Annotated in this window: 96 protein-coding genes, 3 riboswitches and 2 other annotated features (1 of these 101 running past the window's edge); of the genes, 28 read left to right on the top strand and 68 right to left on the bottom strand. The window is 29.0% G+C overall.

Translation table 11 applies throughout. The features are described from left to right. Positions 1 to 280 precede the first annotated feature (280 nt). The gene (locus KQI89_RS09545) at positions 281 to 1,789 is read left to right on the top strand and encodes a PAS domain-containing sensor histidine kinase (protein WP_216456907.1); all 1,509 of its coding nucleotides are present in this window, start codon (positions 281 to 283) and stop codon (positions 1,787 to 1,789) included. Between the two features lie 74 nt (positions 1,790 to 1,863). Here KQI89_RS09545 and KQI89_RS09540 read toward each other — a convergent pair whose 3' ends face one another. Then, complete coding sequence (locus KQI89_RS09540) at positions 1,864 to 2,931, bottom strand: mannose-1-phosphate guanylyltransferase (protein WP_032120627.1); 1,068 nt, start codon at positions 2,929 to 2,931, stop codon at positions 1,864 to 1,866. Between the two features lie 316 nt (positions 2,932 to 3,247). On the opposite strand from KQI89_RS09540, the gene KQI89_RS09535 reads away from it, so the two are divergent. Next, entirely contained in the window at positions 3,248 to 3,793 is a 546-nt protein-coding gene (locus KQI89_RS09535) for a glutathione peroxidase (protein ID WP_032120626.1), read from the top strand. Between the two features lie 363 nt (positions 3,794 to 4,156). On the opposite strand, the gene KQI89_RS09530 is transcribed toward KQI89_RS09535, so the two are convergent. The 8 genes from KQI89_RS09530 to KQI89_RS09495 all read right to left on the bottom strand — a co-directional run bounded on the left by KQI89_RS09530 (position 4,157) and on the right by KQI89_RS09495 (position 13,558). Then, positions 4,157 to 5,473 carry a 6-phospho-beta-glucosidase gene (locus KQI89_RS09530; protein ID WP_216456906.1) on the bottom strand — a complete coding sequence of 439 codons (1,317 nt, stop codon included), beginning with the start codon at positions 5,471 to 5,473 and terminating at the stop codon, positions 4,157 to 4,159. A gap of 58 nt (positions 5,474 to 5,531) precedes the next feature. Beyond that, complete coding sequence (locus tag KQI89_RS09525) at positions 5,532 to 6,920, bottom strand: glycoside hydrolase family 1 protein (protein ID WP_216456905.1); 1,389 nt, start codon at positions 6,918 to 6,920, stop codon at positions 5,532 to 5,534. Positions 6,921 to 6,949: 29 nt separating this feature from the next. Beyond that, on the bottom strand, positions 6,950 to 7,408 hold the full coding sequence (locus KQI89_RS09520) for a hypothetical protein (RefSeq protein WP_216456904.1): 459 nt from the start codon (positions 7,406 to 7,408) through the stop codon (positions 6,950 to 6,952). Positions 7,409 to 7,633: 225 nt separating this feature from the next. Continuing rightward, on the bottom strand, positions 7,634 to 8,935 hold the full coding sequence (gene celB / locus KQI89_RS09515) for a PTS cellobiose transporter subunit IIC (RefSeq protein ID WP_246583049.1): 1,302 nt from the start codon (positions 8,933 to 8,935) through the stop codon (positions 7,634 to 7,636). 31 nt (positions 8,936 to 8,966) lie between these two features. Then, entirely contained in the window at positions 8,967 to 9,275 is a 309-nt protein-coding gene (locus KQI89_RS09510) for a PTS sugar transporter subunit IIB (RefSeq protein ID WP_246583048.1), read from the bottom strand. Positions 9,276 to 9,410: 135 nt separating this feature from the next. Further along, complete coding sequence (locus KQI89_RS09505; protein ID WP_216456903.1) at positions 9,411 to 9,941, bottom strand: glycine/betaine/sarcosine/D-proline family reductase selenoprotein B; 531 nt, start codon at positions 9,939 to 9,941, stop codon at positions 9,411 to 9,413. 10 nt (positions 9,942 to 9,951) lie between these two features. Further along, positions 9,952 to 10,305, bottom strand: a complete 354-nt coding sequence (locus tag KQI89_RS09500; RefSeq protein WP_216456902.1) for a PTS lactose/cellobiose transporter subunit IIA — start codon at positions 10,303 to 10,305, stop codon at positions 9,952 to 9,954. Positions 10,306 to 10,840: 535 nt separating this feature from the next. Then, positions 10,841 to 13,558, bottom strand: a complete 2,718-nt coding sequence (locus tag KQI89_RS09495; RefSeq protein WP_216456901.1) for a sigma-54-dependent transcriptional regulator — start codon at positions 13,556 to 13,558, stop codon at positions 10,841 to 10,843. A gap of 421 nt (positions 13,559 to 13,979) precedes the next feature. Here KQI89_RS09495 and KQI89_RS09490 point away from each other — a divergent pair, with 421 nt between their 5' ends. Beyond that, positions 13,980 to 14,171 carry a YuzB family protein gene (locus KQI89_RS09490; RefSeq protein ID WP_032120618.1) on the top strand — a complete coding sequence of 64 codons (192 nt, stop codon included), beginning with the start codon at positions 13,980 to 13,982 and terminating at the stop codon, positions 14,169 to 14,171. Positions 14,172 to 14,285: 114 nt separating this feature from the next. Here KQI89_RS09490 and KQI89_RS09485 read toward each other — a convergent pair whose 3' ends face one another. Both KQI89_RS09485 and KQI89_RS09480 read right to left on the bottom strand, forming a co-directional pair. After that, positions 14,286 to 14,531, bottom strand: coding sequence for a hypothetical protein (locus KQI89_RS09485; RefSeq protein ID WP_216456900.1), 246 nt, complete (start codon positions 14,529 to 14,531; stop codon positions 14,286 to 14,288). Between the two features lie 157 nt (positions 14,532 to 14,688). After that, positions 14,689 to 16,059, bottom strand: coding sequence for an aldehyde dehydrogenase (locus KQI89_RS09480; protein WP_216456899.1), 1,371 nt, complete (start codon positions 16,057 to 16,059; stop codon positions 14,689 to 14,691). Between the two features lie 70 nt (positions 16,060 to 16,129). On the opposite strand from KQI89_RS09480, the gene KQI89_RS09475 reads away from it, so the two are divergent. Beyond that, positions 16,130 to 17,191, top strand: coding sequence for an anti-sigma-I factor RsgI family protein (locus tag KQI89_RS09475; protein ID WP_216456898.1), 1,062 nt, complete (start codon positions 16,130 to 16,132; stop codon positions 17,189 to 17,191). A 120-nt stretch (positions 17,192 to 17,311) separates the two neighbouring features. Here KQI89_RS09475 and KQI89_RS09470 read toward each other — a convergent pair whose 3' ends face one another. Further along, a complete protein-coding gene (locus KQI89_RS09470; protein WP_032120614.1) occupies positions 17,312 to 17,539 on the bottom strand; it encodes a glutaredoxin family protein in 228 nt (75 codons plus the stop codon). Between the two features lie 483 nt (positions 17,540 to 18,022). Between KQI89_RS09470 and KQI89_RS09465 the strand changes: the two genes are divergently transcribed. The 3 genes from KQI89_RS09465 to rluF all read left to right on the top strand — a co-directional run bounded on the left by KQI89_RS09465 (position 18,023) and on the right by rluF (position 21,746). Then, positions 18,023 to 18,712: a response regulator transcription factor gene (locus tag KQI89_RS09465; RefSeq protein ID WP_216456897.1), complete on the top strand. Its 690-nt coding sequence runs from the start codon at positions 18,023 to 18,025 to the stop codon at positions 18,710 to 18,712. A 36-nt stretch (positions 18,713 to 18,748) separates the two neighbouring features. Continuing rightward, complete coding sequence (locus KQI89_RS09460) at positions 18,749 to 20,092, top strand: sensor histidine kinase (RefSeq protein ID WP_216456896.1); 1,344 nt, start codon at positions 18,749 to 18,751, stop codon at positions 20,090 to 20,092. A gap of 775 nt (positions 20,093 to 20,867) precedes the next feature. Further along, the gene (gene rluF / locus KQI89_RS09455; protein WP_216456957.1) at positions 20,868 to 21,746 is read left to right on the top strand and encodes a 23S rRNA pseudouridine(2604) synthase RluF; all 879 of its coding nucleotides are present in this window, start codon (positions 20,868 to 20,870) and stop codon (positions 21,744 to 21,746) included. A 52-nt stretch (positions 21,747 to 21,798) separates the two neighbouring features. Here the strand turns inward: rluF and KQI89_RS09450 are convergent, their stop codons facing one another. The 4 genes from KQI89_RS09450 to KQI89_RS09435 form a co-directional block, all read right to left on the bottom strand. Then, the gene (locus tag KQI89_RS09450; protein ID WP_216456895.1) at positions 21,799 to 23,433 is read right to left on the bottom strand and encodes a methyl-accepting chemotaxis protein; all 1,635 of its coding nucleotides are present in this window, start codon (positions 23,431 to 23,433) and stop codon (positions 21,799 to 21,801) included. Between the two features lie 55 nt (positions 23,434 to 23,488). Further along, complete coding sequence (locus tag KQI89_RS09445) at positions 23,489 to 24,394, bottom strand: polysaccharide deacetylase family protein (RefSeq protein WP_216456894.1); 906 nt, start codon at positions 24,392 to 24,394, stop codon at positions 23,489 to 23,491. Between the two features lie 381 nt (positions 24,395 to 24,775). Continuing rightward, positions 24,776 to 25,702 (bottom strand): alpha/beta hydrolase, encoded by a 927-nt coding sequence (locus tag KQI89_RS09440; protein ID WP_032120609.1) that lies wholly within the window; start codon positions 25,700 to 25,702, stop codon positions 24,776 to 24,778. Positions 25,703 to 27,126: 1,424 nt separating this feature from the next. Then, positions 27,127 to 27,717: a class D sortase gene (locus tag KQI89_RS09435; protein WP_216456893.1), complete on the bottom strand. Its 591-nt coding sequence runs from the start codon at positions 27,715 to 27,717 to the stop codon at positions 27,127 to 27,129. A gap of 337 nt (positions 27,718 to 28,054) precedes the next feature. On the opposite strand from KQI89_RS09435, the gene KQI89_RS09430 reads away from it, so the two are divergent. Then, the gene (locus tag KQI89_RS09430; protein ID WP_187117353.1) at positions 28,055 to 28,231 is read left to right on the top strand and encodes a hypothetical protein; all 177 of its coding nucleotides are present in this window, start codon (positions 28,055 to 28,057) and stop codon (positions 28,229 to 28,231) included. 396 nt (positions 28,232 to 28,627) lie between these two features. Here KQI89_RS09430 and KQI89_RS09425 read toward each other — a convergent pair whose 3' ends face one another. Together KQI89_RS09425 and KQI89_RS09420 are read right to left on the bottom strand one after the other, a co-directional pair. After that, positions 28,628 to 29,827: an ABC transporter permease gene (locus KQI89_RS09425; protein WP_216456892.1), complete on the bottom strand. Its 1,200-nt coding sequence runs from the start codon at positions 29,825 to 29,827 to the stop codon at positions 28,628 to 28,630. After that, positions 29,820 to 30,554, bottom strand: coding sequence for an ABC transporter ATP-binding protein (locus KQI89_RS09420; protein ID WP_032120606.1), 735 nt, complete (start codon positions 30,552 to 30,554; stop codon positions 29,820 to 29,822). The genes KQI89_RS09425 and KQI89_RS09420 overlap by 8 nt, the downstream gene beginning before the upstream one ends. Before the next feature lie 330 nt (positions 30,555 to 30,884). Between KQI89_RS09420 and ispF the strand changes: the two genes are divergently transcribed. After that, complete coding sequence (gene ispF / locus KQI89_RS09415) at positions 30,885 to 31,361, top strand: 2-C-methyl-D-erythritol 2,4-cyclodiphosphate synthase (RefSeq protein WP_216456891.1); 477 nt, start codon at positions 30,885 to 30,887, stop codon at positions 31,359 to 31,361. A 159-nt stretch (positions 31,362 to 31,520) separates the two neighbouring features. Here ispF and KQI89_RS09410 read toward each other — a convergent pair whose 3' ends face one another. From KQI89_RS09410 to KQI89_RS09360, 11 genes are all read right to left on the bottom strand, one after another. Beyond that, complete coding sequence (locus KQI89_RS09410) at positions 31,521 to 32,444, bottom strand: transposase (protein WP_032120604.1); 924 nt, start codon at positions 32,442 to 32,444, stop codon at positions 31,521 to 31,523. 136 nt (positions 32,445 to 32,580) lie between these two features. Next, complete coding sequence (locus tag KQI89_RS09405; protein ID WP_246583047.1) at positions 32,581 to 33,201, bottom strand: DNA-3-methyladenine glycosylase; 621 nt, start codon at positions 33,199 to 33,201, stop codon at positions 32,581 to 32,583. A gap of 186 nt (positions 33,202 to 33,387) precedes the next feature. Further along, positions 33,388 to 34,653: an MFS transporter gene (locus KQI89_RS09400; protein ID WP_216456889.1), complete on the bottom strand. Its 1,266-nt coding sequence runs from the start codon at positions 34,651 to 34,653 to the stop codon at positions 33,388 to 33,390. Positions 34,654 to 34,865: 212 nt separating this feature from the next. Next, positions 34,866 to 35,228 (bottom strand): hypothetical protein, encoded by a 363-nt coding sequence (locus KQI89_RS09395; RefSeq protein ID WP_216456888.1) that lies wholly within the window; start codon positions 35,226 to 35,228, stop codon positions 34,866 to 34,868. 262 nt (positions 35,229 to 35,490) lie between these two features. Then, a complete protein-coding gene (locus tag KQI89_RS09390) occupies positions 35,491 to 36,567 on the bottom strand; it encodes a DUF871 domain-containing protein (RefSeq protein WP_216456887.1) in 1,077 nt (358 codons plus the stop codon). A 137-nt stretch (positions 36,568 to 36,704) separates the two neighbouring features. After that, positions 36,705 to 38,051, bottom strand: coding sequence for a PTS transporter subunit EIIC (locus tag KQI89_RS09385; RefSeq protein WP_032120599.1), 1,347 nt, complete (start codon positions 38,049 to 38,051; stop codon positions 36,705 to 36,707). A 568-nt stretch (positions 38,052 to 38,619) separates the two neighbouring features. After that, entirely contained in the window at positions 38,620 to 39,459 is an 840-nt protein-coding gene (locus KQI89_RS09380) for a PRD domain-containing protein (RefSeq protein WP_216456886.1), read from the bottom strand. A gap of 107 nt (positions 39,460 to 39,566) precedes the next feature. Then, positions 39,567 to 40,694 carry an AI-2E family transporter gene (locus tag KQI89_RS09375; RefSeq protein WP_216456885.1) on the bottom strand — a complete coding sequence of 376 codons (1,128 nt, stop codon included), beginning with the start codon at positions 40,692 to 40,694 and terminating at the stop codon, positions 39,567 to 39,569. A gap of 192 nt (positions 40,695 to 40,886) precedes the next feature. Next, complete coding sequence (locus KQI89_RS09370; protein WP_216456884.1) at positions 40,887 to 41,960, bottom strand: LiaI-LiaF-like domain-containing protein; 1,074 nt, start codon at positions 41,958 to 41,960, stop codon at positions 40,887 to 40,889. A 333-nt stretch (positions 41,961 to 42,293) separates the two neighbouring features. Continuing rightward, on the bottom strand, positions 42,294 to 43,712 hold the full coding sequence (locus KQI89_RS09365; protein ID WP_216456883.1) for an MATE family efflux transporter: 1,419 nt from the start codon (positions 43,710 to 43,712) through the stop codon (positions 42,294 to 42,296). Positions 43,713 to 43,954: 242 nt separating this feature from the next. After that, positions 43,955 to 46,042 (bottom strand): helix-turn-helix domain-containing protein, encoded by a 2,088-nt coding sequence (locus tag KQI89_RS09360; protein ID WP_216456882.1) that lies wholly within the window; start codon positions 46,040 to 46,042, stop codon positions 43,955 to 43,957. A gap of 274 nt (positions 46,043 to 46,316) precedes the next feature. On the opposite strand from KQI89_RS09360, the gene KQI89_RS09355 reads away from it, so the two are divergent. Then, entirely contained in the window at positions 46,317 to 47,081 is a 765-nt protein-coding gene (locus KQI89_RS09355; protein WP_216456881.1) for a DeoR/GlpR family DNA-binding transcription regulator, read from the top strand. Between the two features lie 316 nt (positions 47,082 to 47,397). Here KQI89_RS09355 and aspS read toward each other — a convergent pair whose 3' ends face one another. The 4 genes from aspS to KQI89_RS09335 all read right to left on the bottom strand — a co-directional run bounded on the left by aspS (position 47,398) and on the right by KQI89_RS09335 (position 53,494). Beyond that, the gene (gene aspS / locus KQI89_RS09350) at positions 47,398 to 48,687 is read right to left on the bottom strand and encodes an aspartate--tRNA(Asn) ligase (RefSeq protein WP_216456880.1); all 1,290 of its coding nucleotides are present in this window, start codon (positions 48,685 to 48,687) and stop codon (positions 47,398 to 47,400) included. A 225-nt stretch (positions 48,688 to 48,912) separates the two neighbouring features. Further along, positions 48,913 to 49,128 (bottom strand) — a binding site (T-box leader). 39 nt (positions 49,129 to 49,167) lie between these two features. Further along, positions 49,168 to 51,726, bottom strand: a complete 2,559-nt coding sequence (gene mgtA / locus KQI89_RS09345) for a magnesium-translocating P-type ATPase (RefSeq protein WP_216456879.1) — start codon at positions 51,724 to 51,726, stop codon at positions 49,168 to 49,170. A gap of 203 nt (positions 51,727 to 51,929) precedes the next feature. Beyond that, positions 51,930 to 52,104: riboswitch (M-box (ykoK) riboswitch) on the bottom strand. A gap of 244 nt (positions 52,105 to 52,348) precedes the next feature. Beyond that, positions 52,349 to 52,609: a cysteine-rich small domain-containing protein gene (locus KQI89_RS09340; RefSeq protein WP_216456878.1), complete on the bottom strand. Its 261-nt coding sequence runs from the start codon at positions 52,607 to 52,609 to the stop codon at positions 52,349 to 52,351. Between the two features lie 174 nt (positions 52,610 to 52,783). Continuing rightward, complete coding sequence (locus KQI89_RS09335) at positions 52,784 to 53,494, bottom strand: DUF421 domain-containing protein (RefSeq protein ID WP_216456877.1); 711 nt, start codon at positions 53,492 to 53,494, stop codon at positions 52,784 to 52,786. 134 nt (positions 53,495 to 53,628) lie between these two features. Between KQI89_RS09335 and KQI89_RS09330 the strand changes: the two genes are divergently transcribed. The 5 genes from KQI89_RS09330 (at position 53,629) to KQI89_RS09310 (ending at position 61,346) form a co-directional block, all read left to right on the top strand. After that, a complete protein-coding gene (locus KQI89_RS09330) occupies positions 53,629 to 54,519 on the top strand; it encodes an MBL fold metallo-hydrolase (RefSeq protein WP_216456876.1) in 891 nt (296 codons plus the stop codon). Positions 54,520 to 55,000: 481 nt separating this feature from the next. Beyond that, on the top strand, positions 55,001 to 56,248 hold the full coding sequence (locus tag KQI89_RS09325) for a sensor histidine kinase (protein ID WP_216456875.1): 1,248 nt from the start codon (positions 55,001 to 55,003) through the stop codon (positions 56,246 to 56,248). Positions 56,249 to 56,549: 301 nt separating this feature from the next. Then, positions 56,550 to 57,233: an ABC transporter ATP-binding protein gene (locus KQI89_RS09320; RefSeq protein ID WP_216456874.1), complete on the top strand. Its 684-nt coding sequence runs from the start codon at positions 56,550 to 56,552 to the stop codon at positions 57,231 to 57,233. Next, entirely contained in the window at positions 57,230 to 59,872 is a 2,643-nt protein-coding gene (locus KQI89_RS09315) for an ABC transporter permease (RefSeq protein WP_216456873.1), read from the top strand. Before KQI89_RS09320 ends, KQI89_RS09315 begins: the two co-directional genes overlap by 4 nt. A gap of 745 nt (positions 59,873 to 60,617) precedes the next feature. Continuing rightward, complete coding sequence (locus KQI89_RS09310) at positions 60,618 to 61,346, top strand: HAD family hydrolase (RefSeq protein WP_216456872.1); 729 nt, start codon at positions 60,618 to 60,620, stop codon at positions 61,344 to 61,346. A gap of 158 nt (positions 61,347 to 61,504) precedes the next feature. On the opposite strand, the gene KQI89_RS09305 is transcribed toward KQI89_RS09310, so the two are convergent. The 8 genes from KQI89_RS09305 to KQI89_RS09270 form a co-directional block, all read right to left on the bottom strand. Next, positions 61,505 to 62,545: a GIY-YIG nuclease family protein gene (locus tag KQI89_RS09305; protein ID WP_216456871.1), complete on the bottom strand. Its 1,041-nt coding sequence runs from the start codon at positions 62,543 to 62,545 to the stop codon at positions 61,505 to 61,507. A 314-nt stretch (positions 62,546 to 62,859) separates the two neighbouring features. Further along, positions 62,860 to 63,837 (bottom strand): lipoate--protein ligase, encoded by a 978-nt coding sequence (gene lplA, locus KQI89_RS09300; protein WP_216456870.1) that lies wholly within the window; start codon positions 63,835 to 63,837, stop codon positions 62,860 to 62,862. 67 nt (positions 63,838 to 63,904) lie between these two features. Continuing rightward, positions 63,905 to 65,302: a dihydrolipoyl dehydrogenase gene (gene lpdA / locus KQI89_RS09295; RefSeq protein ID WP_216456869.1), complete on the bottom strand. Its 1,398-nt coding sequence runs from the start codon at positions 65,300 to 65,302 to the stop codon at positions 63,905 to 63,907. Position 65,303: 1 nt separating this feature from the next. Continuing rightward, positions 65,304 to 66,773 (bottom strand): aminomethyl-transferring glycine dehydrogenase subunit GcvPB, encoded by a 1,470-nt coding sequence (gene gcvPB, locus KQI89_RS09290; RefSeq protein WP_216456868.1) that lies wholly within the window; start codon positions 66,771 to 66,773, stop codon positions 65,304 to 65,306. After that, positions 66,774 to 68,117: an aminomethyl-transferring glycine dehydrogenase subunit GcvPA gene (gene gcvPA, locus KQI89_RS09285; RefSeq protein WP_216456867.1), complete on the bottom strand. Its 1,344-nt coding sequence runs from the start codon at positions 68,115 to 68,117 to the stop codon at positions 66,774 to 66,776. 3 nt (positions 68,118 to 68,120) lie between these two features. Next, positions 68,121 to 68,504, bottom strand: coding sequence for a glycine cleavage system protein GcvH (gcvH, locus tag KQI89_RS09280; protein ID WP_032120581.1), 384 nt, complete (start codon positions 68,502 to 68,504; stop codon positions 68,121 to 68,123). 12 nt (positions 68,505 to 68,516) lie between these two features. Continuing rightward, positions 68,517 to 69,632 (bottom strand): glycine cleavage system aminomethyltransferase GcvT, encoded by a 1,116-nt coding sequence (gcvT, locus tag KQI89_RS09275; RefSeq protein WP_216456866.1) that lies wholly within the window; start codon positions 69,630 to 69,632, stop codon positions 68,517 to 68,519. Positions 69,633 to 70,118: 486 nt separating this feature from the next. Then, positions 70,119 to 70,221: riboswitch (glycine riboswitch) on the bottom strand. Between the two features lie 144 nt (positions 70,222 to 70,365). Next, positions 70,366 to 71,409 carry a M42 family metallopeptidase gene (locus tag KQI89_RS09270; protein WP_216456865.1) on the bottom strand — a complete coding sequence of 348 codons (1,044 nt, stop codon included), beginning with the start codon at positions 71,407 to 71,409 and terminating at the stop codon, positions 70,366 to 70,368. 266 nt (positions 71,410 to 71,675) lie between these two features. On the opposite strand from KQI89_RS09270, the gene KQI89_RS09265 reads away from it, so the two are divergent. Together KQI89_RS09265 and KQI89_RS09260 are read left to right on the top strand one after the other, a co-directional pair. Then, the gene (locus KQI89_RS09265; RefSeq protein ID WP_032120578.1) at positions 71,676 to 71,945 is read left to right on the top strand and encodes an ATP cone domain-containing protein; all 270 of its coding nucleotides are present in this window, start codon (positions 71,676 to 71,678) and stop codon (positions 71,943 to 71,945) included. Between the two features lie 453 nt (positions 71,946 to 72,398). Next, complete coding sequence (locus tag KQI89_RS09260; RefSeq protein WP_216456864.1) at positions 72,399 to 74,162, top strand: flavocytochrome c; 1,764 nt, start codon at positions 72,399 to 72,401, stop codon at positions 74,160 to 74,162. A 100-nt stretch (positions 74,163 to 74,262) separates the two neighbouring features. On the opposite strand, the gene KQI89_RS09255 is transcribed toward KQI89_RS09260, so the two are convergent. Continuing rightward, positions 74,263 to 75,120, bottom strand: a complete 858-nt coding sequence (locus KQI89_RS09255) for a magnesium transporter CorA family protein (protein ID WP_216456863.1) — start codon at positions 75,118 to 75,120, stop codon at positions 74,263 to 74,265. A 72-nt stretch (positions 75,121 to 75,192) separates the two neighbouring features. Between KQI89_RS09255 and KQI89_RS09250 the strand changes: the two genes are divergently transcribed. Further along, positions 75,193 to 75,765: a DUF3867 domain-containing protein gene (locus KQI89_RS09250; RefSeq protein WP_216456862.1), complete on the top strand. Its 573-nt coding sequence runs from the start codon at positions 75,193 to 75,195 to the stop codon at positions 75,763 to 75,765. Positions 75,766 to 75,797: 32 nt separating this feature from the next. Here KQI89_RS09250 and thrS read toward each other — a convergent pair whose 3' ends face one another. Beyond that, positions 75,798 to 77,720, bottom strand: coding sequence for a threonine--tRNA ligase (gene thrS, locus KQI89_RS09245; RefSeq protein WP_216456861.1), 1,923 nt, complete (start codon positions 77,718 to 77,720; stop codon positions 75,798 to 75,800). Between the two features lie 61 nt (positions 77,721 to 77,781). After that, positions 77,782 to 78,004: a binding site (T-box leader), on the bottom strand. 273 nt (positions 78,005 to 78,277) lie between these two features. Here thrS and KQI89_RS09240 point away from each other — a divergent pair. After that, a complete protein-coding gene (locus KQI89_RS09240) occupies positions 78,278 to 79,054 on the top strand; it encodes a LysM peptidoglycan-binding domain-containing protein (protein ID WP_032120573.1) in 777 nt (258 codons plus the stop codon). A 190-nt stretch (positions 79,055 to 79,244) separates the two neighbouring features. Here KQI89_RS09240 and KQI89_RS09235 read toward each other — a convergent pair whose 3' ends face one another. The 12 genes from KQI89_RS09235 to KQI89_RS09180 form a co-directional block, all read right to left on the bottom strand. Then, a complete protein-coding gene (locus KQI89_RS09235; protein ID WP_216456860.1) occupies positions 79,245 to 80,069 on the bottom strand; it encodes an aldo/keto reductase in 825 nt (274 codons plus the stop codon). 191 nt (positions 80,070 to 80,260) lie between these two features. Next, positions 80,261 to 81,019, bottom strand: coding sequence for a DUF2087 domain-containing protein (locus KQI89_RS09230; protein WP_246583046.1), 759 nt, complete (start codon positions 81,017 to 81,019; stop codon positions 80,261 to 80,263). 336 nt (positions 81,020 to 81,355) lie between these two features. Further along, a complete protein-coding gene (locus KQI89_RS09225; RefSeq protein WP_216456859.1) occupies positions 81,356 to 81,925 on the bottom strand; it encodes a 50S ribosomal protein L25 in 570 nt (189 codons plus the stop codon). A 350-nt stretch (positions 81,926 to 82,275) separates the two neighbouring features. Beyond that, on the bottom strand, positions 82,276 to 82,653 hold the full coding sequence (locus tag KQI89_RS09220; protein WP_032120570.1) for a RidA family protein: 378 nt from the start codon (positions 82,651 to 82,653) through the stop codon (positions 82,276 to 82,278). Positions 82,654 to 82,806: 153 nt separating this feature from the next. Further along, complete coding sequence (locus KQI89_RS09215; protein ID WP_343216352.1) at positions 82,807 to 83,649, bottom strand: YkgJ family cysteine cluster protein; 843 nt, start codon at positions 83,647 to 83,649, stop codon at positions 82,807 to 82,809. A 307-nt stretch (positions 83,650 to 83,956) separates the two neighbouring features. Continuing rightward, positions 83,957 to 84,358, bottom strand: a complete 402-nt coding sequence (locus KQI89_RS09210; protein ID WP_343216350.1) for a YkvA family protein — start codon at positions 84,356 to 84,358, stop codon at positions 83,957 to 83,959. A gap of 175 nt (positions 84,359 to 84,533) precedes the next feature. Then, the gene (locus KQI89_RS09205; protein WP_216456857.1) at positions 84,534 to 85,724 is read right to left on the bottom strand and encodes a cation:proton antiporter domain-containing protein; all 1,191 of its coding nucleotides are present in this window, start codon (positions 85,722 to 85,724) and stop codon (positions 84,534 to 84,536) included. A 66-nt stretch (positions 85,725 to 85,790) separates the two neighbouring features. Beyond that, positions 85,791 to 85,849: riboswitch (Fluoride riboswitch) on the bottom strand. 40 nt (positions 85,850 to 85,889) lie between these two features. Then, a complete protein-coding gene (locus KQI89_RS09200) occupies positions 85,890 to 86,207 on the bottom strand; it encodes a P-II family nitrogen regulator (protein ID WP_216456856.1) in 318 nt (105 codons plus the stop codon). Between the two features lie 16 nt (positions 86,208 to 86,223). Beyond that, a complete protein-coding gene (locus KQI89_RS09195) occupies positions 86,224 to 86,922 on the bottom strand; it encodes a DUF1538 domain-containing protein (protein WP_216456855.1) in 699 nt (232 codons plus the stop codon). A 279-nt stretch (positions 86,923 to 87,201) separates the two neighbouring features. Beyond that, complete coding sequence (locus KQI89_RS09190; RefSeq protein WP_216456854.1) at positions 87,202 to 88,914, bottom strand: methyl-accepting chemotaxis protein; 1,713 nt, start codon at positions 88,912 to 88,914, stop codon at positions 87,202 to 87,204. Positions 88,915 to 88,936: 22 nt separating this feature from the next. Then, a complete protein-coding gene (locus tag KQI89_RS09185; protein WP_216456853.1) occupies positions 88,937 to 89,527 on the bottom strand; it encodes a TetR/AcrR family transcriptional regulator in 591 nt (196 codons plus the stop codon). A gap of 197 nt (positions 89,528 to 89,724) precedes the next feature. After that, positions 89,725 to 91,068, bottom strand: a complete 1,344-nt coding sequence (locus KQI89_RS09180; RefSeq protein WP_216456852.1) for an MATE family efflux transporter — start codon at positions 91,066 to 91,068, stop codon at positions 89,725 to 89,727. A gap of 137 nt (positions 91,069 to 91,205) precedes the next feature. On the opposite strand from KQI89_RS09180, the gene KQI89_RS09175 reads away from it, so the two are divergent. Both KQI89_RS09175 and KQI89_RS09170 read left to right on the top strand, forming a co-directional pair. Continuing rightward, positions 91,206 to 92,390, top strand: coding sequence for an amidase domain-containing protein (locus KQI89_RS09175; RefSeq protein WP_246583044.1), 1,185 nt, complete (start codon positions 91,206 to 91,208; stop codon positions 92,388 to 92,390). A gap of 21 nt (positions 92,391 to 92,411) precedes the next feature. Next, positions 92,412 to 93,215: a polysaccharide deacetylase family protein gene (locus KQI89_RS09170; protein WP_243125355.1), complete on the top strand. Its 804-nt coding sequence runs from the start codon at positions 92,412 to 92,414 to the stop codon at positions 93,213 to 93,215. A gap of 41 nt (positions 93,216 to 93,256) precedes the next feature. Here KQI89_RS09170 and KQI89_RS09165 read toward each other — a convergent pair whose 3' ends face one another. Together KQI89_RS09165 and KQI89_RS09160 are read right to left on the bottom strand one after the other, a co-directional pair. Continuing rightward, on the bottom strand, positions 93,257 to 94,978 hold the full coding sequence (locus KQI89_RS09165; RefSeq protein ID WP_032120562.1) for an ABC transporter ATP-binding protein: 1,722 nt from the start codon (positions 94,976 to 94,978) through the stop codon (positions 93,257 to 93,259). A gap of 271 nt (positions 94,979 to 95,249) precedes the next feature. Beyond that, complete coding sequence (locus tag KQI89_RS09160; protein ID WP_216456851.1) at positions 95,250 to 96,035, bottom strand: sugar phosphate isomerase/epimerase family protein; 786 nt, start codon at positions 96,033 to 96,035, stop codon at positions 95,250 to 95,252. A 273-nt stretch (positions 96,036 to 96,308) separates the two neighbouring features. On the opposite strand from KQI89_RS09160, the gene KQI89_RS09155 reads away from it, so the two are divergent. Then, positions 96,309 to 96,635, top strand: a complete 327-nt coding sequence (locus tag KQI89_RS09155) for a hypothetical protein (RefSeq protein ID WP_032120560.1) — start codon at positions 96,309 to 96,311, stop codon at positions 96,633 to 96,635. 82 nt (positions 96,636 to 96,717) lie between these two features. On the opposite strand, the gene KQI89_RS09150 is transcribed toward KQI89_RS09155, so the two are convergent. Together KQI89_RS09150 and KQI89_RS09145 are read right to left on the bottom strand one after the other, a co-directional pair. Beyond that, the gene (locus KQI89_RS09150) at positions 96,718 to 99,231 is read right to left on the bottom strand and encodes a WG repeat-containing protein (RefSeq protein WP_216456850.1); all 2,514 of its coding nucleotides are present in this window, start codon (positions 99,229 to 99,231) and stop codon (positions 96,718 to 96,720) included. A gap of 38 nt (positions 99,232 to 99,269) precedes the next feature. Then, on the bottom strand, positions 99,270 to 99,764 hold the full coding sequence (locus KQI89_RS09145; RefSeq protein ID WP_216456849.1) for a GNAT family N-acetyltransferase: 495 nt from the start codon (positions 99,762 to 99,764) through the stop codon (positions 99,270 to 99,272). Between the two features lie 485 nt (positions 99,765 to 100,249). On the opposite strand from KQI89_RS09145, the gene pyrB reads away from it, so the two are divergent. From pyrB to pyrE, 6 genes are read left to right on the top strand one after another with little or no spacing between them, the layout of a single operon-like run. Continuing rightward, entirely contained in the window at positions 100,250 to 101,173 is a 924-nt protein-coding gene (gene pyrB, locus KQI89_RS09140; RefSeq protein WP_216456848.1) for an aspartate carbamoyltransferase, read from the top strand. A gap of 13 nt (positions 101,174 to 101,186) precedes the next feature. Next, the gene (locus KQI89_RS09135) at positions 101,187 to 101,618 is read left to right on the top strand and encodes an aspartate carbamoyltransferase regulatory subunit (RefSeq protein ID WP_032120555.1); all 432 of its coding nucleotides are present in this window, start codon (positions 101,187 to 101,189) and stop codon (positions 101,616 to 101,618) included. Between the two features lie 33 nt (positions 101,619 to 101,651). Beyond that, positions 101,652 to 102,521, top strand: coding sequence for an orotidine-5'-phosphate decarboxylase (pyrF, locus tag KQI89_RS09130; RefSeq protein ID WP_216456847.1), 870 nt, complete (start codon positions 101,652 to 101,654; stop codon positions 102,519 to 102,521). 10 nt (positions 102,522 to 102,531) lie between these two features. Then, on the top strand, positions 102,532 to 103,272 hold the full coding sequence (locus KQI89_RS09125; RefSeq protein ID WP_216456846.1) for a dihydroorotate dehydrogenase electron transfer subunit: 741 nt from the start codon (positions 102,532 to 102,534) through the stop codon (positions 103,270 to 103,272). A 19-nt stretch (positions 103,273 to 103,291) separates the two neighbouring features. Further along, on the top strand, positions 103,292 to 104,194 hold the full coding sequence (locus KQI89_RS09120) for a dihydroorotate dehydrogenase (RefSeq protein WP_216456845.1): 903 nt from the start codon (positions 103,292 to 103,294) through the stop codon (positions 104,192 to 104,194). A gap of 28 nt (positions 104,195 to 104,222) precedes the next feature. Beyond that, positions 104,223 to 104,783, top strand: a complete 561-nt coding sequence (gene pyrE / locus KQI89_RS09115) for an orotate phosphoribosyltransferase (protein WP_216456844.1) — start codon at positions 104,223 to 104,225, stop codon at positions 104,781 to 104,783. A gap of 143 nt (positions 104,784 to 104,926) precedes the next feature. Here pyrE and KQI89_RS09110 read toward each other — a convergent pair whose 3' ends face one another. From KQI89_RS09110 to KQI89_RS09070, 9 genes are all read right to left on the bottom strand, one after another. Then, positions 104,927 to 106,171: a sensor histidine kinase gene (locus KQI89_RS09110; protein ID WP_216456843.1), complete on the bottom strand. Its 1,245-nt coding sequence runs from the start codon at positions 106,169 to 106,171 to the stop codon at positions 104,927 to 104,929. Continuing rightward, on the bottom strand, positions 106,168 to 106,866 hold the full coding sequence (locus KQI89_RS09105; protein ID WP_216456842.1) for a response regulator transcription factor: 699 nt from the start codon (positions 106,864 to 106,866) through the stop codon (positions 106,168 to 106,170). The genes KQI89_RS09110 and KQI89_RS09105 overlap by 4 nt, the downstream gene beginning before the upstream one ends. Positions 106,867 to 107,296: 430 nt before the next feature. After that, positions 107,297 to 109,849 (bottom strand): ABC transporter permease, encoded by a 2,553-nt coding sequence (locus KQI89_RS09100; RefSeq protein WP_216456841.1) that lies wholly within the window; start codon positions 109,847 to 109,849, stop codon positions 107,297 to 107,299. After that, the gene (locus KQI89_RS09095) at positions 109,836 to 110,528 is read right to left on the bottom strand and encodes an ABC transporter ATP-binding protein (RefSeq protein WP_216456840.1); all 693 of its coding nucleotides are present in this window, start codon (positions 110,526 to 110,528) and stop codon (positions 109,836 to 109,838) included. Before KQI89_RS09095 ends, KQI89_RS09100 begins: the two co-directional genes overlap by 14 nt. A gap of 158 nt (positions 110,529 to 110,686) precedes the next feature. Next, complete coding sequence (locus KQI89_RS09090) at positions 110,687 to 111,412, bottom strand: ABC transporter permease (protein WP_216456839.1); 726 nt, start codon at positions 111,410 to 111,412, stop codon at positions 110,687 to 110,689. After that, on the bottom strand, positions 111,405 to 112,103 hold the full coding sequence (locus KQI89_RS09085; protein ID WP_216456838.1) for an ATP-binding cassette domain-containing protein: 699 nt from the start codon (positions 112,101 to 112,103) through the stop codon (positions 111,405 to 111,407). The genes KQI89_RS09090 and KQI89_RS09085 overlap by 8 nt, the downstream gene beginning before the upstream one ends. Before the next feature lie 221 nt (positions 112,104 to 112,324). Beyond that, positions 112,325 to 113,074, bottom strand: a complete 750-nt coding sequence (locus KQI89_RS09080; RefSeq protein ID WP_216456837.1) for a hypothetical protein — start codon at positions 113,072 to 113,074, stop codon at positions 112,325 to 112,327. Positions 113,075 to 113,110: 36 nt separating this feature from the next. Further along, positions 113,111 to 113,701 carry a hypothetical protein gene (locus KQI89_RS09075; protein WP_216456836.1) on the bottom strand — a complete coding sequence of 197 codons (591 nt, stop codon included), beginning with the start codon at positions 113,699 to 113,701 and terminating at the stop codon, positions 113,111 to 113,113. Positions 113,702 to 114,258: 557 nt separating this feature from the next. Further along, positions 114,259 to 115,343, bottom strand: the 3' portion of a protein-coding gene (locus KQI89_RS09070; protein WP_216456835.1) for a hypothetical protein. The gene runs 49 nt beyond the window's last position; only the last 1,085 of its 1,134 coding nucleotides appear in the window; the start codon falls outside the window, past its right edge — the gene reads right to left on this strand; the stop codon is at positions 114,259 to 114,261.

Below are 115,343 nucleotides of genomic sequence, written 5' to 3'. Positions count from 1 at the left end.
AATTTTTTCATATAAATTTTCTCTAACACTTTTCCACTGTTTTCTTATTTATATTATATCAGAAAAATCTTCCTAAAAATAAAGAAATCTTTCTTATATTCTAATATCATATTTTTATATGAACTTATTTAATTCATATTAATCACCCTTTTCCATAAATAACATCCCATATTTTCACAAAATATATAATTTTGTGAAGGATTTTTCCCAATTTTGTCTAATTAATATTAATGGTAAGTTTTAATACCTTTATTTATTGCAAAAGTGAGGAGGAACATTGATGTGTTATGACACTTCTAATGATAAAACTTCAACATCGAGGCTCTACATAAAAAATCATATTGTTAAAGATTTAGATGCAAAATTTATTGAGATAACTGGATATACAAAAGAAGAATTACTAGGAAAATCCATTAATGATTTGTTTGAATTATTAAAATTAAATATACTAAAGAAAAAAGAAAGAAATACCTGCTTTTTCATTACAAAAAACAATACATGTATAGAAATAGACTTTTATAAGAAAGATTATTTTTATGATAAAAGCATGGAATTTATATTTATAATAGATTCAATAGTTAAACTCGAAGATAAATTTCCCTATGCATATAGTCTTTATATGGAAAATAAAATGGGTGTAGCTATATATTATGCTAAAGACCTTAGGCTTTTAAAAGCTAACGAAACTCTTTTAAACTTCTTACAGGAACCTCATAATAAAATAGAAAATAGCATTGGTCGTACTTTACCTGAAATACTTCCTAACTGGCCAGGCTCCGAGTCTGAAAAAATTTGGAAAGATGTTATTACTTCTAAAAAAACTTATTATGGAAGAGAGAAAATATATGAAGGTTTTAATCGCGGTATAACCTATTGGGATGTTGTTATTACACCTATTATTGAAGATGGAACATCAGTGTATATTATTCAAACCATAACCGATTCAACAGAGCATGTTTTAGATAGGAAAAAAATTGAAGAGCAAAATAAAACCCTTGAACAGATAATGGAAAAGAAATCTAATTTTTTCTCCATGATATCACACGAGTTAAAAACACCTTTAAATGTAATTTTAGGTGCCCTCCAACTCATGGAAAACTTGGACACAAATGATTTAAATTCTTCCTATAAATTAACGCAAAAATATATAAAAATGCAAAAGCAAAATAGCTTTAGGCTGTTAAAACTAATAAATAATCTAATAGACATAACTAAAATAGAGGAAAATCACTTTACAATTAATAACTCTAATTTCGATATAGTGAGAGTTATTGAAAACATTACAATGTCTGCGGTTAAATACACAAAACTTAAAAATATAGATCTAATCTTTGACACAGAAGTAGAAGAAAAGTACATGGCTTTTGACATAGAAAAAATTGAAAGAATAATGTTAAACTTACTTTCAAATGCAATTAAATTTACAGATCCCGGAGGAAAAATTGAAGTAGCTATCTATGACAGAAAAGAGAAGATTTTAATCTCTGTTAAAGACAGTGGTATTGGTATTCCAGAAGATATGCTAGATAAAATTTTCGATCACTTTACTCAGGTAGATACCACCCTTAGAAGAAAAGCAGAAGGAAGTGGCATAGGACTTTTTCTAGTCAAATCTCTAGTGGAGATACAAGGTGGAACAATCTCTGTAAAAAGCCAATATGGTAAGGGTAGTGAGTTTTTAATGGAGTTACCCGTTAAACTAATAGATAATGAAGTACCTATTGAAGATAATAGGCCTCTTTCAAATATAAGTAAAATTAATATAGAGTTTTCAGATATATATTTTTAATGAAGCTATCCTTACTTTCAAATTAAGTTATAAAAATAAACCTTGCATTTTGCAAGGTTTATTTTAGTGAATAGCTATATATATTTATAAAACTCTATCCTATTCTTAATATCATTTAAAAGATGTTTCATCTCCTGATCTTTGCATTTATCCATTATGAGAATTACATCTCCTGAATCTACTATGACTAAATCCTTTATTCCAAAACCTATAATAAGTTTATCCTTACTAAACACCGAACAATTTTCACTTTCATCTAAAAAAACATTTTCTGAAATATTATTTCCCTTATCCTCCTTTAAAAATCTACTTAAAGCCTTAAAGCTTCCAATGTCATCCCATAGAAATTCGCATTTTATAACAAATGCCTTTCTAGTCTTTTGCATAATACCAAAATCTACAGATATTCCATCTATTAAATCATACTGTTCCTTTATAATCTGTTCTTCTTCTGGCTCCTCTATAGCTTGATATATTTGCATAAGACTTTTATACATCTTAGGAAGATATTTTTCCATCTCCCTTAAAAACACATCTGCTCTCCATATAAACATTCCACTATTCCAAAGATAGGTACCTTTAAGCAAAAAATCTTTAGCCACTTCTACATTTGGTTTCTCTGTGAATCTCTCCACTCTATAAGTAGCCATATTACCAGCCACTCTCTCCCCCATTTCAATATATCCATAACCGGTTTCAGGTCTTGTTGGATTTACTCCTATGGTAACTAGGCCTCTTCTTCTCTCTGCTATTTCAATAGCTTGACTTAAGGTATCCTGAAATTCTTTTTCTCCTTGTATATAATGATCTGAAGGCAGCACAACCATTACTGCATCTTTATCTTTCTTTAGTAATTTTACTGCTGAAAGACCTATGCAGGTGGCGGTCTCCTTATTAGCGGGCTCTATAAATATATTTTCCTCATTTATTTCTATAAGCTCCTCTTGAATTTTATCCTTATATTTTTCATTAGTTACCACATAGATATTTTCCTTATCTATCATGGGCTTAATTCTATCTACAGTATTTCTTAAAAAACTTTTATTATCTACACTCCTTAAAAACTGCTTAGGGTTATCTGATCTTGATAAGGGGTACAACCTAGTTCCTTTTCCTCCTGCTAATATCAACGCGTAAAGCACTTTTCACACTCCAAGTATTGCTATGCTTTATAATATGAAAGAATGGCTATATTGGTGAGAAAAATGGTACAGCCTTTTTTATTTTATCAGTTGTTTTAAAAAATATTATAGATATAAACTTTGAAACTGTGACTGTTTTAGCTTTATAACAAATAAAATGTTGAATTTCCTAGAATTTTATATTTAAAAGAAGTTTTTATTTATTAATAATTATAGTTGACAAAATAAAATATAAATGTTATATTTATCTCATAAGATTCAATTGGATAAAATAAAATTTACATAAATTATTTTTTTAATAAAGGAGAGGTTAAATATGTCAATTTATGATTTTAAGGTAAAAAACATAGACGGCGAGGCTGTGGACTTAAATCAATATAAAGGCAAGGTTTTATTAATAGTTAACACTGCAAGTAAGTGCGGATTTACACCTCAATACAAGGATTTACAAAAACTATATGATAAATATAATGAAAAGGGATTTGAAATATTAGGTTTCCCCTGCAACCAATTTGCCATGCAAGAGCCTGGCAATAATAAAGAGGTTAAGGCTTTCTGCGAGTTAAACTACGGAGTATCTTTCCCAATGTTCGAAAAGATAGATGTAAGAGGTAAAGAAGCTCATCCTTTATTTAAATATTTAACTGAAAAAATTGCTTTTAAGGGACTTAATGAAGAAACTCCAAGTGGAAAGATGCTTTATGCCTTCATAAATGAAAACTTCCCTGAGTTTCTTATAGATGACTCAATAAAATGGAATTTTACTAAATTTTTGATAGATAGAGATGGAAATGTTATTAACAGATTTGAATCTCCAATAGAACCAATGGATATTCAATCAGATATAGAAAAGTTACTATAATTGCCTTTAAATTTCCCCCAAATAATTTAAATAATAAATTTAGTAACTAAATAAAACAGGTTTAGAGATGTTATTTTCTCTAAACCTGTTTTTGTTTTCCCCTTAAAATAAGGCTTATTTTGCTAATTCATATATAGCATTAGCATATATTTTAGCATTATTAGCTACAGAAAAATAAAATCATATTCAATACTTCAACTATGCATATAGTTGAAGCTATTAAAGCCTCTGAAAAAGGCTTAACCTTAGATGAAATATACGATTATCTATTAACTCTAGCTCCTATTGGATATGATAAACTTTAATAAAAAAAGCTACTCTAATTTTTAATAGAGTAGCTTTTGTATAATAAAATTCTTAATACTATTTCCTATATTGAGGTAGATAATCTATATTTTCTTTTATTATGTCATCTAAAACCCTCTTAGCTACATTAGCATCCTTAACTAAAGGATGTATTGTTAATGCTTTTAGTGCTGCATGATAATCACCATTCACTGCTGCCTCTACTGTAAGCTCTTCATATGCCTTAACCACTTGCAATAAACCTCTTATACTTGTCTCCATATGTCCTATATTAATTGGATGAGCCCCACTTTTATCTATAATACAATTGCACTCAATAGCTACATCTTCTGGTAAATCTAATATGGTTCCATTATTTCTAGTGTTTACATATTGTATATCTTTTTTATCGTTATATATGGAATTTATAAGATTTACTGCTGCCTCACTATAGTGAGCCCCTCCTCTTTTTGCTAATTGAGGTGGTTTTATATTAAGATTCGGATCTTTATATAATTCAAATAGATCCTCTTCTAATTTTCTTACTACCTCTCCTCTAGTCCCATCCTTTGCAGCACTTTCTTTGCACTCTTTTAACATATCTTCAGTTAAGTAAAAGTATCTATGATAAGGACAAGGTAATACTCCTAAAGCATCTATTAGTTCCTTATTCCATTGTAAGTTTGGAATATTTCTCATGGTAAATAGTTTATCATCCTTTAACATTTCCATAACTTCTTTAGTTACATCTTCACCATCTTTATATATTTTTCTTCCCCAAACTAGATGATTTAACCCACCAAATTCTATATATATCCTATCTGCTGAAACTCCAAACATTTCAGAAACCATGCTGACCATTCCTATAGGCACATTACATAATCCTATGGTTTTTATGTTAGTATGTTTTAAAACTGCTTCTGTGACTATTCCTGAAGGATTAGTGAAATTAATTAACCAAGCATCAGGACATAGTTCTTCCATATCTCTACATATGTCTAATATGACTGGAATTGTTCTTTGAGCCTTTGCAAAACCACCTGCTCCAGTAGTTTCTTGTCCAATTAAATCATATCTTAGAGGAATTTTTTCATCTCTAATTCTAGCTTCCATAAGCCCTACTCTAAATTGGGTAGTTACAAAATCAGCATTCTTTAAAGCTTCTCTTCTATCAAGAGTTAGATGTATATTTATATTTGCACCAGCCTTTTCTACCATTCTCTTTGCTAAGTTTCCAACTATCTCAAGTTTCTCTCTTCCCTCTTCTATGTCCACAAGGTATAATTCTTCTATTGGTAGCTCCCCGGATAATTTTTTATTAATAAATCCTTCTATAATTTCTGGAGTATAACTTGAACCTCCACCTATAGTAGCAATTTTTAAACCTTTCTTCATAAGAGCACCTCCACAATTACTTATTATATTCTATACTTTTAATAGTTTATTATTTAAATTAAAATCCATTATTTTTTATTAATTCTTTAAACCAATATCCACTCTTTTTTATAGTTCTCTTTTCAGTTTCTAAATCTAAAGCTACTAATCCATAACGGTTTTTATAAGCATTTTGCCAAGACCAGTTATCTAAAAAAGTCCATAAATGATATCCTTTTACGTTACATCCTTCACTTATAGACTTATGTAACCAAGACAAATGGCTCTTTATAAAATCAATTCTATAATCATCTTGAATAAAACCATCAGAAATATATTTTTCCTCGCCTTCAACCCCCATGCCATTTTCTGATATATAACAAGGTATGTTTTCATAATTCTCCTTAATATCTATCATTATGTCATAAATACCCTTTTCATATATTTCCCAGCCTCTATAGGGATTCATTCTTCTTCCTGGCATTATATATTCATCATAAAAATGATGTGGCATAAAGGGTGCCTCTGGATTAGGAAGGTTTTCTTTAGCTTTAACTCTTCTTGGCTGATAATAGTTAACTCCAATAAAGTCAACTTTATTATTTTTAATCACTATTTTATTCTCTTCTGTATACTTTGGTAAATGATTGTACTTTTCTATAAGCTTCACTAAAGCCTTAGGATACTCCCCCTTTACTGCAGGATCAAGGAAACTCCTATTCATAAATAAATCTGCTATTGTACTTGCTTTTAAATCTGCTGGATTATTACTCCTAGGGTAAGGTGGACTTAAATTTAAAACTATTCCTATACTTCCATCCTCTATTTTTAACTTTCTAAATTCTTCTATAGCCCTTGCGTTAGCTACCATGGTATTATAAGCTACTTGTATTGCTTTTTTAAAATCCACCATATCTGGGTAATGAAAATTATATAGATACCCTCCTTCAACAGGTACTATAGGCTCATTAAATGTTATCCACCTCTTTACTCTATCTCCAAAAAGTTTGAAACAGTTTTTTGCATAAACTGCATAAGCTTCAACAACTTTTTTACTTTCCCATCCACCTATCTGTTGTAATTCAAAAGGCATATCAAAATGATAAAGATTTATAAAAGGTTCTATACCCTCTTTAAACATTTCATTAATTACATTATTGTAAAACTCTACTGCCTTTTGATTCACCTCTCCTATGCCACCTGGAATAAGTCTTGACCAGGATATGGAAGTTCTATAAGAATTCAAATTTAATTCTTTCATAAGATCTATATCTTCTTTATATCTATGATAAAAATCGCTAGTTTTCTCTGGTCCTATATAATTAAAGAATCTATTGGGTTGTTTTTCATGCCAATAATCCCATATATTTTTTCCCTTTCCATCTTCTTTTGCTGCGCCTTCTGATTGAGGTGCTGATGAGGCTGCTCCCCACCAAAATCCTTTGGGAAACTTATATTTCAACTCCATAAATTATCCCCCTATATAAATTTTTAATATTAAACTGTAACCTTTTCAAATCTCAAAGCCATTAAATAATAGCCTATGGCAAATAATATAACCAAGGGTCCAAAGAAAGGTGCAAAAATAACGCATACTATGATAACATGACTAGCGTAGTTAAATAAATCTTTGAAGTTTAGGTTATCTACCCTTTTGAATATATTAATAATATAGTACACAATAGCTATAACTAAAGATGATGTCAAAACTCCTAACCACATATATATAATTGCTACTAATATAGATAAAGAACCTAAGGTTTTATAATAATCTACATAAACCAAAATCTTTCCAGTAAAAGCACCTATAAAAAACTGTAAAAGCATTGAATATAGTATTGCTAAAATAGTCGTAATAACTTGAAACCTTAATATTTTTGGTATAGATTCCCCTCTTAACCTGCTATAAAATTGTGGCTTTATGAAACTTATTTTAAATTCTTCAAATATATTCACTAATATTTCACCCTTCCAAGGCTTTCTATTATTTGGAGGGTGTCCTCTAAGCCTAATTATTATAAACTTATCAGTGCACCCTCTCTTTTATTTACTATGTCTATTAATTATAACTTTGTAAAATTTCTATTTTTGCTACTTTACTGAGTCCATTATAAAATAGCATTTTTTATTATTCTAAATTTCTATCTAAAGTCCATAAATATACATAAATATAAAATATCTTTAAGATTGTTCTTGTTGATAGTATTGTTTATCTACAACTCTTAAAAATGGTAAATATATAAAGAATGAAATTGCAATTTCAATAATATGCAATATTGCTCCTCTTATTCCCGATACCAAGAACCCTCCTATTACTGGTGGCGTTGTCCATGGAATTAGAACCCCAGATGGCCTAGGTACCAATCCTGTTGATATTGCAAAGTAAGAAACAACAGCTAAAATCATTGGCGTAAGAATAAATGGAATCATCATTATTGGATTTAAAACTATTGGCAATCCAAAGGTAATTGGTTCATTTATATTAAATAAACCTGGAAGTACAGCAAGCTTACCTAACTTTTTACACTGCTGTGATTTACATATAAATATCATTGCTAAACATAAAGCAAGTGTACAACCTGAACCTCCGAATTGAAGGTATATTTCTTGAAATTGTTGAGTTATAATGTGTGGTAATTCAGCTCCTGCTTGGAAAGCCTTTAAGTTATCACCAGATAATGATAGCCATATAGGTGACATAACAGCTCCAACTATATTAGCTCCATGAATACCAAATACCCAAAATAGGCCTATAAATAAGTTCGCTATAAGTGTAGCTGGAAGAGTATCTCCAAGACTTGTTAATGGTGCTTGTAGTACCTTATAAATAAATTGATGTATAGTTGTAAAAGATGTAAATGTAAATATTAACCTTATCACATCAAATAATAATATAACTATTAGAGCAGGTATCAAGGATGAGAATGCTTTTGAAACTGATGGTGGAACTCCCTCTGGCATCTTAATTACCCAACCTTTTTTCACCACAAATCTAACAATTTCAGTACTAATAATTGCAGTAAACATTCCGACGAATAAGCCCTTTGAACCTATCCATTCCATTGGTATAACATCTGAAACCTTAAAGACTTCTTTAGTTCCTTCAGGTGTAAATGAAACCATGAAAGGAGTAAGGATTAAAAATGCTACAAGTGCTATAACAGCTGAACTTGCCCCTTCTAATTCATATTGTTTTGCAAGACTATAGGCTATTCCAAATACAACAAATATAGTCATTATTGCCATAGTTGATTCAAAAGGTCTTACAAAGAATACATTCCAATTTGCTCCAAACACCTTAGCCATAAAATCTCCATAGCCTGGTATTGGGAAGTTTGCAAACAGTAGTGACATTGCTCCTAAAATAAGTAGAGGCATTGCTAGCATGAAGCCGTCACGAATAGCCATAAGATATCTGTTTTCAGCAATCTTACTAGCTACTGGCATTAGCTTACTTTCCATTGAGTCCATAAATTTACTCATTTAAAATATCCCCCTCTCAGATAATTAAAATTTATTTTTTAGCAAGCTTTAAAGCTTGATCTAAAACCTTTTCACCATTCATCAAGCCATAGTCTTGAGGACTAATAACATCTATTGGTACTCCTTTTTCATCACAAAGCTTTTTCATTTTAGTCAAAGCATACCTTACTTGTGGTCCTATTAAAGCCACATCAACATTTTGAATTTTTTGAGCCATATCTGCCTCTGGATATGCATTTATACTTATCTCTATTCCTCTTTCTAGAGCAGCCTTCTCAATTTTTGTAACTAAAAGACTTGTTGACATTCCTGCTGAACAGAATAATGCAATATTTATCATTTCAATCCCTCCTATATTTCTTTCCATATAAATTATATATTGCTCTTTTTTATATTAGACCAATATTAATTCTCTTTATTTAGCGTCCATAATAACTTAATTTATTTGTTTATAATCCATAAATATATTTAAAGGCTATTCTCTTTTGAAATATCCTTCTTCCTCAGCAGTTCCTATAACCTCTTTCCTACCTAACTTAGCTGCAAAACTTGATATTTTCCTTAAAGAATTATTTAAACCTACACCACCTCTACCTGGGGTTTCTATTATATATATTTTTTTCCTAAACAGTTCTGTACCTGTACTATCCTTTGCCATGGCTGCAAATGCAGGTATATTTAGTTCTTTTTCTACTGCCTCTACTAGGTACCCTGAGCACTCTCCATATCTTTTATAATTCAATGCTGGTCCACATAAAACTACATCTGGATTAACTTCTTTTATCATTTGAAGTATTTCTTTTATGACCTCTTCTTTGTTTTCTAAAAAATAATTATCTCCACAGATTATAGTCCCTACAATATCTGCTCCATACCTCATCATAGTGTTTTTTAAAAGCATTCCTGGTCCGCAGGCTCCTTTTTGATATTCTGGAGTAATATTCATTTTTTCATCGGATCCAAAACCTGCTTGAACTTGGTTTAAAAATTGAACTACCTTTATCATAATTATCACCTTATATCCTATCTATTTTTATTTTTAGCTCATTAATCTCTTTTTGCATATCAATCATATTTTTTACAAGATCTCTTGCAAGTATAGTACTCATGAGATGATCTTGTGCATGGGCCATTAATATATTTACCTTAACAGGACTTCCCCCTGCTTCTTGTTGGATAAGAGTTGTTTGTATGTTATGAGCATTCATTAAAGACTTTTCAGCCTCTTCCATTACCCTATTAGCTTCTTCATGATTATCTTCCTTTATATAATTAAAAGCTTCAAACAAATAACTTCTAGCATCTCCAGAATAACTTATAAGACTGAAGATGATTTCTTCACTTATATCTCCTTTTATTCCTTCTGTCATATCTATTCCTCCATACTCTATATTAATATTCTTATATTATTTTATAGCAATAGTCATGCCAATACTTTTAAATTCTTTGAAACCCTTTATTTACAAGGCTTCCTCTATATTTATTGTTAAATGTGTATATAAAGACTATACACTTATCACTTTTTAAGTTAAAAGTGATATACAAGTATTACTATGTTTCTTATTCCATATTTATTTAAGATTTATTTTAATACACTAGGTGCCTTCTAAGCTTTTAACGCTAAAATTACAAAAAAGAACCTATATGATAGGCTCTTTTTCTATTAGTATCTAGCATATAGGTTCCATTTTATTTTTTAACTTCTCTTTTTATCTATAAAATTACTTATCCCATGCCTACCCACTCTAATACTCCCATCTTCTTCAAAGTAGGAATAAGGAGCAGTCATCTTCCTGAATAACGATTTCTAAGCTTTAGAGGGAGTAAAAACTCCCTCTAAATGCAAGTACTCTGTTTATACAGTTCATACTTAATTTCCCAAAATGTTATACACATTATAAACTTTTATATACCCATTACGTTTCTTAACACAAAACATACTTCATCTTCATTAAACTCAATATTATAATATACTTCTATAGGTTTTAAGCACTGTTTTATTATTTTAAATTCTTTTTGATACTCTTCTTTAATTATCTCCTTTGAATAACAAGGAGTACTAGACTTTCCTGATATGATATTGCTTATAGAACAAACCATGTGAACCATAAGACCTATAGATATATCATAGGTAACCTTTTTATTTATCTTATTTCCTACTTCAACTAAAAAATTATTGTATAAGGTTTCAAAATTAGAAAGGTCTATATTTTTAACATCATTTTTTAATACTTCTATAAAGCTATCATAATCATTAGCCTTACTATTTTTTTCCTTTCTGTTTTCTAATATATCTACTAACTTATTACACTCATTGTCCATAAATATATCATAGGTTGATACATAAGGTATTCCATATATATTAGGATTTACAGTTCCTACTATAGCTAATATATTTTTTTCTTTTGACATATTATTTAATGCATTATAAGTATGGTTTTTATTATTTAAAGCCATAGGGAATATCTGTATATTATAATCTTTGGTATTTATTTTACTTTCTATAAAGTTTTTTAATTTTATTGCACTACCTTCTCCAGTTGTACATAATGTAATTATTATATTATCTTTTTCTGGTATGAAATTATCTGAAACTTTAATGTTATGAGCCCCATAATTACTTAAGCTTTTTCTTATACTACTATATATTTCATTCATATCAGATTCTATTACAGCTTTTCTTGAACATTCTATAGCAATAGCAGTAGATACCATATCTATAACTTTTATATCTATACCTGTATCCTTGTTTATAAGTTCTCCAAATATGCTTAAAGATCCCATATCAACTAGAAGAATTACTCCCCCTCCTTGATGTTTTTTTATTACTAAATCCTTCAATTCTTCATAAGCTATCTCTGAACTTTTATCTAATGACATGTCATAGGCATACACATTATTTGCGCCTACAAGCTTATTTACAACTTCAGTCATAGAAGAAGCGGTGCTTTTACCATGCATAGCTATAACTACAATAGGCCTGTCTTCTAATGCTTCACATTCTATTTCATTTACTGTTAAAAACATGGATATAAAACCGATTTCATCCTCTGGTACACTTATATCATATGTGATTTCTATACGACTAGCTAACTCTTTAGATATTTCGTATTCTTTTTCGTATTTTGTTTTTATATTCTCTAAATTGTGATTTAATATGCTTTTCCCATCTTTTATTCTACTAATACTTGAATTTATATGAAGACATAAACCATAGAACACTTTAGTTGGAAATACCTTTCTAAGTTTATTAGTTGCAATCTCTAAAAATCCCTCTACCAGCATAATAATATTCTCATCTACTACTTTTGATAGTTCCTCTTTCTTTACACTTTGATTAAAATTTCTTATAAATGTTTTAAAGTAATTTTCTATATCAAATTCCATTAAAAGCTTTATTTCTTTTTCTTTTATTCCCCTTTTATGAAGCTCCTGCATCCTTTTTTCTATTCTTTCATAAAAGTTATCTGGAAGAGAATAATCCCCTTCTTTTATTTGACTCTTCGGTCCTTTAGGGGTAAAGTATAGTCTATCTTCATTCTTTACTATTTTATCCACTTCGCTTGCATAATTTTTATAGATGAGTAGTCCTTGATTTACATAAGAAGCGAAGTCAGTACAATGAACTTCTATATTTCTTAGTCCTTTAGATATGGAATTTAGAAATGCATTAGCACATCCTAATTGTATATCACTTTTAAGTTGTCCTACATTTCCTGGGCATTCATAAAGCATAAGTTGTCTCATTGTATTTGATGATATAGATATGTCTTTTCCAATTCTAGCAGCTTCTATAGTAAAGAATTCACACATCAGCTGAAATCTTTCTTCAAGACTCCTGTCATTTAAAGCGGGTATCCTTATATTCATCGGAATTCTTCTTGTAAAAGTAGTAAGAAGTACATTATCTATTTCCTCTGTAGTAGCACAAATTATAAGCACTTCACATTTCTTTTTACTTTCCTCCCCCAAAGGTGTATATAATCCCTTATCTATAAGATAAAAAAGCATCTCTTGTCCTTCTGGTGGCAATCTATGTACCTCATCTAAAAATAAAACTCCTCCATTAGCTTTTCCAACTATGCCCATTCTATCTTTATCTGCTCCTGTAAAAGCACCTTTTTTACAACCAAAAAGATGTGCCAATAAAAGCTGAGGATTATTTGCATAATCAGCACAATTAAAGGCTATGAAAGGAGCATTTAGTTTAAAAACACTGTTTTCCATGGAGAATTTATACATAAGCTCTGCAAACATGGTTTTTCCAACTCCACTTGGTCCAAGTATTAATGTATGAAGACCATTGGGAGGATATAACATGGCTGCCTTGGCTTGTTGAATGCATTTTTTTAAGCTTTTATCATTACCAATAAGTTCATCAAAATTTGCATTTTCTTTAAATGATGGATTTTGATTTTTAAATGAAGAATTCAAAGTGTATAACACTGGTTTTCCTTTTATCTTTAGTAAAACCCCTTCTCTATAAAGCTCATTAAGTATAGAGCTTACATTGCTTCTTTGAAGTTTTAACTCTTTCGCTATTTCTCCTGCTGACAAACCAACTTCATCATTACTCATTGAAATCTCTATAAAATCAAGGATTTCTTCTTTATTACTTCTCATTATAACCACTCCTTATAAGGGCAGATATTAAACGAAATTTTGGATTATTTAAAAATCCAATAATTAAATGCATATTGTTTTGGCAAGCAATTACATTTATTGTATCAATGTTTATAACTTCATACAACCTGTGCACCTGGAACTTCATATCCTCAATGAAATATCATTAGTAAATAGTAAACAAAACTTAAATGAAATATTCCCTATAAAAAATAACCTATTCAAAATATTTTATATTCTTTATAATAATTATATAAGATTTTATACCATGACCATTTGCTATGATGGTTTTTAAGGGTCTTAGGGAGTCCCCCCTCTGAAGCTATTAACTATTTACGGTATAAATCCTCAAGGAAAAGTACTAAAGACTTTTAAAATAAACCTATATTATGAAATATTTATTAATAAGGAGATTAAATCTATGATAAGACTTTGTGCCTTTAGTAAGTATGCTGATGATATCATCAGCCTTCTAGAGAAAGAAAACCTTGAATTTACTTTAGAAGAATGTTTATTAAGATGCGACCTTTGTCGCTCTATTCCCTTTGTAAGAGTTGGTAATGAATTTATTACCTCTGACACCATTGAGGGTTTAATCCATAAGCTAAAGTAACTTTTTTCATTTTAAAATTAATTTCTAAATATCTTTTATCCTTAATTGTGATTACAATAATGTGCTTAATTGAAGAATATAGTAAGGGGTAAGCTTTAATAAAATTAGTCCTTACTATTTTGTCTTCATACTTTCCAGTGCTTGAAGTATTTTTGATTTAACTTTTATAGGCGCTACGTCCTCTACCACCTGAAAAATCATCTCTTCGGTTACTACTTCCACATTGTGTTCTTGAACCCACTTAGTTGCTAATTTTATTATGCTTTTTTGAAATAACTTTGGGGTAGAGTTTAATATGGCCTCATACATCTTTCTACTATTACCCTTCCAAATAACTTCTTCTAAATTTTTTTTACTCATTACATTCAACTCCATATTTTAATATTTAACATATTTTGTTCTCCCTACTATTTCTATGATATTTTCAATGCTTTAATACTTATTCTAAATTCCTTTAATATATTTATGTAAAAAAAGTACTTGCCATTAATGCAAATACTTTATTATTTTAGTTCCACTACATAATCTTCTTAAGCAAATTAAATCTTTCCTTGTATGGTGCATATCTGAAGTTAATATCTAACCTTCCCCTCTTAATAACTGATTTATAGTGAGAAAAGGTTTCAAAACTAGATTTTCCATGATATCCCCCCATACCACTCTCACCTACCCCTCCAAAAGGTATATGGTGAGAAGCCACATGTATTATAGTGTCATTTATACAAGATCCACCTGAAGCAGTATTTTTTAATATTGTTTCTTGAGAAGTTTTATTTTCTGAAAAATAGTAAAGAGCTAAAGGTTTAGGTCTACTATTTACAAAATGAATTACTTCACTTAAATCTTCAAATTCTAGAAGTGGGAATATAGGACCAAATATTTCCTCTTTCATTATTGGATCTTCTAAACTTACTCCCTCTATTACGGTAGGTTCAAAATAAAGTTCCTCTCGTGCAGTATTTCCCCCTACAACTATATTGCCTTTTTCTAAATACCCTTTTAGCCTATCAAATTGCTTTGAGTTAATTATCCTTGGATAATCAGGGCTGAGTTTAGAATCTTTTCCATAAAAGATTTCTATATATTTTTTCATACTTTCTATAAAGTTTGCTTTTATAGACTTATGAATCATTAAATAATCAGGAGCCACACAGGTTTGACCAGCATTTACTAATTTTCCCCACACTATTCTTTTAGCTGATAAATCTATATCTGCATCTTTATCTACTATACAGGGACTTTTTCCTCCAAGTTCTAAGGTTATAGGTGTTAGATGTTTTGATGCACTCTCCATAACAACTTTACCTGTAGACACGCTACCTGTAAAAAATATATAGTCAAATTTCTGCTCTAGTATCTCTCTAATAGCTTCTCTGCCACCACTCTCATATATAACATCTACATACTCCCTTTGAAAGCATTCTTTAATAATTTTTTTCAATACTATATTAATATTTGGAGAATATTTAGAAGGTTTTATAACTGCACAGTTTCCTGCCGTTAAAGCTCCCACTAAAGGCGCCATGGTAAGTTGAAATGGATAGTTCCATGGAGACATTATAAGTACAACACCATAGGGCTGAGGATAAACATAACTTGAAGCTGGAAAATGTACCATAGGTGTTCTTTTTCTTTTAGCCTTAGACCATTTTTTAACACTTTTTATAGCTAGATCTATTTCTTCTAATACAAGTCCTATCTCTGTAGCATAGGCTTCAAATTTTGATTTTCTAAGATCCTTCCATAATGCATCTAATATTTCATCCTCATGATTTATTATTGAAATCTTCAACTTTTTTAATGTCTTAATTCTAAAGTCTATAGGTAGTGTATTTCCATTTAAAAAGTAAGATCTTTGAGTATTTATTAATTCCTTTGCTTCATTCATATAAATTACTCCTTTAAACTTTGCAAATTTTTTAATTATATATTAGTATTATTTCTAGAGGTGCATATTTATGGATTACAAATTTATGTTGATTAAAAATAAATATAAATTTCTTTATAAACAAAAGATGATGATTCTAGATGAAAATTTCGTAAGTACAGTAAGTGAAGAGATTTCTTTATTCATTAAAGAATTAACTTTATATGGAATAACCCTTAAAAGTCTTTGTAATAAACGTCCTGAAGGCAATGAAAAAGATTTGCTTTTAAATATAGCCTTTGCCTTAGCTGAGAATAATGGCTTATCCAATTTAATTCAAAAACATAGGGCCTTACCCATAAAAAAGATTTCAAAATTTACTTATGAATCTGCATCTTTTATAGAGAAATGGCAAAGTTATATAATATCTTATTATTTAATCCTATCTAAATCACAGTATTCTAATATAAAAAATTATCTTAATATACAACTTAACGATATAAATCAAATAGAAGATATTAATGATAATGAAAACATTTTTCAAAAAAATGACGCCTTAGTTATCTATGATGAAAATCATACTCATAATTTAGGTACAGGTGTTTTGCTTAAAACTTTTAAAGATAATGCTATAATACTAAATTCTTATGGAGACTTCATAAAAATAAAGCTAAATAAAGAGGATTCTCCTATAATAGGTGCCATAATAAATGGGGAGATAATTAAAAGCTATAAAATACATAAATACCCTATTTTAGCTAGTTCAATCTCTTTAATACTACTACTTCTAGTAGGTTTTGCTTTGTATACTCAAGCAAGTACTACTATAATTTTAGATATGGATGCTTCCATAAAAATTCAGGTTAATAAGTTTAATAAAATTATAAGTGTAACTCCTAATAATAGTAACGGTAAAAAAATAATATCATCCTTGAAGTTAGAAGGCAAGGCTGTAGATGAATCTCTTTATAATATGTTAAATAAAGCTAAAGAATTAGAGATAATAAAAGAAAAATCTATTATATATATCTATGTTAATGGAGATAAACTAAAAGAAAGTAACCTTATCTCTTCTGAAAATTTTATTAAAGAAAATAAAATAGAGGCCCGAATAAATAACTCTGGAAATGAATATAATATAAATGTTAAGTGATTTTACCACTTATAAATCCATCCTCTTATAAACCTATATAAAGATATGAGGATAATTAGCCACTTCCTAATAGCTAATTATCCTCATATTAAAATTACATATAGTTATACTATAGAATCATTATTTACTTAATAATGATTCTATTTCTTCCTTATTAAATCCAATAACTGTTTCTTCATCAATTTTTATTACAGGAACACTCATTATTCCCATAGCCATTAATTCTTTTCTATTTGTTGGCTCTTTAACATTCTTTTCCTCATAACTAATATTATTTTCTGCAAAATATTCCTTTGCACTTACGCAATATGTGCAAGTGTCTGATGTATACATAACAACTTTTTTCATTGTAATTCCTCCCTTTTCATTAACCAATATACCCTTATCAGGTATATTAATATTATACAACTATATTTTATGCATTTCAATAGTTTTTTTTAATTCATAATGATTATTTTTTATTTTTAATAAAATAGTCATATTTTCTATTTTTGAAAAGTATTATATAGTTTTGCACCAAATCTAATTAATACACCTCTCCTACATTAGAAAACCATAAGAACTTATCTACCACTTAATATTCATAAACAAAGTGCTGTAGCTAACTTTTATAGTACCAACACTACCTTGTTATAAAGAAAACCTTTATTCTATTCATAGATGTATAAGTAACTCTTAACTGGAAATAAAATTCTAATAAATTAAGAAATCTTATTCTGTTGATAGCACCTATAACTATCTGTTAAAATTATTATATATTAATGTAGTTTTATTAAAATCTATTTCTACACAAAGGTCATAATGATAGTATTAACTAAGGCGGTATATATTATGAAAGGTAAAATATTGATAATTGAAGATGAAACTAAACTTTCTGAAGTTATGTCAATATACTTACAAAAAGAAGGTTATGAAGTATTTTATGCTAAAGATGGTGAAGAAGGTGAACTCTTAATAGAAAAAGATAATTTCGATTTAATAATACTAGATATTATGATGCCAAAAAAAGATGGTTGGTCTCTTTTAAGAAAAATAAAATCTCGCTACAAAAATACAGTAGTTATCTTAACTACTGCACGTGGTGAAGAGGAAGATAGAATCTTTGGTTTTGAATTGGGTGCAGATGATTACATGGTAAAACCCTTAAGTTTAAGAGAATTAGTACTTAGGGTTAATTTAAGAATAAAATCAAGATCTTCTTTTACTTCTTCATTAAAAGATAGTTATTCTAATGTATTAACTCTAGATAATTTATTTATATATGAAAATAGCCATACAGTTACTGAAAATGGTAATAATATCTCTTTAACACCTAAAGAATTTGAGCTTATGCTGTTTTTTGTTAAAAATCCCAATATAGTTTTTAATAGAAACCAACTCTTAGATAAGGTTTGGGGTTACGACTTTTTAGGAGATACTAGAACTGTAGATACTCATATAAAAAATCTTAGAGAAAAGATAAATGTTTTTAATAAAAATCTTAAAACTATTTGGCGAGTTGGCTACAAATTAGAATCCTAATTTATCTATGATTATTAATGATACTGAGGTGTTTTTGTGGATAAAATAACCAAGAAATTATTTAAATATTTTTTAATGATTATCACCCTTGTAATTATTGTGAGTTTTTTTGAATCTACTATACTTTTATCCAAATTATATGTTAACTCCCAATATAAACTCTTAAAAGAAAACGCAGAGGATGTTTATAATTATTTAAAAGGTGATGATAAGATCCTATATAATATGAATATAAATGGTGTGTTAATAAAAGATGACGTAATCCTCCCCTTTGGTAAAGGACGAATGGGTTTAATGAATAAATCTATAAATTTTACAGAACTTAAAGAAAAGGACTATTTTATAACCCACCAAAATCAAAAAATGTTATCTTATAAACTAAAAACAGATACTGGAGATATTGTAGTTTTTAAAAGTAGCAAGGATATATCTGACTATTTAAAAATAGTTTACTTAATACTACTTGCAGTATTTATAACTGCTTTAATTTTAGCCTTACCCCTTATAATTTTTTTCGGGAAAAAATTCACTAATCCTATCTTAAAATTAAAGGAGGTATCTTCTGAAATCTCAAAAGAAAATTTTAAAGTGGATTTAAACCTTAAAACTGGAGATGAAATTGAAGAATTAGCTTTAAGCCTTAAACATATGGCTAAGCAGTTAGAAAGTAAAAACAGACTTCAAAGAGATTTCATAGCTAACATAAGCCATGACTTTAAAACTCCTTTAAGTATTATTAGAAATTATAGTGAAGCAACTGTTGATGGTATGGTTGATTTTGAAACCTCCAAGAGCTACAGCAAAGAAATAATAAAAGAGGTAGATCGACTTAATAAATTAGTTATGGATATAATGCAACTTTCCAAACTTAGGGGACAGTTCATAAATTTAAGCCTAGATTACTTAGATTTAAATCTTTTTCTTATGGATATGGTAGTTAAATTTAAGAACATCTGCAAAGAAAAAAATATTATACTTAAGTTGAGTATTGATGAAATATTAAGTAATAGTACTGTGGAAGTGCTGGCAGACTCTGATTATTTAAGTAGAGTTTTATATAACTTTATAGATAATGCTATTAAGTTTTCCAAGGAAGGTGGAAATATTGATATAAGATGCTCACTAATTGACAATAATATAAAAATTGCTATTATAAATGAAGGAAGAGGGATACCTGAGGATATAATTAATAATATTTGGGACAGATATTATAAAGATTCCGAAAGTGGAGGCATAGGCTTAGGTTTAGCCATTTGCAGTGAAATATTAAGTAATCATGGCTTTACTTATGGTGCAAATAATAATAGTAGCTCTGTTACAGAGTTTTACTTCACTATCCCTTCTAACTTATTTAGATATAATAAAAGTAAAAATTATTAACATTGTTATGAATTGATTACCTAGATTATCTGGAGTCTTCTCATAATCCCTAAGATATAAATCTATTTTAGAAAAATAATTTTAACTACATATTTATCCACTAGATAGCATGACTAATAATTTTTTAAAGTAAACTCATCTTAATGGCTTCAGAGGGTACTCAAAGAGTAAGAGAATACCATCAAGCCATGGGTTTGAGTATATTCTTAAGCGACTTACATAAGATTATAGATCTTGCTTCTCTTTTTAGTAACTCATCTTAATGGCTTCAGATGTTTTTCAAAGAGTAACGGACTATCATCAAGCCATAGCTTGGATATCTTTTTAAACCACTTACCTAAGTTCATAATCTTGGTTCTTTGCTTAGGAAACTCATCTTAATGGCCTTAGACGAGTAAAGTACTATGACCAAATCATAGATTTTGGATATCTTCTTAAGTGTGAGCTAAGCACTGATAGGGTCTTGGATAGCTTCTTCTAAGATTTAGCTGGAGATACAGGCTACTACCCAAGGGATAATTTCTTCTAAATTTCAGTTGAGTAGGCATTGATTTTAATGAAATTTTATCTTCAGCTAACAATCACTTGATATTGTTATAAAATATTTGTTTAATATATATAAAGGCAGGTCATAAGATAAGATATGAAAAAATACAAACATATTAGTAAAAATATACAAAGTAACTCTAAGCCTAGAAAATCTTTTAATAGTACTAAAAGTCAAAATAATTCTTTAGAAACCCTTACAAACTCTAAAAGAAGCGAAAATATAACTATGAAAAACAATGATAACAAAAGGACTGAAAATTTTAAATATAATAAAATAAAGGGAGAAGAATCTTCTGTGAAAAATAATTTAAATTCTAAAAAAAATCTAAGTTCTAATAGTGAAAATCAAAATTACATATTTCATGAAGATAAAAAGGATTCTATAAGAATAAATAAATTTATTAGTGATAGTGGCTATTGTTCTAGAAGAGAGGCTGATAAATTAATAGAAAATGGACGAGTAACTGTAAATGGAGAAAAGGCTGTCATAGGTACTAAAGTTTTTCCTTATGAAAAAGTTTATGTAGACAATAAGCTAATAGGAAAAAAAGAATCTCCTGTTTATATCGCTCTTAATAAACCTGTTGGCATAACTTGCACTACAGAAACCACTGTTAAGGGTAATATAGTAGACTTTGTAGGCTATCCTAAACGTATATTTCATATAGGGAGACTAGACAAAGATTCTCAGGGATTAATTTTCTTAACTAATGATGGCGATATAGTAAACAAAATTTTAAGAGCAGGAAATAATCACGAGAAAGAATATATAGTTACTGTAGATAAGGCAATCTCTCATGACTTTATAAACAAAATGTCTAATGGAGTGAAAATTTTAGGTACTGTTACTAAAAAATGTAAGGTGATTAAAGAAGGCCCTCATGTTTTTCGTATAATTTTGACCCAAGGACTAAATAGGCAAATTAGAAGAATGACTGAAACCCTAGGCTATACAGTGGTTAAGTTAGAAAGGGTACGAATAATGAATGTTAACTTAGAGAATTTACCTATTGGCAAATGGAGATATCTAACAGAAAACGAATTAAAGGATATAAATAGGCTTATATCTTCATCTACTAAAACTGAAGAAGGTTCCAAAGTTTAAATTAAAGACTATGGCTACATTGTATATACAATTTTAGCCATAGTCCTTAGTATTATAATTTAAATTTTGATATACTACTAGCTAGATATTTAGCGATTTCATTAAGACTTTTAGCATTTGAACTTACCTCTTCATTTGAAGCTGATTGCTGTTCTGATGCTGCTAATATATTTTCTGTAGAAGCGGCTATTTCTTCAGATACATAAGCCACCTTATCCACTTCCTCAATGATTAAGTCTTTCGCTTTTATTGTTTCATCAATTTCTTCATAAACCTCTTCAATTTTTGGTACTATCTCTTGTATAGCCACAAGTATTGTATTAAAAGACTCTACACTATTTTCTACGGTTTCAGACTGCAGATTCATTTTTTCCTTTACTACATTAGTACTTTTATTTACCTCATTGCTCTCAAAGATAATATCACTAACAAGTTTAGATATATTCTTAGATGAATCTAAAACCTGCTCTGCTAACTTTCTAATTTCATCAGAAACTACGGCAAAACCTTTCCCTGACTCTCCAGCCCTTGCTGCCTCTATAGCGGCGTTTAGAGCTAAAAGATTTGTTTGTTCAGCCACACTATTTATTACATCAGTAATAGAATTAATGTGCATAATATTTTCACTTAAATAACTTCCCTTTTCTGCAACATAGTCAAAGTTAGTTTTTAGATCTCTCATTGACTCGATAAGTTCTTCTACATTTTTCGTTCCTATATCTGCTGATTTTTTTATAGTATTACTTCCTTCATAAACACTTTTAACTTTAGTGTCTATTTGAACTAAGGTATCCCCAAAGCTTTTAATATAAGAAAGAACCTCTGATAGGGTCTCAGTCTGTCTTATGGCCCCTTCTGAAACCTCTGCTACTGAAGTTGCTACCTCACCACTAGATTTGGAAACTTCATCTGTAGAAAAAGATAATTTTTCAGATATATCTTCTAACTTATATGTAGTATCCCTTATATCTAAAACTATATTTTTTACAACCTTTATTGTATTATTAGTGCTTAAAGATAATCTACCTAATTCATCCCTAGATTTCACTTCCGATAATGCAGAAAAATCTCCCTCTTCTACTTTTTTTAATGTATCCATAATTTTTTTAATAGGAGATGATAAACTCTTTGAAAATAAAACACCAATTAAAGTTAAAACTAAAAATATTATTACATCAATAATAAGCATTTTTTGGAGTATACTTCTTGTAGATTCCTTTATAGTATCACGAGATAATCCTAATGATAAAGAAGCAGCAGGTTGATTATTTCTAATAACAGGAATACTTATACTGTATACCTTTTCTCCCTGATAATCATTTTTTATATATAAACTCTTATTATCCTTTATAACTGAACTAATATCAAAACTTTCTTTATTTCCAACCTTGCTTTTATCACTATGAGCTAAAATCTTTCCTTCTTTACTGATTAAACTTAAATACTTTAATGAAGGTGAAGTTTTTATACTTTTTTCAAAAAGTTCTTGAGTATCGTCTAAATAATCTAAGGAATGGCTGTCAACAGAGTATCTTATTTGAGTTGCTAGCATTTCTCCATCTGATCTCATTTGTGCTTCTGCAACTGCTATATTTTGAAAATATGCTACTAGGAAAAATGAAGTGGAACTTATTAATGCAATCAACATAAATATTAATACTATCTTTTTTCTTATACTACTAAACATCTGTTCCTCCTAAGGTTATATTAAAATAAATAATTTAATAATTATTAGACTTGTCCTAATTATAATTAGACTTTGAAATTCTCTCTTTAAAATTTTCGTCAGTAATAAAGGCACTTACATATACTCTACTTAACTTAAGAGGGTTTTCACTTCCTTTTCCCCATCCTTTGTTTATAGTAAAACCTAATTTATAACCTACTTCCTCTGTAAGTTTAATTATATTATCATCAAATACTCCAAATGGATATGCAATACTTGTAACCGGTTTTCCTGTAAGCTTTTCTAAGTCTTCTTTTGACTTTGTTAGAGTTTGCTTTTGTTCTTCTTTAGATATATCCACTAATTTTTCATGGTTTACGGTATGACTTCCTATTTCTATACCACCTTTAGCCATTTCTTTTATTTCATCACTATTTAAATAATTTGGATCCTTATCTATTAATCCACTAATTACAAATACGGTGGCTGTGTAATCAAACTCCTTTAATATAGGAAAAGCATTATCATAATTATCCTTATATCCATCATCAAAAGTTATTACTACTGAATTTTTAGGAACGGATTTATTATCTTTTATATAAGCATATGCTTCTTCTAATGTTAGAGTTATATAATTATTATCCTTTAAATACTTAAGTTGTTTTCTAAACTTTTCAGGAGAAATTCTAAGTTCATTATCCTTAGACTCCTCTACTGAATGATAATATAATATTGGAATCCCTACAGAGTTATTTTTTAATTCCATACCTTCAAATCTATCTTTATTCTTTTCTTCCTTAACTTTCTTCTCTTTATCTTTAGATTCATCCTCCCTTAACTTATCATTAACTTCATTATATGTAATTTCTGATTTGTCTTGCTGATTCTTTTTATCTCTACTCTTTAATATAAATAATGTGGTAGCCATGCTAACGATTAGTATTAATACCAAAAATAATATAATATTAGTCTTTCTTTTCATACAATCACCCCAAAGTTATTTATGTTTATGAACTGTCCCTACTTTTATCTTTATATTTATTATATTTAATTAACTGTCCCTAACTTAGAAACATTTATATCTAAACTTATGAACTGTCCCCATTTTAATTGAAAATTATCAGATAATACTTAATTCTTATGGAATTCGCATATTGTTTATCTACCATCACTAGTTAAGGTTAATATACGTAATAATTCCGTTTCACTACATTTAAAGCCATTCCACCAACCCAAGATTTATCTCTCTAGTTTTTAGCTGTGTAAGTATATAATAAAATTTTAATTAATAAAACTGTGGATAAGTTATTATAATGATAAAATGGGTAATTTTTAAAGCAAAAACTTTATATAAACCTAAGAATCAATTGATGCTATTTAGAACCTCATCAACAAATTCCATGACCTCTTTTTCGTATCTTTTCTTATCTACCTCAATAGCTTGAGCATGTTTAGCTCCTTTTGCTAAATACAATCTCCTTATCCCATTCTCTTTTGATTTATACATTTGAACACTCATATTCCACGGTACAAACTTATCTCTATCTCCATGTATAAACATCATAGGTATTGAAGATTTCCTAACTACTTCAATAGGTTTAATCCATTCAAATTTAAACTTTGCCTTTCTTTTTGCCCGTAAATCACTTAGCTTTAATACTGGATATAAAAACACGCCATAATCATCTTTTATCTTTCCTCTAAGTAGCTCATTTAGATTAGAAAATCCACAATCAGATATAATAAACTTTGCATACTTATTGATACTATCATATTGAATTACCGTAGCAGCTCCCATAGATTCTCCATGTAATCCAATTATCTCATTTTTTCCTTTTCTATCTACTAACCAGTTTATAAACAAATCTAAGTCTTCTTTTTCATAATATCCATAAGTAGAGTATTGACCTTCACTTCTAGCATGTCTTCTTTGATCATATATTAATACATTCCAACCTCTTTTCAAAAACATTTCCGTGTATTTTATTGAACACGTTAGTCCAACTGTTATTCCATGAACAAAAACCATTGTTTTATTTGAATCTTTATTAGCTTCTATGTATATTCCTCTTAATTTCAAACCTTCTCTTGACCTTAAAAAGATTTCTTCTTTAGGTAGTGATTCGTAAAAATCTTTATCTATTAACCCTTTATCTACTTGATTCTGAAATAATTCATCTTCATCTTTTAATTTTCTAGTTACAATCTGTGAAAAATAATATTCTACTATAAAATAAACTGTAACTAAAAATAGCAATATGGTAGCTATAGCAGCTAAACCTTTTACCATAAGTGTTCCCCCTAAACTTAATATGAATTAAATCTACATTGGTATAAATTCAGCTTAACACCTGTATTATTAAACTTTACATATAGAAGTTATAATATCATAAAATCCTCTATAAATAAAGATTAAAGATATAGTTATCCACATTTTCTAAATATAGCTGTGTATAAAATGTTATTTTCTATTACTAATTATTATTTATTATTATAAATTCCAACTTCTTTTTTTAATATTACTATTTTACTACAGGGTAGCTTCCAAAGTATCATTATTGCCTGGTTTCACTAAATTATATATCCTTTATCTTACAAAAATCCTCTTATACTAAAACTATAAATAAATACATTTTTTAGGATATTATTAACATTATCCACACCCCACTGTGGATAACCTGTTAATTTATAGGGGACAGTTCATAATTCTTTTAAGTCATTTTAACTTGCATAGCTTGTTTAAGTTAAAATCAAATAATTCTTAGGTTCCTATGAAGTTTACTTGCAAAAAATACCCTTTTATATCTTAAACTTAGAAGAACTTAGCCAGTTGTATAGCAGTGCTTAGCCACACTTAAGCAACGAACCAATATCTATATCTTATGTCAATCGATTAATCAGATATCCAAACCTACGGTTTGATGATATTCACTTACTCTTCCAGTACTCTTTGAATATTATCTTAAGATATGAATATGATTTTCCTTATAAAAGGGTGCTAGCAATAATATTTATGGATTTCCTATGGAACAATAATTTGATACATAAAATTAATGGGTTACTCGTCTATAAATGAAATAACCCATACAGATATAAAAATTATTGTTAAAGTATTTAATTTTACAATTTATACTACCTAAACATCAATTTGCGATTAGGCTAACTTGAAGTTTGTTTATGAGAATTACTTTACACTAGAGACAATAAAATAAGCCATACAGAATATAAAAAACTTATCTATTATGAAAAAAATACCTATACACAGTAGCATAATAACTCTAAATCACTAAAATTCAAGAGTTATAGTATTTTCCACTTAAATCAATCATATTAAGTTATGAACGTAGGTATCCTAAACGTATATACCAAACCCTACAGTTTCATGGTATTCAGTTAAGCAAAGAATTAAATTTGTGATCTTGTGTGAGTGGGCTAAGCAAATATCAAAGCCTATGCTTAAGGGTTAGTGTATTTACTTACCTTTTTGATTAACATCTGAAGTTATGAGGATGCATTTCCTAAGCAGAAAACAGATATCTATGATGTTGTGTGAAGTGGTTAATGAGATACTCAACCCTATTGTTTGATGGTGTTTCCTTACTCCTCCAGTACTCTTTGGATGCCATATTAATTTATGAAGATGAGTTTCCCTTAAAAAACTATTAGTAATGATAGCAATCCGCTAAAAATACTCTTTGCAATTCAGTAATATGCTTAATCTTGTAATTTCCCATTAATTATTAGACGCTTTGTAGCACCAGGTGTGCAGGTCACTATTGTTAAAGTTGCATCTTTTGTAGAATTTAATACTTCTACTGCCTCTGGTTCAACTATCTTCTTTTCTGTAACCTTATATTTATATTCTCCGCCTTTAGTTCTAACTAATATTTCATCTCCACTTTCTAGTTCATCAGCTCTTTTAAAGTATTCGCTGTAAGTATAGTTTCTATGACCAGCTACAGCAAAATTACCTTTTTCTCCAGGCATAGCAGTACCTTCAAAATGGCCAACAGCAAACTTTAATGTATCCATGTCAGTTCCTTCAGCCACTGCAGCATTCACATTTATTTTAGGTATTATCATTAATGCTATAGCATCTATTTCCTGATAATTTGGTCCTCCATTTGGCGACTTATTATCCCCTTCTTTTATATCATAATCTCCCATATTTTTTAATGTATTCTCAAATCTATCCATCATATCCTTTTGCTTTTTATTAGAGGAAAAACGCATAAATGCAGCTGTACATATAATTAAAATACCTACTATTATAAGTAATGCTCCTGAAAGTTGTCTTTTGTTCATTACTATCCCTCTCTTTATTTAAAAATCTATAATAAAGTCTTAATTAATTTTTATACTCTATATATTAAATTAATACGTAAAATTATGAACTGTCCCCTCAATTATAGCATTTATATTCCTCCCCCTCAAGGAAATCATATTAAGTTAACTTTTCATACAGTTAGTATATAGTTTATTAAAAATTATGTATTAAAAATTAAAATCTAGTTAAAATAATGTAATTAAGATTATTATATAAATAATTAATTTTAATTTTTCGAAATATTCTTAACATTGTCAGTTTTTTATAGTATACTTATATTAAGGAGTTCTATGAAATAGGTGAGGTGAGTGCCTTATGAAAAACAACGTGATATTTGTAGACTTTCATACTGGAAGAGTTATAAATTATGGTAAGAAATATAAAAAAGGTATACTTAGCTTAATAATCGATTACATTAAAAATATGTTTAAATTAACTTCTAGTAATACCTATAATAATTGTCAAATCTATAAATTTAAAAAAACTCTATAATTTGAATTTACTTTATTTCAACTTTAAATATTGTTATACAGATTATATATAGTAAGGTAGCCATCCATTTCCCTATATATATTTGGTATATACTATATAAAATCTATTTTTAAAGGTTTATCATATTTTATTTAGTTTTTTGTATCTTTATTGGTGCTTATATAACAAATACCATTGAGCAGATTCCTAAAATAATAAGAAACCACAGAATATAAGATACTCTCTATTTCTGTGGTTTTTCTTATTTTTCAAATAATTTATTTTTAGCTTATTTCTTTAACCTATATAATGTATTATTAGTCATATTCTAAGCTTCTTTATATTAAAATCCACTTATTATTACTAAAACTAGTGTAACTTTAATATAATTTAATTAATAGTGTATTCAATAAGTTTCTACGCTCTAAATACAACCTCTTCACGGCTGAACATAAATCTTGCAAATAGTAATGAAGCAAGTATATAAGTTATTGTCCAGACTAAGGTAATCATTATATGATTATAGTTATAAATTCCCATAATCAATTCCTTCAAAAGACAAACAGAATTAGCTAATGGTATATGAAAGTAAACACTCTCTATACTTTTAGCATCTAGCATATATGTTGCATATGCTGGAATTATAGCCATAATTGTTAATGGTGCTAGATATGTCTGTGCTTCTTTAAAAGATCTAGCATATATACTTATAGATAATTCTAATGCTCCAAATACCATAGTTGTTAAAATAGCTACTATACCTATCAAGATTAAAGCCTTTGGTTCTATGCTAAATGATGTTGGTGCTGCATTGGCTTTGCCTGCCATTATGCCTCCACTTTGTTTCATTGCAATTATAACTCCTGCTAATGAAGCTATTGTAGTCATTAATCCCATTACAGTAATAGCTAAAAATTTACCCCATAGAAGAGACATTCTACTTGCTTTAGTAGTTAACAACGGTTCTAAAGTTCCTCTTTCTTTTTCTCCAGCTCCTAAATCCGTAGCTGGTGCAATAGGTCCTGAAACACTATACATAACTAATAACAAAGGTAACAATAAAGATAACATAAATTTACTAAATCCTTCTGATTCTTTTTCGAAGGTGTTAATCTCAACATTTATAGGTGTTAAGACATCTTGTTTAATTCCTCTGGCTTCAAGTCTATTAGCCACAATCTCTTTAGAATACATATCTATATAGCCTTGAATTTTTCCTAAAGCCATTTGAGATTGCTGACTAGAATTATCATATGTGATTATAATCTTAGCTACATCTTCCTTTGAAATAGTACTTTCAAAATTTGAAGGAATCTCCAAAGCCATAAGAAGTTTTCCACTTTTTATGTCTTCTTCCACATTACTTGTCTCCACCAGATTTATACCTTTTTGACTTTTTATGAACTGTCCCATCTTGCTGCTACTTTCATCTACAATAGCAATTTTAAGATTATCTTCTACTGATTTAGATGTTTTACTTATACCCTTACCCATAACCATAAACAATAGTGGAAATATTACAAGAGGGATAACAATGCTTGATATAAGCGCTTTTTTATCTCTAAAAATGTCCATTAATTCCTTCCTAAAAACTAGAAATATTACATTATTATTCATTTTTAGCTTCACCCCCTATTAATTCACTAAAGATACTTTCTATATCATGATTATTATATTTTTCTTTTAAACCTTGCACAGTGCCTTGCTCTACAACTTTTCCTTTGTTAATTATAACTACTCTATCACATAATTTTTCAACTTCATTCATCATATGACTTGAAAATATAATGGCTTTGTTTTCTTTTTTACACTGTAAAATAAAATCTTGAATTATTTTAGATGCGCTTATGTCTAACCCAGCTGTAGGCTCATCAAACAGCATAACTTTAGGGTCATGAACAATTGATCTTGCAATAGCCACCTTTTGTTTCATACCTCTAGAAAACTTTCCAACCCTTCTATCTACATATTCTTCCATACCAAATATTTTAACTAACTTATTTATCTGTTCTTCACACTTTTCCTTTTCCATACCATTTAGTTGTGCGAAATACTTAATATTCTCTCTTGCAGTAAGTCTATCGTATAAACCAACCTCTCCACCAAATAATATTCCTATTTCTCCCCTAACCATACTAGATTCATGTATTATATCACATCCATTTATCTTTGCCGTTCCTGAGGTAGGCTTTAGCATAGTTGCAAGCATTCTTAGAGTTGTTGTCTTTCCAGCTCCATTTTCTCCTAATAATCCAACAATTTCTCCTGGTTTAACGTCAAAACTAACTTTATCCACAGCTTTCACTGCCTTAAATTCTTTAGTTAACTCTATAACCTCAACCATAAAAAATCACTCCTTTCAAAATGAGGGGACAGTTCATAAATACTTCAATATATTTATAAAATATCCATATAACTAGTTTACAGTCTTATTGTCAAAATGAAAATAGCAATTATAAATATATTTATAATTCAAAGGATAATTATTAAAGATATGATATTCTCCTCTATATTTTAAAAGATTGTATTATTATATTAGTTTTAAACTCTTATTTACTTAAAAATACTCCAAATACATCATAGTATGGTTTTTAACCTTGATTTTTATATTAATTTGTGTAAAACTGAAAATAATAAGGGACAGTTCATAATTTTATTTAGTAGGAGGATTTTTATGAGAATTGGATTAGGCTATGATGTTCACAAATTAGTTGAGAATAGAGATTTAATATTAGGAGGTCTAATTGTACCTCATGAATACGGATTGCTTGGTCATTCTGACGCTGATGTGCTTGTCCACGCTATAATGGATTCTATATTAGGGGCTGCATGTTTAGGTGATATTGGCAGGCATTTTCCTGATAATAACGCAACTTACAAAAATATCTCAAGTCTAGAACTGTTATCAAAAGTTCTAGAATTAATTACTCAAAAAGGGTTCATAGTAGGAAATATAGATGCTACTATAATTGCACAAAAACCTAAATTGTCACCGTACATTGATAAAATGAGAAGTAATATTTCTAAAACTTTAAATATAGATATTGATAAAATAAATATAAAGGCTACCACAGAAGAAGGATTAGGTTTTACTGGTAATGAAGAAGGCATAGCCTCTCAGAGTATATGTTTATTATTTAATAATAAATGATAAACTTAACACTTTATCTACCTTATTATATTAATCATTTTTAATATATCATACTATAAGTTTATTAATTTACTTTTATAAGGGTTTTATAGAACCCTTTTTTTATATATTTTAATACATCTTTTCTTTGATTTTATTTAAAATTTATTTAATTACCTATTAACCCAAACATAATTCTTTATATACTGTATCAACAATATTTTTATATTTAACATTTTTCATTACAAGATTTATACCTTTAGAGCAAAGTTTTGATAAGTTAGGTTGAGAATTATTTATTAAAATTTTTCCCAATTCTTTATACGTCATATTACATAGATTTCTACATAATAATACAAAAATACTTTTAAATTCACATATATATGTATTATTTTTTAAAAATAATACATCTTTTTTAACATTAAATTTTTGTAATAATATATCTAGAATTAACAAATGTGAATTATTTCTACTTATTACTATTCTATCACTTTTGTATTTATAATAATTTTTTTCTAGTTTAAAATCATATTTTTCAAATTCCTCTTCACTTACATTCATATTTAACATAATTTTGTATTTGGTTTTAAATTTTTTATAATTACCAGAGAGCAAATTTATAAGCATCCTTCTGTCTAATATACCCTCCTCATCTTTTCTAAATCCTAAGTAAATACCCAAACTAGAGTATCTATACTTTTCTATATTATTTCTATATTTAACAATATCTTTAGGATTATTATGTATATACAAACTTAAAGCTATAAAATACCTCTCACTTTCAACTATCTTACTTTTAAATCTATCTTGAAATAAGTGTCCATACCTGCTATATTTTCTATTATAATATTGAGCATAACTTTGATTAATACCATGCATTATTCTTGATATATCAGCTCCATTGGAATCAATTATAAGATGAACATGATTAGACATTATACAATAAGCATACAATCTAAAACCAAATTGGATCTTATACTTTTTTAAATATTTAAGAAATTGATCTTTATCCTCATCTATCTTAAAGAGCTGTATCTCGCTAATACTTCTTAATATTATATGATATATTCCATCTTGCTTTTTTATTCGAGCACCTCTTGGCAAGTTACTCACCTCTACCTTAATATAATTCTATATGCTAAGCCTTAGATCGATATTTGATTAATCTTCACTTAAGCATATTTGAATTCTTGCCCTATGTTGAATAAATATACATGTTGTTAAAAATTATGAACTGTCCCTAACCTTTAGATACATACATGTTATCTTTTATAAAAAACCTCCAATGAAAATCTTTTGCTTCTTCAGAATAATCAATATTTATTCTTTTAGAAGTTGCTATATTGATATTATTCATTGGATCCATTGTATTATCTAAAACATACAAATCGTCGCCACACATATCCATGCCATTCTCTTCTTTAGTTATATTAAAAGCCAAACAAAGCTTACCTGGTCCATTACTTAGATTTCTCTTTTCTTTTTTACTGAGATCATTAAAACTTTTGTTAAATCTAAGTTCACTCATAATGTTAACTCCATCTAAAGGTTCTATCCCTCTTATTAATGCAGCTTCTGGATTGCCTATAGTAGAAGTTACAATATTCATACAATAGTACATTCCATAAATCAAAAATACGTAAGCATATCCTCCATCACCATACATTATCCTATTTCTATTGGTAATCTTGCCACCATAGGAATGTGCAGCCTTATCTATAAGCCCTTTATAAGCTTCAACTTCTACAATTCTCCCCATAATAAATTGATTATTTATCTTTTTCACTAAGATCTTGCCCAATAACTCTTGTGCTACTATAAGTGTATCTCTTTTATAAAATTCTCTGTCCAACTTTTTCAAAATATCATCTCCTATACATAAAGACATATTTATAATAAGGTAATCTATGCTCTTATTATTCTCATTAAATTGTTTTATATTAGCAAATACTTTATTTTTATTCTTTAAATAATAGTTCTTATAATTATCCTGTCATACTCCTTATCCTATTGCACTTTAAATTTTTTATGAACTGTCCCTATAATTCTAAACAATTGCAGCTTTGCTAGTTTTTCTTTCCTCTAAATCCTTTGATTTTTTATCAAATCCTCTAAATGACTTATAAAAATATACTGTTGCTATAATGTACATTATAGATGTTATGAAATACGGAACCTCATACCCATGAGAAAACTTATTCATTATAAAGCCCCCAACCACAGCGCTTAAGGCTCTGCTCAAATTATTTGATATATTATTTATACTTGCAAATATTGATCTTTCATTCTCCTCAATTAGCTCCATAGATAAATTTCCGACTACAGGCCCAGCCATATTCATCAATCCATTTCTAATAAATAATGCTCCAGCAACAATTACTATATTAGGAGGAAGGGCTATAAGCATTAAAAATGGTATTGATGCTACTTGACATATAATAATAGTTTTAATCCTTCCATATTTAGCAGCCATATATGGTGTTATCAATCCACCTATACCCATTGCAGCTTGTGCCAAAGACATTATAAATCCAATTTGCTCAGTGCTAGCATTAACTTTATACTTTAAATAAACATTAAAATATGGCACTACAAGACCTGCCCCAAATCCAATAATTAAGTTATAAACCAAAAACTTTAATGGATACTTTTTTTTAGATATTTTAGCTATGTTCTTAAAGAACATAGATCTATCTTCAACTACACATGCTTTATTATCTTTTATAAAAATAATAAAAAATATAGATGTTAAACCAAGTAATCCAGAAATTATTATAGAGTATCTGAGAGCTTTAATATCTCCAAATAGCCTTATGAATCCCCCTGATATTTGCCCAAAAATAAAATATCCAAACATAGTTGAAAATACATTATCAGCAAAAGAATAGCTAAATAATTTTATTCTATTTCTACTATTAGTATTTTCCATAAAAAAAGGTCCTTCTGAGACCATCATAAAGCTATTTGCTCCACCTTGTAATATTGATAATATAAGAATTATCCATTTATCTTGAGATATTCCCTGCAATATTATAATAAGTGGTACAATTGTCATGGTTAATAAAATACCCTTTTTCTTTCCTATTTTATTTACAATCATTGCACAAGGTATTGAAAAAATAGCTAGTGCAAATGTTTTCAAGCTAAGAATTAAGCCTAAGAACCCTTCATCTACATTTAGCTCCTTTATATATATACCTTGAAGCATATTAAAAGCTCCCATGCATATATAAAAAAATGATATACCACCTAAGTAAAGTAATGCATTTTTATTAAAATTCTTTTTTAAATTTTTAAACCCCTTTATTTTCAATCTGTTCACCCCTTAAAAATTATAAATTAATAAATTTCATGGACTCTCTGAACTTAATATTGATAAATAATTATAATTTATACTCTCCCTTCAACAATGATTATACTACTATGAAAAAAGCAATTGTTATTTAAGCATATAAGATTTCCTTTTAATCAAAACAGAATTAGGGACAGTTCATATAAATAATTTTTATGAACTGTCCCTAATTATTACTCTAAAATATTAATTTGTTCTTTTCTATGCCTTTGTTTTTCTTTTGCACTTTCTAAATCCTGTGAAGACATAGTATCTTGATTATATGCAATATACGTTTCTGCCTTAGAATAATTATCCTTCAAATTGTTTAATTGTTCATCATAACTTTCACCGCTATTAGCTATATTATCTTTTAATGTAGCTATTTCATCTTCTCTGAACTCTTGAATCTTTTCTGCATTAGCTATGTTTTCTGGTGATGCTATATCAGAATGTTGCTCTAAATGCCTTTCAGTTCTAGTATGTTTTTCTACCAAATCTATTAATTGTTCTACTTTATTTTCAAAACTACCATTTTGTTTTCTAACTTTCTTCATCTTTACACCCTCCTTTACAACTTCTTTATTATTTTATACAAAAATCATAGTAACATACTGAGTAATAAATGGATTAAAGCAAATCTTATAAATATTACTCTCCCTAAATTACTATATTATTTATTTTTGTTAAAAAGTTTAAATATAGTAATAATTATAAATCTAAAACTACCTCCTATACTTCTCCTTTTCAAGATTTATGCTATTTAAATTAATTAAGGGACAGTTCATAAAATTTACTTTTATGAACTGTCCCTTAATTTTATTCTATAAAGCTAAACTTACTGTCATCTTCTATGAGGTCTAATAAAAACAACTCTTCATTCTTGATTTTTCCCACTACATTAACTCTTTTATCTTCTGGTAAATCTTTTTTACAAATTTGCAATTCTCCTGAATATCTTAAATAATTATCGTTATCTATTGTAATATAGCCCTTTTTTCTTAAAATATTATTGGATTCACTAATTTTATTATCTTTATTGACTTCTAATCTTGACTCTACAGATCTTATGACATCCTCTGCTGAGTCACTTCTATTAGAGTGAAAATCTCTAAATAAAATTCTTTTTTCTAAGTCACTATTTGTTAATACTTCTATATCAAATTCTATTAAATCCTCTCTAAGTTTTCCTACACCTAATAATTCCTTATCTGATGCTATACTATCTCCAAAAAATACACTATGTATCCCTAATGCATACAAGTGTTTCGCACTTATTCTAGGTGGGTTAAATCTATGTATTTCTAAAGTTGGAAGCCCTTCATAAATAGGTCCTCTTTTATTAATTAACGATGGCACAAAAGCACTTATTTTAACTCCATATTTATTTAACAATTTATTTTTTCTTTTAAAACTCTCTACAGAGATTCCAGTATTAATTCTAGGATAATAATTATGACAAGCTTGCATGTTATCATAGTTTGGATTAAAACTTTCAAATTCCTTTAAAAATTTTTCTGTAACCGTACTAGCATTTATCTCTATTTTTACTCCATAATCATTTCGTGTAAATTCAGCAATATCCTCACATGAAAACCCAAAATCAATTCTTAATACATCTACGCCAAGTTTTTTAATACCCTTTAAATCCTTATGTTCTAATCCCAAAAATTTAAAGCCCGAAGGAGATATATCTGCAATAACTATCATCTCTAATTCTTTTGCTTTTTCAATGATATATTTAAATTCCTCTATAATTTCAACATAATTTGCCTCTGGTATATGTAAGGAAGTAAAAATTCTGTCAAATCCTTCTTTTTTTGCCTTTTCCATATACTTTATATTCTCTTCTAATGTATAATCCATACCTAAAAAAATTGAGATACCTTTACTCAAAAAATCACCTCTATATTTTTAATCTTAAAATTATATTTTTATGAACTGTCCCTATGATTAATAAAAATGTAGAGCATTTTTTGCTCTACATTTTTACTTAATCTACATTTAACTCCATATACTGAATAAGCCTTAAATTATTCAATTGGATCTTCAAACCCAAGTAATAAAGTAGCAGCAAAACCAGCTGCATAAGCAACTACTAATCCTATTAAAAATAAAGCAGGTTTGTTTGTAATAAGCGCTAATGGTAAACCTGATAATCCCATACTAGTAGAAGCAACTTTTAGAAATGCTTGTGCCGCTCCACCAAAAGCTCCCCCAATGCACGCTCCTATAAATGGTTTTCCAAGTGGTAAGGTAACACCATATATTAAAGGCTCACCTACTCCCATTAGACCAACTGGAAGCGCTGATATTATAGTTTTCTTTAATCTTTGATTCTTAGTTCTCACAAGTACAGCAATCGCTGCTCCAATTTGTCCAGCCCCAGCCATAGCTAGTATTGGTAATAATAAATTTTCTCCTGTAGTTTTAAGTAAATCAGCATGTATAGGTGTAAGTCCTTGATGAAGTCCTGTCATTACAAGTGGCAAGAAAGTTCCTCCAAGGGCAAATCCTGTAAATGCTCCACCTCCTGCTATTGCAACCTTTGTAGCATTTCCTATGGTATCAGATATAAATCCACCAAGAGGCTGTAGAGCTAGTATTGCAGCAAAGCATGAAATTAATATAACTATAAGAGGTGTCAAGAATAAATCTAAAGATTCTGGTATAACATCTCTTACCTTCTTTTCTAACCAACTTGAAAATGCTACCACCAATAAAACAGCTATTATTCCACCTCTACCAGGTACTAATGGTTTTCCCCATAATATAACTTTAGCAAGTTCTGGATGGGAAACTATAGCAGCCATAACACCACCAAGCATCGGAGATCCTCCGAATTCTTTAGCAGCATTAACACCAACAAATAAATTTAATCCATAGAAAACTGCATTACCTGCAATCTTTAATAATCCACCAATTGGTCCTTCTCCAAATCCTGGGTTAAATTTCAATACTATATTTAAAATTCCAGTTACAAGACCGCAAGCTATGAATGCAGGAATAAGAGGAATAAATATGCTTGATAATTTTTTCAAGAAAAGTTTAAAAGGGGTAGAATTTTTAGCCTTGATTTCTTCTTTTCTTAACTTTGCTTCATCTACCTCGCCCACTCCTAATCCAACAATCTGTCCAAATTCATTGGCAACCTTTGTAACTCTTCCAGGTCCTAAAATTATTTGAACTTGATCTCCCTGTTCTACAACACCCATAACGCCATCTACTTTTTTTATTGCTTCCTTATCTACATTAGATTTATCAGCAAGTGTAAGTCTAAGACGTGTCATACAATAAGCAACTTGTAAAACGTTTTCTTTTCCACCAACAAGATCATTTATATTTTGCGCAAGTACTTTAGGTGAAATTGCATTAGCCATAATAATACCTCCTTACAAAAATTAATTTATGCTAAAAATAATAAGGCAATTTGTTTTAGTAAATCTAATATCTATAAAATTAGAATTTAATTATAATAACAGTTTATTTAAACTCATACCCTTTTAGAAAATTCACCTTTTAACATAAAAATATTTATTTGTCTATAACTACGTAGCTCCGAGTTTATTTTATAGATATTTCTAACCAAAACTCTTATCACCCTTATGATCAGCCTGATTTGTTAAAGAAAAAATTTAATTTAAGCTCTTTATCAAGTTATTCTAAAATTTATTTTAGATAAGTTTTTACTAAAACCTCTCTCAATCTAAAGCTAGAATAGGCTATCTATGTGCATAAACTCCGTCATATCTCATCTAAGAAAGATGAGAATACTATAAATGATCCACATTGTATATAATAAAAAGAGCTTAAAAGACTTACGGAACCCACCATAAATCCTTTAAGCTCATGCCTGCATTACCAGTAACACGCTTTTTAAAAAATTCATTCTTTATTTAATAATAATACATATTTCATAAAAAGCCAAGTCCTTTAATAGAAATTTCTTTAACTATTAGTAAGTATATTTTGTAAATGGATAGTAAGATATCCAATTTCCCCTTCTGGAAATATTATATTATATTCCTCTTCAATCATCTTAGCTAATCTTTCAGCAATTTCATAAGTGTCCTTGTAATTCTCCTTAATAGTACTTATTAATATGTTCTCAATATTTGAATTATTTCTTACACGCTCCAAAGCAAATCTCAAGTGGGTAAGCAATCTACAGTATTCCAAGCTGTTTTTATCTAAACCATTATTAATATTTTGATCTATAAACTTTATCATATCAGTTATTATGGCTGTATCCATTGCTGATTTTGAAACATCTTGGTTAGTAATAGCAGCGTGAATATGCATTGCAATAAATCCAATTTCATCTCGTGATAAATTAACATTTAGTCTTTCATTTATGGTTATTAATATTTCTTCTGCAGCCTCAAACTCTTCTTTATAAAGAAATTTTATTTCATGCAGTAGTACATTCTTAACTTCTATTCCGTTTTGCAATCTTTTTAAAGAAAAAGCAATGTGATCTGGCAAAGTTACATGTATTTTTTCATTTAATTCCTTGTTAAACTGTTTTGAAATCTTAGCTATAGCCTCTTCAGTAACTCCAATGATATTTTCATCCACAGTATCTGTTAAATTTTTAAAATTTTCTTTATTATTATCACTTACAAGAAAAAATTCTTTTTCTATGTTATCAACCTTACTTATGCAATCCCCAGGTTTTACTCCAAAACCAATACCTTTGCCTATCAATATACATTCTTTATCATCTTTTTTGCATAAAACTACATTATGATTAAAAGGTCTTAATACCTTATACTTTTTCTTAAACATTTTCATTGCCCCTTATTATATTATATGCTCAAAATATTTTATCCCATATAGTAATTTATTATTAAGTGTATTTTTATAAATATACTTAATGATGCAAAAATTAATTACTAAACCTCATCCAATTCCTCTACTTTGTTATTTTTTTTAACTTGTCTTTCTATAAATTTATCTAAATAAACTTTTACCACAGCTACAATAGGAACAAATAATACCATTCCTACTGGACCATAAAGTCCTCCACCTAATGTTACTGCAAATATAACTAAGAAAGGGCTTAATCCTACCTTTCCTCCTATAAGTTTTGGATCTAGGTACCATGCATCAAATTGCTGTAAAACAAATAAAAATATTAGTGCTATAAATGCTTTTAAAGGACTAAAAAATACATTTATTACAAAGGCTACTACCATACCTATAAATGGTCCAAAGTAAGGTATCATATTAGTAATTCCTACTATTACTGCTATTAATAACCCATAAGAAGACCCTATTATGGTTAGTCCTACAAATGCTAAAACTCCTATTATGGAAGAATCAATAGCTTTTGTTCCAACATAAGCTCCAACCATATTATGAAGATTTTTAATTAAAGATATTAATTTATCTGAAGTCCTATCTTTAAATGTTATATAGCATATCTTTTTAAACCAGCTAATTATATTTTCCTTATCAAACAAAATATATATTGCTATAAGGAATCCAAAGACCCATTTAATTAAATAACTTGTAAATGTTATAGTCTTAGATAATAGTAAATTTAAGAATGTTATACTAAAATTGCTTATTTTCGATAAAAAGCTATTAAAATTAAGAGCTGATAAAGTTGATGAACTTAACAAGCTATCTAATTTACTATTACTTATTAAATCATTAAACCATTTTTGAGTTTCCCCTGCAAAATAAGGCACATTTTTTAATATATCAATTATACTGTTGCTAATTTTAGGAATTAAATATATGCTAGTAACAGTTACTATTCCCAATATCAGTATATAAGTTAATAATATACTAACTCCTCTTTTCACTTTAAATCTTTTTTCAAAAAATTTCATTATAGGATTTAATATATATGCTATTATAAAAGCATATATAAAAGGAGATACTATTGAAGTTAACTTTATAAAACCACCATAAAAGTATGCATGATTATCTATAAGTTTTATCAATATATAGGCTATAACAATAGCTAAAACCAAGTTAAAGTACTTTTTTTCTTTATATTTTTTTAGATTCAAGTAATTCAGTCCCCTTTTCTATAAATTAAGCTTATCTTTTTCATCTTTTTACATAAGTTTTTTATGTTTACCTTCTTACTATGTTATTAATTTTTTTCCTTAAACACATTATGGAATTTATTCATTACAACTAAAGTCCCTTATTCAATAGATGCCTTTCATACCTCCTCATCACACTGTAAAAATCAAATACTAAAAATCATATTTTCCTTGGTTTATATTGATAATCCCTACTTTTGTTCTTACTTTCAAACTACCTTCTCCTTCATCCCTCTTAAAGGTACTTCCGGTTATTTTTTCATTATCAATAGACAATACAGCACCTTTAGAAAGTTCTATATCTAATTTATTCTTCTTCGAAGAATTCATACTAATCTTCCCACTATCCACATCGATCTTACCCTCTTCTAATATATCTCCATCTATATCTATACTACTAATATTTGACTTTATATTTAGTTTTTCTACATCATTTTCAACACTAATTTTAGAATTATTAGAATAAATATCTATAATCTTAGTATTTCTAACATTTACATTACAGTTATTATTTTTTAAATATATGGACTTAAAATTATCTAAATTAAAGTTTCCATTATTGCTCTTTATTTCAATATCTGTGTCTCTCATGTCATCTTCACTTTTTATTTGTAAATTGTTTATATCAAAACTTATAGTAGCACCATTAGGAATTTGTATAACTAAGTCAACACTTTTTATATAATCATCGTCTAACTTAATAAGTATAGTGTCACCCTTTCTTTCTACTTTTACGTCATAATTATCACCCTTGTAATCTTCCTTTAGATAAACATCTCCTTGTAAATTAATAACCCCTTCTTTTGCTTTTTCTAAAGTTATGTTTGCATTCCTGCCATAAACTTCAATATTATTATTAAAAAGAGTTTCTTCTTTAGATATATTAATTTTTCTTCCACTAATAAATTTATCTATATTAAACTCATTTACATATCCCTTATCAACATGCCTAAATCTATCAAGCATATTTATCTTCAACCCATAAATTCCCTCTATAACTAAAAACACTAAAACCATAATTAGAACTCCAAAGTTAAAGCTGTTTCTTCTATTCTCACTTTTATTAATACTATAAGTTATTAAATATTCTATTCCTAAAAGAATGAAAATACTTGGCCAAAATTTAAATATAAAGTTTGCCATAATTGGATCCATCTGCCTTGTGATCAATACTGTACCTAAAAAAATTAAAGACAAAGCTAATGTAAAACTCCCTACCTTTTTCATTCATTTCCCTCCCTTATACCCTTTTAAATAATTCTATAACATATTATAAATATACCATACTTTATCTTATTTGTACTTTTAAATTCACAATAATTATATAATAAAGTACAAGTCATTAATAAATAAAAGGGCTTGTACAATATAAACGCTCATAGAAGTAATTATAGTATTTCTATTTTCAAGGACTGTCCCTAACTATAACTTTTATGAACTGTCCCCATATTTTATAAATAAAAAAGCTTGCACAAGCTAAACACTCATACAAGCTAATTATAGTATTTCTATTTTCAAGGACTGTCCCTAACTATAATTTTTATGAACTGTCCCCATATTTTAATAGCTCCTTTGAGCCGCTCCAATTGATCTTTCTTTTCGTAAAGCTTCCTTTTGGTCCATGTCCATTTCGTCCATAGCCGACAGTCCACTTTTTAAGTAATAGATTCCTGTAAGTGCAGAAATTATATCTGCCACAGGATAGGAAATCCAAGTTCCCATAACTCCAAAGAATCTTATCAAAATAAATAACACAGGTATAAATATCAAGAGTTGTCTATATATAGACAAGATTAATGATAATCTGGCTTCTTCAATTGCCTGATAATAGTAAATTGCTACAAAATATACTCCAACACAAGGGAATACTGATATAACAATTCTAAAAGCCTTAACAGCCTCCACCAAAATATCCGTTTCCTTAACAAAGCTTCCGATTACACCTCTTGCAAATATAAGCAAGAAAGCCCATAAAACCATAGAAGTCATCATTACTGCAATGGTAGACTTTTTAACCACTTCTTTAACTCTTTTATAATTTTCTGCTCCATAGTTATAAGCAACTATAGGTTGCATAGCAGAAGTAATTCCAAGCATAGCTATATACATAAACATGGACACCCTAGAAATAACACCAACTATAATTATGGCAATATCTCCATGAGCACTCAATACATTATTTAATATAACTGCCACAATAGCATCAGATATTTCTATTATAAAAGTAGAAAATCCTATGGCTATTATTGATTTGGTTATGTCACCTTTTAGATTGAAACTTAAAGAAATATTAAAACTCTTTTTTATCTTTAAGAAATGATAATATGCATAAGCAGCTGAAACGATTTGTGATATTACAGTGGCAATTGCAGCCCCTTTAACTCCAAAAGATAAGACAATAACTAAAAAGTAGTCTATTATTACATTACATATAGCTCCTATTGAGGTAGCTATTAAATTGGCTTTTGCATTTCCTAAAGCAGTTAAGATATAACCTATTATTGCTGTAAAACATTGGAATACTCCACCTAATATTACAATGCTAATATATTCATTTGCATAAGGAAAAATATTATCCGTTGCACCTAAAAATCTAATTATACTATTTTTAAATACGAATATAATTACTATTATAGTAGATATGCTTATTAACATTAAAGTTAATGCATTAGCTATAATATGTTTTAATTTAGAATGATCCCCTTCTCCAAGACTTCGCGCCACTGCTGTAGATGCTCCTACTGCAATTAAAAGTCCAATGGATATTATAAGTCGTTGCACAGGAAAGGCTATAGTTAAAGCTCCTATGGCTGTCCCCCCTATAGCTTTACCAACAAACATAGTATCTACCATATTATAAAGCTCTGCAACTAATAAGGATATTATTGCTGGTATGGCAAACTTTACTAATACCTTACTTACGTTACCCGTGGCAAAATCTTCGCTACTCTTAGCAATAGATTTGCTATTTAGTGCCATACTAATCACTTCTCCCTTTCGTTTTAATTTTATTATTTTAGGTATTTCTCACAACCTTTCATAATTTACGCTTTATATTGCAATACAAAGTTTATAACAAAATTATTTTCATCGTTGAAACACTTATACTATAATTGTATTAGAAAAAAGCATTTAAGTACACTCACTTAAATGCTTAGAATAAAGTACTATTTTGCTTTGTCCCAAAAGGACATTTATAGCTGAATAAGCAAAAAAGAACCTTAATAATCGTATTTTTGTACTCTTTTAAGCTCAAATAGGATAGCTCCGTACCCTTTTACCTTAGTTACTATGTTAAATACAGAACTTTTTTTGGCAAAACTGAAAGATATGCTAGGAAAAGATGCTTTTCTTAAAAGCTCTAATTCTTCATCATTAATCCTGCTGGGTCTTCCAAAATTTATCCAATAATTATAAATAGAGCCTGTTGTTTCATTTATCTCATATTTAGTTACAGTATAATCATCTATCAAATTTATTATATTAAGAGAAAAGTTTCTTTCTGCTATATTTTTACTTCCTCTTCTTTTTAAAATGTCATGAAATGATATTATTTTATCTATATCCTCATTGTAAGTATAAAGTAATATCTGAATATCATCTCCAGATTTAGTTACAATATAGCCTTCCCCTTTTTCAATCATCACATTTCCAAGTTTAGATAAAAGGTAATAAGCATAATAAGAAGGCTTTCTGATGCCATTTTGTGTTATTATCCCGTTATCTCCCATGAATAATTCATTGTTTAAATCTTCACTAAAATCTGTTTGGTCAAATGCTTTAAAATAAAACCCATTACCCTTTGTAGTATTTTCAATTATATAAGGTATCATGTAGGAAGTATCATATATGGCATCTCTGTTAGTAACATCAATTTTTACATTAACCAATTCAAAATGATATTCTAACAATTCCTTTAATTCCCGAATATATTCTAATTGATCCAATCCTTCTAATTCTTCAATATTAGAAAGCTGAATTCTCCACTTTCCTATCTCATAATCTCCATAAAGCTCTCTAAAAAACTTTATAAAACTCTTTAATGCATCAAATCCTTCAGAAGAAAACATAGATTTTTCTAATATTATAAAAGGTCTTAAATTAATAGATAATAAAAAGGCTATAACTCTTCGTACCTCTTGCCAATTATAAAACTCACTATGACCAATGGCCACACCCATTTCTTCCGAAAATACCTTGTCTATTAAGGCATACTTAAACTCCATATCATTTTGTATAGCAGTAATAAAAGTTCTTTGCTTTTCTTTTAATAAGTCTCTAGCATCTCCTAAATTTATAAAGTCATTAAACTCTTCTTCAAATTCCTCTCCTTCTGCTGAAGCATCTATGTTTATTTTAAATATCCTATCCTCATAATTAAATCTATCATAATCCTCAAGATATAATAAAATGTATTCTAAAGCTTCTTTAACATCTAATTCTTGAGTTTTTTTCATCTTTTCTAAAGTATCATCATCTACCTTGTATTTTTTTCTATACTGCAAGGGTGTACACATGTAGTGCTTCTTAAAATGTTTGTTAAAATATCTTATATGAGAAAAACCTAGTTCCTCTGAAATCTCAGATACAGTTTTATCGGAATCTAAAAGTAACTTTACTGATTCCTCAACTCTGGTTAAATTTAAAAAATCTTTAAATCCATAACCTACAGTATTTTTAATTTCATGAGAAAGATAATATGAACTTAAGTACTCTTTTTTAGCTATATCCTGAAGACTTATCTTATCTTTATAATTATTATAAATGTATCTAACTATTCTATCGTATCTTTCAAACTGTTCCTCATTTTCCTTTAAATCTTCCTTTTCATATATAAGCTGATGAAAATCATTTATTAAATGGTACAAAAGTTCAACCAAAGTATCTTCTATATAGTCTTCATACTTATCTCCTTTTTGGATTAGTTCACATAAGATTATAGATAAATACCTTCTTAAAATATGGTATTTTTCTTCTTCCTGTGCCCCTTCCTCTGAGGAATTAGTATAGAAGAACACACTCCGTATGTCATTAAAGTATTTTTCAAAGAAGTTAGGGTCTATTTGAAACATCAATACTTTATTTTCCCCATCTATATTTTCATAACTATGAGCCTCATCACAATTTATTATCTCAAGTTCTCCAGATTCAACCTCATAAATTTCTGTTTCTATGGTAACCTTTATCTTTCCTTCTAATACATAAAGTATTTCTATAGAATCATGCCAATGCAATGGATATCCTTCTATATTTAATAATGAAACATTTATAGGTACTTCCTGTAAATAATTTATATATTCTTTTCTCATTTTATCCTCCTAAAATTCACCTTGTAAAAATCTATATAAACAATATATTTTGTAGAAACATTCACTACTATATGCTTTATTATACTATAAAAATAACTTTTATATGAAAATGTAATACTCTATTAACATTTAGTGTATCTTTGGAAAGTGCATCTTTTTAAAATATATCCTTTATAAAGCATCCCTAATTCTTTTATTTATTTTTATTATTTAATATTGTTTGCTATTATTTCTTGTTATATAATTTAATTAAATGAATCAAAAGGGTGATAATATGTTTGCAAAGGAAAGACATGAAGCTATTATAAATATTTTAAAAAAAGATGGTAAGGTAATTGTTAAAAAACTAAGTGAAGAATTTTCAGTTTCGGAAGACTGCATAAGAAAAGATCTAAAAACTTTAGAAAGTCAAGGTATTGTTGAAAGAATCTATGGTGGCGGTATACTTGCTAGAAAGTCAGCTAATATTCCTGGAGTAAAGCTAAGAAAGTATTATAATATAGAAACAAAAATTCTTATTGCTAAAAAAGCATTTGAACTAATTAATGATGGAGATGTGATTTTTCTTGATATTTCTACTACCAATGTGCTTTTGGCTGAATTTCTAAACGAAAGCCCTAAAAAAATTACTGTAATAACAAATATGCTTGATGTATTACCTATACTGAACAATTCCGAGAATAATATAAAGGTTATTTGCACTGGTGGCATTTTAGATAAAGAAATCAGTGGTTTCGTTGATCCTATGTCCATTGAAAACATAGGAAACTACAATATTGATAAAGCCTTTATAGGTAGTTGTGGCGTGAATGTTTTTGACAAAAGTATAACCACTTTATCCATTGAGGATAACTTTGCAAAAAAAGCTATAATAAAGTCTAGTAAAAAAATATTTTTAGTTATGGAAAATTCTAAGTTTTATTACGATGGCAAATTTAAATTTGCAGATTTGTATGACATCCACTCAATAATAACAGAATCTTCCCCTAATGAAGATATTTCTAATTTTTTAAAGGAGTTAAATTTAGAAATAATTTAAAAGAGAGTTTTTCCATTACTAGGTATTAATTGTTCTAAGATTTTTTCTATTACATAATTACATATAAATTAACTAAAATCTAATTTACCATATACTTAATCTTCAATATTGAGATATACTAGCCACTTAAACTTCAAATAGTGGCTAGTATTTTTTAATAAGATATCTATTTAAATAACTAGTGCTACTTTTGTATTTTGTGTAATATACTAGAAGCCACCAAAGATTAATTCTCCACTATTGAATCAGTGAAGCTACCCTTTAACTGAAACTAGAAATTTAACCTAAAGGTTACTTTCGCTTGGTTTTACAATATCTAGGGCAATAACCTTTGTCTATCTCTAGGAAAAGCTGAAGCTTCTCTTACATTTTTTAGTCCTAGTATCTGACAGGTTAATCTTTCTAATCCTATGGCTAGGCCTCCATGAGGCGGGACTCCGTATTTAAATATTTCAGTATAAGACCCAAAATTTGAAGGATCTAATCCTTTGTTTATAAAGTTATTTACTAACATGTCATAGTCATGGATTCTTTGCCCTCCTGTAGTTATTTCCATGCCTCTAAAAATAAGGTCAAAGGAATGTGTTAAGTTTTCTCCTTTAGGCATGGCATACATAGGTCTTTTACTTTTAGGATAATCTGTTATAAATATAAACTCTGAATCTAGATAGGTTTTAGCATATTCGTAAATCAATTCCTCACATTGAGGGTCTAAATCCTCCTCTGAGTTTATCTTATTATAATGTTTTTTTAATATCTGTTTAGCCTCTTTAAATGTTATATAAGGTATCGTTTCAGGAACTTTAGGTATATGAAATTCAAATTTTTCTTCTTCCTCTGACATTTCTAATCTTAGTTTTTCCATTAAATATATAAGCAGTTGATTTTCTATTCTCATTATATCTTTCTCATCCTCAATAAATCCCATCTCTAAGTCCATGCTTACATATTCATTTAGATGTCTTCTTGTATCATGTTCCTCTGCTCTATATACATGAGCTATTTCAAACACCTTTTCATAACCTGCTGCCACCATCATCTGTTTATAAAATTGTGGACTTTGAGCAAGGTAGGCAGTATTTTCAAAGTACTTTAAATTAAATAAATTCGTTCCTCCCTCTGCTCCATCCTTAACTATTTTAGGTGTGAAAATCTCCGTAAAACCATCCCTTATTAAAAACTCTCTAAAACCTTGGGCTAATATAGCTTTAACCTTCAATATAAAATTTATATTCTCTTTTCTAAGACTTAATACTCTGTTATCTAACATAGTTTCTAACTTTATGTCTAAACCATTGTTTACTTCTATAGGTAACTCATCCTTAACTTTTGATAAAATATTTATATTTTCAACTACAACTTCTATATTACTGATCTTATTCTGGCTACTTACTACTTTTCCTACAATTTCTATTACGGACTCATTTTTCAATTCCACATTATTAATACTTTCATTATCAATTACACATTGTACTACACCTGACCTATCCCTAACTAATATAAAAGTTACCTTTTTAAGAATTCTAATTCTATGAACCCAACCTTTTATAAGGACTTTTTCATTTATAAACTCTTCTTTTAACTCACTTATCAATATTCTTTTCATAATATTTTCCTACCTCCTATATTCATAGTAATTGACTTATTAAATATATTTTCTACAAATTATTTCCCAGGAAAACAAAATCCCTTGAGAAATCTCAAGGGACGAAAAACTTCGTGGTACCACCCTAGTTAACTTTAATATAAATAAAAATGTTTCTCTAGAATAAACCTTTTTGTTAAAAATGATGGCTTTTATTTAAAGATTCACTAAAAAAAGCCCACTCCAATTAGGAGTGAGCTTTGCCCACGGTACCATCCTCTTTAACTATACATTAAAGTTCACTTTAAATCCTATAACGGTGAAATCCGATTTGCCCTACTTTAATTTCAGACAAACATCTCTGAGATGTCTTTCAATATTAAATTTCCTATCGGGTTTCCACCATTCCCGACTCTCTTTAAGTACTCAATAAATATTTACTCTTCTCTTCATAGATTTGTACTATATTATATCCACAACTTTTTAAATTGTCAATATATTTTATTCTACTTCATATTTCTTTATATACCAATTTTTAACCAATTGCGTTAACAATATATAAAAAATTATAGTAAGCAATAATATAGGATAATAAGATAGAGGTAATTTAGTGAATCCAAAAGCAGATCCTAAAGGTGAATTAATTAATATTATTCCAGCAGCCATTATTATTAAGGAAGTTATAGTAAGAGGCTTACTTGCTCTACTTTGAATAAATGGCAACTTATTTGTTCTTATAACATGAATTATTACTGTTTGTGTTATAAGTGATTCTAAGAACCATCCAGTTTGGAATAAAGCTGGATTATTAAAAGCCTTAAATACATAAAGCATTATAAAATAAGTGGCATAATCGAATATGGAACTTATAGGGCCTATATGGAATATATATCTTTTTATCTCGTCTATTTCCCATTTTCTTGGCTTTGCTACCCACTCTTCATCCACTTTATCAGTAGGTATAGCTGTTTGTGATATATCATATAATAAATTATTTGTTAAAATTTGAATTGGAAGCATTGGCAAGAAAGGAACAAATATGCTTGCACCTATAACGCTGAACATATTTCCGAAGTTAGAGCTTGCTGTCATCTTTATATATTTAATTATATTACCAAATATTCTTCTTCCCTCTAACATTCCCTCCTCCAATACTAATAGATTGTTCTCTAAAAGTATTATATCTGAGGATTCTTTTGCTATATCTACAGCTGTATTTACAGAAATACCCACATCCCCTGCTTTAAGAGCTGGAGCATCATTTATACCATCACCCATAAACCCAACTACATGTTTTTTCTTTTGTAGAGCTTTTATTATCCTCTCTTTATGCATAGGTGAAAGCTTTGCAAATATAGTAGTAACTTCTGCTGCTTCTTGAAGTTCCTCTTCAGTCATATTGTCAATATCACTACCAAGTAATATTGAATCTATTGGAAGATCCACCTCTTTACATATTTTCTTAGTTACAATTTCATTATCGCCTGTTAGAACTTTTACATCTACCTTATATTCATGAAACTTAGCTATAGCTTCTTTTGAAGTCTCCTTTGGTGGATCTAAAAAAGCCATAAATCCAAGTAGTGTTAACCCACTTTCATCTTTAATAGAGTATTCTTTCTTATTAGCATTTTCTAATTTATAAGCAATGGCTATAACTCTAAAGCCTTCTTCATTTAATTCTCTTACTATGCCTTCTATCTCTTCTGTCATTTTCCCTTCAAAAGCCTCTGTACCTTCCTTTGTCTCATATCTATTGCATAGACTTAAAATCTCTTCTACTGCCCCTTTACATATTAAAACATCTTCCATCCTTTTATTTCTTACTACTACAGACATTCTTTTTCTCATAAAATCAAAAGGTATTTCATCTATTTTTTCGTATTTATCTTTAATGTCAAAATCTTCTCCATCTATAGCATGTTCTAATATAGCTTCATCCATCATATTTTTTAATCCTGTTTGGTAGAAACTATTTATATATCCATACTTTAAAACTCTATTACTGTCCTTCCCATATATATTTAAATATTTTTCCAATATTACTCGCCCACAGGTTATGGTTCCTGTTTTATCTGTGCATAATATGTCCATAGCTCCAAAGTTTTGAAGCGCATTTAACCTTCTTACTATTACCTTCTTCTTGGACATAGCTATAGCGCCCTTAGATAAATTAACTGTAACTATCATAGGTAGCATCTCTGGTGTTAATCCTACAGCAATTGCTATTGCAAATAAAAATGAATCAAACCAATCTCCCTTTACTAAAGCATTTATTAAAAATACCACCGGAGCAATAATAAATATAAGCTTTATCATAAGCCATGTAAATCTATTTACTCCCTTATCAAAACTTGTAACTTCTCTTTGTTCTCCTAATTTACTTGTCAACTTACCAAAATAAGTGTCATTTCCTGTGGTTAATACTATTGCTATAGCTGTACCACTTTCTACATTAGTACCCATAAAACATAAATTAGTATTTTCGAAATCACTATCATATTTTTTATCACTTATAATCTTTTCAACAGGCAAAGATTCACCTGTAAGTGCAGATTGATTTACAAACAAATCCTTCGAGCTTAAAAGTTGTACATCTGCTGGAATCATATCTCCCGAAGAAAGATGTATTATATCTCCTGGAACTATCATTTTTAATGGAATTTCCTCTGCCTTACCATCTCTTATTACTGTGGCTGTAGTTCTTACCATAGATTTTAATTGTTCTGCTGAATTATCAGCTCTAAGTTCTTGAAAAAACTTTAAAACCACTCCTAACACTACCATTACACACATTACCATAGCAGCTTTATTGTCCCCGCTTAAGTATGAAATAAAAGCAAGTACCATTAGCAATATTACAAGAGGGTTCTTTATATTATCATATATTCTTTTTATTATAGTAGGTTTTTTTTCACATTCTAATTCATTAAATCCGTGTTTTTCTAATCTTTCTTCTGCCTCTTTTTCTGTTAATCCTTCTAGTGAAGTATTAAACTTTTTCAATAAAATAGCTGTATACTCTTTCTCAAAATTACTTAATAAATTTTTTAATTCCATAGTAATACCTCCTTTTTTATTAGGTATAACTATCCTCTCTCAGGTGAATATCCAAAAGAGAATCTATACCTTTATATTCTCTTATATGACTCTGTTTACCTACAATGCCGGCGTCTTCCATGGATATTCACCTCCCAATTATAATAAAAAAAATCTCTTCATCAAAACGAATGAAGAGATTTTTGGCATCACAAAAAACTTTTATAAACCTTCATTCGTTGAGCTTTAGCACTAAATAGCTTTGACATAGTTTTAAAAACTGTCAGCTACATTAAGTAGAGCCTTAAATCGACAATACCTGCTAACCCGTTGGCGTCTCTCGACATTTCTGGGCAGTAGCATATATCTATATAGTAACCTCACCTAACGATCTATATTATATTTTATATCTTATATCTCACAATACTAATACTCCCATAAGAGTTAGAACTGCTACAAGCTTTTATAAGTTCTTCTAATCTTCAATTGTGGTAAAATATTTCTTTAAGCAAACCACATATGAGGTTAAGAATCACTCTGTATTAATTAATTGTATAAAAAATTTTTATATAACCACGATACTACTTAGTATCACATTTTCATAATATGCTTATAAAAATTAAAAGTCAATATATAAATCTTATTATTTTTCAGCTTCTCTTTTTTTCTTATTTACCTCAATTATTTTTCCTACTATATAGTCATATCCTTTAGGTGAATGAGGTATTAAGCAGTTTGAGCAATCCTTTATTCCATTTATATAATTCTTATTTCCTCCACATTCCTCTAAAAAATAAAGTGGGCAATAACAAAATAAGCAATTAAACTCTTCTTTATTTTTAACCTTGTGGCATGGAAAGTATTCACACTTATGATTACTAAAAAATTTATAATTATTTTCCATAAAACTCCACTCCCCCATTTTAATTGATTTTTAACTTGAACCATAATTAATACGTCTTCTATCTCCCTAAATATAACTTAACATAAATGAAATTGTCAACTTTTTAGCTACTATTTAATTGCCTATTTTAAATTACACTTACATATAATTAGTCCTAGTTTTAATTAACTTTTATTATTTTTTTCTTATCTTATTTGATTTTTTAAAATTATTTCTTTCTATTATTTCTAACCTTCCATCACAGGTATATCCTGCATATATAACCTCCTTTATATCCTGTATACCTTTATTCTTTAGCTGATTAAAAATCCATTTTTCATCTTTATTTATAATATTTAAATGAGATTTCAATATAACCCCATCTAGTATAACCTCTATGGTAAGCCCCTTATATTCACCCTTTATATTTAAATCCTTAAGTGTTACCTCCCTATTACAAGGCTTTTTAAGTATACTAAGCTCACCATGGGCTTCTAGTAAGGCAAACTCTACCTCACTTAAATCAAATACTCCCTTTTCTCTTAATTGCATCAAAAGATCTCCAATATTGTATCTAACTTTTCTCATGTTTTTTTCATTTACAATTCCATTTTGTATTATTATCATGGGATCGCTCTCTATCAATTTTCTTATATGCATGTTTTTCAAATTTATGTACCCGGTAATTACAGGTAATAACCCCCATACAACTAAGGCAATTATAGTGTCATAAATGTCTATATTGCTCTCTACAATTCCTGATCCTGCTATAGACCCTATAGTTATGCCTACTATATAATCAAAAAATGTTATTTGAGAGAGTTGTTTTCTTCCCATAAGTCTTGCAAGTATAAGAAGCACTATAAAAGTTACTATGGATTTTATAAAAATATATAAATGATTCATTTTAATCACCTTTACATAAACTTTATTTTATTATCTAGTCTGTGTCTACTCTAAATTTTTATTCTCTTAAATTTATTCTAATAGATGATATAATCTAAATAGATGTGTTTAATAATACAAGGAGGACATGTAATATGGAACTTATAAAAATCAATGGAAACAGCTATTATATACCATCTGGTACTAATATTGGGGTATACACATTTAAAAATAAAAATTGCATTCTTATAGATACAGGTATAAATAATACCTCTGCTAAAAAAGTTCAAGAGGCCTTACTTAATAATAATTTGCATCCTAAATACATAATAAATACACACAGTCACTTAGATCATTGTGGTGGAAATAATTACTTTCTAAATAACTATCCTGGATGCTCAGTATATACCTCTTTAAAAGAAAAAATATTTATGGAAAATCCTGAACTTATGCCCTATGCCTTATTTTCTTCCTATGCTGCTAAAGAAATTAATAAATCCACTACTTCTATGAATGTGGATGTAATATTGGACTATGGCATAAATAAAATCAATGAAGAAAAGATAGAGATAATTTCACTGAAAGGACACTCAATGGAACATATAGGAATTATAACTCCAGATAGGGTATGTTATTTAGGCGACTCTATATTTAGTGAAGAAATCATGAAAAAATATCCTTTCCCCTATTTATACAATATAGAAGAATCATTAAACACCTTAGAATACATAAAAAATATAGATGCAGATTATTTTATGGTAAGCCACGCAAAATCCATTTATTCTAAAGAGGAGATAATATATCTTGCAAATATAAATATAAAAAATATAGAAACATATATAAACCAATGTTTAGAACTTTTAGAACAGCCCTTAACTAGGGAAGAGCTCTTAGAAAGCATAAGCTTATTAAATGAAATAAACTTAAATTTTAATGAATATTACCTAAACCTAGGTTCTCTCTCTGCCTTTATAGCTTATTTGTATAATAAACTTTTAATTCAGTACTCTACAGAGGATGGAAAATTATATTACTATAGAAAATAAATTATTAATAAGTTTAGTCCGTATTAAAATATTTTTTCTAAAATATCAAGTGATTCTTAGGTTCAGGTGGAGTTTTCTTATTAGTAGAACTTCTCTCCATCCGAGCCTTAGAAGTACTTATAAATACACCTAGCATTAATTATCCTCAGTATAAGAGCTAACTCCCTAAAGTTCAAAGCTTAATATCCTTCACTTAAGCAGGGAACCAAAATTTACACTCTTTGTGACTCCTTTACTCATTTGAAGTTATGAAGATGAGTTTCTTAAACAGATATCCTGAATCTATAGTTTCCTGATAGTCGGTTAAGTATCTCCCCAAGCCTATGGCTTGACGGTAGTCCTTTACTCATCTGAAGTTATGAAGATGGGTTTTCTTTAAAAAGTATGGGCGTTGGATGTCCATCAGATAAAAGGCTTCTAAAATTCACATATAAAGAAAGGTAGGTGAAAATACTGATTTTATGTTGAAAGTCAGTATATAATGGGAAACTTATTTAGAAATCCAGAAATTAAAAGTTTTACTTACAAATTTTTATTTTTATATATAACATTGATGATTTCCACCTTGTTAATATTTAATTTTCAGCTTAATCAATTAAACAAAGAATATATAAACCAAAATATAGCCTTAGCTGGAAAGATTCTTAGTGAAAATCCTGAGTTAGAAAAAGACATAATTCACATATTTACTAAAAGCCCAACTGTAGAAGAAATTTCTAAAGGAAAAGAAATATTAAATAAATATGGATATACTGATGAGCTTTCATTAAATAATACTAATACATTTAAAGAATTAATTCATTCGCTAAATATAAAGATACCAGCATATATATCTTTTATTCTTCTTATATTCTTCTTTTTAGTTGCTATAAATTACAAAAAAATTTATGATAAAATAAATCTTTTATCTGAGCAATCTGAAAAAATAATAAAAGGTAATTTCGACATAAGTTTATTCTCTAATGGTGAAGGTGATATGCAAATACTATCCCATAACTTTAATGAAATGGCTAAAATAATAAAGCACAATATTGAAAATTTAAATAAAGAAAAGATTTTTTTAAAAAATATTATTTCAGATATATCTCACCAACTAAAAACTCCCCTCTCCTCTTTAATGATGTTTAATGAAATACTATTAACAGAGGAACACTTAGATGAAAAAAAGCAACGAAGTTTTTTGCAACAAAGTAATAAACAACTTATAAGAATGGAGTGGCTTATAATAAATCTTCTTAAACTTATGAGATTAGAATCTGGATCAATAGAATTTGAAATGAAGAAAAATAACTTAAAAGAAACATTGCAAATAGCCCTATCCTCTTTAAAGTTAAATTCTAAAAATAAGAATCAAAACCTTATAGTAAATGTTGCAGAAATAAATTTTAATCATGATATAAACTGGACAGCTGAGGCCTTAAGTAACATAATAAAAAACTCTATAGAACATACTCCTGAAAACGGAACTATAGAAATAAGCACTGAAGAAACTCCTGTATATGTTCAAATAAATATAAAAGATAGTGGTAATGGTATAAAGGAAAAAGATATAAATAGGATTTTTGAAAGGTTTTACAAAGGAAGAAATTCTGTAAATCCTACTAGCATAGGTATAGGACTTTCACTTAGTAAAATCATAATAGAATCTCAAAACGGTAATATATATGTAACCAGTAAGGAAAATCAGGGAACAGAATTTAATATTATATTCTTAAAGCATGTCATATAGGGGACAGTTCGTAACTACAATCTTACAGAATTGTAAGCTTGTCTTTCACCTTGTAGTAAGTTTAGTGTTATACATTATAATTATAAAGAAATTAAGGTCAAATAAAACCATGCAAAACCTAAAATTCATTTTCACTGATGTATACTCCTATAAATTCAAAATTTATTAATATTTAGATTTTATTGACCTTGATTTAAGTAACTTATATTCAAATGTCATTTTATTTCATTACAACTTAATAATTTGGAAAATTAGAATATCAGTTGCAATCCTATAAAATATAAAATTGGAGGAAACTTATATGGAAATATTAAAAACTGTAGATTTATGTAAGAGCTACGGAAAAGGTGATACTAAGGTAGATGCGCTAAAAAACATAAATTTAAGCATAAAACAAGGTGAATTTATTGCAATAACAGGAGCCTCTGGTTCTGGTAAAAGCACCCTATTACATCTCTTAGGGGGTGTTGATAACCCATCTTCTGGTAAAGTTATAATAGATGACGTAGATATTTATTCTTTAAAGGAAAAAGAACTCTCTATATTTAGAAGAAGAAAAATTGGTTTTATATTTCAATTTTATAATTTAATTCCTGTATTAACTGCTGAAGAGAATATACTAATGCCTTTGCTCTTGGATAACAAAAAAGAGGATAAAGAATATATAGACGAAATTTTTACTATCTTAGATTTAAAAAATAGAAAAGATCATTTGCCTTCGGAGCTTTCTGGTGGTCAACAGCAAAGAGTTTCCATAGGTAGGGCGTTAGCTTATAAACCCTCAATAGTGCTAGCTGATGAGCCTACTGGAAATTTAGATAGTAAAAACAGTAAGGAGATAGTCGAACTATTAAAGTTTTCTGTAAAGAAATATAATCAGACTCTTATTTTAATAACTCATGATATAAATATAGCTAGACAAGCAGATCGAATAATAAATATAGAAGATGGTAACATAACCAAGGATGAGGTGGTGAAGTCATGAAAACATATAAATCCATCACCACTAAATATATGAAAGTGCAAAAAAAGAGAACCCTTCTCACTATACTAGGAATAATAATGTCTATTGCACTAATTTCCGGTACTGGAACTATTTTTTATAGTTATAGAGATGCTAGAATTCAAGATGTCAAGCAGGATAAGGGAGATTATGAAGTACGTTTTAAAAATATTTCTAAAAATCAAATAGATACCTTGAAAAATCATACTGAATTTAAGGATATATCCATAGTTCAATATATAGGTTTTGGAAAAATACACGATACTCCCAAGGAGGAAATGAAGGAATCTACTCCTAAATTTAAGTATACCTATTTAAAGGCTTATGATGATAAATCTTTAAAAGATACTTTTACAATTAATCTTTTAGAGGGCAGACTGCCCGAAAACTCAAATGAAATAATCATAGAAAAAGGAGCCCTTAGATACTTAGACCCCAATCTAAAGCTAGGAGATAAGATAAACTTTCCCTTCGGCATACGAAAAGATTCAAAAGATAATGAGGAAGTTTTACCTGCCAATGGTTTTTCGGATACAGAAATTTTTGAAGAAAAATATGAAAAGGAATATACCCTAGTTGGAATAATAAAACCAAAGTTTTTTTCTACAAGCCATTTTATGTACGATTCTATAACATTATTAGACAATTTAAAGGATAATGAAAATAATTATTCATCCTATATGAAAATAATAAGTGATAAAAATAAAAGAGGTATAGCAACAAGTGTAGCTTCAAGCTTTGGCATAAGTTTCAAAGAAGATAATAAAGACTTAAATCCTTCTATAGATTTTAATGATCCCCTATTAAATTTATATGGACAAAATGCTAATGCTTTAAAAAATGATAGTTTATTTAAAGTAATAACCTTTATTATTGTTTTAATAATAGTATGCACTGTGGCATTAATATATAACTCTTTTAATATTTCTGTATTAGAGAGAATATCTCAATTTGGTGTATTAAGGTCTATAGGAGCCACCCCTAGACAAATAAGAACCATTGTATTAAGAGAAGCTCTTATAATAAGTATTATATCTATTCCCATAGGCTTTTTATCAGGTGTACTAGCTATAAAAATAGTAATAACCCTCTTAGGTGGAGTTAACTTTTTATCTATAAAGAACTTTAATATATCACTTAAACCTGAAGTATTTTTATTAAGCTTAATATTAGGATTTTTAACAGTATTTCTTTCAGCACTATTCCCTGCTTTAATGGCTGGAAACATTACTCCTTTAGAAGCTGTAAGAAATAATAAAAATATAAAAAAAGAAAGATTTAAAAAATCTAAAAGTAACAATAGGTTAATAAAGTTACTATTTAATGTAGAAGGTGTTTTAGCTCATAAAAATATAAGAAGAAATAAAAAAAGATTTATAATAACTGTATTCTCTCTTGTAGTAAGTATCGTAATGTTTATTACATTTAATAGCTTGGCAAACTTAGCTAAAGCCTCTAATTCAAGGGAATCTTCCCCTTATTATGATTCCTTTTACCTTACAAACTCAAAGGATGGTTTCACTGATAATCAATATACAGAAATAAAGGACCTAAACGGCGTGGAGCAGGTATACAAAACTACCTTTACTAACACAAGAATTGCAGTTGAAAAAAATAGAATAGATCCATATTTTTTAGATAGGTATAATTTAGAAGATGTATATAAAGATTCTGTTTTTACTCACGGAACTATAAAAACCTATGATGAAAATGCTTTTAAATTATTAAAATCAAATTTAACACAAGGAAATTTAGATACAAATTCTCTAGATGATTTCGATATAATCATAGTAAATAAAAATAAAGTAAGAGTGGATAATAAATGGGTTGTAAAAGACTTCTATAACTATAAGGTAGGAGATGAATTAAAATTACCTAAGGTTGATTACACTGAATCAAGAATGGCAGAAGACTTTCTTAATTCAGTAAAAGACTCCATTGCTAAAGATAACACTTACTCCTTAAAAATAGTAGGAATATTAAATTCAGACCCCTTGGATAGTTATGATGATTCTTATGGACTAACTATAATAATGTCCAATAGAACTTATGAAAATGTAATAGGTAACTTAAAATTCAAAACAATGCTACTAAAATTATCAGATGATAAAAATACTAGAGAGAGCGTTAGAGACTTCTTCCAACAAAAATCCGTTAGAGAGGATGTAATGTTTGATGACTTTCAAAAACAAGTTGAAGAAGAAAATCAATCAACCTTCCAGCTTAAAGTCTTTGTATATGGTTTTATTACAGTAATTACATTAATAAGTGCAGTAAATATAATAAATACCATAAGTACTAACTTGCTTTTAAGAAAAAGAGAATTTGCTACCTTAAAAGCCATTGGAATGAGTCAAAGTCAAGTTATAAAACTAGTACTTTTAGAAGGTACCCTTCATGGCATATTAGCCTCCATCTTTGGTAGCATTATCGGAACTATACTAAGCTTTGTTCTTTTTAGCTTAAGTGGTGCTTTAATTGAAGTTTCTAAGGAAATACCTTGGAACTCAATTATTATAGCCTCTTTAGGTTCTATATTAATATCCCTTATAGCTTCCCTATTGCCACTTAAAAAGATAAAGAATGAAAATATAGTAGAAAATATAAGAATGGAAGAGTAAAAAATGTATAAAAAGCAGTTAGATTAATTCTATCTGCTTTTTACTTTTATGTAGTTAAAGTTGTATTTTCATGAACTGTCCCCTCTCTTAAATGTTATGAACTGTCCCTCTTAAAATATAATCTATTAAATAGATTATATACTTAATACAATATTAAAAATTTTTTTAAAAAACTATTGACACAATATTCTGAACACCATATAATTAACTTAACAAACAAATTATCTTAAAACCTCTTAATAATAATTCAGGAGGTGATGCAAGAATTTATAAGGGTAGCCTACTTCTAGATTATTAAATATAGAAAGGGTGAGACCACCAAAATATTTAATTTAAATAAATATACTTTTTTCCATTATTTATTCCTCTTTGCAAAGGGTTAATTATAGATTTAACCAATAAATTATTAGGCAGAAGAGAGAATAATAAAAATGGACTTCAAGAAAGGGGCTTCAGTATTGACTGATAATAATCCACCAGAAAATCATTGGAGTTAGGATGATAGCTTAAAAGATTTTATCTTATTATAGCAATCATCCTAACTTCTTTTTTTGATATTTTTCCTCACTCTACTTTAAAATACTTCTAAATACCTTATTCTATAGTTATACATCCCCTCTAATCCCTCCTCTGTCCTTTTCATTCACCTTGGAAAACCTCTGCATTTTGTGATAGAATTATTTGTATATTCTGAAGAACTATAATCATATTAAGGATATATTTTTATAGAAGGGTGTGACTTTTATTGCTTAATACCATATTATTCGACTTAGACGGAACATTATTGCCTATAAACATGGAGGTTTTTGAAAAAGTTTATGTAAAAGAGGTTGGGGATTACTTTAGCGATATGCTTCCTTTAAATGCTTTTAGAGAAATATTATGGACATGTACTAAATCCATGATTGAAAACACAGAGCAAATAACAAATCAAGAGATATTTATAAGAGAATTTAATAAAATAATTAATCATAAAAACATAACTAACGTAACTTTAAATATGTTTATGGATAGATTTGACAAATTCTATGACACTGCATTTTTTAAACTAAAAGACTCTGTGGAAGATGTGAAATCCATGAAAGATAGTGTAAAAATATTAAAAGAAAAAGGCTATAACCTAGTCATTGCAACAAACCCTCTATTCCCAATAAAAGCTATTAACCATAGAATAAGATGGGCAGGCTTCGAACCAAAAGACTTTTCTTATATATCATCCTTTGAAAAAAATAATTATTGTAAGCCTCAGCTAAAATATTACAAGGAAGTTTTGGATCATATAGGAAAAAACCCTGAAGAATGCATGATGGTAGGGAATGATGTACAAGAAGATCTTGTTGCAAAAAGTATAGGTATAAAGACCTTTCTTATTAAAGACCATATACTCCATAGAACTGATGATGAAATTATAACAGACTATAAAGGAGATTATGATGAATTTTTACGCTTTGTAAAATCCCTTCCTAATCTATAAGTACTTTAATGTCTCATATATATTAGGACACTTTATTTAGTTTAACCTGCACTGAACCTGATGTAGCTGAACTCCTCTTTATGAAAGAGTTCATTTAGATTCTATAGAAAATATAATTAAGCTTATGTAAAATATATAACAGAGTAAGTCTATTTGACTTACTCCTTACCCTCATCTAAACAAATTTCTATATAGTGCATATTATTTTTCTTATTTTTAATATATGAATATATTATATGTTGCTCATCTAAATCTTCTTTACATATCTCTTTTAACTCCTCTTTCAAAACATCTTTTTTTTCTATCTGTTCTAAAGCATATTTTCTGAGTTTCCCTTCATTTATAGATTCTTTATCTATCTTTTTATCAAATATAAGTTTGTTACCTTTTATAATAAAAACTTTAGAAGTACTATCATCTATATCTTGAACAGCTATTAATAATTTATTTTTAAGCGATTCTTCTATAACTTCATTTATGCTTTTTATATGATAAATAAGTTTTATATTATCTCTAATTTTAGAAGCCTCTTCAAAGTTTAAGTCCTCTGCCGCCTTCCCCATACTCTTATTTAACTTCATCAATATTGGTCCAGTGTCTCCTTTTAATATAGATTGTACTTCCTCTATATTTGTCTTATATTCCTCAGGACTTAAGCATTTATCACATATAGATTTACATGGGTTTATAGCATAATTTAAACAAATCCTTTTATTTAAATAAGATTTTTCACACCTTATTATAGGATAGATATCCTTAATAATATTTATTAAATTTGTAGTAGCATTAAAACTATTATAAGGTCCGAAGTAAATAGAATTTTTATCCTCTTTTTCTAAAGTAGCTTCTAGGGTAGGAAATTCTCTAGAATAATCTATCTTTATATAGGAATATACATTAGGATTCTTAAGTAATGTGTTATATGGTGGCTTTAAATCTCTTATAAGCTTACATTCTAAAAGCAAAGCGTCCAGCTCAGTATCTGTTACATAAAATTCAAAATCTCTTATATTTAACAGTAATTTTTCAATTTTAGAACTTCTTTGAGAAAGATTATAAAAATAACTACGTACTCTATTTTTTAAATTCTTAGCCTTTCCTACATAAATTATATTTTGAAGAGAGTCCTTCATTAAGTACACACCTGGATTCTCTGGCAAACTTTTAGCTTTATCCTTTAAAATACTATTGTCAATCATGTGTTATCATCCTTAATTTCAATAAATTAAAATATAATTTGATGCTATTTATCTATTTTCATTTTATATTCTAATTTAATTTTAATATAATCCTTTTATAAAAAACAGTCTAATGTTGCTAAAAATCTTATTACATATTTTTCCTTGTAAAATATGTTCTTAATTATTTGTAACTTAAAAATTAAAAGATTTGAATCCTAATTACATACAAAGAATATAATTTCTTTTTGTATATAATTAAGAATCCAAATCTTTTAGCTTAATTTTAGTAAATATAAACTCTCTCAAAAATCCCTATAAATTTAAAATAAGATTTAAAATAGTACCTCTAACAGATTTTCTTTTGATATATTAGACATATACCTTGATATATCCATATCCTCTAGAGCTTTTAAAATCGCACTTCTCTCGTGCTTTATTCCTATCAATTTATTCTCTAAAAATTTTATATCTTCTTTACCAAAGAAATCTCCAAATATTTTAATTTCCTTTATAATTCCCTCGTGCACTTCAATATTACTTTCTACAGTGCCCCCTTGGAATTTTTTCTCTTGTTTGAAATTGTATTTAGGTGATTTCCCAAAATTCCAATCCCAGGTACTATATTTATCCTCTTTTAATTTAGATATATATTCTGTTTCTTGTTCATTAAGTTCTTCAATAATAGCTCCTTTTTTCAATGCTAAATGTTCAAATACCAATTCTTTGAACCTTAAAACATCTATAGAACTGTCCCCTAAATGTTCACTTATATTTGTTACCCTACTACTTATAGATTTAACACTTTTATCGGAAAACTTAATAGGTTTAGCAATAAGGGCTGCACTTAAATCTGTCATGCTTGAGGAAAATAGTAATGTTCCATGATGCATTACTCTATCCTTATGTTTGCATTGAGCATTTCCTGAGAACTTTTTACCTTCTATTAAAAGATCATTTCTTCCAGAGAACTCAGCCTTCACTCCCAAAGTAGCTAAAACCTCAATTATAGGCTCTACAAACTTATAAAAGTCATTAAAACTACCTCCATCATTTACAATAAAGGTAAAATTAATATTTCCCAAATCGTGGAATACAGCTCCACCACCTGTAAGGCGTCTAACAACCTTTATATTATGCTTTCCTACATAATCTTCATTTATCTCTGAGAGTGTGTTTTGATTTTTCCCCACCACTATACAGGATTCGTTTCTCCAGAGCATAAAATATTCCTCATGAGTATGCTTTAATAAATACTCTTCAGTAGCCAGATTGAAATAAGGATTTGTATTTAAATTATCTATATATCTCATGTGGTTTCTCCTTTGTAACTTTCATATTTAATGAACTGTCCCCTATTGTTTTAATCCGTCCCTATGGTTACCTTCTAGTTGGTGCTATATGAATAGCTTCCTTATTTAATCCTAAAACTGCTTCATAAAATGCCTCGCTTAAAGTTGGATGAGCATGAACTGTCACCTTAATTTGTTCTATGTTAAGTTTATTGTTTATAGCTAGAGCACCTTCATGTATAAGGTCTGGAGCATGTGGTCCCATAATATGAACCCCTATTATGGTATTATCCTCTTTAAGTGAAACTACTTTTATAAATCCGTCCCCTTCACCAAGAGCTAATGCTTTTCCATTAGCACCAAACATAAACTTACTTGTGTTATACTCTAATCCCTTTTCTTTAGCTTCATCTTCAGTAATTCCTACAGAAGCTATTTCAGGGAATACAAATATACAGCTAGGTATTATAGCTTTATAAGAATCTTTTATAACCCCTGCTATGTGCTCTACTGCATATACTCCTTGGTGGGATGCGGCATGGGCTAAAAGCGATATTCCATTTACATCCCCAATAGCATAGATACCTTCTACATTAGTTTTTAAATTCTCATCTACTTTAATGCCCTTTTTATCCATAACTATACCTAAGGCTTCTATATTGAGTCCTTTTACGTTTGCACGTCTTCCTTTAGAAACCAAAATTTTATCCGCAGTTATGGCCATTTCTCCTTTTTTGCCTTCAGCGTTTATTACAAGCTTTTTCCCTTGTCTTTCAATAGACTTCACATCTACAGAAGACTGTACTTCTATTCCTTGTTTCTTTAAGTAAGCAGAATATCTTTTGGTAATATCACTATCTACATCTGGAAACATAGTCTTAGAAGCTTTTATAACCTTTACTTTAGTTTTCATAGAATTAAATATTCCAGCAAATTCTAATCCTACTACCCCACCACCTAGAACTACTAACTCTTCTGGAATTTCATCAAATTCTAGAAGTTCATCACTTGTAATAACTCCATCTTCTTCAATGCCTTTTATAGGTGGCATATATGGAACAGAGCCTGTGGCTATTATGATATTTTTTGTAGTTATATCTTGTATACCCTGATTTGTACTTACAGTAACAGTGTTTTTATCTTTTAAAGTTGCCTCCCCAGATATAACTTCTACCTTATTAGCCTTTAAGAGTTGTTCTACTCCTGAAACGAGAGTTTCTACAATTTTATTTTTTCTCTCTTGAACCTTATTAACATTGATACTATAATCCCCCACAGTTATACCATACTCATCTATATTTTCTAATATATTAAGTATTTCCGCATTTCTATAAAGAGCTTTTGTAGGTATACATCCTCTATTAAGGCAAGTCCCCCCTAGCTTATCCTTTTCTATTACGGAAACATTAAGTCCAAGTTGGGCTGCTCTTATGGCAGCCACATATCCCCCTGGACCTCCTCCTATTATAATTAAATCTTTATCCATTCTATACCTCCTGATGGTCTTTCCTCCATTTTACTATTGGAGTTCTTGCAGCTTTTACCTCATCCAACCTTCTTATTGGTGTGTTATGAGGAGCTGTTTTGAAAATCTCAGGATTTTCTTCTGCTTCTTTAGCTATCTTAATCATAACTTCAATAAATTCATCTATAGTTTCCTTACTTTCAGTTTCAGTAGGCTCTATCATAAGAGCGCTATCTACTATAAGAGGGAAATAAACTGTTGGTGGATGGAATCCATAATCTATAAGTCTCTTTGCAATTTCAAGAGTAGATACCCCTGTGGATTTATTTTTTATTCCTGCAAATACTACTTCATGCTTGCAAACCTTATCTATAGCTAATTTATAGTAATCTCTTAATTTTTCTTTAATATAATTAGCATTTAATACAGCTACCTCTGTAGCTTCTTTTAGCCCATCACTACCCATAGTTAATATATAGGTATATGCTCTTACTAGTACACCAAAGTTTCCATAGAAATTCTTTATTTTCCCTAAGGAATCTGGCCTATCATAATCTAAAGTAAATCTATTCTCACATTTTTTAATTGCTGGCACTGGTAAGAATTTTTCAAGATCTTTTATAACTCCAACTGGTCCTGATCCTGGGCCTCCCCCACCATGAGGTGTAGAGAAAGTTTTATGGAGATTTAAATGACAAACGTCAAATCCCATATCCCCAGGTCTTGTGATCCCCATTACCGCATTCAAATTAGCACCATCATAGTACAATAATCCTCCAGCTTCATGCACAAGATCTGCTATTTGCCTTATGTCTTTTTCAAACAATCCTAAAGTATTAGGATTTGTAAGCATAAGACCAGCTATTTCATCATTTAAAGCAGCCTTTAAAGAGTCAATATTTACAGTTCCATCTTCATTCGACTTAATTTCTACTATATCAAATCCTACTACTGTAGCACTAGCTGGATTAGTTCCATGAGCTGAATCTGGAACTATTATTTTAGTTCTCTTTGCATCACCTCTATGCTGATGATAAGCTTTAATTATCATCAATCCAGTAAGTTCTCCGTGAGCTCCTGCAGCAGGTTGTAATGTAAAGGCATCTAATCCTGTTATCTCACATAAATCCTCTGATAGATTATACATAAGCTCTAAAGCGCCTTGTACTTGATCTTCTTTTTGGTAAGGATGAATTCTTAAAAATCCTTCTAATGCTGCCATATCCTCATTAATTTTAGGGTTATACTTCATAGTGCAAGATCCCAAAGGATAAAAACCTTTATCTACACTATAGTTTTTATTAGAAAGAGCTGTATAGTGTCTTACAATATCAACTTGGCTAACCTCAGGTAACTCTGCTGAGTTTTCCCTTAAAAGCTCACATGGCAAAAGTTCTTTAAGCTCCATATTAGGTACATCTAACTCTGGAAGTGAGTAGGCTTTTCTTCCTTCTTTAGAAAGCTCAAATATTAATTTATTATAATTTCTCATCTATATCACCTCCATTACCTTAGCTAACTTATCTATTTCACTTTTTCTTCTATTTTCTGTAACACATAAAAGCATAGCATTTTCATATTTATCATATGGCTTTGATAAATTATATCCACCTAGTATGCCTTTATCTAGAAGTTCTTCATTAGCCTTATCCACATCTTTATCTAAAACCACTGCAAATTCCTTAAAGAAAGGCTTATCTTTAAATAATGGTTTTACTTTTCCTGTTTCCATTAGCTTGTTATAAGCATAATGTGATTTTTTAATACATTGCTCCGCCACTTCTTTAATTCCTGCTTTTCCAAGTGTAGCTAAATATATAGCTGCAGCTATAGCATTTAAGGTTTGGTCTGAGCATATATTTGAAGTTGCTTTTTCACGTCTTATATGCTGCTCTCTTGCTTGCAGAGTTAGAACAAAACCTCTTTTATCATCTACATCTGTAGTCTGTCCTACTATTCTTCCTGGCATTTTTCTCATAAGCTTTGTAGTTGTAGTCATAAATCCTACACAAGGTCCTCCAAAATTCATATTTCCACCTAAGGCTTGACCTTCTCCTACAGCTATATCAGCACCTAGTTCTCCAGGACTTTTTAAAATCCCCAAGGAAATTGGATCTACACTCATTATAAATAAAGATTTATTGTCATGAACCATCTTCTCAACTTCACTAACATCTTCTATTACACCAAAGAAATTAGGACTTTGTATTAAAACCCCTGCAGTGTCCTTATCTAAAATGCTCTTAAGATTTTCTACATCGGTAGTTCCATCTTTTTCTTCTATTTCAACATACTCTACATTCCTAAACTTTAAGTATGTGTCTAGTACCTTTCTTGTTTCAGGATTTACCGTTTTAGACACTAGTACTTTTTTTCTTCTAGTAGATTGAGATACCAATATAGCTGCCTCTGCAGCCGCTGTAGGCCCATCATACATTGAAACATTAGATACATCTAGCCCTGTAAGCTCACAGATCATACTTTGGAATTCGAATACCCCTTGTAATGTACCTTGACTTATCTCCGGTTGATATGGAGTATATGCAGTATAAAACTCTGATCGTGATACTAAATGCTTTATTACAGATGGAATATAGTGATCATAGGAACCTGCCCCTAAAAAGCAGATATAATCATCTATACTTTTATTTTTTAGTGCTAAATCTTTAACTTTTTTTGATACTTCCATTTCAGAAGCTGATTTTGCTATTTTAAGCTCTCTACTCAATAAAACGTTTTCAGGAACATCATTAAAAAGTTCCTGCAAAGTGTTCACACCAATTGCTTTAAGCATCTCTTCTTTGTCTTGATTTGTATTTGCTATATAAGGATACATAGTTTACCCCTCCTTATTACATAACTCCTCATAATCTGCGGCATTCATCAATTCATCTAATTCGCTTTTGTTTGAAATCTCTACGCATAACAACCAATTGTCATAAGGAGCTTCATTTAAAATACCAGGATCATCTACTACTTCTTCATTTATTTTTACTACTTTTCCACTAATAGGTATAAGGGAATCTGAAGCAGCCTTTACTGATTCGATAACTCCAAATACTTCTTCCTTTTCAAATTCACTATCTTCTTCTGGCAATTCCACAAAAACTATTGATCCTAAAGCATGTTGAGCATAATCTGTAATACCTATATAAGCCTTATCCCCTTCAACTTTTACCCAATCATGGTCCTTTGTGTATAATAGTTCTTTAATGATATTCATAATTAATACCTCCTATTTACTCTTTGTTTTTTTAGTATAAAATCTTTTATTTATAATATTTGCTTTTAACTTTCTATTTCTTACTTGTATAAAGATGTCTTTGCCAATTTCTGAGTTTTCTGATTTTATTAAAGCTAGTCCTATATTTTTCTTTAAGGTAGGTGAATAATAACCTGTAGTAACTACACCTATTTCTTCTCCTCCTTCATTTAATACGGTATATCCATGTCTAGCTATACCCCTATCTATCATCTCAAAGCCAACAACTTTTCTCTTTAATCCTTCTGACTTTTGTTTTACCAAAACTTCTTTTCCTATGAATTCTTCTTTATTTAATTTAACAAAGAATCCTAGTCCCCCTTCTAGAGGCGTTATATCTTGAGATATTTCATTTCCATATAAGGGAAGATTAGCCTCAAACCTTAAGGTATCCCTAGCCCCAAGCCCTATGGGTTTTACACCATCTTCTTTTCCTTCTTTTAGTATCTCATCCCATAAAATCTTAATTCCTTCATGATTTGTAGTGTATATTTCAAATCCATCCTCACCAGTATATCCAGTTCTTGATACTAAACAATCTATTCCTTTAATCTTTGCATTTCTTTCAAAATAGAAAAATTTAATCTGTGATAGATTTGTATCTGTCATTCTTTGTAATATTTCTTCTGCCTTTGGTCCTTGAAGTGCTAATTGATAGTACTTTGGTGAAAGGTTTTCGATTTCAATATTAAAACCTTCTTTATTGTCAAGGATCCATTGAAAATCTTTATCTACATTACTTGCATTTACTACCAAAAAGTAATCTTCCTCATCAAACTTGTATAATATTAAGTCATCTACAACTCCACCATTTTCATAACACATTAGAGTATATACAACCTGGTTCTTTTCTAGAATACTTATGTCATTTGTCATAATATGTTGTAAAAATTTTAAAGCGTCTTTTCCTTTTACAGATATCTCTCCCATATGAGAAACATCAAATAATCCTGCTTGATTTCTAACAGCTTCATGTTCTGGGATTAGACCCTCAAACTCTACTGGTAAAGCCCACCCAGCATAATCCACTACCTTTCCCCCATAATTTCCATACAAGTCTATAAGGGGTGTTTTTCTTAAATTCTCCAAAATTAACCCTCCTATTCCTTTAATTTTATTATCAATAAATTTGAGTAACAAATTTAAATGAACAAAGTCATAGATTGCTTTTCTTTTAATTAGGAAACTCATCTTCATAACTTCAGATGAGTAAGCGATTCACACAAGATCATAGATCTTGGTTCTCTGCTTAGGAAACTCATCTTCATAACTTCAGATGAGTAAGCGATTCACACAAGATCATAGATCTTGGTTCTCTGCTTAGGAAACTCATCTTCATAACTTCAGATGAGTACTCAAAGAGTAAGCTACTACCGTCAATCCATAGGCCTTTGGTATCTGCTTAATCTACTATCAGCAAATTGCTTAAGCAATCTAAAAGGGTATAATGGACGCAAGTATATACTTGTGCCATTATACCCTGTAATATTACCTGCGAGATTTCTGTATCTACAAATGAATATAATCTTGTATTTACATTGCTCCTACGGTGCTTTTATAAGCTTTCCAGAGTTCCATCAAACAACGATCCTTTTGCCTGAAAGCTTCTATAAAGGCCTTGGCATACCCCTATATTTCTTCTTCGGCTATCTTTAAAGATATCTCTCGTCATTCTCATCTGGATAATATATGAATTCTTTCTTTAAGCTTATTATAGAGTTTGCTATAGGAAATTTCAATACATTTCGCTATTAATTAAGAATTTTTCGAATGTTTAAATATATACAACTTTTTTCAACTTACAACATACCTAAATAATATCCTATATATTTTGTAGATAATTTATCAAAAGTTTCACATTATTTTCTATAGCTAGACTATGTGTTCTTTCATAGTGATGAGTAGCATCTACCCCAGGTCCTACACAAGCGAACTTAAAGTCTGCACCTTGCTGTATAAGTTGTGTAGCGTCAGAACTATAACTATTAAATACATCAACTCTATAGTCTATGCCATTTTCTTCAGCTATATTCACAAGTTTACTTCTTAATTCATAATCATAAACAGTTTTTCTATCCTTAGCAGCAATAGTGACAGCATATTCAGAAGACTCTTGTCCCTCTCCTACAGGTGCTATGTCAATAGCTATCATTTCTCCTACATTTTTAGGTATACTATTTACTGCAACACCATGTCCCATTTCTTCATAATTACTTATGTATAAATGCGTAGTATATTCAGGCATTATGTTGTTATCTTTGAAATATCTAGCTATTTCAAAAAGCATGGCTACAGCTACTTTATCATCCAAATACCTAGATTTTACAAATCCACTTTCTGTAATTTCGGTTCTTGTATCCATATATACAAAATCCCCTACATTAATTCCAAGAGCTAGCACATCTTCCTTACTTCCAACCTTTTCATCTAATCTTATTAAAATATTATTTTCATTTCTTTGAGAATTTGCAAGTTCCTGCCCATATATGTGAGTGGAAGCCATTTTAGGTATTACAGATCCCCTAAACTTCTCTCCTTTTCTATTTACAACATAGCAATTCTCAGCTTCAATAGCACTAAAGCATCCCCCACCAATTTTTTTATACTTGATCCTTCCATCCTTTTGAATTTCTTTTACCATAGCTCCAAGTGTATCAATGTGAGCTGATATCATAACCTGCTCTTCAGTATTTTTACCTTTTAAAGTTGCAATAAGTGCACCTTTTTTAGTTATAGAAGTCTCTAAACCTAAAGCTTTAAAATCTTTTTCAGCTTCTTCTATAGCTTTTTTAGTATATCCTCCTGGACTTGGTATTTCCATGTACTTCTTCATTACTTTTAATAAGTAATCCATATTAACATTCACTTTAACGCCCCCTACATAGTAAATAATTGTTCATGAAACTAATTAATTAGTAATTAAAGATTTCAAACTAATATATAATTATCAAACTTTTCTTACTCCTTTTTATTATAATACAAAGAAGAACTTAATAAAAATGATATCAGCTAGCATTTTTAAATATATCCTTAATTTATCTTTTTTTAGAAGCTTATAAGTGCTAGTTTCTCCTTATCACATTTTGCAATATTCTGAAAAAAGATGTATAATTATAGAAAGGAGGTATCATAATGAAAGTAATAAAAAGAAGCGGAAATTTAGAAGAATTTAATGAAGAAAAGTTAAAAACTAGTATATTGAATGCTGCCTCAGATGCTAAATCACCCTTAAACCAAGGTGATATAAAGTGTATAATTAAAGAAATTTGTAATGAAGTAAATAGAATTCGTAATAACAAAACCTCAAGTTATGAATTGTTTGCTTTAACTGCTTCAGTTTTGAAAAAACATGGTTTTAAAAAGGTAGTTAAGGAATATGTTGCTTTTGCCTTAGAAGAATAAAAACTAATTAAGGTTTAGTAAATTCAGAACTGAACTGTAAAATTTTAAAAGACATATCTTAATAAAAGGTTTCACTTAATAAAATAGAGTCTAGCATCTAAAAGCACCCTTTGCTTTAGATGCTAAACTCTATTTTGCTTTTAATGTATAGGTTTTATTTAAATAGAATAACTTTTTCTCTAACATTCCTTCATATGAAGGTAATGAAAATTTATAATTTTCACATTTTTCTACAAAATCTTTATCATTATGTGAGTTTTTTTTATTTTCTATATAATATATTAAACATTTTAAAAATAAACACCAATTAAATAGCGCTTTTGTTAAAAAATTATCCTAATGAGTCTAATTATGATATTTTTTTAACTAAATTTCTATATTTTATTGAAGGGCATTAAAATTTATGCTAAACTAGTAAAGGTTTAAATTTTATTTCACTCAGGAGGTAAATACATGAAAGCTTTTAAAAAACATTTGTCATTATTTGTAGCGATGATTATGTTATTTGCATTAATGGCTACAGGCTGTGCTCCTAGTTCAAAAACTTATGTAGGAGAAGGCAAAGGAAAACACGGTGCTATAAAGGTAGAAGTTACCGTAGAAAAAGATAAAATAACAGACATAAAACTTTTAGAAAACACTGAAAACAAAGTACTAAGTGAACCTGTTTATGAAAAAATTAAAAATCTTATAGTAAAAGAAAATAATGCTAATGTAGACATAGTTAGTGGTTCAACTGCTACAAGTAAGGGATACATAGAAGCTGTTCAAGACGCTCTAAAAAAAGCAGGCTTAAAATTATCCGAAAACAAGATAGCCGTTAAACCTTTAGAAGAAAAAGAAACTACTCAAGAATATGATGTAGTTGTAATTGGTGGCGGTGGTGCTGGCTTCAGTGCTGCATTAGAAGCAAGCAAAGCTGGCTCAAAAGTTGTTATATTAGAAAAAATGCCTACAGTAGGTGGTAATACATTAATCTCTGGTGGAGAAATGAACGTACCAGCTAACTGGGTTCAAAAGAATTTAGGACTAACTAACGATAGTGCTGACTTATACTACAACGATACAGTAAAAGGTGGAGATGGTAAAGGTGTACCTGAAATGATCAGAGTGCTTGCTGACAATGCTTTACCTGCTGCTGAATGGTTAAGAGATTATGTTAATGTTAAATTTTTAGATAATCAATTATTTCAATTTGGTGGACACTCAGTTAAGAGAGCATTAATTCCAGAAGGTCATACTGGAGCAGAAATGATCTCTAAATTCCAAGCTAAAGCTGATGAATTAAAAATCCCTGTTAAAGTAGAAACAAAAGCTGAAGAGTTATTGCTTGAAAATGGTCGTGTTGTTGGAGTTAAAGCAAGCAATGCAGCTGGACAAGCTCTTACATTTAAGGCTAAAAAGGGAGTAATAATAGCTAGTGGTGGATTCGGATCCAACGTAGAAATGAGAAAGAAATATAACCCGGAAATGGATGAAAAATATTTAACTACAGATACTCATGGAACAACTGGTGATGGAATAGTAATGGCAGAAAAGTTAAACGCTAATACTATGAATATGGAATATATCCAAACATACCCTATAGCTAACCCTGTAACAGGAGTTATTTCATTACTTGCAGACACAAGATTTGATGGTGCTATATTAATAAACCAAGAAGGAAATAGATTCGTAGAAGAGCTTGAAAGACGTGACGTAATATCAAAGGCTATATTAAAGCAAACTGGCGCATATACTTACCAACTTTGGAATCAAGAAATAGCAGACATAACAAACAACATGGATTCCCATAAATCCGAATATGAGGAATTAGTTGAACAAAAATTAATTCATAAAGCTGACACTTTAGAAGAGGCAGCAAACTTCTTTAATATTCCTATAGATAGCTTAAAAGCTACAGTAGAAAAAGTTAATGAATTTGCAAAGAACGGAAAAGATTTAGATTTTAATCATAGAGGTAAATTAATTTCTTTAGAAAAAGGACCTTACTACATTCAAAAGGCAGTTCCATCTGTTCACCATACTATGGGAGGTATTGTAATAGATAAAGATGCTAGAGTTATGGACAAAGATGGAAATGTAATTAAAGGATTATACGCTGCAGGAGAAGTTACCGGTGTAATTCACGGAACAAATAGACTTGGCGGTAATGCTATAACAGATATAGTTACTTTCGGAAGAATAGCTGGTCAAAATGCAGCTGAAGAAAAGTAATATTAGCCTTAAATAGATATTAACTTAAATAAAAGGTAGATTATAAAGATTTATTTTCTTATATAGTCTACCTTTTTATATTAAAATAGCTTTTATTTTTCTAATACTTCTTATTTTTTCTAAGGTAAAAAACTCCAACCACTACTGCAAACATCATAATTGCTAAGATTATATAAAACCCTTGTGGATGCTCTAATAAAGGCATAAATTTAAAATTCATACCAAATACTCCTGAAAGTATACTAGCTGGAAGCAACATTACTGTAATAAAAGTTAAAAGTTCCATAGTTTTATTCATTCTATTAGAGTATATTGAATTATAAATATCTATACATGAATATATAGCTGACTCAACACTTTCTGCTAGATTGAGAGTATCTTCAAAAGAAAAAAACAACTTATCATAGAGCTTAATATTTTCAAATTCATCTTCAAGATAAATTAATATAGATTTATAATAATTAGTACATCTTTTTATCATATATATTTTCTTTTTATCTTTTAATAAAGATTCAAGTTGTATACTATCCTTAGCTACGGCATCTTCAAATCTAAACTCTACATTATCTTCTAGCTTTATTAATTTTTCATCATACTTTAACATAAGAAATTGAAATAAAGATAAAAATACAGTTTTATAATCAAGTTCTCTATTCCTGCTTATCTTTTCCTCTATAAACTCAATAAATCCTTTTTCTTTAAAGTATAGGGACAATAACCCCTCTTCTAATACAGCTTCAACTCTTCTTTTATTTAATTCATCTACATAAGGCATGTTAATAACTATCTTATTCCTATCCTTTATTTCTACATCTCTACTAAAGTTAATATTAGAATTTCTTTTAGTAAATATATCTTCATAACTATCTGTAAGATATAATACTGCATCTTCATTATTTACATCTTTATAAGTTTTATTTTTTTCTATTTTACCATCTTTATATAAAACTATACCCATAGCAATCTCTCCTTTATAATATTATAATATATTTAAGCACATTAGAATATACAATGATAAGGAGTGGTTTAAATGAGTGATAAAGATGATAGAATTGTAGATTTTAACGAACTTAAAAATAAAGCTAGAGAAAAGGATATAGATAAGTTTGAACAATATATATATAGTCTATACTATTCCTTAGCTCAAGGAGAAATATCCATGGCTGACTTTTCTATTAGAATTGGTGAGTACATGGAGCAAAATGATATATCCTATGAAAAGTTCTTTAATATTCAAAAGGAAATGATGAAACGATATGGCCTAGATCCAAATGATTTAGAAGCACAGATGGAAAATCTTGGTATAAATATGCCTAAAATGAATCCTGAAAAGAATTATGAAAACATGAGAAAAGCCTTAAGTTTCGGAGAAAAATATAAAGATAAACTATCTTCAAAGTTAATGAGCACCTACTCTATCCATAACAACTCTAATGAAATTGATATTATATTAGAAAATGAAAATGTAATAATTAAAAGCTGTAAAACTGTAGATTTAAAAGATAGTGAATTAAATGAATTTTTGTGTTCCTATAAAAAAGTCTTAGAGGATAAAGCGTTAAATGTATCCATATATGAAAATGTAACAACTTACCAATATTAATTTAAAAAAGCGACCTTATGGTCGCTTTTTTATTATGCTTGAACTAAATAGTTTTCTCTAGTTTTTATTTCTTTTTCTATTCTTTCTATTACGCTATCTAAAGCTAAAGCTCCTTCGTCTCCATTCTTTCTGCTTCTAACAGAAACCTGATTATTCTCAGCTTCTTTTTCCCCTACTATTAATAGGTAAGGTACTCTTTCCATACGAGCTTCACGAATCTTATATCCAATCTTTTCTGCCCTATAGTCTGCTTCAACCCTGATATCTTTTTCTTTAAGTTTTTTAGCCACTTCTTCTGCATAATCATGGAATTTTTCAGATATAGGTAATACCTTAACTTGTATTGGTGCTAACCAAGTTGGGAAAGCTCCTGCAAAATGTTCTATTAATATTCCTATAAATCTTTCAATACTTCCAAAAACAACTCTATGAATCATAACTGGCCTATGCTTTTCTCCATCTGGTCCTATATATGAAAGATCAAATCTTTCAGGCATTTGGAAATCTAATTGAATCGTTCCACATTGCCAAGTTCTTCCTAAACAATCTCTTAGATGGAAGTCTATCTTAGGTCCATAGAATGCTCCATCTCCTTCATTTATTTTATATTCAAGACCAGCCTTTTCTAAAGCACCCTTTAGTCCATTTGTTGCTGATTCCCAATCTTCATCACTACCCATAGAATCCTCTGGTCTAGTGGAAAGTTCTACAAAATACTCAAATCCAAATACCTTGTAAAAGTCATCTATTAATTTAACTACAGCTAAAACTTCATCTGTAATTTGATCTTTAGTCATAAATATATGTGCATCATCTTGAGTAAAACATCTAACCCTCATAAGACCATGTAGTGCCCCTGAAAGCTCATGTCTATGAACAAGTCCTAGTTCACCTAATCTTAATGGAAGGTCTCTATAAGAATGCATTCCATCTTTAAACACTAATATAGATCCTGGGCAATTCATTGGTTTTACTGCATAGTCATCTCCATCTATTTGTGTAAAATACATATTTTCTTTGTAATGATCCCAGTGTCCTGATTGATGCCATAAAGCTTCACTTAATATAATAGGAGTTTTTATTTCATCATAACCTGCTTTTCTGTGAACTTCTCTCCAGAAATCCTCTAGAAGATTTCTAAGAACCATTCCCTTTGGATAAAAGAATGGGAATCCTGGACCTTCATCATGTATGGCAAATAACCCAAGCTCTTTTCCTAGCTTTCTATGATCTCTTTTCTTAGCTTCTTCTAACATGTGTAAATATTCTTCAAGCTCACTTTGTTTTGAGAAAGCTGTTCCATATATTCTTTGAAGCATCTTCTTATTTTCGTCGCCTCTCCAATAAGCTCCAGCTAAGGATAATAATTTAACGGCCTTTACTTTCTTTGTGGAAGGTACATGGGGACCTCTACATAAATCTACAAACTCACCTTGTCTGTAGAAAGATATAACAGAATCCTCAGGTAAATCCTGTATTAACTCTACCTTATAGTCTTCTCCATTTTTTCTTACATACTCAATAGCTTCTTCTCTTGGAAGTTCAAATCTTTCTAAATGAAGATCTTCCTTTACTATCTTTTGCATTTCTTTTTCTATTTTTTCTAATATTTCTGGTGTAAAAGAGAAGTCAGCCTCAAAATCATAATAGAATCCTGTATCTATGGCCGGTCCTATTGCTAACTTAACCTCTGGGTATAATCTTTTAACTGCTTGAGCTAAAATGTGAGCTGCTGTATGTCTTAATGCCCATTTTCCTCCCTCATCATCAAAGCTTAATATTTCTAAAGTGCAATCATCATTTATTTCAGTCATAAGCTCAGCCTTTTCTCCGTTTACTTTAGCTGCTAATGCTTTTTTATAAAGAGCTGGACTTAATTTCATAGCAATATCACTAACTTTTGTTCCTTTTTCTACCTCTATAATTTTTCCATCTTTCAGTGTAACTTTAACCATACTAATTCCTCCTTCTTAACTTATATTAAGTTTAATTTACAAAAAATAAAAACTCATCCCTAAATGGGACGAGTAAAACGCGGTTCCACCCAACTTGATAGCAATTTTATTAAAAACTGTATCCTCTTGAAGCCCTTAACGCGGACCTTACGGAAATGCTTACTACTATTTCGGCACCCTGCTCAGAGCTGGTCTTCAGTTGACTTCATATAAGGATGCTCTCAGCTTTTGATCCTCTCTCTGTAGATGTAATTCCAACTTACTCTTCTCTTCACTGCATTTAAATGTACAATATTTATATTACAAAAATTATATCATTTTATGTGTTATTGTCAATAGTATTTATGCTATTATAATTAAAATTTTATAATGTGATTTTATACTACTTATTATACATCAATTCTTCAATTTTGTTAATCTATAATTATTATTTTATTTTAATATAAAACAATAACTTTCCATATCCCTCCTGTTATCCCATGTATCTACTATGGCATTTAAGTACAAGCCTTTGTTAAAATACCTGTAAACAGCCCGTAATGAAAGGATGGATGAAAATGGGGTTTAAATCTTTAAAATCAAAGATGTTAATAGGATCTTTATTGCTATTAGTATCTTCCTCAAGTTATGTACAAGCTGCTACCTATACAGTAAAAAGTGGTGATTCACTTTACAAGATAGGTAAATCCTTTAACACTTCTTATAATACTATAATCAGTGACAATAAGCTTTCTTCTACTATGATATATCCAGGACAAAAGCTTTATGTAAACGCTCCAGAGCACAGTGTTAAATCTGGTGATACTCTATTTAAAATATCAAAACAATACGGAGTATCTTTAGATGAATTAAGAAGAATCAATAATATCTATACAAATTTAATTTATCCAGGACAAACAATATTAATTCCAAAGTCAAATGCCTATACACCTAATCCTGTTGACAATAGTCAAAAACCTATATTAAACTATTCCGAAGGAGATTTAGATTTATTAGCTAGACTCGTTACTGCAGAAGCTGAATCTGAACCTTATAAGGCAAAAGTAGCTGTAGCTGCAGTAGTTTTAAATAGAGTAAAAAGTTCTCGCTTCCCTAATTCAATAAATGATGTTATATATGAAAAAAGCGGTGGTTATTACCAATTTACCCCTACATTAAATGGTTGGATAAACAAGCCAGCTTCTGCTGAAGCAAAGAAAGCAGCTAAAGAGGCTTTATACGGATCTGATCCAAGTAATGGAGCTTTATACTATTTTGATGATACTGTAACTAATACTTGGTTATTATCAAAGCCTGATGCTGTAACCATAGGGAAGCTTATATTCAAATATTAAAATTTAATTTTAAATTTATCTACTTTTAAAAAGTTACTCCTGTTTTTGGGAGTAACTTTTTTCATTAATATAAATAATTTTATTTTTAATGCTACTATTAAAAGTTTGTTGAAAATAAAAATTGAGAATTCAATTTAAAACTGAATTCTCAACTATATTAGGATATATTCTTGAATGGCAAATTATTTGGTTAAAAAGTAATATTGTCCGGGTCAGGTCCTATTCTTTCTTCTTTATTTAAAGTGGCTATTTTATTCATATCTTCTTCTGAAAGTTCAAAATCAAATATCTCTGTGTTTTCCTTTATTCTTTCAGGAGTTATGGATTTTGGTATAGTAACAACTCCCATTTGAATATCCCACCTTAAAACAATTTGAGATATGGTTTTATTATATTTTTCAGCTAACTCTTTCATTAAATCTATTGAAAAAACCTTACCTTGCATAAGTGGACTCCAGGCCTCTAATTGAATATTATTTTTCTTACAAAACTCTAAAACTCCTGTTTGTGGAAACTGTGGGTGAAACTCTACTTGATTCACCATAGGACAAATATTAGCCCCACTCATAATTTCTTCTAAGTGATGAAGTTTAAAGTTACTTACTCCTATAGCTCTTACTATTTTTTCATCATAAAGTCTTTCTAACGCCTTCCATGTTTCTTTATTTAATGCTTTAGGCCAGTGTATAAGGTATAAATCTAAATAATCTGTTTGAAGCCTTTTAAGTGATGTTTCAAAGGCCTTTAAGGCATTATCATATCCTTGATCTGTATTCCAAACCTTGCTAGTTAGAAATACGTCCTCTCTTGAGACTCCACTTTCTTTAATAGCCTTACCTATGCCCTCTTCATTCTTATACACAGCTGCAGTATCGATATGTCTGTATCCTACTTTTAAAGCTTCTAGAGTTGCATCTATAACTATTTCACCTTCTGGAACCTTAAAAGTACCAAATCCTAAATAAGGCATTTCAATTCCATTATTTAATTTAAAGCTTTCAGTCAGAGTTTTCATTATATATCCTCCTCACAACTTATGTAGATTTCATAATAAAATTCCCTAAAATTTGTTACATTTAAAATTATATCTGTTTTTAATTATAACATATAAAATACTTTATAATTTTAATCCAATGAAAATTTGTATCTACTGAAATAAATTCTGTACTGTGCTTATTATTCTACTTAAAATAACTCACAATTGTGCTATTCTTTAACCCAATAACTAAGACAATCTTTAGTTCTATCCATAAAACCATATTCTATTAAATATCTTCTAAGAATAGCGTAATCCTCATAAATCCTTCCAAGTATCCTGTTTATCTCTTTCTCTGTATAAGTTTTCCCCTTATTAAAATTATTGGTAATATAACCTAGAACAATTATCTTTTTCTTTTCTTTTGATGGCATATCTTTTAGCTTCCCGCTGTGATCAAAGTAATTTTTAATAGTATTTTCTTTTTCTTTCTCTGTTATACTATATCTTTCATCTACCATAGTAGCAGTCTTATGAATTGAAACCAACTCCTCTTCCTCCTCTTCTTTATTCCCCTTACTTTCATCAAGCAATGCCATTATGGCAAGAAATATTTTGGCTTGTTTTTCTTTTTCTTTTAATTTAAATCTGTGATTTCTTATAGTGGAAGGACTCAGGCTCATTTCTTTAGCTATTTCTTTATCTTTTAAACCTTCTCCAAAGCTTAAAAGCATAGTCTTTTGAATATCTGAAATGCCAGTAAAAGATTTATTCATATTTAGTAAATATTCGAAAATAGTACCATGCTCTTCTAATACATGAATCTTTGCATACTTCTCTGCTTCATAAAATGTATCACCCTTTTTATAAATAATTCCTTTAACAAATTCTTCTCCACAGATAAGACACGTATAACTATCACCTTTAAAATAATAACCTTTTTTAATCTCCTCTATTGAAGCATTCCAAAATACCTTATCTTGATTCAAACCAATCACCTCTCAATAAATTATATGTAATTATAGATATTTATACTTATTGTTTGTAATTATATAGATAATTTTAGATTTAGTCAATGTTTTTCAATGTATTTATAATAGATTATTGATTCCAATCTTAATTTACTTATAATAGATGAATCATTGAAAATATTTATTATTGCATAAAAAAAGATATGAATACCCCTACTGTGGTGTTACATATCTTTTTAACTTATTAAAATATATTTAGTTACAAAAATTAAAAAGTTGTCCCATTTAAACCTTGGGGACAACTTTGATTTTTTGTAAACCAAAACCTATTTATTTTTTGTCTAAAAAATATTTTTATTCTTCTGATTCTTCTTCCATAACTTGTTGTTTTGAAGAAGATATTACTGCAATAATTTCATCTGGAGCACTAACTACAGTAAGGTTATCATTAAACTCTAAATCACTCACCATAACTTTATCTCCAAATTTCATCTTTTCTACATCTATTTCAATTAACTCAGGCATATCCTTTACTTTACCACTTAACTCTATTTCCATAAGATAGTTTTCAAGTAATAAATTCTTATTTTCAAGCATACTCCTACCAGTAAAGGTAACTGGTACTTTAAGCTTTATTTCTTCATTTTCACTTATAGCTTGTAAATCTATATTAAGTATTTCTCCTTTAAGTACATCCTTTTGTACGGATTTAACTATACATCTTTTAGTTTTATCTCCAATATTAACCTTAATTCTGGATGTTTTTGTATTTTCCTTCAAAAGTTTACTAATATCTGAAGATTCAAATTGAATAGACTTAGGTTCAAGATCTTGTCCATAAATTACTCCCGGAACAAATCCCTCAGCTCTTAATCTTTTTAAATTACCGCTTCTTTCAAAAGCTTGTATGTTATCTACTGGCATTGAAAATCTACCCCCTTCTAAGATAAATATAAGTAGATACCTTTAAGTAGACCGGTCTTCTATAACTCCTATTTTATATTAACAGGGTTTTATGTCAAGGTTTATGACCCTTAGTTTATAGTTTATTAATGGTTTGTTCAAATAGTTATTATAAAATTATGAATTTTTCATTTTTATGTAAAATTTAACCCTATTTATTTCATCCATCTAAAGTTATAAATAAAACTGCTTATATCCTAATTAATACATCCCTATAAAAATAACCTCTTACTATAAAATAATTCATATATTTTATAGTAAGAGGTTAACATTATAATATTAAGTTGCACTTTAAGACTTTACTCTTAAATCTATACCAATGCTATGACTTCTATTTCCACTCTTGCATCTTTAGGTAACTTTGCAACCTGAACACAGGATCTAGCTGGTGGATTCTCTTTAAAATATGTTGCATAAACTTCATTCATATCTGCAAAATCATTTAAATCTTTTAAGAAAACTAAAGTCTTAACAACCCTATCCATGCTTGTTCCAGCTTCTTCTAATATGGCTTTAACATTATCTAAACATTGAGCTGTAGCTTTCTTTATGTCCTCAATTAACTCACCGCTTTGTGTATTTATAGGAAGTTGACCAGATGTATAAACAAAATTACCTACCTTAACAGCTTGAGAGTACGGTCCAATAGCTCCTGGTGCGTTATTTGTTGATACTACTTCTTTATTCATTAGGATTCTCCTTTCTTAAAACAGAATATGTTAAATCTTAAATTATCATAATAATATAATAACCTTTAAATGAAAAGGTTTCAACTTTAGCCTTTTAAAATTACACAACAATATTCATGCATTAGACACCATATTTATTCAAGGCTCCCTTTGTTAAATCTCTCTATTTATATCTTCAAAGTCATCCTTAAACCATTCTATGAGAGGTCTTTTAATAGGATTTTTTTCTCCTTGATTTATGTATATTAAATTTTTATATCTTCCAGTAACCATTGATAAATGATCTATAGAAAGCCTACCTATATTAGCTGGTGCTAGGTTAGGGGATACCACCTCAGAAATACTATTTCTGCACTTCTCTTCCGATGAGAAAACTATGAATTTCCTACAGCTTAAAGGTCTTACCTCATATACCCCACAACCTCCCTCTGCATTTAAAAACATACAGGAAGTTTTCTTAGAAGCATACTTATAGTATAACTTGTCCAAATCTTTCTTATCTAATTCATAGGGCCTAGAAGTAGTTTCCATTGTTTCCTTCATTGTATTTAACTTTTCTTTATATAAATTTATTTCCTTGTTATTTTTATTTTCTACAACATATCTTCTTATATTTTCAGCCTCAATAGCTGTACAGTCTACATATAAACTACAACAAGAAGAACAACCTTTCCTACAAGGAGCAAATTCTGCAAATTGTTCTATTCCCTTATTAACCTTATTATAAAGATTATTTAAAATCCCTAAGGATTTAGAAATAGATAATACAGCTTGTCCTTCTAAATTAAATATATTACTCATAGCATAATCCGTTATTTCATCATAAACTTCCATGTTATATGTATGATTAAAAATTATATCTCTATCCTCATAGTTTTTTCCTAGAGTATAATATTCTTGTTTTTTTGATTTACAGCATTCTTCATAGAAAATTCCACTGCCACAAAGACAAAGATTCTCATCTTTAAGCTTTATCTTTTTTTCTTTTATAAGCACATTACTCAAAAAAAACCCTCCTAAAAGCCATCAAATTTATAAAAAAATACTTTCTTTACTGGCAATTAGGCTATATTATAGCATAATATTTTATAAAATGTCTAATTTTTACACATAAAATGGAAAACAACGTATTAAATGTATAATATTTTACAATTTAATGTTATATAAGTATTTTAATACAATAAAAAGTAATTTTATTGTATTCATAAACCAAAACCCCACACTCTCATTTTTAAAGAGCGTGGGGTATATTCAAAATCTATTTTTACACTTTTTATAAAATCTTAACTTAAAAGAATATTATTTAATATCTATTAATAAATTTATGTAGTATTGTAATTATAATCAATACCCATAACACTGTTATTACAGCAGCTGCTACCCAATTTTTAGGCTTTTTATCCTTAAATATATCCTCAGCTTCCTTTCTACATTCTTCTAATATATCCTTTGGAATCATTTTAATCGCTAAAGAAACTCCTAAAGGTATAAGTATAATGTCATCTAAGTATCCTAATATGGGTATAAAATCAGGAATTAAGTCAATTGGGCTTAAAGCATACCCAACCACAATCATAACAAAAACCTTAGCATACCAAGGCACATCATTTTTCTTATAGGCTAAATATAACGCCATTACTTCTTTTTTTAAATCATTCCCCTTAATTTTTAAAACCTTTATGTAAGTTTTAACTTTCTCCCTCACCCTACCCCATCCTTTTATATATTTTCTCTAAACCCTTCCTTTGATAAATAAAGATTATTTATCTATGTGGATTAAAAATATTTTCTATAATAAATAAAGCCTCTTTTCTATATTGACTAAAAATAAATCCTGATATACTCCTTATATTAGGATTTATTATTGTATAAGTCATGTATTAATCTATTAATTCTACAGTAAGTAGTTTTTCCCCAGATTTGCTTATACCAATAGCTCCTAACGGGGCAGTTATAATTATAGACAATACTGCAATAGCTAATATAAGTTCTCCTCCATTTACTCCTAAAGAAAGAGGCACTGCTCCAATAGCCGCTTGAACTGTAGCCTTAGGTATGTATGAAATAACGCAGAATAATCTTTCATTAAAATTAAGCTCTGTACCTATTAATGAAATTAAAACTCCAATACTTCTACCTATGAGTCCCAAAACTATTATAATTATCCCTTTTACTCCGCCATTTAAAGCTACACTTACATTAACTTGAGCTCCTACTAGTACAAACAATAGTATTTCAGCAAAAACCCAGATCTTATCAAACTTTAAAGCTAGCCGTCTACCCACATCAGGTAATTTTTCAACAATAATAAATCCTATAGTCATAACTCCTAAAAGTGCAGCTATTTGAATTTTGTTTTTTAAAATATTCTCTAAAGTTGTTAGAATAATAGCTGTTCCTAATATAATTAAAACTTTTTTACTATCTCTTATATGGTAATTTTTAAATAATACAATAAGTATTATTCCAATTATAACACCGAGAGATATACCTAAAATAATGGATATTGGTATTCCTAAAAGGTTAATTGCTATGTTAGCATTTTTACCACTATACAAAGCTAAAAATGTGCTAAATATGGTTATAGCAAAAACATCATCTATTGAGGCTCCTGCTAGTATTAAAGTAGGTATACCTTTATTGGTACCTAATCTTCTTTTCATAAAGTCTAACATCTGAGGCACTACCACTGCTGGAGAAACTGCAGCAAGAATAAATCCTAGTATTCCACCTTGAATAAAAGAAAATCCTAAAACTTTAGTGGAAACCAAAGCTATTAAAAAGCCCTCTATAAGCCCAGGTATACAACTTAGTTTTAGTGCAGTTTTACCTACTTTATTTAGGTCTTCTCTGTTTATTCCAAATCCAGCCCTTAGTAAAATTATTATTAACGCTATTTTTCTAAGATCAGATGAAATAGACATAATTTCAGGTCCAAGTAAATTTAATCCGTAAGGTCCTATAAGTACCCCTAAAATAAGCATACCGAGTAAACCTGGCATTTTAATCTTTTGAAAAATATCATTGAACAATAAACCTAATAATAAGATTATAGCTAAGCTTGTTGCCATAAACATACCTCCTTATAAAATAAATATAAACAAACATAAAAAAACTCCCACAGGTACACAAATAAAACACCTGTAGGAGTCATTAGCTTTGCGCAATTACGGTGAACTCCATCACCTTTTTAATTTCATCTTACAATCTTAGCATAAAATATAATAAAATTCAATTTACTCTTCTCTATGATGCAATCCTATTATATCAGATACAGGTATAGTAAATATTATTCCTGTACCAGGCTCTCTGAGCTTTCCATCTTCAACTACTGCATCCTTTATAGTTTTAATATTTTCTTTTTCGGAAAGTATTATTATTACCTCTTTAGATGGTTCCACATCTAAATTAAAAAACTTCTTTCCTTCGCTTTCCCCAGTACCTCTTCCATAAAATATAGTAGCTCCTTTTGCTCCAGCTTTTTTAGCTGTTTGAACTAGCTTATGAGCTTTTCCTCTATCTACTATTACAATAATAGCCTGTACTTCAAACATGAATAAAATGTCCTCCTTAAAATCTTACTATAATACCTAATAATAATACAGTAATTATAGGAGTAATTGAAGCAAGACCTATTATACCAAAGCCTTGAATAAGAGGATCACTTCCTCCTATTACGGAAGATAATCCTATAGCTAAAGCCATATTTAACGGTACAGTAACCGGTCCTGTGGTAACTCCTCCTGAGTCAAAAGCTATGCCTGTTATATTATCTGGCGCAAAATATGCTAATATAGCAGCCAGTAAAACCATAGGTATTATTATATGTGTATATGGAATTTTATACATTATCTTCACCATTCCAAGAGAAATACCTATACCTACTCCTAGTGCCACCGCATGAATTAGCCATCTATTATTCATAGTACCTACAGAAAGTTCTTCTATTTCCATAGCCAATGAAGCTAATGCTGGTTCTGCCAAAGTTGTAGTGTATCCTAATATAAATGCAAAAATAATTATTAGAGCCTTATTATTTAATAATGGTAGATTCGCTCCTACTGAACTACCTAAAGGCATAAGACCGTATTCCAGTCCTTTTATAAAAAGATATAATCCTAAGATGCTTAATGCAATACCAAATATCAAAGACTTAATATCTCCTATAGGCGACTTTAAAATAAAGACCTGAAATACTATTAAAAATAATGATATTGGAACTATATCCCTGGCAGTGAGTAAGATCCCTTTTACAAGATTCATAACCATATAAATCCCCCCTCAAATGTCAAGTCTTATTATTTTTTAAAAATAGACAAATTTAATCAATAATAAGCAATTCCACTAAGAAAAACTGCATTATTCTCACTGTAGCTTTTTCTTACATTTGTTATTATATCAAATTGCTATATCAATATCAATAAATTATAATTTTCTTAATAATTTATTAATTTATTCATAAAAAATAGAGATCTGAAATATTCCCTTCAAATCTCTATCTTCTATGTTTTAACCCTATTTTTATGTAAATTTCTTTGTTAAGTTTTCTTAAACTTTAAAGGTTTGAACTAACATATTTAGAGTTTCAGCAATTTCAGCTTGACTTTGAGCTGAAATTGAAACTTGCTCTACGGCTTTAGTTGTCTCTGTTATACTTTTTAATATCTCTTGTGTACTATAAGATGCATCCTGCATACTGGTTGATATATTTTGAACCACACTGCTTATTTCTTCCGTAGAAGCATTTAACTCTTCAGACATAGCCGCTATATCTTGAGATAACTCATTTACAAACATTGCATCTTTTTCATAGCTGTTTCCAGTTTCTATTAATAAATCATAATCTCCTCTAACTGTGTTATCTATAAACCCTAATATATCACTAGAATTTGATGATATATTATCAAAGGCCCCCTTTACATTATAAACTACACTTTGTATATTTTTCACATATCCTGAAGATTGCTCTGCAAGTTTTCTTACCTCTTCAGCTACTATGGCAAATCCTCTTCCATGCTCACCAGCCCTAGCAGCTTCTATTGCAGCGTTTAAGGCTAATAAATTTGTCTGCTCTGCAATAGATGCTATAGAGCTTGCAATTAGATTTATATCATTTACCACTTTACCTTTTTCTATAGCTTCTATAATACTCTTTTGCTTTTCTTCATATAAAGACTCCATGGCCCTCTTGGAAGTACCCCCATTTTCTTTTATATCTATAGCTCTTGATTTTATATCATTTGACTGAAGGCTTCCATCTGAAGAAGTTGTAGCTAACTGAGTAACTCCTGAACCCACTTGTTCAACTGAAGATGATAACTCCTGAGTAACTGCACTTATTTCTTGCACATTATCCACTATAGTATTAGTATTTTCATTTATTCTCTCAAAATTACTTGTTATCTCTTCTAGAGTTGCAGATAACTCTTCACTTGAAGCACTCATCTCTTGAGATTGATCTATTACCTTATTTATTATCATTTTTATTTTTTCTCTAGCTGCATTTAAAGCATCTATAAGTCTTCCAAACTCATCTTTACTTTTAATCTCTACACTGAAAGTTAAATCACCATTTCCAATAGCCTCTGCAAATTGTAACCCTTTATTTAAAACTGATGAAATATATTTTGATATAAATACCCCCAATATCACCGCTAAGGAAAAACCAAATATTATAATGCCATACAGTATCTTAGAGGTTTTTTTAAATGTATCATTATTGATTTTATTGGTATTTTTAGCATCATCTTGATTAATATTTATAAGTTCATCTAACTCTTTAAACATATTTTTTCTTATTTCAGCATCCTTAGGCAAAAGAAGAGCACCCTCATCATACTTCTCTTCTTCAGCTAGCTTTATCATCTTTTCTCTTAAAGTTCTATACTCTTCTAGATTCTTATTAAATACAGTCCAATTATTCTTTTCTTTATCTGATAATAAGTTACTTGAATAAAATTCTACTAAATCTGTATTTTCTTTTTTTAATTTCTCTACCTTAGCCAATCCACTTTTAGTATATTCCACTTCTCTATACAAAAACATTCCTTCTATTTCACCTTTTATATCTAAAAGGTTTTCTTTCATTATATGTAAATTATCCACACTTTGAAGATTATAGGAATACATTTTTTCAGCATTTTTTGAAACAGTACTCATTCCACTACTTCCCCAAATTCCTACTACCCCAATTAATACAGCAACAGCTAAAAATCCTAGTATAAGCTTTATTTTGATTGATAAATCCTTAAAAGCTTTCATTATTATTCCTCCTTTAATTCTTTTAGTGGTTTAATCTAAAGTTTAAAAATATATTCCATTTTTCTCTTAACTCTGCCCCCTTTAATTCCCTATGGAAAAATAAAATATCAAACAGTATATTCATAGTAAAAGTATTAAAACTATTTACAGCTTCTTCTTTTGTTTTAAAATCTAAATAATCTTTCCCCCAATATTCTTTTATAATTTTCTTTAATATAATATCTTTCTTAGTTGTCCAAAAATTATATCTTTCAATAAGTTCTTCATTTAATTCTTTTGGTGGAAAAATTCTACATTTTATATTGAACTTTGAATAGGACGGATTTTTATAAGTATAATTAATATCAAAAATTAAGATTTCAAATAGCTTTTCTTCTGGACTAATGTTACTTCCTAATAAATTTATATTATTAAATTCATCCATATACTTTTCCCAGGAATAATCATATAACGAGAGCAATAGTCCCTTCTTAGATTTGAAATAGTAATATAAGGTTGGCGCTTCTATATGTGATAGTTTACAAATTTCTCTAATGCTTGTACCATAATAGCCTTTCTCCAGGAATAATTTAAAGCTTACACGTTTAATTCTATCCTCTGTCTTCACCCCCACATTATCCCTCTCCTTTATATAACTATCGTTAAATATATTGTACAATATTCCATAAATTTCATCAATATTTTTTGTAGAATTTTATCGTTTAATTTAGATTTTTTTTAATAATATTGAATTTCATTATATTTTAAAATATTAAAACTAATTTTAAACCCATTAATTGTAAATAAATTAAAATTTTAAAATATTTATTATTATTTTTTATTAATATTTTTATAGTTATATATCCTGTATCTAAAAAATATAAACATTAAAATCCCATCTATCCCCCATTGTATGGCTGTAATCCACCACACTGCTGTTATATTATATCTTAATATATATATGAAGTAATATATTAATGGTAGTCTTATAATCCAAGCTGTAAAAAGTGATATAAAAAATGGTCCTTTAGTATCTCCTATACCTTTTAGAGCTCCTGCAAAAACCATAGATATAGCTATAAAAGGTTGTTCTGCTGCCCCTATAGCCAAACATCTTCCAGCTAAATAAGCTACTTTCCATTCCTCTTTATTTACAAAAAACTTAACAAGTAGGCTTGGCATAAAAAGAAATATTAAGGAAAAACTACACATCATAAGTAAGGCCCAAAATGCACAATAATCTGCAGATTTTTTAGCTCCCTTAACATCTCCTTTACCTATACTAATTCCTACAAGAGTAGTAGCCGCTACTCCAAATCCAGTACCTGGCATAAAAGATATAGATTCTATGGTATTTGCAATCTCATTAGCTGAAAAAGCAAGGGTTCCTGAATACATTATTATACTTGTACATATAAGCCTACTTATACCATAAGCTGCGTCCTCAAAAGAAGAGGGGATAGATAAATATATTATTTCCATCATGGTTTTAAAAGAAATTTTAAGCTTTCCATATAGCCCTATTATCTGTATTCTGTATTCATTAAGTTTTAAAAAACAAAAAATAAATCCAACTACATAACATATTAATGAAGATAGAGCGGAACTATTTATATTTATTTCTGTTTTAAATATGTTAAACATAAAAATCCAGTTAAAAAATATTTTAGTTAAGAATTGAACTATAGCAGTTAAAAAGGGTATATTACTATGATCATAGGCTATAAATACAGAATTTAGTAGAGTACATATCATATAAAAAAACATAGCTAAAGCATTTATCTTACTAAAGTTTAATGTTATGTATAATATATCCTCTCTTGCCCCCATCTTGTATAATATATTTTTCCCAAATATAAATATTATAAAGGTGATAACTAAGGCTAAAATTGTTCCAACTATTAATCCATTGTAAACACATAAAGCAGCTTTGTGATATTTTTTTGCACCTATACATCTTGATATAAGGGATATCATACCTATAGCTATTCCATTGATAATAAATACACCTGCAAATATATTTACAAGAGCATTACTTAACCCTAATACATTTACAGCTATGTTACCTGCATACTTTCCCATCATCATCATGTCAAAAATTGACATAAAAGTATAAACTGTCATTTGAGCTATTAAAGGAAGTGATACCTTTAAAACCTTACTTTCTTTACCCATAAATCTTCTCCAAAAATTACTATAAACTATATATATTTCTTTATATCACAGTAAATTCTTTAGTTTTTTCTATATATTAAATTATAAGTATGGAAACACTATATTAGAACCATGTCATAGCACTGGAGGTATTAAGTATGAAAAGAAAAACCTGTATTTTAACCTTATTTTTAACTTTATTATTTACTACAGTTACTATAAGAGGCTCAAATGCAGCTCAAACTAATAAAGTAAGTGAAGAAACTAAAAAAGAACTACAAGAGTTAATAAGTTCCATATACAATGCCCGCTCCACTTCTTTTATTAGTGGAGATCTTTCAATTCTCCCTTCTTATTTTGATACCTCAAATAAGTTTGGAAGATGGGCACTAGAACATGAGGTAAAAAGAGTAAAATATCTTAGAGATTGGGCAACTCAAAGAAATATGGCGTTTACTGAAGTAACTTCGGAGCCAAACTTAAAAAGAATCACTCCTACAAACAAAGGTTTTAAAATAGCCATAGACGAATATTATAAATTCAAATATGTTTATAAAGATGACGAAGATCCCATAGAAAATGTTTTTGGAGTAGGTATAGCTCATTCTTTAGAATTGATAAAAAAAGAGGATAAATGGTTAGTATATAGTGACTGGTATACAGATTGTTTTGAGGATGCCCTAAAAGCTTATTCCGGTGAGATAAAGGAAGATGTTCACTCTACAGAGGGTACTAAATTTCAACTACCTAATTGTCCTAAAACAAAAATAATACCTTCTCAGGTCCCTAAAGGACAGTATGATAGATTTAAAGCCGTAGAGTATGCTGATAAATATTGTGGAATTCCTTGGGCTAGTGGTTATGAGAAAAAATATAATAAAAAATATAAAAATTTCACAGGGATTGGCGGTAATTGTACAAATTACGTTTCTCAGTGTTTAGGCGATAAGGAAGAAGGTGGAGGATTAAAATTTGATGGTGCTTGGTATTGCGTTTATAACAAATACGATGGTGCTAGTGGAAGCACTGCTTGGGTAAACGCTGATGGTTTTAAAAATTATCTTCTACATAGTGGAAGAGGCAGACTAATTAAAAAGGGAACCTTTAATGCTTTAGCTATCCCTAGCAATGATAACCCCTGTGCAGCTGTATCAAAATTAGAGATTGGAGATGTAATATGCTATGCCAAGGGTTCAGATATAGATCATTTTGCCATAGTTACAGGCTTTGATTCTCATGGATACCCTCTAATAAATTCACATACTACAGATAGATATCATGTACCTTGGGATTTAGGTTGGGGAGATAAAAACATAAGTTTTTATTTAATTCATTTGAGATAATTATTTAAGAAGGTGTTTGTATTGAAAAAGTCTTTTAAAATTTTAGTTTCATTTATATGCCTTTTTACTTTTTATTTTTCTGTTAGTGTCTTTGCAGTAACTGAAGAAAAAAATAAATCAAATAATAATATAAAAGAGGAAATTAAAAATGAAACAGAAGAAAAATTAAGGGATGAAACAAAAAATGATATAAAAAAAGTAGTATATCTTACCTTTGATGATGGACCGAGAAAAAAGATCTGTAAAGATATACTAGAAGTATTAGACAAATATGATGTTAAATCTACTTTCTTTGTAGTTGGAAAAGAAATAAGCGGAAGAGAAGATATCCTAAAACGTATGTATGATGAAGGGCATGCTATAGGTCTTCATACCTATAGTCATGATGCAAAGTCTATATATAGAAGTAATGAGGGCTTTGTAAGTGAAATGTTAAAGACTCAAGAAAAAGTAAGGCTAGTCACAGGACACTCTCCTAACATCATAAGATTTCCTTGGGGTAGTACTAACCAATATAGAAAATTAAATACCAAAATGCTTGATTTATTGCATGAAAATAACCTTAAGATATATGATTGGAATTCAGATACTAAAGATGGAATGCAACCTGACCTTTCACCTGATAGAATAGCTTCTAATGCTAAGAAGTTTAAAAAAGATTATCCTGGTGGCATAATAATACTTATGCATTGTAATGCTAACAACGAAAATACATTAAAGGCTCTTCCTAAAATAATTGAGCATTACAAAGATTTAGGTTATGATTTTGAAACAATAACCGATGAAACACCAGAATATTATCACATATATAAAAACCACAACTAACCTTAGAGTTAGTTGTGGTTTTTACTTTTACATATTAAGTATTAAGAAACATCATCATTAACAAATTGAGCCTTATATAATTCACTATATATTCCATTTAATCTTAATAGTTCATGATGACTGCCGCTTTCTTCTACTCCATTATCTGTTAATACTAATATTTCATCAGCATTTTTTATGGTAGAAAGCCTATGTGCCACCACTATAGTTGTTCTTCCTTTGCAAAGCTCTTCTAAGGATTTTTGTATCATATACTCTGTGGTATTATCTAAAGCTGAAGTAGCTTCATCTAATATAAGTATTGGTGGATTTTTAAGGAATACTCTTGCTATAGATATTCTTTGTTTCTGTCCACCAGATAGTTTAACGCCTCTTTCCCCTATAAAGGTATCATAACCTTCAGGTAGTGACATTATAAAATCATGTATATTAGCTCTTTTAGCTGCAGTTACCACTTCCATTTCAGTGGCTTCTTGATTTCCATAAAGTATATTATCCTTCACGGTTCCTGTAAATAAGAATACCTCTTGTTGTACAATACCTATACTACTCCTTAAGTCCTCTAGACTTACGTCATATATACTCTTGTCATCTATTAAAATATCACCAGAAGTCACATCATAAAACCTTGGTATCAAATTACATAAAGTTGTCTTTCCACCTCCAGATGGACCAACTAAAGCAAGGGTCTTCCCTGCCTCTATTTCTATGTTTAAACCATTAAGAATAAACTTATCCTCATATTTAAAAAATACATTTTTAAATTCTATTTTTCCATTAATCTTATTAAATTCTATAGGATCCTCTTTATCCTTTTCAGTTTCCGCACTTAATATTTCCATAAATCTCTTAAATCCAGTCATACCATTTTGATATTGCTCTACGAAATTTATAAGTTTCTTTATAGGTTGAGTAAACATCTTAACATATAGTATATATGCCATAAAGTCTCCTATGTTTATCTTATCTTTATAGGTAAAGTATCCTCCTACTATAAGAGCCACATAATCTAATATATCTGTACAAAAGCCAAGTCCTGAAAAGTATTCTGCCATTGCTTTGTAAGCTCTTTGTCTTGCTTCCTTAAAGTTTCTATTACCTTCTTGGAACTTTTTAAGTTCATGTGGATGACTTACAAAAGCCTTTGAAACTTTTATACCTGATATACTATTTTGTAAAGTAGAATTTATTTCTCCTGTTTTAACTCTAGTTTCCATAAAAGCTTTTTCCATCTTATTCTTTTTAACCCAGGCAAATATAAATATAATAGGTACAAAGGCAAAAACTATTAAAGTCAAAGGTTTATTTATAGTAAATAGTATTATGAAAGATCCCACCATCATAACTAAAGATATAAATAAGTCCTCTGGACCATGATGAGCAAGCTCAGATACATCCATTAAGTCATTAACCATCCTAGACATAATGTCCCCTGTCTTATTATTATCAAAATAATCGCAAGGTAGCTTTTGTAGATGCTTAAACAAGTCTCTTCTCATATCAGCCTGCATTCTTACCCCTACAACATGACCCCAATATTGCATAAAATATGCACAAGCCATTTTAATTAAATATATAGCTAAAAGAGTCCCAGCAAAAACTAATATCATTCTTAAATTTTTATTAGGAATACTATTGTTAACTAACTCTCTAGTCATCATTGGATAAAATAAATCACATACTACAGCAACAATAGCAAATAACATATCTAAAAAGAAAAGTTTTTTATAGGGCTTATAATAGCTTATAAACTTTTTAATCATTAAAACACCTCCCCAATTTTAAAAATACACTTTATGATACTTGTCTTATCATTGTAAATTAAATTGATGATAAAATCAATTTACTATAAGTTCAGTTAACTTTATTCCTAGTTATTTAACTCTTCCTTAAAACATTCTTCAACATCATTTACAGTTTTTACATCAAATTTATTAATAATCTCTTTCAATTGATATACCTTGTACACATAAGATATATCTTTAAATAATAATTATACACTTAGTCTAGCGTAAAATTTTAGTTATTTATTGTTTAATAAAATTTTTCTTTAAATCTTTTTACTGACTCTTCTAAGGCTTTAGCTGTTTTAACTTCAATAACTATGGTTCCGTTGTTCTTTTTCATGAACTCTAATCGACTTTCTAAATCTATATCTCCATCAAACAAAATCTGGTGATCTAAATGTCCATTATAATCATGCATATGCATATGTATTACCTTACTTTCAAAATTTGAATATAATTTTTTAGCTTTATATTTTGAATGTGCATCATGTCCAATATCCCAAGTGAAATAAACATCATCTATTTTTGATAACCTAATCATTGCTTCTCCTAAAAAATTAGGAAGTACAGTATTCTCTACACAAAGCTTTATTCCATATTCTTTTCCTATATAACTAAGCTTTCTAAAAGAGTCTTCTAAGTTTGATATAAATTTTTCTTTATAAATGTCATAAACATATTGCTTTTCTTCTGGTAATGTAAAGTAAACTCCTTGGCTTAAATGCACATTTATCTTGCTTATATTAAGCTTTGAAGCCCACTGACAGTAGTCCTTAAATAAAGTTATATTTGCCTCTCTAACTGGCTCATAAAAAGCTCCAAAGTCAATTTCTTCTGGAAAATGCATTGTAAGATCCACATTATATTTTTCTCTTAACAAGTTTATTTTTAATAAATCACTGTTTTGAGGCAAACAATAAGGTAAGTTCATATTTAATTCTATGAAATCTAATCCTAATTCTTTGCATAATACAAAGTTCTCTTCTATTTCTTTAAATTCTATTAATGTTGGCATGCCTAATTTACAACTCATATCTCTCATCCTCCTATGTATTATATTTTACACCCAAATTAACATATATGCTCTTCTCATTTATCTACTAGGATAAACTAACCTTATTTTACATTATTAATCTTTAATTTTATATAATTATTTCTTAAATAATATATTTACATTTTTCACATAATATATTAAGATTAAATTTGTCTATTTTACATACTCATTTGTTAAAATCACTCTTATTTGAATCTGTACTAAAAGATTTTAGTAAGATTCCATAATATGAGATTAGAAAAGGAGTTTATAATGAAAGCATTTCAAGATCTTATTACAGAAACTTTACAAGTTGAAGACTTAGAAGAATTAGAGGCAGCCGCAGATTTATTTCAGTTTGGTATCGAAAAAGGTTATTATAATAAAAGACAGTCAGATGAGTTTAACCTTACCTATTGGAAAATTAAGCATAAATTTTTAGCCAATGACTTAGCTGAGAACATAAAAATAAATAAATTAGATCTTATTAATATAATTGCCAATGCACCAACTGATATAAAAGATGATAAAAGCGAGTTAGTTAAATACGTAAATGGCCGTATAAAAGCTCTAAAAGGCAAAATAAGTGGCTTAAAGTAATTAATTTTTATATTATTAAACTAAAATCAAAAATCATCTAGGATTTTTTATCTTAGATGATTTTTGATTTATCTATTTCCATTTAATTAAAAGATCTCCAAAAGTCACCTTCTATATTAATTATATTCATTATATCCTTATATGGTATTTTAAAGGTTGGAAAGCCTGCAGCATAAGGTGCAATTTCATAAGGATAAAAGTAAATATATAGTATATTTTCAGATACATAAAAAGGTTGATCTTCTTTTATACCCTTGTAAGCATCTGGGAATACATAAGAGTATTCTGGATTATTCTTTATTTGCTCTCCTATTATATCACTTAAAACTTTTACGTAATTACTATCTTTTTTAAATAAATCTTTTAATTCATAAAACCTACCTGTAACTAGATCTATATGTGGATATATTTTACTTGGCATACCATGAGCTGCTCCAAAAGGATAATTATAACCTATAAGCTCTAGTACTAATAAATTTTTCTTGAAAAATTCTATTTCAAAATCACCTAGATAACTATAATCAAGTTGAATATTTTCTTCTATTGGTTTTACATTAGATAAAATCTTAAGCTGATCATTAACCTTTTTCTCTAAAAGATTATCCTTCATCCCATGAACTTCAGGATAATATACTAAGTAATCTTTATTAGGTCTATATCTTTTTTCTACTACTTTATACTGGTCATTTAAAGGAATAACGGAGTTTTGTTTCCATATCAGGTTTCCTTGCTTATCAAAATAAGAAGTTCTATAGTCTACAAAAGCCTTTACTACTAAATTTTCTAAGGTTAAGGTTCCACTGCCCTCTACTATAGGTAGATTTTCAGCTCTCTTCCCCTCCTTATCTATAAAAAAGGTCTTATTACGATCATAAACAGATGCAAATCCTTCTTTGTAGTTTGAAACCCCATAATAAATAAAGTCCGTTAGTATTTTACCATCTATATCTGAAATAGCATATTTAGATCCTATAAAAGGTGATTTCTCATCTATAGCAATTCCAACAGATACTCTATCCTCTCCTAACAAGTTTATATCATTATAAAGAGGATTTATTATATAATTCCCCTTTTTATCTATAAGACCATACTTATTACTAATATCCTCGGAAATATTTACTACAGCCCTTCCAGAACTAAATCCTTGAGCTGATGCAAATTGAGGTTTTATAACTACATTACCCTTTTCATCTATAAAACCATATTTGCTTTCTGGATTTTCTCTAAAGGCTAAAAGTCCATCACTTAAACTACCTACAAAATCGTAATTATATCTATTTAATATATCTCCATTTAGATTTATTAGAGCATATTGCCTGTCACCAATTTTAACTGTTGCCTTTCCTTCAATGAAGTCATTTACATACTCATATTTTGCAGGTATAACTTCTCTTCCTTCTCTATCCAGATATCCATAAAGATATTTATTATTAGCATCTACAGTACTATACTGTGCCCTTCCCTCCTTAAAATTTCCTATATAATTGTATACTTTATCTATTATCTCTCTTCCATCTTCATTAATTATCGTAAAACCTTTATCATCAATAACTATGGCCCTACCTTCTGAAAATTCATTTATATAGTTATATTTAGGCTTTACTATATAATTGCCCTTATCATCTATAATTCCATAAAGATTATTTACTTGTACAATAGCAAGTCCATTTTCTTGAAAGTCTAAAGCTAAATTATAGAAAGGTTTAATTATAAATTCTCCTTTTTCATTTATATATCCCCATTTAACCCCACTTAAAGTGCTTAAAGGAGCTGGGTATAAATTTATATTCCTATACCTTATATTTGATAGTATATAATTTCTTAGTTTTATTAATTCCTCTCTAGAAGGATAAGCCTCTGGAAGTAATAAAGCCTTGTCTATAGATTTTAGTGCTTCCTTGTACATACCTGCCTTTCCCTCTGCATCTGCTAGATAGTACCAATACATTACGAAATCTGGATGTTCTTTTGTTTTTACTCTGTAAAAATCAGCTACCTTTTTGAAGTAATAAGGATACACATCCTTAGCTGGAACTAATTTGCATAAATTCCACCTGTATATCTCTACTTTATAAGCCTCTCCTGTGTCATGTACCCATAAAGCTATTTCACTTTTACCATTTGTACAACTTGTACAACTTGAGCTAGGCATCTGTTCCACTTCAATTTTACTGTAATATATTCCATCATCTATTACCTTTTTAAAACCATGAGGTGTCCATTTTAAAATATCTAGTTCAGACCATATAGCACCTTGTTGCCACCCTATAATTAAATCATTTATATTGCTATTTACTATAGGGGCTGCTTTTAAGTATGAAACATTATAGCCCTCTCCTTTTATATTTGCTATTACATACCAACAGTTGTAACATCTAGCTAACACCATTACATAAATTTCTCCATGCCACTTATAAGCTACAATTATTTCTTTAATGCCATCTCCGTTTAGATCATCCATCATTATTAAAGGTCTTTTATAATTATCTTGTGACACTATAATTTCAGACTCTAGTGGCAGGTACATTTTAATAAAGTTTAATAAACCTACTTCATACAAAATAATACACCTTTCATATAATACTTTTAAAAGCATTATATGAAAGATGTATAAGGTAAGTTACTAATAAATAATTAAACTATTTTTTCATAACAAAAAAATTCCCCATCTCTTTTCTGAAAATGGAATATACCCATATATTTATAACCACATTTCTCAAACAGTTTTTGTGTCTTTAGATTTGAGAACTTTGTATCTGTCTTTAAATAATTCACACCATTTTCTATAGCTAAATCTTCAGCAAGCTTCATAAATTTATATGCATTTCCTCGTCCTCTGTATTTAGTACTAATAGCTAATCTATGTATTACATAAGCCTTTTTATCTTCTGACCAATTTATAGTTTTATACTCTATAGGCTCTTCCTTATTAATACATACAAAACCTGCTACTTCTCCTTCTTCTTCAATTACATATAATTCATTACTTTTTATATCCTTTTCAAAATCCTCCCTTAAAGGATAATCATCATCCCACTGATAATTATTATTACTATGCATATCTATAATTGTATCTTTAACAATATCCATAATTTCATTTATATCTAAAATAGTAGCTATCCTAATCATTTTATCCTCCTTAGATAATATATTCTATTTATTCTTTCATAATCCTTATAATAGATTTCCTCACATTTTTCAAGAAGAAACTTTTTCTTTAAATAGATTCTATAATTTCTTATTCTTTAAGCATTTTATTGTATCAAATAAGATTTTTTATTTATATAACTTAATACCCATTTATGTAAAATTAGTTTTATTTCCCTATTATACTAAATGTGGTATTATTTTTTTAATTGTACATTAAAAAATCACTTTAAATTACATTGACATAACTTTATCCCTATGATAAAGTATTTTTTAGAAGTACCTTTAAGTTTGGTTCTGTGAAACCTAGAAGGAAGTTATAGATATTTAGTATTATTTTGACTTAGTATAACTATGCCTTCCTTAAAGGGAAGGCATTTTTTAATATTTAAAATTAAAAGTAAATAGCAAAGCTGTTTATATACCCTTTAAATTTAGCCCTGCGAGGTTAACAAGGAGATGGTAATGTGTTAAAAGGTAGAAGTCTAATAGACCCAATGGATTTTACAATCTATGAACTTGATGAAATTTTTAATTTAGCTGATCAAATCATTGCAAATCCACAAGAATTTTCACATCTTTGTGATGGCAAAATTTTAGCCACCTTATTTTATGAACCAAGTACTAGAACAAGATTCAGCTTCGAGGCTGCCATGCTTAGATTAGGTGGTCAAGTACTAGGTTTTTCCGAGCCTAATTCCAGTTCTACAGCAAAAGGAGAAAGTATAAAAGATACTATAAGAACCATAGCCTGTTATGCTGATATTGCGGCAATGAGGCACCCTAAAGAGGGAGCTCCTAAAATTGCTGCCTTAAGTACGGATATGCCAGTTATAAACGCTGGAGATGGTGGACATCAACATCCAACACAAACTCTTACAGACTTACTAACCATAAGATCTGTTAAGGGTAGCCTATCAAATCTAACCATAGGAGCCTGCGGAGATTTAAAATTCGGAAGAACTGTACATTCACTAATAAAAGCCATGTCTAGATATGAAAATGTCAAATTTGTACTCATATCACCCAAGGAATTAAAAACCCCAGATTATATAAAAAAAGAAGTGCTAAAAAAGAATAATATAGAATTTGTTGAAGTTGAAAAAATGGAGGATGTTATAGGATCTCTAGATATTCTATACATGACAAGAGTTCAAAAAGAAAGATTCTTCAATGAAGATGAATATATAAGATTAAAAGATAGCTATATATTAAATGAAGATAAGATATCCCTTGCCAAAGAAGATATGATGATTCTTCATCCACTACCTAGAGTAAATGAAATCTCTTATGAGGTTGACGATGATCCAAGAGCCTATTATTTTAAACAAGCAAAGTACGGCATGTATGCAAGAATGGCTCTTATTGCAAAACTTTTAGGTGTCATATAAGGAGGAATAATATATGGTTACAATAAATAGCATAAAAAAAGGAATAGTTATAGATCACATCAGCGCAGGTTTTGGTATAAAAATATTTAACTATCTATCATTAGATAAGGCCAATTTCGCTGTAGCTTTAATTATGAATGCTCCAAGTGTTAAGATGGGTAAAAAGGATATTATAAAAATTGAAAATGAATTAGATATAGATTACACCGTACTTGGATTATTAGATCCTTCAATAACCATAGATATAATTGAAAATGAAACTATAACAAGAAAATTAAAGCTTGAACTACCAAACAAAGTAGAAAATATAATAGAATGTAAAAACCCAAGATGCGTAACTTCAGTAGAAAAGTATATACCTCATATATTCCATCTTGTAGATAAAGAAAAAGGTGAGTATAGGTGTGAATACTGTGATGAGATTTCAAAGTTTTCAGGTATATAAATTAAGATAAATACTTTGAATAAGGAGATTTAAATGATAGTTGATAAATTATATAAAAAAGTTGAGGAGAATGGAGTAGTCTGTGTAGGATTGGACACCTCCTTAGATTATATTCCTAATGATTTTCTTCAAAAGTTTAATTCCATAGAAGATGCTTTATTTAATTTTAATAAGAAAATTATAGATACCACTTATGATGTATCAGCTTGCTTCAAGATTCAAATAGCCTATTATGAATCCTATGGCATACAAGGTCTTAAAGCATATAAAAAGTCTCTTGATTATATAAAAAGCATAGGTGCCCTGGCTATAGCAGATATAAAAAGGGGTGATATAGCCCAAACTGCAAAAATGTATGCAAAGGCACATTTTACAGGAGATTTTGAAAGTGATTTTATAACCCTTAACCCTTATATGGGTATGGACACTCTAGATCCCTATCTACCTTATATAGAAAAAAATGAAAAAGGGATTTTTGTTCTAGTGAGAACCTCAAATCCTGGTTCAGAAGATATTCAATACATTGAAGGGAAAGACGGTAGACGAGTTTACAAAGGTGTAGGTGAAAAGTTAAGTAACATAGCTCTTAATTATAAAGGTGATTGCGGTTACAGCTCAATAGGAGCAGTAATTGGGTGTACCCACATAGATGAAGGCATTGAACTTCGATGTGAGTTGTCTAAAATCTTCTTTCTTATACCTGGATATGGTGCTCAAGGAGGAAAAGCAGAAGATGTTGCTCTTTACTTAAAAGATGGCAATGGTGGTGTTGTGAATTCTTCAAGAGCCATACTGCTTGCCTATAAAAAATTCCAACATGAAGAAGATAAATTTCACATACATGCAAGGAATGAAGTTTTAAGAATGAGAGATGAAATATCAAAAGCTTGCAAGAGAGGATAGTGAAATGTGAATGAAGCCTGAATATAATAAAGTTAAAGTAATTGAAAATGTAAATATAGTAAGTAACATTTATAAAATGTCTATAGTAAATACTAGCTCCAAGTCAATGAAGCCTGGCCAGTTTTATATGCTAAAATCCTGGTACAACGCCCCCTTACTTCCAAGACCTATAAGCGTAAGTTCATTTAATAAAGATGAAATAACTTTTTTATATGCTGTATGTGGGCAAGGCACTGAGCTTTTAAGTAAATTAGAACCTCTAGAAGAAATAGAGGTTACAGGTCCCCTTGGAAATGGTTTTGATATAGAAAAAATAAATGGGAAAGTAGCAATAGTTTCAGGTGGCATAGGCATAGCCCCCATGGTTCAACTAGTGAAAGATCTAAAAGACTGCACTATAGACCTTTATGCAGGTTTTAGAAATGATATCTATGCTGTAGATGAAATGAAAGACTATTTAAATGAAATATATATATCCACGGAAGATGGTAGTTTGGGTCATAAAGGATATATTACAGATTTATTAGATGTAGATAAATATTCTGCAGTACTTTGCTGTGGCCCAGAAGTAATGATGAAAAAAGTAGTAAGCCTTTGCAAAGAAAAAAACATTCCTGCATATATTTCCATGGAAAAACGAATGGCTTGTGGGGTAGGAGCTTGTTTAGTATGTACCTGTAAAACAAAAGATGGTAACAAAAGAACTTGTAAAGATGGCCCCGTATTCTATGGAGATGATTTAATTCTTTAAGAGAAAGGATTGTAGCTACATGATGAAGGTAAACATAAATGGAGTAGGGTTTAAAAACCCTGTAGTAGCGGCCTCCGGCACCTTTGGTTTTGGTAGAGAATACTCAGACTTTTATGATTTATCAACCCTAGGAGGAATATGTACTAAAGGACTTACTCTTAACCAAAGAGAAGGAAATGATGGCATAAGAGTTTATGAAACTCCTTCCGGAATGTTAAATAGTGTAGGTCTTCAAAACCCAGGAGTAGATGGATTTATACAAAATGAGTTACCCTCAATGGAAAAATTAAATACTGTAATAATTGCTAATCTTGGTGGAGCAACTATTGAAGAATATGTACAAGGAGTAGAGAAACTTAACCATACCTCTGTAGATATGATTGAACTAAACATATCTTGTCCCAATGTAAAATCTGGTGGTATGGCCTTTGGTGTTAAGTCCAAAGTAGCCTATGAAGTGGTATCTGAGGTAAGAAAGGTTTGTAAAAAGCCTCTTATGGTAAAACTGTCACCTAATGCAGAAGACATTGTAAACATGGCATATTCTTGTTGCGAAGCCGGCGCGGATAGCATCTCTCTTATTAACACTTTAAAAGCCATGGCTATAGATATATATAAAAAAAAGCCAGTGTTTAATAATACCTTTGCAGGACTTTCAGGACCTTCTATAAAACCCATAGCACTCAGAATGGTTTATGAAGTGTCTAGAGCTATAAATATACCTGTAGTTGGACTTGGTGGAATAACCAGTGGACAGGATGCCTTAGAATTCATAATGGCTGGAGCTTCTCTAGTGCAGGTAGGAACTGCAAATTTTATAAGACCTGATATTTGTACCCACATAATAAAAGACATTGAAAATTTTATGAGTTCTGAAGGAATAAAAGATATAAATGAAATAATTGGAATAGCCTTAAGATAATAATTCATTGATAAATGGAGGTTTTAAAATGGTTATAGATATTTTAAAAGAATCAGGTGCACTACTTGAAGGACACTTTTTACTCTCCTCTGGAAGACACAGTAATAAATACTGCCAGTGTGCAAAGCTTTTGCAATATCCAGATAAAGCAGCAGAAGTATTAAAAATAGTTGCAAATAAACTTAAAGATATTGAGGTTGATATAATAGTAGGTCCTGCTATGGGAGGAATAGTAGTAGCTTACGAGCTTGGAAGACAGTTAGAAAAAAAAGCTATATTTAGTGAAAGAGAAAATGGAGTTATGACCTTAAGACGAGGTTTTGAAATAAGGCCTTCTGAAAAAGTACTAATTGCCGAGGATGTAGTTACCACAGGGAAATCTTCTATGGAAACTGCCCAGCTTATTAAATCCCTTGGTGGAGAGGTCGTAGGTATTGCCTCTATAGTAGATAGAAGTTCAGGTGATATAGTTTTACCTATTTACTCAGCTATAAAGCTTAATATTGAAAGCTATGAACAAAGTAACTGTCCTATGTGTAAGGATGGAATAGGCTACATAAAACCAGGTAGCAGGGATATAAAAAAATAAATTTTTATTTAAAGAAAAACCCGCTTGAAATTCAGGTGGGTTTTCAAATAATTATAATACTTTTTAGTCATTACCTTCTTTTAAAAATTATTGTATTCTACATATAACTACTCTAATTCCTATTAAAGTCATACCCTTTAAATTTAGATTATAGTCTTTAGAAAAATCATGGTAAATTTAGCTCCTTTATCTACTTCACTTTCCACCCTTATGCTTCCATTTTGACGCTCTATAATATACTTGCTTAAGTATAAACCTATACCAAGACTTGTTGGGTTAATAGAATTCTCTCCCTTATAAAATCTTTCGAAAATTTTTCCTAGTAATTCCTCAGGAATTCCTACTCCATTATCCCTTATAATTATAGATACAGATAGTGGCGTTTCTTCTGTTTCTATTGCTATAGTTCCACCTTCTTCAGTATGTTCTATAGCATTCTTTATAATATTTGAAAGAGCTTCTGCTGTCCATTCCACATCATGATTAAAATAAATTTCATGAGAGTTTTTTAATATTATATTCTGATTCTTTTCCTCAGATTTTTGTACCAATCCCGATAGTGCTTTATATATAGTTAAATTAAGAGGATTTTCGGATATCTTAAAGTTTATTACTCCTGCTTCTAATCTTCCTATTTTTAAAAGATTTATAATAAGCCATTGCATCCTCTTTAGCTGTTCTTCACTTAAAATTAAGAAATTTTTTCTGTCCTCTTTTGATATATCCTCTTCTTTCATAAGATCATTAAACATAATAAGAGAGAATAAAGGTGTTTTTAACTGATGAGATATATCAGAAATTATATTTTTAAAAAATATCTTTTCTTTTTTTAACTTATCCATGGATTCCTTAAGCCTATTAGCCATTAAATTAAACTGATGAGCAAATAAATAAATCTCTCCCTCCTTATTGTACTCATTAAAGTTAATAAACTGTCCCTCTATTACCTTTTCTGCTGCTATAGTAAACTTTTCAATTTGTTTATAAAAGCCTGTAAATCCATTAGCCGCCATAATAAAATTTATGGATACAAATATTAAAATCATAAAGATAACCTTTGTAAGAAATTTAATATAAAAACTATTTATACTTGGATTTTTATATATAGCTAAGTTTTCATCATAGGAATATTTACTAAGAACTTCCCGTCCTAAATTATAATTATCTCTATGCTTTAAGCTAAGTGAAGTCATCACTTCTTCTTCTAATTCAGGGTTTTTAGCTAATATATTACCTACTATTAAAGTATTTTGCTCTATGTATTTTTTATTTAAACTATTCATCTCTATATTAAAAATAACAATAATTAAGGCTATTATTGCTATTGAAAGCATACTTAATTTTAATAGCATATACTTAATTTCAGGATTTTTAAAATATCTTATCAACTCCTCTCCCCCTTAACTTCCTCAGTCCATCTATATCCTATACCTCTCACGGTTTCTATATATTTAGGATTTTTAAAATCTTCCTCTATTTTTTCTCTTAATCTTTTGACATACACATTTAAAGTATTAGAGTCTACAAAATTCCCCTCTATATCCCAAAGCTTTTCTAAAAGTACATTTCTCGAAAGCACATTTCCCTTGTTTTCTATAAGTATTAAAAGTAACTTGTATTCCGCTGCTGTTAATATTATTTCCTCTGAGCCCTTTGTCACCTTAGCTTTAAGTGGTTCTATAGCAATTTTTCCGGATACTATTATCTTTTCAATAAAATTTTTATTATGTCTTCTTAGAACAGCATTTATTCTAGATAAAAGTTCCTTTACTCTAATTGGTTTTACTATATAATCATCTCCACCTAGATCTAACCCTAAAACTACATTAGCTTCTTCATCACAGGCAGTCATAAATATTACCGGAACACTACTATTTTCCCTTACTTCCCTGCAAATATCATATCCACTTCCATCTGGAAGCATTAAATCCAAAAGTAAAAGATCAAAACTATCTTCTTTTAAGTTAGTTCTAGCCTCATTTAAATTCTTTGCTTTTTTAACATTAAACCCTTCTTTTTTTAAAGCATATTCCAACCCTATAGACAAGGTTATATCATCTTCTAATAATAATATCTTCTTCAAAATTACCCTCCTAAAATCATAATTATCTTATATGAAATTACAATTACTTAATAAACTAAATTTCTACAAAATTTAATAAAACCCTTTATGCTGTGAATATCTTATGCTACTATCATCCTAAAAACCAACTTTTCTCTACAAAAGGTATCTTAAACACATCAAATAATTCTTAGAGTCCCATGGAGTTTACTTTTGAAAAATACTCTTTTCATACTAGGTTATTAATATAAATTTTTTAAGCAGGTATCCTAAATCTATGATTTGGTAATAGTCGATTAAGCAGAGAACCAAGAGCTATATCTTGTGTGAATCGCTTACTCTTTGAGTAGCAACTGTTATCAGTGGTAGCCATGGACAAAATTAATAGTCATATTCATAAAATGAATTACAAATAAGCTAATTCTAGTAAAAAGAATTAGCTTATTTGTAGTTATTCTTGAGCCCTTATGTTTTCTACTATATTCATGTTTTTCAACTTTCTTAGAGGTATCATTGAAGCTATCAAAGTAATTAGTATAATAGCTATAGCTCCAGCGAGGAATACATCTATTGGTAACTTAGTGTTAATTTCTACAAAGGCTGAGGAACTCTTTAATAAAAGCTTATATAATCCATAAGAAATCACTGTACCAAAAATACTAGTTATTATACCATAGAGTATCCCTTCTAAAGCTACCATCTTTTCTAATTGTGATTTTGTCATACCTATGGCACTTAATGTAGCGAACTCGTTTTTTCTAAGGAGAAGCCCTGTTGTTATTGTATTTATTATATTTACTAATGCTATGGTTGTAACTATAATTATAAACCCATATATAAACACATAGATTTGTTTTGAAGCACCTTCTGTCTTTTCTTTTAAAGAGTATACATCAACATATTCTACACCATATTCTTCTGAAAGATTTTCAAGATATTCATAAATATTATCTCTAGATGCCCTGTCTTTGAATCTCAATCCTAGGTTTTTTATTGGGTAATCTCCAAAGGATTTTTTAAAATAATCCCTGCTAAATATAAGATTTATACTATTATGGCTAAGTTTTTTATTAAAGGGGTCTCTGTCTGCTATGGCAACTATAGTGGCTTCTATAAAATTATTTTTCTCAATAGCTTCCCTATTTTCTTTTTCAAAATCAATACTATCACCTTCAGAATTTTCTTCCCCTTGAAAGGTATGCTCTACCTTTGGTATTCTTATCTTATCTCCTACTTTATACTTTGTAATATTTTCAATAACTTTTTGTCCAGTTTCCTTATTCTGATTAATCACTATATTTCTATCTATTAATACTACTCCCCCGTTATTTAAATCTTTTTCATCTATCTTACCTTCAATTATATGTTTTTTTATCTCTTCTAAAGATATACTATCATAAGAACCATAGGACACTTTTTTTAAAGCTACATAGTTTTTACCATCTATATTATAAGTTTCTGGTTTAGGTGCTCCAGTATTCTTATAATATTCCTCCCTTAAGTAAGAATCCTCTATATATAAATCTCCTTTTTTTGTAATAGGGGATACTATTTCTTTTATTTCATCCTTTTCTTCTATATTTTTAATCATATCTTTATTTAAAGCCTCATAGCTTTCTATAGTGGCCTCCACAGGCATGTCTATAAAAAATTGATTTCCCACATCCTTAGACAATCTAGCTAAGGATGTAAATACTACAAACATCACAAGGGACACAGTTAATGAAAATACAGTAATTAAAAATCTTTTATTGTTTCTTCTTATATTTTTATAGGCTACTGCTCCTTCTATTCCAAATAAAAGTCTTGTAAATCTAGGATTTCTTCTTTTAAATCTTTCTTTTTTCAGCTTTGCTGAATTCCTTACAGCTTCTATAGGAGCAATTTTTGAAGCGGTTATGGCAGGGCCCATAACAGATAATATTACAGTTAAAACAGATAAAACAATAGATATAACTATAACCTGTGGATAAAACCCTACCTTTGAAAAATTAAATATAAAGAACTCAGATTTATTCATTAACTTTATAGTAGTGTAAATACCTAAATATCCTGCAATTATCCCTATAGGTATTGCAATAATGCACATAATAAAGCCTTCCTTGAAAACTAATCTCCTTATTTTAGAAGGTGTAGCTCCTATGCATCTTAAGATTCCAAATTGATTTATCCTCTCTGCCACAGAAATATTAAATGAATTATATATAACTGCTACAGTGCAAATTACTATTATAGACAAAATCACTGCCAACATCTTATACATAGAGTCATTAAATAGTTGATTTTTATCTTGAAGCATTAATCTAAGTAATCCATCGTTAAATCGTATATCTTCTTCACTCAAACCAATACTATTACCAACTTTTTTTCCTACTCCACGTTTATCTTTCTTTTCTTTAAGATTTGCATACACACTATAATTTTCATCCTTATCTATATAAGACTCATTTATAAAAGTTATAGCTATATAGTTTTTTGTAGGAGCATCTTCATTATCATCATAGTATCCTACTATTTTATATCTACTTTCCCTATTCTCTAATTTTAAATTTATATAATCTCCTAGATTTTTATCTAAACGCTTTGAAGATTTTTTTCCTATTATTATTTCATCTTGATTTTTAGGTTCTTCTCCATCTACTAATTTGCCGTTAAATGTATTATAAAAGGCTTTACTGTTATAATAAGATAAATAAATTTTATACTCTTCATCAAAACCTTTTATATTAAATATATCAGTACTGTCTTTTGAAATTCCAAAGTCTAATATCTCAAAATTACTACTTAGAGTCTTTAATTTTTCCCCTTTTACCTTTGAATATATAACTTCAAAGTTTCCTGTGTTTTTTCTTTCCTCTTCTATAAGCCCATCATTTAAACTATAAAAAAATGTTCCTATACCTGAAAATAGAGATACTGCTAAGATTATACCTATTATGGTTAATATAGTTCTTTTTTTATTTCCCTTTAAATATCTCAAGGTTATTTCATTATAGCTTTTCACTAACTATCACCTCATCACTTTTTATCTCGCCATCCTCTATAGTTATTATCCTATTAGCCATCTTTGCTATGTTTAAATCATGGGTTATTAAAACTAAAGTTTGATTATACTTTTTGGCTGAATATCTTAAAAGTTCAATTATCTCCTTAGAGTTCTTAGAATCTAAGTTTCCAGTAGGTTCATCTGCAAGTACTATGGAAGGCTTATTAGAAAGTGCTCTTCCTATAGATACCCTTTGCTGCTGTCCCCCGGACAATTCTGATGGAAGATGATTTCTTCTTTCTTTTATATCCAATATATCTAAAAGCTCCTCACTATATCTTTTATCTGGCTTCCTTCCATCTAAAAGAACTGGTATCTCTAAATTCTCTTCAGCAGTAAGCACTGGAATCAAATTATAGAATTGAAATACAAAACCTATTTTTCTTCTTCTAAGTATAGCAAGTTCCTTTTCTTTTAAAGAGTACATATCAACTCCATCTAGTATTATCTTTCCTCTGGTAGGTTCATCTACTCCTCCAAGTAAGTGAAGTAATGTACTCTTTCCAGAGCCTGAAGGACCTACTATAGCTATAAATTCTCCTTGATTTATAGTAAAATTAATGTTTTTTAATGCATCTACCTTTGTCTCTCCCTTTCCATAGCTTTTACATATATCTATAACCTTTACTAGTTCCATACCATGCCCTCTTTTCTTATCATATTATATTGCTCTAAGAGCTATCCTACATATTAAATGATAAATCTTTATTATTACAATTCTATAAATATTATTATTACAGATTTGTAATAATAAAAAAATCTCCCCAGTAGTTCACTGAGAAGAATTATTTAATGTTAATATATATCCGTCTTTAAGTAATATCCTAAGCATAATATAATTGCAAACAAAAAAGTACAAGCTGCTAGAAGTATATTATTACTGGTTATATTGATCTCACCTGTTTTAACAGCAGTAGCTAAAGGTATAAATGGAAGCATAAATGGAGAGTACTTTTGTAGGTTTTCAAAGCTTAATAAAAGCACATTGCTTCCAGCTATAACACTTGCCAATATAGCGCATAGGGGTGTACTTTTACTAATACTAGATATTAAGACCCAAATTGGTACCAATATAGTTTGAAATATTATAGAGTATAAATTCATTTTTAGGTGAAGCAAGAGGATCTCTGAAGTTACACTTTCTTTTAATAGTAGAATTCCTCCTCCAAACACAAATAGAAAGTTTAATGTATATATTAAAAGAATAATAAATACTATGGCTAAACACTTACCTATAAAAATTTTAATCCTACTAATAGGGTAAGTGTATAATATAGATACTGTTTTTTCAGTATATTCTCTACAAATTATATGTCCAGTTGCTATAAAAAATAATATTATACCTAAGAAAGAAAAAAGTATCATTTCTGTATTTAAAATATATGCATTCCACCCTAAAACTGAATCATTAATTCTAGTTAAAAAGTATGTTAAATTAAGTCCAAAAATTAAAAAAATCATAAGCCAAATTAAAAATGATTTTTTTAACTTTAAAATCTCGCAATAAAATACATTAAGCACTAGCCTTTCCTCCAGTCAAATTTTTCTTTTGTATTTCATCATAAGAAATCTCTTCTAATAAATTTCCCTTACGCATAATCCCAACCTTATTTACCATCTCCTCTACTTCACTTAATGAATTGCTTGATATTAAAAATGTAATTTCTCTCTTTGAGTTTAATTCTAAGATTATCTCTCTAATTTCTTTTATACCTACAGGATCCAAACCATTAGTTGGTTCATCTAAAATTATAAACTCTGGTTTATGTAAAAGAACTCTTGCAATACCTAATCTTTGCTTCATTCCCAATGAAAACTTCCTTACAGGTTTTCTTCCTACATCTTCAAGTCCCACCATTTTCAGAGTTTCTTTTATGGAGCTCTTATCCTTTATCCCCATAAGTTTTTTGTGGATTTTTAAATTTTCTTCAGCAGATAAATTTCCATAAGAACCTGGATATTCAATTATAGCTCCTATTCTTTTGAAATTTTCAACCTGTTTATTTCTATTTATATCTCCTAATAAATTAATCTGCCCTCTTGTAGGTTTTACAAGTCCTGTAATCATTTTAATAGTTGTAGTTTTTCCTGCGCCATCTTTACCAATAAATCCATAGATATCGCCTTTTTCTATGGACATGTTAAGTTTATTTACTACATTAGTATTTTTATATGATTTTGTTAAGTTATAGGTTTTTAAAACACTACTCATCATTCACCCTGCCCCTTTTAAAATTAAATTATCACTCTACTAAAAAAAGACTATGCTCCTAATATAATAGATCATAGTCCTTAAAATATAATGATTTAATTCTTAAGAATTTATTAAATACTTAGGCAACCTAAAGAAAATATGATTTTATTATTTAAAATACTCTCTATAGTTGTTTTTCCTTATTGAAACTCTACTAACTTTTTTAGAAATAGTAAGTACTAATTTACTTTCCCATAAACTTTTTCAGCTTCTCCTCTACACATCTCAATAAATTTAGCCCTATCTGTATTATAAAAGCCTTGAATATTTGCATCAATACCACTTAAAACTTTATATGTAGTTGCAAATTTATTACTAAGTTCTTTACCATTCTTTTTACTGAGAACTTCAATTCCTAATACATCGTCTTCAAAATATAGAACAAGGTAATTTAACTTCCTCTTTCTAAAGGCTAAGAGCACAAGTGATTCAGCAATCTTTTTAGGTTTAAATTCCACTAATAGTAACTTGCTTGCATCATAAACACTAAAATTCAAACCTGTTAGCTTTCCATTAATAATATATGAATCCGTAGCAGTAAGGTTTAATCTTTTATCCTCAAACAATACTTTATCTTTGTATTCCTTAGTAATCTTACTATCCAAAGCATCAAAATCATTGATGTCATTTAAATTAAATCTTTTCTTTAAAGTTATATATATAGGATGTGTTTCAAAAGCACTTGAATATTTTTTACTTTTACCTTGGGAAATTATTGCAAAAATCATAACAGGTACAATAAATATTGCACTAAGTATAGTGGGTCTAATAAAAAACTCTGGATCTTGCATATAGTTAATAACTAATGAACCGCCTAAAAGTAGTATACATATTATAATCATGTACTTATATACCTTTGTACCTCTATTACTACTTTTCTCAATATTTTCTCTAATAATACCATCTCTTAAGTTTACGTCATTTGACATCCTTATCTTCCCCTAATCTAACTTTATTTAGTTTTATCAAATTTTAACTTTATCATTATCTTCCATATCTAATCTCATTTTATTGCCCATTTTTTCAATTATGTGCTTGCAATTCTCAATTTTACTATATTTAACCTTATATACTTCTCTTCTAGTAAAATGTATGTAAAAACAAAAACCAATTAAATTAAAAATTAAAAGTGTAATATCAGTTATTTCCAAACCAGCAATAATTAAAGTATCATAATAAAACAATATAGCAATATAACTATAAATAGGTACTGCTGATAAGGTTTCATAATAACTAACCTGACTTTCAATTGAAAACATAAGTGCATCTGCAAAGTAATAAAAAACATAAGGTAATAAAAAATTTAAAAATGCAATTAGTATTATAATAGTAAAATTTTCTTTGCCTGTAGCAAACTTTGAGTATACAACAGAAGCAACAAATGGGAAAACCCCCCATCCTATAAAGAAATAGCTATCTAAATATCTAACCCCTGTAAACATACTTACCACTTCTTGAACTACTAAAATTCCAATAGTTGCTAATAGTGAAAGTAGCAACCCTTTAAATGATATGATATTATTTTTAACCTCATAATCCTCTGTACTTATATCCATTAAATTCACCCTTTCTTCTACAATTTAGTATCCTCTTTTTATCCTCTTACCAATATCTTATTTGAAACTTGAAATGCCCAATATTCTTTGTACCCTATCTTTGGTAATTAAAAATATATTGGGTAACCTACCTCCACCTACTTTCTATCCCTTCAAATTTAAAATAGCTTCACTTATATTTGCATTATCATCTTCTTTCTTTATATAACCTTTTTTATCCTCATGTTAATTAAACCTTTAAGCTTAAAACCAGGTTATAATTACTCTGTACTTTTTTCCGGATATAATTATACCAGTTTCTTATTAAAATCTTTGTAGAATTTTGTCATATTTTTTAGTTTATTTTAACTTAATTTAACTTTAAATTTATATGTTCTTTTTCTTTTTATAACTACATTAAATATTTTTTATTCTATTATAATTTTAAATCTTAAAACCATATTCTATTTAAATTCAATATATCCTCTCTGATATTTCCATAAAAAAACTACGAACTTTTAAAAGTTCATAGTTCACAAATTCCTAATAAAGACTCTACTTATATTCTTTTCACATACCTACTTTATATATTCAGTTAATTCTTCAAAAATAAGCCTTACGCCTTTACCCCATCTTGGGTCTTCTGCATATTTTCTACCTATCCATAAAAAAGGATCCTTATCTTCTTCTCGATTTTTAGATAGATTAATCACGGTTCTAGAAGCTATTCTAGAAGCATCATTTATATCAGTGTTATATTCCATCCAACTATGAAATACATTAAATGGATTATTAGCTATCTTTTCAGCATCTTTATCACTTTTAGGTACAAAGTTTTGTTCCTGACCTGTTATAGCAAAAAGTACAATGGGATTTAAATTAAACTCTTTAGCTACAGAAAATATAGTAGAAAAATAAGGCTCAGTACATAAGAGAGAATTCCGTTTATTTAAAAACTCTTTTAGTTTTTCTTTATTTACTTTCTCATATCTCATATATTCAGGCAGATGCAAATTAGGATGGTTAACTCCAACATCTTCCTTTTTATCTGATTCAATAACATAATTATCTACTTTCTCTTTATCTTTATTGCTAGTAAAATAAAGCCCTCTGCTGAAATTATAAAAAGGTATAATAAAAATAACTATAATAGCTATGTACCCTACTCTTTTTAAGTGTTTTGAGTTAGTCACCCAATTAGGTAAAATATCTCTTAACTTTTTATCCTTTAAACCGTGGAGTTCTTCAATACTATTATTCATATGCCCTTGAATTTCAAAATTCAACTCTTGTTCCATAAGCACACTTGAACTTATATCTTTAAATCCTATTGACTGCAAATGTTTATTTATATCCTTTGCTGTAATTTCGATTTTTGCATTTAATCCAACCCAATTTATTAATTCATTTTTAAAGCTCTTTATTATATTTTCTTCTGTTATACAAGTTTGAAAAATATCACATAAAGTAATCAATATCTTATCTTTACCTAAGGTATTTTTTATTACATGGTTTTTAACAGAAAACTTTATGTTATCTGGTAATCCCTCTAGTCTTTTATATATAATTTTATCAACAGTATCTGAAAGTATTATTGCATTTTCCTTTTCAGCATTTTCAGGATATTTATCATTTATATAACTTCTAATATTTACGATATCAC

It is taken from the genome of Clostridium simiarum (genome assembly GCF_018919175.1).
Taxonomy (GTDB): domain Bacteria; phylum Bacillota; class Clostridia; order Clostridiales; family Clostridiaceae; genus Clostridium_L; species Clostridium_L simiarum.
Note: the sequence above shows the minus strand (reverse complement) of the source record. Positions and strands in the feature narration are given on the sequence as shown.

What these genes read in the sequence shown, in the direction of transcription:
- KQI89_RS09545 (WP_216456907.1), top strand. Translation starts at nt 281, where the DNA reads ATGTGTTATGACACTTCTAATGATAAAACTTCAACATCGAGGCTCTAC.
- KQI89_RS09535 (WP_032120626.1), top strand. Translation starts at nt 3,248, where the DNA reads ATGTCAATTTATGATTTTAAGGTAAAAAACATAGACGGCGAGGCTGTG.
- KQI89_RS09530 (WP_216456906.1), bottom strand. Translation starts at nt 5,473, where the DNA reads ATGAAGAAAGGTTTAAAAATTGCTACTATAGGTGGAGGTTCAAGTTAT.
- KQI89_RS09525 (WP_216456905.1), bottom strand. Translation starts at nt 6,920, where the DNA reads ATGGAGTTGAAATATAAGTTTCCCAAAGGATTTTGGTGGGGAGCAGCC.
- celB (WP_246583049.1), bottom strand. Translation starts at nt 8,935, where the DNA reads ATGAGTAAATTTATGGACTCAATGGAAAGTAAGCTAATGCCAGTAGCT.
- KQI89_RS09510 (WP_246583048.1), bottom strand. Translation starts at nt 9,275, where the DNA reads ATGATAAATATTGCATTATTCTGTTCAGCAGGAATGTCAACAAGTCTT.
- KQI89_RS09505 (WP_216456903.1), bottom strand. Translation starts at nt 9,941, where the DNA reads ATGATAAAGGTAGTTCAATTTTTAAACCAAGTTCAAGCAGGTTTTGGA.
- KQI89_RS09500 (WP_216456902.1), bottom strand. Translation starts at nt 10,305, where the DNA reads ATGACAGAAGGAATAAAAGGAGATATAAGTGAAGAAATCATCTTCAGT.
- KQI89_RS09495 (WP_216456901.1), bottom strand. Translation starts at nt 13,558, where the DNA reads ATGAGAAGTAATAAAGAAGAAATCCTTGATTTTATAGAGATTTCAATG.
- KQI89_RS09490 (WP_032120618.1), top strand. Translation starts at nt 13,980, where the DNA reads ATGATAAGACTTTGTGCCTTTAGTAAGTATGCTGATGATATCATCAGC.
- KQI89_RS09485 (WP_216456900.1), bottom strand. Translation starts at nt 14,531, where the DNA reads ATGAGTAAAAAAAATTTAGAAGAAGTTATTTGGAAGGGTAATAGTAGA.
- KQI89_RS09480 (WP_216456899.1), bottom strand. Translation starts at nt 16,059, where the DNA reads ATGAATGAAGCAAAGGAATTAATAAATACTCAAAGATCTTACTTTTTA.
- KQI89_RS09475 (WP_216456898.1), top strand. Translation starts at nt 16,130, where the DNA reads ATGGATTACAAATTTATGTTGATTAAAAATAAATATAAATTTCTTTAT.
- KQI89_RS09470 (WP_032120614.1), bottom strand. Translation starts at nt 17,539, where the DNA reads ATGAAAAAAGTTGTTATGTATACATCAGACACTTGCACATATTGCGTA.
- KQI89_RS09465 (WP_216456897.1), top strand. Translation starts at nt 18,023, where the DNA reads ATGAAAGGTAAAATATTGATAATTGAAGATGAAACTAAACTTTCTGAA.
- rluF (WP_216456957.1), top strand. Translation starts at nt 20,868, where the DNA reads ATGAAAAACAATGATAACAAAAGGACTGAAAATTTTAAATATAATAAA.
- KQI89_RS09450 (WP_216456895.1), bottom strand. Translation starts at nt 23,433, where the DNA reads ATGTTTAGTAGTATAAGAAAAAAGATAGTATTAATATTTATGTTGATT.
- KQI89_RS09445 (WP_216456894.1), bottom strand. Translation starts at nt 24,394, where the DNA reads ATGAAAAGAAAGACTAATATTATATTATTTTTGGTATTAATACTAATC.
- KQI89_RS09440 (WP_032120609.1), bottom strand. Translation starts at nt 25,702, where the DNA reads ATGGTAAAAGGTTTAGCTGCTATAGCTACCATATTGCTATTTTTAGTT.
- KQI89_RS09435 (WP_216456893.1), bottom strand. Translation starts at nt 27,717, where the DNA reads ATGAACAAAAGACAACTTTCAGGAGCATTACTTATAATAGTAGGTATT.
- KQI89_RS09430 (WP_187117353.1), top strand. Translation starts at nt 28,055, where the DNA reads ATGAAAAACAACGTGATATTTGTAGACTTTCATACTGGAAGAGTTATA.
- KQI89_RS09425 (WP_216456892.1), bottom strand. Translation starts at nt 29,827, where the DNA reads ATGAATAATAATGTAATATTTCTAGTTTTTAGGAAGGAATTAATGGAC.
- KQI89_RS09420 (WP_032120606.1), bottom strand. Translation starts at nt 30,554, where the DNA reads ATGGTTGAGGTTATAGAGTTAACTAAAGAATTTAAGGCAGTGAAAGCT.
- ispF (WP_216456891.1), top strand. Translation starts at nt 30,885, where the DNA reads ATGAGAATTGGATTAGGCTATGATGTTCACAAATTAGTTGAGAATAGA.
- KQI89_RS09395 (WP_216456888.1), bottom strand. Translation starts at nt 35,228, where the DNA reads ATGAAGAAAGTTAGAAAACAAAATGGTAGTTTTGAAAATAAAGTAGAA.
- KQI89_RS09385 (WP_032120599.1), bottom strand. Translation starts at nt 38,051, where the DNA reads ATGGCTAATGCAATTTCACCTAAAGTACTTGCGCAAAATATAAATGAT.
- KQI89_RS09380 (WP_216456886.1), bottom strand. Translation starts at nt 39,459, where the DNA reads ATGTTTAAGAAAAAGTATAAGGTATTAAGACCTTTTAATCATAATGTA.
- KQI89_RS09370 (WP_216456884.1), bottom strand. Translation starts at nt 41,960, where the DNA reads ATGAAAAAGGTAGGGAGTTTTACATTAGCTTTGTCTTTAATTTTTTTA.
- KQI89_RS09365 (WP_216456883.1), bottom strand. Translation starts at nt 43,712, where the DNA reads ATGGCACTAAATAGCAAATCTATTGCTAAGAGTAGCGAAGATTTTGCC.
- KQI89_RS09360 (WP_216456882.1), bottom strand. Translation starts at nt 46,042, where the DNA reads ATGAGAAAAGAATATATAAATTATTTACAGGAAGTACCTATAAATGTT.
- KQI89_RS09355 (WP_216456881.1), top strand. Translation starts at nt 46,317, where the DNA reads ATGTTTGCAAAGGAAAGACATGAAGCTATTATAAATATTTTAAAAAAA.
- aspS (WP_216456880.1), bottom strand. Translation starts at nt 48,687, where the DNA reads ATGAAAAGAATATTGATAAGTGAGTTAAAAGAAGAGTTTATAAATGAA.
- mgtA (WP_216456879.1), bottom strand. Translation starts at nt 51,726, where the DNA reads ATGGAATTAAAAAATTTATTAAGTAATTTTGAGAAAGAGTATACAGCT.
- KQI89_RS09340 (WP_216456878.1), bottom strand. Translation starts at nt 52,609, where the DNA reads ATGGAAAATAATTATAAATTTTTTAGTAATCATAAGTGTGAATACTTT.
- KQI89_RS09335 (WP_216456877.1), bottom strand. Translation starts at nt 53,494, where the DNA reads ATGAATCATTTATATATTTTTATAAAATCCATAGTAACTTTTATAGTG.
- KQI89_RS09330 (WP_216456876.1), top strand. Translation starts at nt 53,629, where the DNA reads ATGGAACTTATAAAAATCAATGGAAACAGCTATTATATACCATCTGGT.
- KQI89_RS09325 (WP_216456875.1), top strand. Translation starts at nt 55,001, where the DNA reads ATGGGAAACTTATTTAGAAATCCAGAAATTAAAAGTTTTACTTACAAA.
- KQI89_RS09320 (WP_216456874.1), top strand. Translation starts at nt 56,550, where the DNA reads ATGGAAATATTAAAAACTGTAGATTTATGTAAGAGCTACGGAAAAGGT.
- KQI89_RS09315 (WP_216456873.1), top strand. Translation starts at nt 57,230, where the DNA reads ATGAAAACATATAAATCCATCACCACTAAATATATGAAAGTGCAAAAA.
- KQI89_RS09305 (WP_216456871.1), bottom strand. Translation starts at nt 62,545, where the DNA reads ATGATTGACAATAGTATTTTAAAGGATAAAGCTAAAAGTTTGCCAGAG.
- lplA (WP_216456870.1), bottom strand. Translation starts at nt 63,837, where the DNA reads ATGAGATATATAGATAATTTAAATACAAATCCTTATTTCAATCTGGCT.
- lpdA (WP_216456869.1), bottom strand. Translation starts at nt 65,302, where the DNA reads ATGGATAAAGATTTAATTATAATAGGAGGAGGTCCAGGGGGATATGTG.
- gcvPB (WP_216456868.1), bottom strand. Translation starts at nt 66,773, where the DNA reads ATGAGAAATTATAATAAATTAATATTTGAGCTTTCTAAAGAAGGAAGA.
- gcvPA (WP_216456867.1), bottom strand. Translation starts at nt 68,117, where the DNA reads ATGTATCCTTATATAGCAAATACAAATCAAGACAAAGAAGAGATGCTT.
- gcvH (WP_032120581.1), bottom strand. Translation starts at nt 68,504, where the DNA reads ATGAATATCATTAAAGAACTATTATACACAAAGGACCATGATTGGGTA.
- KQI89_RS09265 (WP_032120578.1), top strand. Translation starts at nt 71,676, where the DNA reads ATGAAAGTAATAAAAAGAAGCGGAAATTTAGAAGAATTTAATGAAGAA.
- KQI89_RS09260 (WP_216456864.1), top strand. Translation starts at nt 72,399, where the DNA reads ATGAAAGCTTTTAAAAAACATTTGTCATTATTTGTAGCGATGATTATG.
- KQI89_RS09255 (WP_216456863.1), bottom strand. Translation starts at nt 75,120, where the DNA reads ATGGGTATAGTTTTATATAAAGATGGTAAAATAGAAAAAAATAAAACT.
- KQI89_RS09250 (WP_216456862.1), top strand. Translation starts at nt 75,193, where the DNA reads ATGAGTGATAAAGATGATAGAATTGTAGATTTTAACGAACTTAAAAAT.
- thrS (WP_216456861.1), bottom strand. Translation starts at nt 77,720, where the DNA reads ATGGTTAAAGTTACACTGAAAGATGGAAAAATTATAGAGGTAGAAAAA.
- KQI89_RS09240 (WP_032120573.1), top strand. Translation starts at nt 78,278, where the DNA reads ATGGGGTTTAAATCTTTAAAATCAAAGATGTTAATAGGATCTTTATTG.
- KQI89_RS09235 (WP_216456860.1), bottom strand. Translation starts at nt 80,069, where the DNA reads ATGAAAACTCTGACTGAAAGCTTTAAATTAAATAATGGAATTGAAATG.
- KQI89_RS09225 (WP_216456859.1), bottom strand. Translation starts at nt 81,925, where the DNA reads ATGCCAGTAGATAACATACAAGCTTTTGAAAGAAGCGGTAATTTAAAA.
- KQI89_RS09220 (WP_032120570.1), bottom strand. Translation starts at nt 82,653, where the DNA reads ATGAATAAAGAAGTAGTATCAACAAATAACGCACCAGGAGCTATTGGA.
- KQI89_RS09205 (WP_216456857.1), bottom strand. Translation starts at nt 85,724, where the DNA reads ATGGCAACAAGCTTAGCTATAATCTTATTATTAGGTTTATTGTTCAAT.
- KQI89_RS09200 (WP_216456856.1), bottom strand. Translation starts at nt 86,207, where the DNA reads ATGTTTGAAGTACAGGCTATTATTGTAATAGTAGATAGAGGAAAAGCT.
- KQI89_RS09195 (WP_216456855.1), bottom strand. Translation starts at nt 86,922, where the DNA reads ATGGTTATGAATCTTGTAAAAGGGATCTTACTCACTGCCAGGGATATA.
- KQI89_RS09190 (WP_216456854.1), bottom strand. Translation starts at nt 88,914, where the DNA reads ATGAAAGCTTTTAAGGATTTATCAATCAAAATAAAGCTTATACTAGGA.
- KQI89_RS09180 (WP_216456852.1), bottom strand. Translation starts at nt 91,068, where the DNA reads ATGGGTAAAGAAAGTAAGGTTTTAAAGGTATCACTTCCTTTAATAGCT.
- KQI89_RS09175 (WP_246583044.1), top strand. Translation starts at nt 91,206, where the DNA reads ATGAAAAGAAAAACCTGTATTTTAACCTTATTTTTAACTTTATTATTT.
- KQI89_RS09165 (WP_032120562.1), bottom strand. Translation starts at nt 94,978, where the DNA reads ATGATTAAAAAGTTTATAAGCTATTATAAGCCCTATAAAAAACTTTTC.
- KQI89_RS09160 (WP_216456851.1), bottom strand. Translation starts at nt 96,035, where the DNA reads ATGAGTTGTAAATTAGGCATGCCAACATTAATAGAATTTAAAGAAATA.
- KQI89_RS09155 (WP_032120560.1), top strand. Translation starts at nt 96,309, where the DNA reads ATGAAAGCATTTCAAGATCTTATTACAGAAACTTTACAAGTTGAAGAC.
- KQI89_RS09150 (WP_216456850.1), bottom strand. Translation starts at nt 99,231, where the DNA reads ATGCTTTTAAAAGTATTATATGAAAGGTGTATTATTTTGTATGAAGTA.
- KQI89_RS09145 (WP_216456849.1), bottom strand. Translation starts at nt 99,764, where the DNA reads ATGATTAGGATAGCTACTATTTTAGATATAAATGAAATTATGGATATT.
- KQI89_RS09135 (WP_032120555.1), top strand. Translation starts at nt 101,187, where the DNA reads ATGGTTACAATAAATAGCATAAAAAAAGGAATAGTTATAGATCACATC.
- pyrF (WP_216456847.1), top strand. Translation starts at nt 101,652, where the DNA reads ATGATAGTTGATAAATTATATAAAAAAGTTGAGGAGAATGGAGTAGTC.
- KQI89_RS09125 (WP_216456846.1), top strand. Translation starts at nt 102,532, where the DNA reads ATGAAGCCTGAATATAATAAAGTTAAAGTAATTGAAAATGTAAATATA.
- KQI89_RS09120 (WP_216456845.1), top strand. Translation starts at nt 103,292, where the DNA reads ATGATGAAGGTAAACATAAATGGAGTAGGGTTTAAAAACCCTGTAGTA.
- pyrE (WP_216456844.1), top strand. Translation starts at nt 104,223, where the DNA reads ATGGTTATAGATATTTTAAAAGAATCAGGTGCACTACTTGAAGGACAC.
- KQI89_RS09095 (WP_216456840.1), bottom strand. Translation starts at nt 110,528, where the DNA reads ATGGAACTAGTAAAGGTTATAGATATATGTAAAAGCTATGGAAAGGGA.
- KQI89_RS09085 (WP_216456838.1), bottom strand. Translation starts at nt 112,103, where the DNA reads ATGAGTAGTGTTTTAAAAACCTATAACTTAACAAAATCATATAAAAAT.
- KQI89_RS09080 (WP_216456837.1), bottom strand. Translation starts at nt 113,074, where the DNA reads ATGTCAAATGACGTAAACTTAAGAGATGGTATTATTAGAGAAAATATT.
- KQI89_RS09075 (WP_216456836.1), bottom strand. Translation starts at nt 113,701, where the DNA reads ATGGATATAAGTACAGAGGATTATGAGGTTAAAAATAATATCATATCA.